Origin of the sequence: Amycolatopsis keratiniphila subsp. keratiniphila, assembly GCF_001620365.2 — a bacterium.
GTDB lineage: Bacteria > Actinomycetota > Actinomycetes > Mycobacteriales > Pseudonocardiaceae > Amycolatopsis > Amycolatopsis keratiniphila.
Genome location: NZ_LQMT02000037.1, coordinates 38,689 through 151,463 on the forward strand (window position 1 = coordinate 38,689; position 112,775 = coordinate 151,463).

103 protein-coding genes (1 of these 103 running past the window's edge) are annotated in these 112,775 nt (G+C 68.9%); 51 read left to right on the forward strand and 52 right to left on the reverse strand.

Annotated features, from left to right (window positions below; genetic code table 11):
- The 4 genes from AVR91_RS34105 to ald form a co-directional block, all read right to left on the reverse strand.
- Positions 1–3,648 (reverse strand): ABC transporter ATP-binding protein (locus AVR91_RS34105; RefSeq protein WP_211282804.1); only part of this gene is annotated, 3,648 nt, incomplete at its 3' end.
- 178 nt (positions 3,649–3,826) lie between these two features.
- Positions 3,827–4,711 (reverse strand): ABC-2 transporter permease, encoded by an 885-nt coding sequence (locus AVR91_RS34110; RefSeq protein ID WP_063272212.1) that lies wholly within the window; start codon positions 4,709–4,711, stop codon positions 3,827–3,829.
- Positions 4,711–5,874 carry an ABC transporter ATP-binding protein gene (locus tag AVR91_RS34115; RefSeq protein ID WP_063272211.1) on the reverse strand — a complete coding sequence of 388 codons (1,164 nt, stop codon included), beginning with the start codon at positions 5,872–5,874 and terminating at the stop codon, positions 4,711–4,713. The genes AVR91_RS34110 and AVR91_RS34115 overlap by 1 nt, the downstream gene beginning before the upstream one ends.
- A gap of 567 nt (positions 5,875–6,441) precedes the next feature.
- On the reverse strand, positions 6,442–7,557 hold the full coding sequence (gene ald, locus AVR91_RS34120; protein WP_063272210.1) for an alanine dehydrogenase: 1,116 nt from the start codon (positions 7,555–7,557) through the stop codon (positions 6,442–6,444).
- A 166-nt stretch (positions 7,558–7,723) separates the two neighbouring features.
- Here ald and AVR91_RS34125 point away from each other — a divergent pair, with 166 nt between their 5' ends.
- The 3 genes from AVR91_RS34125 (at position 7,724) to AVR91_RS34135 (ending at position 9,429) form a co-directional block, all read left to right on the forward strand.
- On the forward strand, positions 7,724–8,665 hold the full coding sequence (locus AVR91_RS34125) for a zinc-binding dehydrogenase (RefSeq protein ID WP_063272209.1): 942 nt from the start codon (positions 7,724–7,726) through the stop codon (positions 8,663–8,665).
- Complete coding sequence (locus tag AVR91_RS34130; RefSeq protein ID WP_063272208.1) at positions 8,665–9,084, forward strand: pyridoxamine 5'-phosphate oxidase family protein; 420 nt, start codon at positions 8,665–8,667, stop codon at positions 9,082–9,084. Before AVR91_RS34125 ends, AVR91_RS34130 begins: the two co-directional genes overlap by 1 nt.
- Positions 9,085–9,201: 117 nt before the next feature.
- Complete coding sequence (locus AVR91_RS34135) at positions 9,202–9,429, forward strand: hypothetical protein (RefSeq protein ID WP_007033850.1); 228 nt, start codon at positions 9,202–9,204, stop codon at positions 9,427–9,429.
- Positions 9,430–9,550: 121 nt separating this feature from the next.
- On the opposite strand, the gene AVR91_RS34140 is transcribed toward AVR91_RS34135, so the two are convergent.
- From AVR91_RS34140 to AVR91_RS34150, 3 genes are read right to left on the reverse strand one after another with little or no spacing between them, the layout of a single operon-like run.
- Positions 9,551–11,104 (reverse strand): PucR family transcriptional regulator, encoded by a 1,554-nt coding sequence (locus tag AVR91_RS34140; RefSeq protein WP_063272207.1) that lies wholly within the window; start codon positions 11,102–11,104, stop codon positions 9,551–9,553.
- 36 nt (positions 11,105–11,140) lie between these two features.
- Entirely contained in the window at positions 11,141–11,578 is a 438-nt protein-coding gene (locus AVR91_RS34145) for a VOC family protein (protein WP_063272206.1), read from the reverse strand.
- Complete coding sequence (locus tag AVR91_RS34150; RefSeq protein WP_037341136.1) at positions 11,575–11,925, reverse strand: PadR family transcriptional regulator; 351 nt, start codon at positions 11,923–11,925, stop codon at positions 11,575–11,577. The genes AVR91_RS34145 and AVR91_RS34150 overlap by 4 nt, the downstream gene beginning before the upstream one ends.
- A gap of 57 nt (positions 11,926–11,982) precedes the next feature.
- Here AVR91_RS34150 and AVR91_RS34155 point away from each other — a divergent pair, with 57 nt between their 5' ends.
- From AVR91_RS34155 to metX, 3 genes are all read left to right on the forward strand, one after another.
- A complete protein-coding gene (locus tag AVR91_RS34155) occupies positions 11,983–12,381 on the forward strand; it encodes a VOC family protein (protein ID WP_063272205.1) in 399 nt (132 codons plus the stop codon).
- A gap of 79 nt (positions 12,382–12,460) precedes the next feature.
- A complete protein-coding gene (locus AVR91_RS34160) occupies positions 12,461–13,762 on the forward strand; it encodes a bifunctional o-acetylhomoserine/o-acetylserine sulfhydrylase (RefSeq protein WP_063272204.1) in 1,302 nt (433 codons plus the stop codon).
- Entirely contained in the window at positions 13,759–14,853 is a 1,095-nt protein-coding gene (metX, locus tag AVR91_RS34165) for a homoserine O-acetyltransferase MetX (protein WP_063272203.1), read from the forward strand. Before AVR91_RS34160 ends, metX begins: the two co-directional genes overlap by 4 nt.
- 125 nt (positions 14,854–14,978) lie before the next feature.
- On the opposite strand, the gene AVR91_RS34170 is transcribed toward metX, so the two are convergent.
- Together AVR91_RS34170 and AVR91_RS34175 are read right to left on the reverse strand one after the other, a co-directional pair.
- Positions 14,979–15,476 (reverse strand): hypothetical protein, encoded by a 498-nt coding sequence (locus AVR91_RS34170; RefSeq protein ID WP_063272222.1) that lies wholly within the window; start codon positions 15,474–15,476, stop codon positions 14,979–14,981.
- A 57-nt stretch (positions 15,477–15,533) separates the two neighbouring features.
- Positions 15,534–16,124: an SACE_7040 family transcriptional regulator gene (locus tag AVR91_RS34175; RefSeq protein ID WP_016337026.1), complete on the reverse strand. Its 591-nt coding sequence runs from the start codon at positions 16,122–16,124 to the stop codon at positions 15,534–15,536.
- A 151-nt stretch (positions 16,125–16,275) separates the two neighbouring features.
- Here AVR91_RS34175 and AVR91_RS34180 point away from each other — a divergent pair, with 151 nt between their 5' ends.
- From AVR91_RS34180 to AVR91_RS34215, 8 genes are all read left to right on the forward strand, one after another.
- Positions 16,276–17,085: an SGNH/GDSL hydrolase family protein gene (locus AVR91_RS34180; RefSeq protein ID WP_063272221.1), complete on the forward strand. Its 810-nt coding sequence runs from the start codon at positions 16,276–16,278 to the stop codon at positions 17,083–17,085.
- A gap of 145 nt (positions 17,086–17,230) precedes the next feature.
- Positions 17,231–18,844, forward strand: coding sequence for a carboxyl transferase domain-containing protein (locus AVR91_RS34185; RefSeq protein WP_063272220.1), 1,614 nt, complete (start codon positions 17,231–17,233; stop codon positions 18,842–18,844).
- A 2-nt stretch (positions 18,845–18,846) separates the two neighbouring features.
- Positions 18,847–20,832, forward strand: a complete 1,986-nt coding sequence (locus AVR91_RS34190) for an ATP-binding protein (protein WP_063272219.1) — start codon at positions 18,847–18,849, stop codon at positions 20,830–20,832.
- A complete protein-coding gene (locus AVR91_RS34195; RefSeq protein ID WP_063272218.1) occupies positions 20,829–21,983 on the forward strand; it encodes an acyl-CoA dehydrogenase family protein in 1,155 nt (384 codons plus the stop codon). The genes AVR91_RS34190 and AVR91_RS34195 overlap by 4 nt, the downstream gene beginning before the upstream one ends.
- 43 nt (positions 21,984–22,026) lie before the next feature.
- On the forward strand, positions 22,027–22,794 hold the full coding sequence (gene map, locus AVR91_RS34200; RefSeq protein WP_063272217.1) for a type I methionyl aminopeptidase: 768 nt from the start codon (positions 22,027–22,029) through the stop codon (positions 22,792–22,794).
- A gap of 9 nt (positions 22,795–22,803) precedes the next feature.
- Positions 22,804–23,310, forward strand: a complete 507-nt coding sequence (locus tag AVR91_RS34205) for a GNAT family N-acetyltransferase (RefSeq protein WP_038508728.1) — start codon at positions 22,804–22,806, stop codon at positions 23,308–23,310.
- 86 nt (positions 23,311–23,396) lie between these two features.
- Positions 23,397–24,260, forward strand: a complete 864-nt coding sequence (locus AVR91_RS34210) for an SDR family oxidoreductase (RefSeq protein WP_063272216.1) — start codon at positions 23,397–23,399, stop codon at positions 24,258–24,260.
- A 117-nt stretch (positions 24,261–24,377) separates the two neighbouring features.
- Positions 24,378–25,433, forward strand: coding sequence for an alpha/beta fold hydrolase (locus tag AVR91_RS34215; protein ID WP_016337018.1), 1,056 nt, complete (start codon positions 24,378–24,380; stop codon positions 25,431–25,433).
- On the opposite strand, the gene AVR91_RS34220 is transcribed toward AVR91_RS34215, so the two are convergent.
- The 5 genes from AVR91_RS34220 to AVR91_RS34240 all read right to left on the reverse strand — a co-directional run bounded on the left by AVR91_RS34220 (position 25,397) and on the right by AVR91_RS34240 (position 31,962).
- Positions 25,397–26,404, reverse strand: a complete 1,008-nt coding sequence (locus tag AVR91_RS34220; RefSeq protein WP_063272215.1) for an MASE1 domain-containing protein — start codon at positions 26,402–26,404, stop codon at positions 25,397–25,399. The genes AVR91_RS34215 and AVR91_RS34220 overlap by 37 nt on opposite strands.
- A 342-nt stretch (positions 26,405–26,746) precedes the next feature.
- Positions 26,747–27,955 carry an acyl-CoA dehydrogenase family protein gene (locus AVR91_RS34225; protein ID WP_016337016.1) on the reverse strand — a complete coding sequence of 403 codons (1,209 nt, stop codon included), beginning with the start codon at positions 27,953–27,955 and terminating at the stop codon, positions 26,747–26,749.
- 18 nt (positions 27,956–27,973) lie between these two features.
- The gene (locus AVR91_RS34230) at positions 27,974–29,269 is read right to left on the reverse strand and encodes an acyl-CoA dehydrogenase family protein (protein WP_063272214.1); all 1,296 of its coding nucleotides are present in this window, start codon (positions 29,267–29,269) and stop codon (positions 27,974–27,976) included.
- Between the two features lie 261 nt (positions 29,270–29,530).
- Positions 29,531–30,736 carry a low temperature requirement protein A gene (locus tag AVR91_RS34235; protein ID WP_143254197.1) on the reverse strand — a complete coding sequence of 402 codons (1,206 nt, stop codon included), beginning with the start codon at positions 30,734–30,736 and terminating at the stop codon, positions 29,531–29,533.
- 38 nt (positions 30,737–30,774) lie between these two features.
- Positions 30,775–31,962: a TetR/AcrR family transcriptional regulator gene (locus AVR91_RS34240; protein WP_063271582.1), complete on the reverse strand. Its 1,188-nt coding sequence runs from the start codon at positions 31,960–31,962 to the stop codon at positions 30,775–30,777.
- A gap of 145 nt (positions 31,963–32,107) precedes the next feature.
- On the opposite strand from AVR91_RS34240, the gene AVR91_RS34245 reads away from it, so the two are divergent.
- Both AVR91_RS34245 and AVR91_RS34250 read left to right on the forward strand, forming a co-directional pair.
- Positions 32,108–33,319, forward strand: a complete 1,212-nt coding sequence (locus tag AVR91_RS34245; protein WP_016337012.1) for an acetyl-CoA C-acetyltransferase — start codon at positions 32,108–32,110, stop codon at positions 33,317–33,319.
- 10 nt (positions 33,320–33,329) lie between these two features.
- Positions 33,330–35,501, forward strand: coding sequence for a 3-hydroxyacyl-CoA dehydrogenase NAD-binding domain-containing protein (locus tag AVR91_RS34250; RefSeq protein WP_063271583.1), 2,172 nt, complete (start codon positions 33,330–33,332; stop codon positions 35,499–35,501).
- Between the two features lie 84 nt (positions 35,502–35,585).
- On the opposite strand, the gene AVR91_RS34255 is transcribed toward AVR91_RS34250, so the two are convergent.
- The 3 genes from AVR91_RS34255 to AVR91_RS34265 all read right to left on the reverse strand — a co-directional run bounded on the left by AVR91_RS34255 (position 35,586) and on the right by AVR91_RS34265 (position 39,536).
- On the reverse strand, positions 35,586–37,685 hold the full coding sequence (locus tag AVR91_RS34255; protein ID WP_063271584.1) for an MMPL family transporter: 2,100 nt from the start codon (positions 37,683–37,685) through the stop codon (positions 35,586–35,588).
- Between the two features lie 109 nt (positions 37,686–37,794).
- A complete protein-coding gene (locus AVR91_RS34260) occupies positions 37,795–38,463 on the reverse strand; it encodes a response regulator (RefSeq protein WP_063271585.1) in 669 nt (222 codons plus the stop codon).
- A complete protein-coding gene (locus AVR91_RS34265) occupies positions 38,460–39,536 on the reverse strand; it encodes a sensor histidine kinase (protein ID WP_063271586.1) in 1,077 nt (358 codons plus the stop codon). The genes AVR91_RS34260 and AVR91_RS34265 overlap by 4 nt, the downstream gene beginning before the upstream one ends.
- Before the next feature lie 84 nt (positions 39,537–39,620).
- On the opposite strand from AVR91_RS34265, the gene AVR91_RS34270 reads away from it, so the two are divergent.
- From AVR91_RS34270 to AVR91_RS34290, 5 genes are all read left to right on the forward strand, one after another.
- Positions 39,621–40,178, forward strand: a complete 558-nt coding sequence (locus AVR91_RS34270; protein ID WP_063271587.1) for an ArsR/SmtB family transcription factor — start codon at positions 39,621–39,623, stop codon at positions 40,176–40,178.
- Positions 40,165–41,058 (forward strand): SRPBCC family protein, encoded by an 894-nt coding sequence (locus AVR91_RS34275; protein ID WP_143254198.1) that lies wholly within the window; start codon positions 40,165–40,167, stop codon positions 41,056–41,058. The genes AVR91_RS34270 and AVR91_RS34275 overlap by 14 nt, the downstream gene beginning before the upstream one ends.
- 9 nt (positions 41,059–41,067) lie before the next feature.
- On the forward strand, positions 41,068–41,820 hold the full coding sequence (locus AVR91_RS34280) for an SDR family NAD(P)-dependent oxidoreductase (protein WP_063271588.1): 753 nt from the start codon (positions 41,068–41,070) through the stop codon (positions 41,818–41,820).
- 73 nt (positions 41,821–41,893) lie between these two features.
- Positions 41,894–42,358 (forward strand): DUF3761 domain-containing protein, encoded by a 465-nt coding sequence (locus AVR91_RS34285; RefSeq protein ID WP_228709418.1) that lies wholly within the window; start codon positions 41,894–41,896, stop codon positions 42,356–42,358.
- A gap of 191 nt (positions 42,359–42,549) precedes the next feature.
- On the forward strand, positions 42,550–43,977 hold the full coding sequence (locus AVR91_RS34290) for an MFS transporter (protein ID WP_063271590.1): 1,428 nt from the start codon (positions 42,550–42,552) through the stop codon (positions 43,975–43,977).
- Positions 43,978–44,029: 52 nt separating this feature from the next.
- Here AVR91_RS34290 and AVR91_RS34295 read toward each other — a convergent pair whose 3' ends face one another.
- Complete coding sequence (locus AVR91_RS34295; RefSeq protein WP_063271591.1) at positions 44,030–45,583, reverse strand: acetolactate synthase large subunit; 1,554 nt, start codon at positions 45,581–45,583, stop codon at positions 44,030–44,032.
- 12 nt (positions 45,584–45,595) lie between these two features.
- A complete protein-coding gene (locus AVR91_RS34300; RefSeq protein ID WP_063271613.1) occupies positions 45,596–46,978 on the reverse strand; it encodes an FAD-binding oxidoreductase in 1,383 nt (460 codons plus the stop codon).
- A 176-nt stretch (positions 46,979–47,154) separates the two neighbouring features.
- On the opposite strand from AVR91_RS34300, the gene AVR91_RS34305 reads away from it, so the two are divergent.
- Complete coding sequence (locus AVR91_RS34305; protein ID WP_228709419.1) at positions 47,155–47,958, forward strand: Calx-beta domain-containing protein; 804 nt, start codon at positions 47,155–47,157, stop codon at positions 47,956–47,958.
- Here the strand turns inward: AVR91_RS34305 and AVR91_RS34310 are convergent.
- Entirely contained in the window at positions 47,942–50,929 is a 2,988-nt protein-coding gene (locus AVR91_RS34310; protein WP_228709420.1) for a BTAD domain-containing putative transcriptional regulator, read from the reverse strand. The genes AVR91_RS34305 and AVR91_RS34310 overlap by 17 nt on opposite strands.
- A 149-nt stretch (positions 50,930–51,078) precedes the next feature.
- Between AVR91_RS34310 and AVR91_RS34315 the strand changes: the two genes are divergently transcribed.
- Entirely contained in the window at positions 51,079–52,065 is a 987-nt protein-coding gene (locus tag AVR91_RS34315; protein ID WP_063271614.1) for a hypothetical protein, read from the forward strand.
- 59 nt (positions 52,066–52,124) lie between these two features.
- Here AVR91_RS34315 and AVR91_RS34320 read toward each other — a convergent pair whose 3' ends face one another.
- Positions 52,125–52,622, reverse strand: coding sequence for a DUF3830 family protein (locus AVR91_RS34320; protein ID WP_063271594.1), 498 nt, complete (start codon positions 52,620–52,622; stop codon positions 52,125–52,127).
- Positions 52,622–53,872 carry an aspartate aminotransferase family protein gene (locus AVR91_RS34325; RefSeq protein ID WP_016336998.1) on the reverse strand — a complete coding sequence of 417 codons (1,251 nt, stop codon included), beginning with the start codon at positions 53,870–53,872 and terminating at the stop codon, positions 52,622–52,624. The genes AVR91_RS34320 and AVR91_RS34325 overlap by 1 nt, the downstream gene beginning before the upstream one ends.
- A gap of 88 nt (positions 53,873–53,960) precedes the next feature.
- On the opposite strand from AVR91_RS34325, the gene AVR91_RS34330 reads away from it, so the two are divergent.
- The 3 genes from AVR91_RS34330 (at position 53,961) to AVR91_RS34340 (ending at position 57,405) form a co-directional block, all read left to right on the forward strand.
- A complete protein-coding gene (locus AVR91_RS34330; RefSeq protein ID WP_063271595.1) occupies positions 53,961–55,424 on the forward strand; it encodes an NAD-dependent succinate-semialdehyde dehydrogenase in 1,464 nt (487 codons plus the stop codon).
- Entirely contained in the window at positions 55,421–56,482 is a 1,062-nt protein-coding gene (locus AVR91_RS34335) for a tartrate dehydrogenase (RefSeq protein WP_063271596.1), read from the forward strand. The genes AVR91_RS34330 and AVR91_RS34335 overlap by 4 nt, the downstream gene beginning before the upstream one ends.
- 446 nt (positions 56,483–56,928) lie before the next feature.
- Positions 56,929–57,405, forward strand: a complete 477-nt coding sequence (locus AVR91_RS34340; RefSeq protein WP_063271597.1) for a DUF4262 domain-containing protein — start codon at positions 56,929–56,931, stop codon at positions 57,403–57,405.
- A gap of 4 nt (positions 57,406–57,409) precedes the next feature.
- On the opposite strand, the gene AVR91_RS34345 is transcribed toward AVR91_RS34340, so the two are convergent.
- From AVR91_RS34345 to AVR91_RS34355, 3 genes are read right to left on the reverse strand one after another with little or no spacing between them, the layout of a single operon-like run.
- Positions 57,410–58,102 (reverse strand): GntR family transcriptional regulator, encoded by a 693-nt coding sequence (locus AVR91_RS34345; protein WP_063271598.1) that lies wholly within the window; start codon positions 58,100–58,102, stop codon positions 57,410–57,412.
- A gap of 3 nt (positions 58,103–58,105) precedes the next feature.
- Positions 58,106–58,876, reverse strand: coding sequence for a maleate cis-trans isomerase family protein (locus AVR91_RS34350; protein ID WP_063271599.1), 771 nt, complete (start codon positions 58,874–58,876; stop codon positions 58,106–58,108).
- A gap of 44 nt (positions 58,877–58,920) precedes the next feature.
- The gene (locus tag AVR91_RS34355; protein ID WP_016336992.1) at positions 58,921–59,661 is read right to left on the reverse strand and encodes a maleate cis-trans isomerase family protein; all 741 of its coding nucleotides are present in this window, start codon (positions 59,659–59,661) and stop codon (positions 58,921–58,923) included.
- A gap of 100 nt (positions 59,662–59,761) precedes the next feature.
- Between AVR91_RS34355 and AVR91_RS34360 the strand changes: the two genes are divergently transcribed.
- Both AVR91_RS34360 and AVR91_RS34365 read left to right on the forward strand, forming a co-directional pair.
- Positions 59,762–60,751 carry a D-2-hydroxyacid dehydrogenase gene (locus AVR91_RS34360; RefSeq protein WP_083737835.1) on the forward strand — a complete coding sequence of 330 codons (990 nt, stop codon included), beginning with the start codon at positions 59,762–59,764 and terminating at the stop codon, positions 60,749–60,751.
- Between the two features lie 8 nt (positions 60,752–60,759).
- Positions 60,760–62,136 carry an amidase gene (locus tag AVR91_RS34365; RefSeq protein WP_063271601.1) on the forward strand — a complete coding sequence of 459 codons (1,377 nt, stop codon included), beginning with the start codon at positions 60,760–60,762 and terminating at the stop codon, positions 62,134–62,136.
- 51 nt (positions 62,137–62,187) lie between these two features.
- On the opposite strand, the gene AVR91_RS34370 is transcribed toward AVR91_RS34365, so the two are convergent.
- Complete coding sequence (locus AVR91_RS34370; protein ID WP_063271602.1) at positions 62,188–63,408, reverse strand: MFS transporter; 1,221 nt, start codon at positions 63,406–63,408, stop codon at positions 62,188–62,190.
- Entirely contained in the window at positions 63,405–63,923 is a 519-nt protein-coding gene (locus AVR91_RS34375) for an ArsR/SmtB family transcription factor (protein ID WP_063271603.1), read from the reverse strand. The genes AVR91_RS34370 and AVR91_RS34375 overlap by 4 nt, the downstream gene beginning before the upstream one ends.
- A 107-nt stretch (positions 63,924–64,030) precedes the next feature.
- Between AVR91_RS34375 and AVR91_RS34380 the strand changes: the two genes are divergently transcribed.
- Entirely contained in the window at positions 64,031–65,005 is a 975-nt protein-coding gene (locus tag AVR91_RS34380) for an aldo/keto reductase (protein ID WP_063271604.1), read from the forward strand.
- Here the strand turns inward: AVR91_RS34380 and pqqB are convergent.
- The 5 genes from pqqB to pqqA form a co-directional block, all read right to left on the reverse strand.
- On the reverse strand, positions 65,002–65,865 hold the full coding sequence (gene pqqB, locus AVR91_RS34385; RefSeq protein ID WP_063271605.1) for a pyrroloquinoline quinone biosynthesis protein PqqB: 864 nt from the start codon (positions 65,863–65,865) through the stop codon (positions 65,002–65,004). The two genes, AVR91_RS34380 and pqqB, sit on opposite strands and share 4 nt — an antisense overlap.
- Complete coding sequence (pqqE, locus tag AVR91_RS34390; RefSeq protein WP_211282806.1) at positions 65,862–66,941, reverse strand: pyrroloquinoline quinone biosynthesis protein PqqE; 1,080 nt, start codon at positions 66,939–66,941, stop codon at positions 65,862–65,864. The genes pqqB and pqqE overlap by 4 nt, the downstream gene beginning before the upstream one ends.
- Positions 66,932–67,204 carry a pyrroloquinoline quinone biosynthesis peptide chaperone PqqD gene (pqqD, locus tag AVR91_RS34395; protein WP_063271606.1) on the reverse strand — a complete coding sequence of 91 codons (273 nt, stop codon included), beginning with the start codon at positions 67,202–67,204 and terminating at the stop codon, positions 66,932–66,934. The genes pqqE and pqqD overlap by 10 nt, the downstream gene beginning before the upstream one ends.
- A gap of 2 nt (positions 67,205–67,206) precedes the next feature.
- Entirely contained in the window at positions 67,207–67,887 is a 681-nt protein-coding gene (gene pqqC / locus AVR91_RS34400) for a pyrroloquinoline-quinone synthase PqqC (RefSeq protein ID WP_063271616.1), read from the reverse strand.
- Between the two features lie 85 nt (positions 67,888–67,972).
- Entirely contained in the window at positions 67,973–68,068 is a 96-nt protein-coding gene (gene pqqA, locus AVR91_RS34405; protein WP_043848360.1) for a pyrroloquinoline quinone precursor peptide PqqA, read from the reverse strand.
- A 254-nt stretch (positions 68,069–68,322) separates the two neighbouring features.
- On the opposite strand from pqqA, the gene AVR91_RS34410 reads away from it, so the two are divergent.
- Complete coding sequence (locus tag AVR91_RS34410; RefSeq protein ID WP_063271607.1) at positions 68,323–69,309, forward strand: PQQ-dependent sugar dehydrogenase; 987 nt, start codon at positions 68,323–68,325, stop codon at positions 69,307–69,309.
- 51 nt (positions 69,310–69,360) lie between these two features.
- Here the strand turns inward: AVR91_RS34410 and AVR91_RS34415 are convergent, their stop codons facing one another.
- Positions 69,361–70,737 carry a WS/DGAT/MGAT family O-acyltransferase gene (locus AVR91_RS34415; RefSeq protein ID WP_063271617.1) on the reverse strand — a complete coding sequence of 459 codons (1,377 nt, stop codon included), beginning with the start codon at positions 70,735–70,737 and terminating at the stop codon, positions 69,361–69,363.
- A gap of 96 nt (positions 70,738–70,833) precedes the next feature.
- Between AVR91_RS34415 and AVR91_RS34420 the strand changes: the two genes are divergently transcribed.
- The 8 genes from AVR91_RS34420 (at position 70,834) to AVR91_RS34455 (ending at position 80,578) form a co-directional block, all read left to right on the forward strand.
- Positions 70,834–71,847, forward strand: coding sequence for a glutathione S-transferase family protein (locus AVR91_RS34420; protein WP_063271608.1), 1,014 nt, complete (start codon positions 70,834–70,836; stop codon positions 71,845–71,847).
- Positions 71,831–72,988, forward strand: coding sequence for an NAD(P)/FAD-dependent oxidoreductase (locus AVR91_RS34425; RefSeq protein ID WP_063271609.1), 1,158 nt, complete (start codon positions 71,831–71,833; stop codon positions 72,986–72,988). The genes AVR91_RS34420 and AVR91_RS34425 overlap by 17 nt, the downstream gene beginning before the upstream one ends.
- Entirely contained in the window at positions 72,981–73,604 is a 624-nt protein-coding gene (locus AVR91_RS34430; protein WP_063271610.1) for a pyridoxamine 5'-phosphate oxidase family protein, read from the forward strand. Before AVR91_RS34425 ends, AVR91_RS34430 begins: the two co-directional genes overlap by 8 nt.
- A 109-nt stretch (positions 73,605–73,713) precedes the next feature.
- Positions 73,714–75,345: a thiamine pyrophosphate-binding protein gene (locus tag AVR91_RS34435; protein WP_063272481.1), complete on the forward strand. Its 1,632-nt coding sequence runs from the start codon at positions 73,714–73,716 to the stop codon at positions 75,343–75,345.
- Complete coding sequence (locus AVR91_RS34440; protein WP_063272482.1) at positions 75,342–77,396, forward strand: hydantoinase/oxoprolinase family protein; 2,055 nt, start codon at positions 75,342–75,344, stop codon at positions 77,394–77,396. The genes AVR91_RS34435 and AVR91_RS34440 overlap by 4 nt, the downstream gene beginning before the upstream one ends.
- On the forward strand, positions 77,393–79,090 hold the full coding sequence (locus AVR91_RS34445; protein WP_063272483.1) for a hydantoinase B/oxoprolinase family protein: 1,698 nt from the start codon (positions 77,393–77,395) through the stop codon (positions 79,088–79,090). The genes AVR91_RS34440 and AVR91_RS34445 overlap by 4 nt, the downstream gene beginning before the upstream one ends.
- 2 nt (positions 79,091–79,092) lie before the next feature.
- Positions 79,093–79,878: an SDR family NAD(P)-dependent oxidoreductase gene (locus AVR91_RS34450; protein ID WP_063272484.1), complete on the forward strand. Its 786-nt coding sequence runs from the start codon at positions 79,093–79,095 to the stop codon at positions 79,876–79,878.
- Between the two features lie 4 nt (positions 79,879–79,882).
- The gene (locus tag AVR91_RS34455) at positions 79,883–80,578 is read left to right on the forward strand and encodes a GntR family transcriptional regulator (protein ID WP_063272485.1); all 696 of its coding nucleotides are present in this window, start codon (positions 79,883–79,885) and stop codon (positions 80,576–80,578) included.
- 124 nt (positions 80,579–80,702) lie between these two features.
- Here AVR91_RS34455 and AVR91_RS34460 read toward each other — a convergent pair whose 3' ends face one another.
- Entirely contained in the window at positions 80,703–82,652 is a 1,950-nt protein-coding gene (locus AVR91_RS34460; protein ID WP_063272486.1) for an NPCBM/NEW2 domain-containing protein, read from the reverse strand.
- Between the two features lie 216 nt (positions 82,653–82,868).
- Between AVR91_RS34460 and AVR91_RS34465 the strand changes: the two genes are divergently transcribed.
- On the forward strand, positions 82,869–84,140 hold the full coding sequence (locus AVR91_RS34465) for an aminotransferase family protein (RefSeq protein ID WP_063272487.1): 1,272 nt from the start codon (positions 82,869–82,871) through the stop codon (positions 84,138–84,140).
- A gap of 150 nt (positions 84,141–84,290) precedes the next feature.
- Here the strand turns inward: AVR91_RS34465 and AVR91_RS34470 are convergent, their stop codons facing one another.
- From AVR91_RS34470 to AVR91_RS34480, 3 genes are all read right to left on the reverse strand, one after another.
- A complete protein-coding gene (locus AVR91_RS34470) occupies positions 84,291–84,713 on the reverse strand; it encodes a VOC family protein (RefSeq protein WP_063272488.1) in 423 nt (140 codons plus the stop codon).
- A complete protein-coding gene (locus AVR91_RS34475; protein WP_007028443.1) occupies positions 84,692–84,886 on the reverse strand; it encodes a hypothetical protein in 195 nt (64 codons plus the stop codon). Before AVR91_RS34475 ends, AVR91_RS34470 begins: the two co-directional genes overlap by 22 nt.
- Positions 84,887–85,033: 147 nt before the next feature.
- Positions 85,034–85,624, reverse strand: a complete 591-nt coding sequence (locus tag AVR91_RS34480) for a TetR/AcrR family transcriptional regulator (protein WP_063272489.1) — start codon at positions 85,622–85,624, stop codon at positions 85,034–85,036.
- A 61-nt stretch (positions 85,625–85,685) separates the two neighbouring features.
- Between AVR91_RS34480 and AVR91_RS34485 the strand changes: the two genes are divergently transcribed.
- Positions 85,686–87,038, forward strand: coding sequence for a flavin monoamine oxidase family protein (locus AVR91_RS34485; protein WP_063272490.1), 1,353 nt, complete (start codon positions 85,686–85,688; stop codon positions 87,036–87,038).
- A 10-nt stretch (positions 87,039–87,048) separates the two neighbouring features.
- Here AVR91_RS34485 and AVR91_RS34490 read toward each other — a convergent pair whose 3' ends face one another.
- Complete coding sequence (locus AVR91_RS34490) at positions 87,049–87,543, reverse strand: GNAT family N-acetyltransferase (RefSeq protein ID WP_063272491.1); 495 nt, start codon at positions 87,541–87,543, stop codon at positions 87,049–87,051.
- 42 nt (positions 87,544–87,585) lie between these two features.
- Positions 87,586–88,365 carry an IclR family transcriptional regulator gene (locus AVR91_RS34495; RefSeq protein WP_063272492.1) on the reverse strand — a complete coding sequence of 260 codons (780 nt, stop codon included), beginning with the start codon at positions 88,363–88,365 and terminating at the stop codon, positions 87,586–87,588.
- Positions 88,366–88,476: 111 nt separating this feature from the next.
- Between AVR91_RS34495 and AVR91_RS34500 the strand changes: the two genes are divergently transcribed.
- Positions 88,477–89,385 carry an SDR family oxidoreductase gene (locus tag AVR91_RS34500; protein WP_063272493.1) on the forward strand — a complete coding sequence of 303 codons (909 nt, stop codon included), beginning with the start codon at positions 88,477–88,479 and terminating at the stop codon, positions 89,383–89,385.
- Here AVR91_RS34500 and AVR91_RS34505 read toward each other — a convergent pair.
- Both AVR91_RS34505 and AVR91_RS34510 read right to left on the reverse strand, forming a co-directional pair.
- A complete protein-coding gene (locus AVR91_RS34505; RefSeq protein ID WP_063272494.1) occupies positions 89,376–90,896 on the reverse strand; it encodes a PH domain-containing protein in 1,521 nt (506 codons plus the stop codon). The genes AVR91_RS34500 and AVR91_RS34505 overlap by 10 nt on opposite strands.
- Positions 90,893–91,432, reverse strand: a complete 540-nt coding sequence (locus AVR91_RS34510; protein ID WP_063272495.1) for a PH domain-containing protein — start codon at positions 91,430–91,432, stop codon at positions 90,893–90,895. The genes AVR91_RS34505 and AVR91_RS34510 overlap by 4 nt, the downstream gene beginning before the upstream one ends.
- 105 nt (positions 91,433–91,537) lie before the next feature.
- Here AVR91_RS34510 and AVR91_RS34515 point away from each other — a divergent pair, with 105 nt between their 5' ends.
- Positions 91,538–92,458: a proteasome assembly chaperone family protein gene (locus AVR91_RS34515; RefSeq protein ID WP_016336965.1), complete on the forward strand. Its 921-nt coding sequence runs from the start codon at positions 91,538–91,540 to the stop codon at positions 92,456–92,458.
- A 201-nt stretch (positions 92,459–92,659) separates the two neighbouring features.
- Here the strand turns inward: AVR91_RS34515 and AVR91_RS34520 are convergent, their stop codons facing one another.
- Entirely contained in the window at positions 92,660–93,313 is a 654-nt protein-coding gene (locus AVR91_RS34520; RefSeq protein ID WP_083737840.1) for an NAD(P)-dependent oxidoreductase, read from the reverse strand.
- A gap of 141 nt (positions 93,314–93,454) precedes the next feature.
- Here AVR91_RS34520 and AVR91_RS34525 point away from each other — a divergent pair, with 141 nt between their 5' ends.
- Positions 93,455–94,279: a class I SAM-dependent methyltransferase gene (locus AVR91_RS34525; protein ID WP_228709422.1), complete on the forward strand. Its 825-nt coding sequence runs from the start codon at positions 93,455–93,457 to the stop codon at positions 94,277–94,279.
- A gap of 119 nt (positions 94,280–94,398) precedes the next feature.
- On the opposite strand, the gene AVR91_RS34530 is transcribed toward AVR91_RS34525, so the two are convergent.
- Together AVR91_RS34530 and AVR91_RS34535 are read right to left on the reverse strand one after the other, a co-directional pair.
- Positions 94,399–94,725 carry a YciI family protein gene (locus AVR91_RS34530; RefSeq protein WP_063273818.1) on the reverse strand — a complete coding sequence of 109 codons (327 nt, stop codon included), beginning with the start codon at positions 94,723–94,725 and terminating at the stop codon, positions 94,399–94,401.
- Between the two features lie 8 nt (positions 94,726–94,733).
- Positions 94,734–95,168 carry a MarR family winged helix-turn-helix transcriptional regulator gene (locus tag AVR91_RS34535; protein ID WP_063273817.1) on the reverse strand — a complete coding sequence of 145 codons (435 nt, stop codon included), beginning with the start codon at positions 95,166–95,168 and terminating at the stop codon, positions 94,734–94,736.
- Between the two features lie 110 nt (positions 95,169–95,278).
- Here AVR91_RS34535 and AVR91_RS34540 point away from each other — a divergent pair, with 110 nt between their 5' ends.
- Both AVR91_RS34540 and AVR91_RS34545 read left to right on the forward strand, forming a co-directional pair.
- The gene (locus AVR91_RS34540; protein WP_063273816.1) at positions 95,279–95,950 is read left to right on the forward strand and encodes a nitroreductase/quinone reductase family protein; all 672 of its coding nucleotides are present in this window, start codon (positions 95,279–95,281) and stop codon (positions 95,948–95,950) included.
- A gap of 166 nt (positions 95,951–96,116) precedes the next feature.
- On the forward strand, positions 96,117–96,920 hold the full coding sequence (locus tag AVR91_RS34545) for a DUF11 domain-containing protein (RefSeq protein WP_083715481.1): 804 nt from the start codon (positions 96,117–96,119) through the stop codon (positions 96,918–96,920).
- Between the two features lie 44 nt (positions 96,921–96,964).
- On the opposite strand, the gene AVR91_RS34550 is transcribed toward AVR91_RS34545, so the two are convergent.
- The 8 genes from AVR91_RS34550 to AVR91_RS34585 form a co-directional block, all read right to left on the reverse strand.
- On the reverse strand, positions 96,965–98,185 hold the full coding sequence (locus AVR91_RS34550; protein ID WP_063275826.1) for an RNA polymerase sigma factor: 1,221 nt from the start codon (positions 98,183–98,185) through the stop codon (positions 96,965–96,967).
- Positions 98,186–98,581, reverse strand: a complete 396-nt coding sequence (locus tag AVR91_RS34555; protein WP_228708414.1) for a YciI family protein — start codon at positions 98,579–98,581, stop codon at positions 98,186–98,188.
- 105 nt (positions 98,582–98,686) lie between these two features.
- Positions 98,687–99,679 carry an isopenicillin N synthase family dioxygenase gene (locus AVR91_RS34560; RefSeq protein ID WP_063275824.1) on the reverse strand — a complete coding sequence of 331 codons (993 nt, stop codon included), beginning with the start codon at positions 99,677–99,679 and terminating at the stop codon, positions 98,687–98,689.
- 31 nt (positions 99,680–99,710) lie between these two features.
- Positions 99,711–101,288, reverse strand: coding sequence for an MFS transporter (locus AVR91_RS34565; protein WP_076857500.1), 1,578 nt, complete (start codon positions 101,286–101,288; stop codon positions 99,711–99,713).
- Between the two features lie 69 nt (positions 101,289–101,357).
- The gene (locus tag AVR91_RS34570) at positions 101,358–102,707 is read right to left on the reverse strand and encodes a UDP-glucose dehydrogenase family protein (protein ID WP_063275823.1); all 1,350 of its coding nucleotides are present in this window, start codon (positions 102,705–102,707) and stop codon (positions 101,358–101,360) included.
- A gap of 101 nt (positions 102,708–102,808) precedes the next feature.
- A complete protein-coding gene (locus AVR91_RS34575; RefSeq protein ID WP_063275822.1) occupies positions 102,809–103,999 on the reverse strand; it encodes a hypothetical protein in 1,191 nt (396 codons plus the stop codon).
- On the reverse strand, positions 103,996–105,093 hold the full coding sequence (locus AVR91_RS34580; RefSeq protein WP_063275821.1) for a Gfo/Idh/MocA family oxidoreductase: 1,098 nt from the start codon (positions 105,091–105,093) through the stop codon (positions 103,996–103,998). Before AVR91_RS34580 ends, AVR91_RS34575 begins: the two co-directional genes overlap by 4 nt.
- On the reverse strand, positions 105,071–106,513 hold the full coding sequence (locus AVR91_RS34585; protein WP_076857502.1) for an FAD-binding protein: 1,443 nt from the start codon (positions 106,511–106,513) through the stop codon (positions 105,071–105,073). The genes AVR91_RS34580 and AVR91_RS34585 overlap by 23 nt, the downstream gene beginning before the upstream one ends.
- Positions 106,514–107,088: 575 nt before the next feature.
- Here AVR91_RS34585 and AVR91_RS34590 point away from each other — a divergent pair.
- The 6 genes from AVR91_RS34590 to AVR91_RS34615 all read left to right on the forward strand — a co-directional run.
- A complete protein-coding gene (locus AVR91_RS34590) occupies positions 107,089–108,090 on the forward strand; it encodes an XRE family transcriptional regulator (RefSeq protein ID WP_228709423.1) in 1,002 nt (333 codons plus the stop codon).
- Between the two features lie 346 nt (positions 108,091–108,436).
- Positions 108,437–109,174, forward strand: a complete 738-nt coding sequence (locus AVR91_RS34595; RefSeq protein WP_063275818.1) for a class I SAM-dependent methyltransferase — start codon at positions 108,437–108,439, stop codon at positions 109,172–109,174.
- Entirely contained in the window at positions 109,158–110,249 is a 1,092-nt protein-coding gene (locus AVR91_RS34600) for a FecCD family ABC transporter permease (protein ID WP_083715473.1), read from the forward strand. The genes AVR91_RS34595 and AVR91_RS34600 overlap by 17 nt, the downstream gene beginning before the upstream one ends.
- Positions 110,249–111,037, forward strand: coding sequence for an ABC transporter ATP-binding protein (locus tag AVR91_RS34605; protein ID WP_083737843.1), 789 nt, complete (start codon positions 110,249–110,251; stop codon positions 111,035–111,037). The genes AVR91_RS34600 and AVR91_RS34605 overlap by 1 nt, the downstream gene beginning before the upstream one ends.
- Positions 111,034–112,017, forward strand: coding sequence for an ABC transporter substrate-binding protein (locus AVR91_RS34610; RefSeq protein ID WP_063275817.1), 984 nt, complete (start codon positions 111,034–111,036; stop codon positions 112,015–112,017). Before AVR91_RS34605 ends, AVR91_RS34610 begins: the two co-directional genes overlap by 4 nt.
- Positions 112,014–112,775, forward strand: partial view of a cysteine synthase family protein gene (locus AVR91_RS34615; protein ID WP_063275816.1) — the 5' portion only. It continues 294 nt past the right edge of the window; the window shows 762 of its 1,056 coding nt (coding positions 1–762); the start codon lies at positions 112,014–112,016; the stop codon falls past the right edge of the window. The genes AVR91_RS34610 and AVR91_RS34615 overlap by 4 nt, the downstream gene beginning before the upstream one ends.

A 112,775-nucleotide genomic window follows, 5' to 3' on the forward strand; every position in this document is an offset into this window, starting at 1 on the left:
GCGGGCGTAGTGGCCGCCCGCCGCGACGAGTTCCGCGTGCGTGCCCTGTTCGATGATCCGGCCGTGGTCAAGGACCACGATCCGGTCCGCCTTGGCGGCGGTGGCGAGGCGGTGCGCGACCACGAAGGTCGTGCGGCGGCGCGCGAGTTGCTCGGTCGCGCGCAGGACGGCGGCTTCGGTGGACGGGTCGAGGGCCGCGGTCGCCTCGTCGAGCAGGAGGACGTCCGGGTCCACGAGTTCGGCGCGGGCGAGGGCGACGAGTTGCCGTTGCCCGGCCGAAAGCGAGCGTCCGCGTTCACCGACGGGCTGGTGGAAACCGGCCGGGAGCGCGGCGACACCGTCGAGCGCGCCGACGGACCGGACCGCCTCCTCGACCTCCGCGTCCGTCGCGGAAGGCCTGCCGTAGCGCACATTGTCCGCGACGGTTCCCGAGAACAGATGCGCTTCCTGCGGTACCACGCCCATTCGCGTGCGCAGGGCGGCCAGGTCGTACTCGCGGATGTCGGTGCCGTCGATCCGGACCACACCGGCCGTCGCGTCGTAGAAACGCGCGACGAGCTTCACCGCCGTCGACTTCCCGGCGCCCGTCGCACCGACCAGGGCGACGGTCTCGCCGGGCGCCACCTCCAGTGAGAGCTGCGAAAGGGCGGGCTCGTCCGTTGCGGTGTAAGCGAAATCCACGTCCTTGAAGGAGACCTCGCCACGCAGGCGCTCCGGCATGGCGATCGGGTTTTCCGCCTGCGGAACGGAAGTCGGCGTGCGCAGCAGATCGCCGATCCGCGTCAGGCCGACCCGCGCCTGCTGGTAGCCATCGAACACCGAGGACAGTTGCTGGATCGGCGAGAAGAACTGGCCCAGGTACAACAGGAACGCCACCAGCACACCGGCCGACAGTGTGCCCGCCGCGACCCGGTTCGCGCCGACGATCAGCACGACCACCTCGGCCAGCCCGGAAAGCATTGCCGCGAAAGGGAAGTACGTCGCGACAAGACGCTGGGCGCGCAGCCGTGAACGCCGGTACTCGTCGCTTCGGGACGCGAACTTCTCCGCCGTGCGCTCCTCGCGTGTGTACGCCTGCGCGACCCGCAGCCCGTTCACGTTCTCCTGCATGTCCGCGTTGACGACACTGACCCGTTCCCGGGCTTCGGTGTAAGCCTTGGACGACGCGCGCCGGAAGATCACCGTCGCCACGACGAGGATCGGCAGCACCGCGAGCGCGTACGCCGCGAGCCCGATGTCGGTGATCATCAACGCGGCCGCGATCCCGACCAGTGTCAGCGCGCTCACCACCGCCTGCGCGACACCGGTCTGCAGGAACGTCGAGAGCGCGTCGACGTCGGTGGTCATCCGGGTCATGATCTTCCCGGACAGTTCGCGTTCGTAGAAGTCGAGCCCGAGCCGTTGCAGATGGGCGTAACTGCGGACACGCAGCGAGTACAGCACCGTCTCGCCGACCCGTGCCGTCATCTTCGTCTGGAGGTACACCACCAGCCAGTCGGTGAGGATCACCAGTGCGCCGATCCCGGCGGCCAGCCAGATCACCGCCTCCGCGCCGGCGCGCACGCCGTTGTCGATGCCGTGCTGATACAGCGCGGGCATCGCGATGGTGGCCAGCGCGTCCGCCGCGACCAGCCCGATCACCACGGCGAGCGGGCCGCGCACCGGCTTCAGCAGGCGGCCGAGGCGGAACTTCGGTTCGGGCGCGGTGACATCGGTGCCCGGCAGCCGCGGGACATCCGTGGCGGGCGGCAGCTTCCGCACGCCTTCGATGAGTTCCTTGCTCGGCGGCAGGTCGACGTCCCACTCGCCGCCCGAGCCCTTCCGCTCGCCTGCCAGCTCGTCGGCCTTGTCCTGCTCCGGCCACAGGGCGGGGGTGATCCCGGCGGGACCGCAGTCGAGCCCCTCGCAGCGATGCGGCTCCTCGACGTCGTCACCCGGGCCCGCGACGAGTTCGCGGAACAGCGGGCAGCGGGCGAGCAGCTCCTCCTCGGTGCCGACGTCGACGACGCGTCCCTTGTCGAGCACGGCGATCCGGTCGGCGAGGGCGAGGGTGGAGCGGCGGTGCGCGATCAGCAGCGTCGTCCGGCTCGCGGTGACCGAGCGCAGCGTGTCGTGGATCGCCGCCTCGGTGACCGTGTCGATGGCGGAAGTCGCGTCGTCGAGGACCAGCACGCGCGGATCGGTCATCAGCGCCCTGGCGAGGCCGAGCCGCTGCCGCTGACCGCCCGACAACGTGAGACCGCGCTCGCCGACGAGCGTGTCGTAACCGTCGGGGAGGCGCTGGATGAACTCGTCCGCCTCCGCCGCCCGCGCGGCCGCGCGGATCTCTTCGTCGCTCGCGTCCGGCCTGCCGTAGGCGATGTTGTCGCGTACCGACGAGGAGAAGAGGAAAGCCTCTTCGAATACCACGCCGATCGCGCCGCGCAGATCGTGCTGCCGGACGTCGCGGACGTCGACGTCGCCGACCTGGACCGAGCCGCTGTGTACGTCGTAGAACCGGGGCAGCAGCAAGGAGATCGTCGACTTGCCTGAACCGGCCGTGCCGACCAGCGCGAGTGTTTCGCCCGGCCGCGCCTCGAGGGTGAGCCCGTCGAGCACGGGATCCGGCCGCGTGTAGCCGAAGGAGACGTCCTCCAGCCGGACACCGAGCGGGCCGTCGGGCAGGGGGCGCGCGTCCGGGCTGTCGACGACGTCGGGCTGCGCGTCGATGAGTTCGTTGACCCGTTCCGCGCCCGCCCTGGTCAGCTGCGCCTGGACGACCAGGCTGGAGATCATCCGCGCCGGGCCGATCAGGATGGACAGATAGGTCGCGAACGCCAGGAAGGTGCCGAGGCTGACTTCGCCCTTCAGCGCGAGGATTCCGCCGACCGCCAGCACCGCGACCTGGCCCGCGGCGGGGAGCGCCGCCGTCGTGGCCGTCGGCAAGGACGAGAGCCTCGCCGCACGCATGCGCTCGGCGAAGAGCTTCCTCGCCGTCTTCTCCAGCTTCGCGACTTCGCGCGCTTCCTGGCCGAAGCCCTTCACGACGCGTACGCCGGTGACGGTCTCCTCCACCTGCTGCGCGACGTCGGCCGCGCGCTGCTGTGCCGCCCACGTCGCCGGGAAGAGCCGCTTCCGGCTGACCGCCATGATGATCGCGATCGCCGGGGCGACCACCATCGCGATCAGGGTCAGCGTCGGCGACATCCACAGCATCGCGCCCAGCGACAGCAGCGCGAAGATCACCGAACCCGCCGAGAGCGGCACCTGCATCAGTACCGAAGTGACCAGCTGCAGATCCGAGATCGCGCGCGAGGCGACCTGGCCGGTGCGCAACGCGTCCTGTTTGCCGCCGTCGAGCCGCGAGACCGCGCCGAACACCTGGCGGCGCAGGTCGTGCTGGACGTCGAGGGCCAGCCGCCCGCCGACGTACCGGCGGGCGAAGGCGTTGCCGAACGTCAGCACCTGCAGCAGTGCCATCACGGCGGCGAGCAGGCCGAGCCGGGAGGTGTCGCCCGCGACGGCGTCGTCCAGCGCCTCGCGGATCAGCAGCGGACCGGCGGCCTGCAGCCCGACGCCGATGATCGCCGCGCCCAGCGAGAGCACGACGAGCCAAGGATGTTTCCAGCACGAAGCGGCCAGGCGGCGGATCCAGCCTCCGGTGGGCACCGGGGCCGTCTCACGTGCCGGACTGGCTTGACGGGGACGAGGTGGAGCAGTGGTCACCCCGCAAGCCTATGCGGCCGCACCGACAGGACCGGCCGGTTCGCGCAGGGCCGAACGCCATGAACGGTCCGNNTTGCAAGGAACGGACCGTTCATGGCGTGTGCGGCGTGAGGCTGATGACCTACGTGATGTCCTTCTTCTGGTTCACGGCCCAGCCGGCGAGGAAGAAGATCATCGTCCAGCCGAAGAAGATGAGCGCCGACGCCCACCACGAGAACGCGCCGGGCGCGCCGGCCGCGTACTGCAGCGCCCACGCCGTCTCGTCCTGCAGGCCGGGCACCTTCACCCCGGCGGCGCCGAACGCCTCCGCGCCGATGGCACCCACGATGCCGTTCACCGTGCCGTTCGGCAGGACGCCGCCCAGCCAGGTGATGTCCGCGGCACCGAACATGACGAACACCAGCACGTTCTCGACCACCAGCATCCAGATGGTCAGCGTGATGATGCTGCCGACCACGCTGCGCCAGACCGCGCCGACGCCGATACCGAACAGGGTCGCCAGGATCGTCGCGAGGACACCCGCGCCCAGCACGCCCAGCCACTGACCGGCGGTCGGCAGGCGCTGGCTGTCGACCGTGATCACGGTGCCGAGGCTCGCCGCGCCCACGATGATCACGCCGTAGATCGCGCCCCAGACGATGTAGGTGATCATCTTCGCGCTCAACGCCGAAACCCGGTTCGGGGCGGTGAGGAACGTCGTCGTGATCGTCTTCTTCGTGTACTCGCCGGCGAGGGCGAAGACCCCGAAGATGATCGGGATCATCGTGCCGATGTTGATGCCGTGCCCGAGGGCGAGCAGGCCGACGGGCAGCTCACCGGTCGAGATGCCGAGCGCCTCGGTCAGCTCACGGGTGTCCGAGCGGCCGAGGAAATCGCTGAAGTCGTTGGTGACCATGCCCCAGAACAGGGCGAACGCGAAAGCGAAGACCACCGCGGGGATCATCAGCGCCCACCACGCCTTGAGCGTGAGCGTCTTGCGGAACTCCGCCTTGATCAGGTTGCCCATCAGCCCTGGCCTCCCCAGCCCTCGTTCTGGCCCTGCTGCTGCGCCTGCTGCTGAGGCGGCGCCTGCTGGTACTGCGGTTGCTGCGGCGGCTGACCCTGCTGCTGGAACTGCTGCGGCGGCGCGAAACCGGGCGGCGGCGTGTTCTGCGGCGCGTAGCCGGGCGGCGGGCCCTGATACCCGGGCGGCGGGCCCTGATAACCAGGAGGCGGCCCCTGGTAGCCCGGCGGCGGGCCCTGCTGGAACCCCGGCGGCGGCGCGGCGTACTGGCCCTGCGTCAGCTGGAAGAACATCCGCTCCAGATCCGCGGTCTCCTCCTGCATGCCGTAGACCGCGATGCTCGCCTTGGCCGAGATGTCACCGATCTGCTGCACCGTCGCGCCGGAGACCGCGACCCGGCCGTCCGGCATCGGCGCGACCTGCGTGATCCCGGCCTCCTGCAACGCGGAGACGAGGCCGCTCGCGTCGGCGGACTGCACCAGCACCCGCGACTGGTTGCTCTTGCGCAACTGGTCCAGCGAGCCGTTGTAGCGCGTCATGCCCTGGCTGATGATCACGACCTGGTCGATCGTCTGCTCCACCTCGTTCAGGAGGTGGCTCGAGACCAGCACCGTGCGCCCCTCACGCGCGTACGCGCGCAGGAAGTTCCGAAGCCACAGGATGCCCTCGGGGTCGAGCCCGTTCGTCGGCTCGTCCAGCACCAGCACCTGCGGATTCCCCAGCAACGCCGTCGCCAGCGCCAGCCGCTGCCGCATACCGAGCGAGAACCCGCCCGCCTTGCGGTCCGCCGCCGACGAAAGACCCACCAGCCCCAGGACCTCGTCCACCCGCTGATCCGGCATCCCGATCGCCGCCGAGTACACGCGCAGGTGATTCCGCGCCGTGCGTCCCGGGTGGAACCCCTCGTTCTCCAGCACCGAACCGACGACCCGCGCCGGATTCCCCAGCTGGTCGTGCGGGCGCCCGTTGATGGTCGCCGTGCCGTTCGTGGGCGTCACCAGCCCGAGCAGCATCCTCAGCGTCGTCGTCTTCCCGGCCCCGTTGGGCCCCAGGAAGCCGGTCACCGAACCGGGCTCCACCGTGAAGCTCAGATTCTGGACCGCGTTGACCGCACCGAACTGCTTGCTCAGGTTCTGCACCGCGATGCGGCCACTGCCGTCGTGCATACCGTCCCCTTTTGTTGACGAAGGCCGATCACGCGACATCCTGCCTCACGGGGTGAGTCCGCACCCGAGGAAGGGGTCAATCCGCCGAAAGCGACCTTCGTCACGTTCCACCGGGTGACGGATCCGTCCTCCAGGGCACCCACCGCTGCGCCGAATGGCCGCTGACTACCGGATATACGACGCAAAGCGCGGAAAATCACCGACCGCGCCGAGGGTCTGTGAAGAAATAATTCGGAAGACATGGCAACCCCATGCAGCGCGACGGCGACTTATTACCTACGATGTAGGAGGCGGCCCGCTCCCAGTGACCCCCAGGCTGGTCGAGCGGGCCGCCCTCAGCCCCTTTGCCCCACCTTGGTCGGTGCTTGCGCGCCTTCCCCGAGGTGGGGCTTCGTCGTATCACCCTGGGGGCCGAGCCCCCAGGACCCCCGCGGTGCGGTCGGCGCCGGTTCGCGATGGGGTGGCCGACGGCGCAGAGCGCCGTGGCCGGAAAGGCGCAAAAAGGAGCGAGGGACCTTTGCGCACTGGGGTGGCAAAGGTCCCTCGCGTGGGAGTGTGGCGTGGGGGTCAGGCCAGGACGGCGGCCAGGTCGGTGGCGGGCAGGCCGTGCGCGGCGGCGACGGGGGCGTTGGTGAGAGCACCGGCGTGCGTGTTGAGGCCCTTCGCCAGCGAAGCGTCGGCCTGCAGCGCCTTCTGCCAGCCGTGGTCCGCCAGCTGCACGGCGTACGGCAGCGTCACGTTGGTCAGGCCGTAGGTCGAGGTCCGGGGCACCGCGCCTGGCATGTTCGCGACGCAGTAGAACACCGACTCGTGGACCTTGTAGGTCGGCTCGTCGTGCGTGGTCGGCCGCGAGTCGGCGAAGCAGCCGCCCTGGTCGATCGCGATGTCCACCAGCACGCTGCCGGGACGCATCCGCGAAACGAGGTCGTTCGAGACCAGCTTCGGGGCCTTCGCGCCGGGCACGAGCACCGCGCCGATGACCATGTCGGCCTCCAGCACCGACTGCTCGACCGACAGCGCGTTCGACGTCACCGTGCGGATGCGGCCGCCGAAGTCGTTGTCGATCTGACGGAGGCGGTCGACGTTGGTGTCGAGGATCTCGACGTCCGAGCCGAGACCGAGCGCGACCCGCGCCGCGTTGAGGCCGGCGACACCGCCGCCGATCACGACCACGCGCGCCGGGTGGACGCCGGGGATGCCGCCGGGCAGCACGCCGCGGCCACCGCTCGGCTTCATCAGGGAGAACGCGCCCACCTGCGGCGCCAGCCGCCCGGCGACCTCGGACATCGGCGCGAGCAGCGGCAGCGCGCGGTTCGGGGTCTGCACCGTCTCGTAGGCGATCGCGGTGGTGCCCGCGGCCAGCAGCGCGTCGGTCAGCGGCCGGTCCGCGGCGATGTGCAGGTAGGTGAACAGCACCTGGTCGGCGCGCAGCCGCGGGTACTCCTCGGCGATCGGCTCCTTGACCTTGAGCACGAGTTCGCCCTCGGACCAGGTCTCTTCTGCGGTGGCGAGGATCTTCGCGCCCGCGGCGACGTACTCGTCGTCGGAGATGGACGAGCCGACGCCGGCGCCGGTCTCGACGAAGACGTCGTGGCCGCGCCCGGTCAGTTCGTGCACGCCCGCCGGGGTGAGCGCCACCCGGTATTCATGCTTCTTGATCTCACGGGGGACGGCGATACGCACGGAAAGCCTCCTGGCGACGGTTCTGCGAACAAAGGTGCTGCCACTCACGGTGAGCCACCCGGACGGCGGTGTCATCGTTCGCCGGTGACAGTGTTGGGAACCGATCATGGTTTTCCCGGCACAATCGCTTGACCTCCAGTCAACTGGAGCTTGCACCTTGGGTCACATGAGAGCCGTGTGGTTGAAAGAGTTCGGCGGGCCCGAAGTGCTCGTCGCGGGCGATGCCCCGGATCCGGTGCCCGGAGCGGGTCAGGTGCTGATCGAGGTGGCCTTCGCCAACATCACGTTCGTCGAGACGCAGTTCCGGGCGGGTGGGGGCGGGCCGTTCCGCGCCGAGCCGCCGCTGATCCCGGGCAACGGTGTCGGTGGCGTGATCAGCGCGGTCGGTGAAGGGACCGACCTCGGCCTCGTCGGCAAGCGCGTCGTGACCTCGACCGGCGGTTCCGGGGGCTACGCGGAATGGGTCGCGGTCGACGCCGATGCCGTCTTCGAAGTGCCGGACGGCCTGGCCCTCGACGCCGCCGTGGCGATCCTGGCCGACGGCCGCACGGCGACCGCGTTGGTGACCGCCGCGCGGATCCGGCCGGGGGAGCGCGTGCTGGTCGAGGCGGCGGCGGGCGGGGTCGGCGGACTGGTCGCCCAGCTCGCGAAGGCCGCGGGTGCCGAGGTCGTCGGCGCGGCGGGCGGTGCGGCGAAGACCGAGCACGTCCGGGAGCACGGCGCCGATCTGGCGGTCGACTACCGGGAGCCCGGCTGGGCGGAGAAGGCGGGAGAGGTCGATGTCGTGTTCGACGGTGTCGGCGGTGAGATCGGGACGACGTCGTTCGGCTTGCTGAAGCCGGGCGGGCGGATGGTGATCTACGGCCTGTCGAGTGGTTCGTGGACGGAGGTGTCCGAAGAGGACGCCGCCGCGCGCGGGGTCACGGTGATCCGTGGCCTCGGCGGACCGGAACAGATGCGGGCGTTCACCGAGTCCGCGCTCGCCGAAGCGGCCGCCGGACGCCTGGAACCCGTGATCGGCCAACGGTTCCCGCTCGAGCGGGCGGCGGACGCGCACGCGGTCATGCAGTCGCGGGGCGCGCTCGGCAAGACGTTGCTCGAAATCTGATGTTCGACGTCGACGAATTCCTCGCCGGTCCGCTGACGGCCAGGGTCGCCGCGGCCGGGCCGACCGTGCGCCCGGCCTGGTACCTCTGGGAGAAGAAGGCCTTCTGGATCCTCACCGGGCCGTGGGCGCGGCTGGCCGGGCTCGTCCGCGAGTCGCCGTCGATCGCGGTGACCGTCGACGTGTGCGACGTCGGCACCGGCCTGGTGCGGCAGGTGCTCGCGCGCGGTGAGGCCGAGGTGCTGCCGTTCGACGTCCCTCGTGGACAGCGGCTGCTGAGCCGGTATCTCGGTCCCGACGAGAGCAAATGGGATGCGCGTTTTCGTTCTTACCTGCACGATGATCCCGAGGTGAAAGGGACGGTCCGGGTCCGGATGGTGCCGAAGAGATTCGTCGCCGAAGACCTCGGTTATCGGGTATGACGCACGGCCGCGTTCGCTGGGGGTGGGCGCGGTCGTGCAACCTGCGGATCGGTAAATGCAGCACGATCGAGTCAAGATGTTGATCTTACTGGCCGGTAAGCTGCCATTCTGTTCCGCATGACAAATCAGGACTGGCGGCGGGAGCGGCGTGTCCGCACCGTCGACACCGAAGGCAATCCGGCCGATGTCATCGTCGGCCTTGTCGAAACCCCCGGGCACGGATACGAAGCCGCGCTTCGGGTCGACGGTGGCCCCGGTGTTCTTTTGCCGCTTTACCCCGGTGCCGATCTGCTCGCCGCGGTACGGCAGACCATTGAGGACGGATATCGCGCCAGCGCGCACTGAACCGTCGAATGTCATGAAAGGGTCTTTCAAGACGTTTTCCGTCCTGAAAGACCCTTTCCTGACGTCCGGGTGCGGAATGTCGCGCTACAAAGTATTCGGCATCGAGCAGTTTGTAGTGGAATCAACTCCACCGCAGGGAAACGAGTTGCGTGATCAGCGCCAGCCGGACGTCGGGATCGTCGAGGTCCAACGGGACCAGGTCGAGCAGCCGTCGCATCCGGTATCGGAGGGTGTTGGGATGGATCCGGAGTTCCTTCGCGGCCGCGCGCGGGTCTCCGGGATGCCGCAGCCACTGGTAGAGCGTGTCGACGTAGCCGCTCTCGTGGGCTTCGTCGTGCGCGCGCAGCAGGCCGAGCGGCCCGAGCTCGGCGACCTTCGAGGTGCTCGCCGCCGTCGCGCCGCGGTGCAGCGAAAGGGCCGTCCACGCCTCGTCGAAGACAACGACGCGGCCAGGGACGAGCTTCGCGCGAAGCAGGCCCAGCGCTTCGTCGGCCTGGAGCCGTGAAGTCGCGAGCTCGCCGATTTCGCAGGCCGAGCCGGCGGCCGCCCTCGGTGTCCCGCCCTTCCGCGACGACGGCAGGGCTTCGAGGGCCGTCCGGAGTTCGTCCCAGCCGTCGCCGTCCGGCACGACGGCGTAGAGGACGCCGCCGAGTTCGGTGGCCACCGGCCGCCTGCCGACACCCTGCGAGATCCGTTCGAGCAGCGCGAGCCGCAAGCCCTCGTCGTCACGGCCGTCGCCGCCGGAGACCTCGATGACGACCACGCGGTGCGGCTCCTCGGACAGGTCGAGTTCCGCGATCGCCTTGCGCGGGCTGGCCTTCCCTTCGAGGAGCGCGCGGAGGAGTTCGGCCGAGACCCGGCGTTGCGAATCGGTGTGCGCGCGGCGGCGCAGCAGGTGCAGCGCGACGACGGGGGCCGCGTCGGCGAACGCGGCCGCGCGTTCGTCGGAGACCGGGCCCGCGACGACGGCCCACATCGACCCCAGCAGTTCGCCGCCCATCCGGATGGGCACGATGAGCCGGGGCAGGGTCCCGTCGCGTTGCGCGGGCACGAAGATCGTCTGCCGCCCACGGGAAAGCTCGCGGAACACCCCGCGCGACCGGAAGCGCGCGAGCACGTCGTCCGGGATGCGGCGGCCCATGATCGTGGACACGCGCGCCGAGTCGGTCAGGTCCTGCCGGGCCGAGTAGGCGAGCACCCGCGAGTTGGTGTCCTCGATGGTCACGGGCGCGTCGACCACCGAGGCGACCGCGTCCGCGAGCCGGAACAGGTCGCCGGAACCGGGGCCGCCACCGTCCTCCAGCGCGTCCGACTCGTCGGCCAGCGCGTCGAGGACCGTCCTGAGCAGCCAGACGAGCTGGGCCCACGACGTCGCGGACCGCACCTCGATCAACGCGATGTCCGCCGATTTCGCCGCCCGCTTCACCGAGGGCTTGGCCGCGAGCGGGGGTTTCAGCAGGACGGCGGCGGCGCCTTTGGCCGCGCTGAGTTTGACGAGTTCGGCGGCCTCCGGTGTTTCGGTGATCGCGACGCCGAGGACGAGGTCCCCCGCGGCGAGGGTGTGGCCGGGTTCGGCGATGACGACGTCGCCGACCGCGGGGGACTCCTCGGGGACCTGGAGGGCGTGCAGCAGCGTCGGCCCCACCCGGTCGACGACAGTGCGCACCGAAACCATGGGGCGATTGTCCAGCAGGCGGGACCGCCGCACACGTCAGACCTCGCGGGGCGTCCTCGCGTCGATGTCCTCGGGCGTGAACCGTTCGCGTTTCGTGGTCAGCGCCCACCGGTGGCCGTCGGGGTCGACGATCCGGCCGTAGCGCTCGCCGAAGAACATCTCCTCGACCGGCGCCTCCACCCGGGCGCCCGCGAACACCGCGCGCCGTACGAGGTCGTCGGGGTCCTCGGTCTCCAGAACCAAGAGCATCGGCGTGCCGCCCAGCGTCGACGGAGCGAGCGCGTCGAGTTGCGGGATCTCCTGACTCACCAGCAGCCGCGCGTCGCCGACGGCGAGCTCCACGAACAGCACGACGCCGTTCGGCAGGACGTTGCGGAACAGCTCCACGGCGCCGAACGCCTTGCCGTAGAAGGAAAGCGACGCGTCGACGTCCTTGACGAACAGATGCGGCGCCAAGCCGAGCGCCCGGCTCACGCCGACTCCGCGCGCTTCAGCAGCCCGGCCTGGTCGGCGACCGCGACGAGCCTGCTCAGGAACTCGGCTTCGCGGGCGGCGACTTCGCGGCCGGCGCGGGTCAGCCGGTAGTAACGACGGCGAGAGTCGTGCGGCTGGTCCTCGCTCGCGTCCGGGGCCTCTTCGACCAGGCCGTCGGCGACGAGCCGGGCGAGGGTCCGGTACAGGGTGCCCGGCCCGAGTTGGGCGGTGCCGCCGCTCACCTCGTCGACGAAACCCATGATCGCGTAGCCGTGCGCGCGCCCCTTCGCGAGTGCCAGCAGGGTCTGGAACGCCGCGGGGGTGAGCTGCGGGTTGCCGTCGGCCATCCGCGAAGCATACACTCCGATTTCGTTATATCCATTATGGATACAAAGGAGCGAGACGTGGCGATTCGAGGCGTGCACAAGATCGTGGTCGGCGTGCGGGATCAGGAACGTGCGAAGCGATTCTGGTCCGAGGTCGTCGGATTCGAGATCACCACCGATGTGCCGTACGACGACGAAGGGAACCGGTGGGTCGAGGTCACGTCAGCCGATGGGGTGACGTCGCTCGTCCTGAGCACCGCGCCGGAGGACCTCAAGCGCTTCGAGGTGCGGGACGAACTCCCGACGGGCAATTTCTTCTTCTACGCCGACGACATCGAAAAGACGTATGAGGAGCTTTCGGCGAAAGGCGTCGAGTTCCCGGCCAGGCCGGAGAAGCAGCCGTGGGGCTGGTGGGCGATGTTCACCGATTCGGAGGGCAACCGGTTCGCTCTCCAGGAAAGGAATCCCACCTCCTGAGAGCAGTTGGGTGCCCCGTCCGGCGGAGCTAGCTTCGGTGCCAACAGCCGAAACCCCTTGAGCCGCTAGGAGAATCGCGATGAGCGCGGACGGATGGTCGTTCGAGACCAAGCAGATCCACGCGGGTGCGGCGCCGGACACCGCCACCGGCGCGCGGGCGACCCCGATCTACCAGACCACCTCGTACGTGTTCCGCGACAGCCAGCACGGCGCCGATCTCTTCAGCCTCGCCGAGCCCGGCAACATCTACACCCGGATCAACAATCCCACGCAGGACGTGCTGGAGCAGCGGCTCGCCGCGCTCGAAGGCGGCGTCGCGGCGCTGGCGTTCGCCTCCGGGACCGCGGCCACGACGGCGGCCATCCTCAACCTCGCGAACGCCGGTGACCATTTCGTCTCCAGTCCGGCGCTTTACGGCGGCACGTACAACCTTTTCCACTACACGCTGCCGAAGCTCGGCATCGAGGTCTCGTTCGTCGAGGACCAGGACGACATCGAGCAGTGGAAGGCGGCCGTCCGGCCGAACACCAAGCTGTTCTTCGCCGAGACACTGGCCAACCCGGGCAGCAACGTCCTCGACATCCGCAAGGTCGCCGACGCCGCGCACGAGTCCGGTGTCCCGCTGATCGTGGACAACACCGTGCCGACGCCGTATCTCGTCCGGCCGATCGAGCACGGCGCCGACATCGTGGTCCACTCGGCGACCAAGTACCTCGGCGGGCACGGCACCACGGTCGCCGGGGTACTGGTCGACGGCGGCACCTTCGACTTCGGCAAGGACCCGGCGCGCTTCCCCGGGTTCAACGAAGCCGACCCGAGCTACCACGGCCTCAAGTACTGGGAGGTGCTCGGCCCGGGCGCGTACGCGGCCAAGGCCCGCGTCCAGATCCTGCGCGACACCGGCGCCGCCATCGCGCCGCTGAACAGTTTCCTTATCCTGCAAGGGATCGAGACGCTTTCGCTGCGTCTGGAGCGGCACGTGTCCAACGCGCAGGCGCTGGCCGAATGGCTGGAACAGCGCGACGAGGTCGAGAAGGTGTACTACGCCGGGCTGCCGTCGAGCCCGTATCACGAGGCCGCGAAGAAGTACCTGCCGAAGGGCGCCGGCGCGGTGCTTTCGTTCGACCTGCGCGGCGGGGTCGAAGCCGGACGGGCCTTTGTGGACGGTACGGAACTGCACAGCCAGCTGGTCAACATCGGCGACGTGCGCAGCCTGATCGTGCACCCGGCCTCGACGACGCACAGCCAGCTCACGCCGGAGGAGCAGCTGTCGAGCGGTGTCACGCCGGGCCTCGTGCGGCTCGCCGTCGGCCTGGAAGGGATCGAGGACCTCAAGGCCGACCTCGAAGCCGGATTCCGGGCGGCCAAGGCCGCTCTGTGACCGGTGCTTGGCGAGAGGGAGAGCCGTCTGGACGTCGCCGCTTCGTCGCCGGCGTCCAGGCGCTCGAAACCGGCGGGGCGTTGCCGTTCACGCTCGCCTACGAGACCTGGGGAACGCTGAATCCCAGAGCCTCCAACGCGATTCTCGTCGAGCACGCCCTGACGGGGGACAGCCACGCCGTCGGCCCCGCGGAGGAAGGTCACGTCAGCCCCGGCTGGTGGGACGGCCTGATCGGGCCGGGCAAGGCGATAGACACGGACGCGTTCTTCGTCGTGGTCCCGAACGTGCTCGGCGGCTGCCAGGGCTCGACCGGTCCGTCGTCCGCGCATCCGGACGGAAAGCCTTGGGGCAGCAGGTTTCCGGCCGTGACCGTTCGGGACCAGGTGGGCGCGGAGGTTGTCCTCGCCGACGCGCTCGGCGTCGGCCGGTGGGCCGCGGTGATCGGCGGCTCCATGGGCGGGATGCGCGCGCTGGAATGGGCGGTGAGCGAGCCGGAGCGGGTCGCGGCGCTGCTCGTCCTCGCGTCGACCGCGCAGGCGTCGGCGGATCAGATCGCCTGGGCCGCACCGCAACTGCACGCCATCCGGTCGGATCCGGGCTGGCACGGCGGCGACTACTACGACCTTCCCGGCGGCGGCCCGGACGCCGGACTCGGCATCGCGCGCCGCATCGCGCACGCGACGTACCGCAGCGAAGCCGAACTGGCGCAACGCTTCGGCCATCGCCATCAGGACGGTGAAGACCCGCTGCGCGGTGGCCGGTTCGCCGTCGAGTCCTATTTGGACCATCATGCCGGTAAGCTGTCGCGGCGGTTCGACGCGGGCAGCTACGTGGTGCTCACCGAATCGATGAACACCCACGACGTCGGCCGCGGACGGGGTGGCGTCGCAAACGCGCTCGGCCGGATCACCGCGCGGACGGTCGCGGCCGGGGTGGACAGCGACCGGCTCTACCCGCTGTACCAGTCGCGGGCCATCGCGGACGGGGTCGCCGGGGCGGAATTCGCCGTCATCGCTTCGCCTTACGGGCACGACTCGTTCCTGATCGAGACCGAGCAGATCGGGCGGCTGGTGAAGCTGCTGCTGGGTTAGCCCGGCCGGCGGGCGACCTGCCGTTGCGAAAGCCACTTTCGCAACGTTGAAGGTTGCGAAAGTGGCTTTCGCAACGCGTTCCCGCTGTCCGGCTGATCACGCGAGCCGTCCAAGAGCGCGAGCGGCTAGTCCGCGACGGCGTCCGAGATCCAGGGCGCCACCGGCAGATCCCGGTCCAGGCATTCCGCCGACAGCCGGATCGTCCACCGCAGCGCCTGCAGCACAAGACTGTCGACCTCGTCCGGCGCGGCGTTGGCGAGGGCGATCTCGACCTGTTCCTGCGCGGCCTCGCTGTTGCCGTGCACCTCGGCCAGCAGCGTGCGGACGGCCGTCCGCACGGGCGGGTCCGCCTGGTCGATCGAGACCTCTTCTCCGTCCTCGTCGAACACCTGCACCTTCACCGGCGCAGTTCCCCCATCACCCAGCGTCGACACCATGGCGCTGCATTCGCCGAACAGCATCATCACGAGCTCTTTGGTCTCGTCGGAGCGGGCCTGCGGCTCGGCGGCGGTCGGCATGAGCTCGTCGAGCGCCTCGGCGTCCTCCCCGAGGCTGATCGCCACGAGCGCACGCTGCGCCTTTTCGACGAGCCTCCGCTCGTACTCGCTCCTGTCCGGCTCCACGTGCCTATCAAACACCAGAGGACGGAAAAGTGGGGATAGGCCGAAACCCGGTCGTGGTCACTTGGCGGAGTGCAGTGCACCCAGCGCGAGACGGCAGAGCATCTCGGCCAGTTCGCTGTCACCGAGATGGCGGTTGTACGGCGTCGAGTTGATCAACCCGAACACCGCGTGCGCCGCCGAGCGCGCCTGCCGCTCGCCGATCCCGGGGACGGCGTCGCTGATCGCGCGCACCCACACCTCGACGTACTGGCGCTGCAGGGCGCGGACCTGCTTGCGGTCACTGTCGGTGAGATTGGCGAGGTTGCGTTCCTGCACGGTGATCAGCGCGGGATGCGTGAGCGCGAAATCGACGTGAAAATCCACCAGTGCTTCGAGGACCTCACCCGGCTCGTCCCGCTGGCTCGCCCTGGCCGTCCCGCCGTCGAGGAGGTAGCGGCTGATCGAATTCAGCATCTCGCCGAGAATGGCGTCCTTGCTGCGGAAATGCCGGTACAGCGCCGGGCCGGAGATGCCGACGGCCGCGCCGATGTCGTCGATGCCGACGCCGTGGAAACCGTGGTGGGCGAAGAGCTCGGCGGCGGCGGCCATGATCTGTTCGCGCCTGTTCGCCTTCTCGCCGTTCACGAGTGGGGTGGGGTTCGCCGGCATCTGGCCATATTAAGGCCGCGTGTTAGCGAGCGCTAACACGCGGCCGTACTTCCAGCCTGAGCCAAGTGGGCTACCTGGGGAAATGACCCTTTTGTGTGGGGTTACCACCTGGTAATGCTGTCTCTCGTCAACTTGTCACGAAGGAGTGACCATGGCCGTCCCTGCTCGGATCAAAGCTCTTTCCTTCACTCGTTTAGGTGCGGCCCTGGGGGTCGCTGTCCTTGCCACCCTCGGTCTCGCGGGCTCCGCCCAAGCGGCGACCAACTACGTGGCGCTCGGTGACTCGTACTCGTCCGGCGTCGGTGCCGGCAGCTACGGGAACTCGGGTGACTGCATGCGCAGTGCCAACGCCTATCCCCAGCTTTGGGCCAACGCCCACGCCGGGACCACCTTCAAGTTCGTCGCGTGCTCGGGGGCGCGCACCGGCGACGTCTTGAACCAGATCGCGAACGTCACCTCCAGCACCACGCTGGTGACGGTCTCGGTCGGCGGCAACGACGCCGGTTTCGCCGACGTCATGACCACCTGCACCACCGGCAGTGACCAGACCTGCATCAACCGGGTCAACACCGCGAAGACCTACGTGAACAACACGCTTCCCGGGCTGCTGAACAACGTCTACAGCAAGATCAAGGCGAAGGCGCCCAGCGCGAAGCTGGTCGTCCTCGGGTACCCGCGCTTCTACACGGTGCCGGGTTCGTGCTCGGTCGGGCTGAGCGACACGAAGCGCACCGCGATCAACTCGGGTTCCGACGCGCTGGCGTCGGTGCTCTCGGCTCGTGCCGCGGCCAACGGCGCGAAGTTCGTCGACGTGCGGCCCGCCTTCACCGGGCACAACATCTGCTCGTCGGCCGACGACTACCTGCACAGCCTCACCTGGCCGATCGTGAACTCGTACCACCCGACGGCCACCGGCCAGCGGGGCGGCTACTACAACCCGCTGGTCTCCGCCATCGGCTGATTTCCAGTACGTGAAGGCCCCCTTCATTGCGTCTAGCGCAGTGAAGGGGGCCTTCACGTACTTCCGGGTGCGGTGGACAAGCGACGTTAGTGGGCGTTAACCTGTGCACGCGAGTTAACGACGGCTAACTTGGCGACGAGGAGCCATGGACACACCCGTACTGAGCACTTCTGCCGATCCGGGCAGCGACGAGTACGCCCGCAGCGTCACCTCCCACGCCGAGCTGGTCGAAGACCTGCGCAAGCGGCTCGCCGCCGCCCGGCTCGGGGGCCCGGAGAAATCCCGCACCCGCCACGTCGAGCGGGGCAAACTCCTGCCACGCGACCGGGTCGACACCCTCCTCGACCCGGGTTCGCCGTTCCTGGAGCTGTCCCCGCTGGCCGCCACCGGACTGTACGACGACGAGGCGCCGTCGGCCGGGATCATCACCGGGATCGGGCGGGTCTCGGGCCGCGAATGCGTGATCGTCGCCAACGACGCGACGGTCAAGGGTGGCACGTACTACCCGATGACGGTCAAGAAGCACCTGCGTGCGCAAGAGGTCGCGCTGCACAACAACCTGCCGTGCATCTACCTGGTGGACTCCGGCGGCGCGTTCCTGCCGAGGCAGGACGAGGTCTTCCCGGATCGTGAGCACTTCGGCCGGATCTTCTACAACCAGGCCACCATGTCGGCGCGGGGTATCCCGCAGATCGCCGCGGTGCTCGGCTCCTGCACGGCGGGCGGCGCGTACGTCCCGGCGATGAGCGACGAAGCGGTCATCGTGCGGAACCAGGGCACCATCTTCCTCGGCGGCCCGCCGCTGGTGAAGGCCGCGACGGGCGAGGTCGTCACGGCCGAGGAACTCGGCGGCGGCGACGTCCACTCGCGCCAGTCCGGCGTCACCGACCACCTGGCCGAAGACGACGCCGACGCCTTGCGCATCGTTCGCTCGATCGTGTCGACCTTGGGCCCGCGTACGCCACGCCCGTGGGATGTCCTCCCGACGGAGGCCCCGGTCGCCGACCCGAACGAGCTGTACGGCGTCGTCCCGACCGACCCGCGCGTGCCCTACGACGTCCGCGAGGTCATCGCGCGGATCGTCGACGGCAGCCGGTTCGGCGAGTTCAAGAAGGAGTACGGCTCGACACTGGTCACCGGGTTCGCCCGGATCCACGGCCACCCCGTCGGCATCATCGCGAACAACGGCGTCCTGTTCGCCGAGTCCGCGATGAAGGGCGCGCATTTCATCGAGCTGTGCGACAAACGCTCGATCCCGCTGCTGTTCCTGCAGAACATCACCGGGTTCATGGTCGGCCGCGCCTACGAGGCGGGCGGTATCGCCAAGCACGGCGCGAAGATGGTCACAGCGGTGGCCTGCGCACGCGTGCCGAAGCTGACCGTCGTCATCGGCGGCTCGTTCGGCGCGGGCAACTATTCGATGTGCGGCCGCGCGTACTCGCCCCGGTTCCTGTGGATGTGGCCGAACGCGCGGATCTCGGTGATGGGCGGCGAGCAGGCGGCGTCGGTGTTGTCCACGGTCCGCCGCGACGCCATCGAGGCACGCGGCGGTGAATGGTCCACTGAGGACGAAGAGGCCTTCAAGGAGCCGATCCGCGACCAGTACGAGGCGCAGGGGAGCCCGTACTACTCGACGGCGCGGCTGTGGGACGACGGCGTGATCGACCCGGCGGACACCCGCACGGTGCTCGGCCTTGCGCTGTCCGCGGCGGCCAACGCGCCCTTGTCCGATGTCAACTACGGCGTCTTCAGGATGTGAGCATGTTCGACACGGTTCTGGTCGCCAACCGCGGGGAGATCGCGGTCCGCGTGATCCGCTCGCTGCAGGGGCTCGGCATCCGTTCGGTCGCGGTGTACAGCGACGCGGACGCCGACGCCCGGCACGTCCGGGAGGCGCACACGGCTGTCCGCATCGGCCCGGCCGAAGCGGCGAAGAGCTATCTGTCCATTCCCGCGATCGTCCAGGCTGCGCTCGACACGGGCGCGCAGGCGGTCCACCCCGGCTACGGCTTCCTCGCGGAGAACGCGGAATTCGCCCGCGCCTGCGCCGAGGCGGGGCTGGTGTTCATCGGTCCGCCGGTCGAGGCCATCGACGCCATGGGCGACAAGATCCGCGCCAAGGCGACGGTGTCCAAGGCCGGGGTCCCGGTGGTGCCCGGAGCGTCCGATGTGGACATCCCCGAAGGTGGTTTCGCGGCCGCCGCCGAGAAGGTCGGCTTCCCGCTGCTGCTCAAGCCGTCCGCCGGTGGTGGCGGCAAGGGGATGCGGCTGGTCACCGAACTGTCCGAATTGGACGCCGCGGTCGAGTCCGCCCGACGCGAGGCCAAGGGTTCCTTCGGTGACGACACCCTGCTCATGGAGCGGTTCGTCACCACGCCGCGCCATATCGAGATCCAGGTGCTCGCCGACAAGCACGGCAACGTGATCCACCTCGGCGAGCGTGAGTGCAGCCTGCAGCGGCGGCACCAGAAGATCATCGAAGAGGCGCCGTCCGTGCTCCTCGACGAAGCCACGCGCGCGAAGATGGGCGCGTCCGCCGTCGAGGCCGCGCGTTCGGTCGGGTACGTCGGCGCGGGGACGGTCGAGTTCATCGTTTCGGCCACCGCGCCCGACGAGTTCTTCTTCATGGAGATGAACACCCGGCTGCAGGTCGAGCATCCGGTGACCGAGCTGGTGACCGGGCTCGATCTCGTCGAGTGGCAGGTCAAGATCGCCGCCGGCGACGTGCTCACCGTGGCGCAGGACGATGTCAAGCTGGACGGCCACGCGGTCGAAGCCCGTGTCTACGCCGAAGATCCCGCTCGCGGTTTCATCCCGACGGGTGGCACCGTGCTCGCGGTCCACGAACCGTCCGGCGAGGGCGTGCGCGTCGACTCGTGGATGAGCGAGGGCGCGGTCATCGGCTCGAACTACGACCCGATGCTGGCCAAGGTCATCGCCTGGGGACCGGACCGCGCGGCCGCGTTGCACCGGCTCGATCTGGCGCTCGCGGACACCGCGCTGCTCGGCCTCGGTACCAACGTCGCCTTCCTGCGCGGGCTGCTCGCCGACGGCGACGTCCGTGACGGCAAGCTCGACACCGGCCTCGTCGACCGGCGACTGTCCACTTTGGTCTCCGAGGAGGTGCCGCCGGAGTTCTTCGTGGCGGCGGCGCTCGACCGGCTGCTTTCCCTGCAGCCCCAGGGAGACGTCGTCGATCCGTGGGACGTCCCGGACGGCTGGCGGCTCGGCGGTTCGGGCGGGATCGACTTCGCGTTGAAGTCGGGCAGCTCCGAAGCCGTCGTCCGGGTGCAGGGCACGCCCGCGAACGCGCTCGTCAGTGTCGACGGCGCCGAGCCGGTGAAGGTGTCCGCGCGACGCCTCGGCGATCTGCTGGAAGTCCGGCATCCCACCGGTTTCCACCGCTACCGGCACGCGGCCGGGACCGGCCGGACGGTGTGGCTCGCGCGTGACGGGCACAGCTTCGCGATCGGCGAGCGTGAACGGCTGCGTTCGGCCGCCGGTGCCGCGGGCGGCGCCGGACCGGTCACCAGCCCGATGCCCGGGACCGTGCTCGTGGTCAAGGCCGCCGCCGGTGACGTGGTGACCGCCGGGACCCCGCTCGTGGTCGTCGAGGCGATGAAGATGGAGCACACGATCACCGCGCCGATCGACGGCGTGGTCAGTGAACTCCCCGTCCGGGCAGGCCAACAGGTCGCGCTGGACGAGACGGTAGCCGTCGTGACACCCCAAAAGGATGAGCAATGATCGACTTTCGGCTGGATGACGAGTACGAGGCGCTGCGCAAGACGGTCGAGGAGTTCGCGCGCTCCGAGGTCGCCCCGGTCATCGGCGACCTCTACGAGCGGGAGGAATTCCCGTACGAGATCGTCGCGAAGATGGCCGACATGGGCCTGTTCGGCCTGCCGTTCCCCGAGGAGTACGGCGGCATGGGCGGCGACTACTTCGCGCTCTGCCTGACCCTTGAAGAATTGGCGCGCGTCGATTCCTCGGTCGCGATCACCGTCGAGGCGGGCGTTTCCCTGGGTGCCATGCCGATCTACCGGTTCGGTACCGAGGAGCAGAAGGAGAAGTGGCTCCCGGAGCTGTGCGCCGGCACCGCGCTCGGCGCCTTCGGGCTCACCGAACCCGGCGGCGGCTCGGACGCGGGCGCCACCCGCACGCGGGCGAAACTCGACGGTGACACCTGGGTGATCAACGGCAGCAAGTCGTTCATCACCAACTCCGGCACCGACATCACGAAACTGGTCACGGTCACCGCCGTCACCGACGTGAAGGAGAACGGGCGCAAGGAGATCTCGGCGATCATCGTGCCGTCCGGCACGCCGGGCTTCGGCGTCGCGCCGAAATACTCCAAGGTCGGCTGGAACTGCTCGGACACGCACGAGCTCTCGTTCGACGACCTCCGTGTCCCGGCCGAGAACCTGGTCGGCGAACGCGGCCGCGGGTACGCCCAGTTCCTGTCCATTTTGGACGAAGGCCGGGTCGCGATCGCCGCGTTGAGCGTCGGGCTCGCGCAGGGCTGCGTCGACGAATGCCTGCGGTACGTCAAGGAACGCGAGGCTTTCGGGCACAAGATCGGCGAATACCAGGCGATCCAGTTCAAGATCGCCGACATGGAGGTGCGCACGCACACCGCGCGGCTGGCGTACTACGCGGCGGCGTCGAAGATGCTGCGCGGTGAGCCGTTCAAGAAGGAGGCGTCGATCGCGAAGCTCGTCGCGTCGAACGCCGCCATGGACAACTCGCGCGACGCGACGCAGATCTTCGGCGGGTACGGCTTCATGAACGAGTTCCCGGTGAGCCGCTTCTACCGTGACGCGAAGATCCTGGAGATCGGCGAGGGGACCTCGGAGGTGCAGCGCATGCTGATCGCGCGGCACCTCGGCGTCGCCTGACGCCCTTGACCATGCCGATAATTATACCGGTATAGTTATCGGCATGGTCGAGTTGAAATCCGCCACCGAGCTGGACGTCATGCGCGAGTCCGGCCGTGTCGTGGCACGGACGTTGCAAGCGGCGAAAGAGGCGTCGGCGATCGGCGTGAGCCTGAAAGAGCTGGACGAGATCGCCGCGCAGGTGATCAGGGACGCCGGTGCGAAGCCGTCGTTCCTCCACTATCAGCCGCATTCCGCGCCGACCCCGTTCCCCGCCGTGATCTGCGCGAGCGTCAACGACGCCGTCGTCCACGGCATCCCGTCGGACTATCGCCTGCGTGACGGCGACCTGGTCAGCATCGACGCCGGTGCCTACATCGACGGCTGGCACGGCGACGCGGCGATCAGTTACGTCGTCGGCGAGGCCGATCCCGCCGATCTCGAACTCATCGCGACCACCGAACGAGCGCTGGCCGCAGGGATCGCCGCCGCGCAGGTGGGCGGCAAGATGGGCGACATCTCCCACGCTGTCGGCACTGTCGGTCGCAAAGCGGGCTACGGCCTTCTCGCGCACCACGGTGGCCATGGGATCGGCCGCAGCATGCACGAGGACCCGCATCTGCCGAACGAGGGCAAGCCGGGTCGCGGCATGCGTCTCCAGCCGGGGCTGGTGCTGGCGATCGAGCCGATGCTCATCGCCGACGGCCGCGACGCCTACCGGACCGACGACGACGGCTGGACACTGCGCACCGTCGGCGGCGCCAGGGCGGCGCACGTGGAGCATACGGTCGCGATCACCACAGAAGGTCCGCGTGTGCTCACGATGTTGTAGAACGGAAGGATGAGCGACTTCATCATCCGCCAGGGTGGTTCTGGGGATTTCCAAACGCTGCTGGACATGTTCGACGAGGTCGTCGCGTGGCTGGCGTCGCGCGGCAGCGAAGGGCAGTGGGGGACCGAGCCGTGGTCCACCATCCCGAAGCGGGTCGAGCGGGTCCGTGGGATGGCCGACGGACCGGGGCTGTACCTCGCCGAGATCGACGGAGAGGTGGCCGGGGCGATCATCCTCGGCGACCGCTTCCCGCATGTCTCGCCGGTCGACGAGCCGGAGATCTACATCGGCCTGCTGCTGACCTCGCGCCGGTTCACCGGGCACCGGGTCGGCTCACGGCTCATCGAGTTCGCGCTGGCCGAGGCGCGGGAACGCGGTATCGGGCTGGTGCGGGTCGACTGCTGGGCCGGTGGTGACGGCGACTTGCAGCGCTACTACGAGAGCCAGGGCTTCAAACCGACGGAACGTTTCGACGTCAAGGGCTGGATCGGGCAGGTCTTCGAGCAGCGGCCGTAGGACTGGCGTCGATGCGGCTTCGGGTGCACCATAGTTGACACATCGCCAACAGTGCCCCGGACAGCGAAGTCGCAGAGGAGACCGGCATGGCCAAGCGTGAACGTGCCCTGGCGGGCAAGGTCGTTGTGATCACCGGAGCGGCGCAGGGCATCGGGGCCAGTACCGCGACGGCGCTGTCCCGGCTCGGCGCGAAGGTGGTCATCGGCGACCTGGACCAGGTCCTCGCCGAGAAGACCGCGGCCGAACTGGGGGCGGAGGCGCTGCCGCTCGACGTCACCGACACGAAGGGCTTCACCGAGTTCCTCGACGAGGTCGAGCGGCGCGTCGGCCCGATCGACGTGCTGATCAACAACGCGGGCATCATGCCGCTCGCGCCGCTCGAAGAAGAGGACGACGCGGCGACCCGCAGGCTGCTCGAGATCAACCTGCACGCGGTCATCCACGGCACCAGGGAAGCCGTGAAACGGATGCGCCCGCGTGGTACCGGCCACATCGTCAACATCGCCTCGATGGCGGGGAAGGCCGGATTCCCCGGCGCCGCGACCTACTGCGCGACGAAACACGCCGTCGTCGGCCTGTCGGAATCGGTGCATCTGGAATTGCACGGGACCGGCGTGCTGGTGTCGTGCGTGATGCCGGCGGTGGTGCGCACGGAACTGGCCAGCGGGCTCGGCGAGGCGAAATTCTTCAAATCGGTGCAACCCGAAGATGTGGCGCAGGCCATTGTCGATGCGTTGCGCCGTCCCAAGTTCGACGTCTTCGTTCCCGCATCGCTGGACGCCATGGGCAGGATCACACGGCTGCTTCCGCGTCGTCTCGGCGAAGGACTGCTTCGTGCGCTCGGCGGCGACAAGATTCTGTCCTCCGCAACGCATTCCGCCGCCCGGGCGGAGTACGAATCGCGGGCCGCGCGGAGTGCCCCGGCGGCGGAAAAGGGTGTCGATTCTTAACTCGGACGGCCTAGCGACTGTCCGAAATGGACGGCCTGTGACGGCGGCGGTGTTGAGTCGTGCGCTCCCAAGCGGCAAGATTACGTCTTACCGCGTTGATTCCCCAGGAGGCACACCATGGCCACACCCCCGGCACGGCTCGCCGCCGCCGCGTCGAACGTCGTCGGGAAGGTGCTGCACGGTGGTGTCGCGGATCTTCGCCCGGTGCCGCGCGTCCTGATCGACCAGGGCCCGAATCGTTCCCTGTACCGGCTGACCAACGGCAAGGGAGCCCAGGAGGGCCCGCCGGTGCTGCTGGTGCCGCCGCTGGCCGCGCCCGCGCTGTGCTTCGACCTGCGCCGCGGGTGCAGTCTCGCCGAGCACCTGGTCGAGGGCGGCCGCAACACCTACCTCGTCGACTACGGGAACGTCGCCTTCTCCGACCGGCGCCTCGGCATCGAGCACTGGATCGAAGAGGTGCTCCCGCGCGCGATCCGCAAGGTCAGCGAGGACTCGGGCGGCCAGGGCGTGCACGTCGTCGCCTGGTGCCTCGGCGGGATCTTCTCCCTGCTGACCACCGCCGACCAGCCCGACCTGCCGATCGAGTCGATCGCGACCATCGCGTCGCCGTTCGACTTCACCGCGATCCCGCTGATCGCCCCGTTCCGCCCGCTGGTGGACCTCACCGGCGGCCACCTGCTGACCCCGTTCTACCGGGCGCTCGGCGGCGCACCGTCCTATTTGGTCAGCCGCGTCTTCCGTGCGACCGGGATCAGCAAGGAGATCACCAAACCTCTTGCCATCCTGAAGAATCTCGACGACCGGGACTATCTGGCGCAGATCGAGGCCGTCGACCACTTCATGGACAACATGATCGCCTATCCCGGGCGGACGTTCGGCCAGATCTACCACCGGTTCTTCCGTGCCAACGACCTCGCCGAGGGCACGGTCGACCTCAACGGCCGCATCATCGCGCTGTCCGGGGTGAAGGTGCCGACGCTGGTCATCGCCGGGCAGAACGACACGATCGCCCCGCGCGCCGCCGTCGAACGGCTCACCGAGCTGCTGGACAACTCGCCATCGGTGACCTTCGAGACCGCGCCCGGCGGGCACCTGGGCGTCCTCACCGGCCGGAAGGCCCGCGGGACGACGTGGCGCTACCTCGACCGTTTCCTCGACGAACAGGCCGCCTGAGCCTCGTCCTCGTCGTGCTGGGTGATGGCGCTGCGCAAGGACTGGCGCGGCGCGATCACGTCCACCATTTCGGTGATCCGCCGCCAGGCGTCGGTGAGTTCGGAGGTGGCGCGATCGCGCTGCAGGACGATCGTGGACAACGTCAGCGCGGTGAGCCCGACGGTGGCGTCGTAGGCTTGGACGTGCAGCATCCTGGTCGTCAGCTCGTAGGAACCGTAGGGGCCGAGTCCTCGGATCGCGGCGAAGATCGTGACCGTGCAGACGCACAAGGAGCACGGCAGCGCTCCGGCTTGCCGGAAGCGCAGTGCCGCCCAGATGAGCACGGGGAAGACCACGAACAGCTTCGGCGTCGTCGTGGACGCGAGGACGGCCGTGCCGAGACCGAAGAGCGCGAGCGCCGCCGCCTCACCCCAGCGGACGAGCGGAACCCGCCTGGGCAAACGGAACCTCGGCGCCAGGAGCAGCAGCGGCGTGATCGTCAGGACACCCATCGCGTCGCCGGTCCACCACACGAGCGCGGTCGCCCAGAAATCGCCGGGGCTCACCGCGCCGCCGGAGACCAGCACGCCGGTGCCCAGGACGGCGCTGACGGCCGTGCCCCCGATCGCCCCGACCGCCACCAGGAGGACTGCGTCGGGAAGCCGGTCGAGCTCGGTGCGGAAACCCAGCCGCCGCATCACCGCGTACGCCAGCATCGGGCCGGCAGTGTTCCCCAGGGAGATCACCAGCACCGTGCCGAGCGAGGGCCCGAGCGCGATGTTCGTCAGGAGCGCGCCGAGGAAGATACCCGGCCAGAATCGTGGCCCCAGCAGCATCGGCACCGCCATCGCGATCCCCGCGGCGGGCCACAGCGGCGAGATCTGCTCCCGCACGATCGCCCACTGGATCCCGATCTGGGCGGTGGCGAAATAGCAGACCGTGACCCCGAGGACGATGAGACACCAGCGTGAGGCAGGGGGAAGCGGTCTCATCGCGACTCCTGGCCTTCGCGGGCAAAGGAAAGTTCGAGAGTACCTCTGCTCGGTCACCACGAAGGTGTTGTCGAAATGGTGGAATAAACGGGCTCGTGGGTGGCACGGACGGTTGCCGCCATGGCTACCGGGTGCTGCCGGTCTCAGGCGCACGGTTTGTGGCGGTGTGTCGCGAAAGCCACTTTCGCGACGTCTGATGTCCCGAAAGTGGCTTTCGCGACATGATCGCCACGGCGTTACCGCGCCCAGCCACGACCGACGTTGCGAAAGCCACTTTCGCAACCTTCAACGTTGCGAAAGTGGCTTTCGCAACCCACGGTTGCCACCCACGAGCCTCGCGCCTTACTTCAGCTCGGCGCTGGTCTTGCCCAGGATCCGGCGAGCCACGATCAGCTGCTGGATCTGTTGCGTGCCTTCGAAGATGTCCAGGATCTTCGCGTCCCGGCTCCACTTCTCCAGCAGTGATTCCTCGGTGTAGCCCAGGGTTCCGGCCAGCTCGACGCATTTCAGCGTGATCTCGACGACCGACCGGCCCGCCTTCGCCTTGGCCATCGAGGCCTGCAGCGAGTTCGGCTTGCGGTTGTCGGCCATCCACGCCGACTCCATGGTCAGCAGGTACGCCGACTCGTAGTCCGCCTCCAGCTGCAGGAACGTGGCGGCGGCCGCGTGCTGGCTGTGGACGGGCTTGTCGTAGTCGATGGTCACGCCGGCGTCCGTGAGGATCTTCCTGGTCTCCTCCAGCGCCGCGCGGGCGACACCGATGGCCATCGCGGCGACCAGCGGGCGGGTGTTGTCGAAGGTCTGCATGACCCCCGCGAAACCCTTGGCGGTGTCGATCTCCGGCGTGCCGAGGAGATTCTCCTTGGGCACACGCACGTTCTCGAAACGCAGCACGGCCGTGTCGGAAGCGCGGATGCCGAGCTTGTGCTCGACGCGCACCACCTCGAAGCCGGGCGTGCCCTTCTCGACGACGAACGACTTGATCGCCGCGCGGCCCTTCGTCTTGTCCAAGGTGGCCCAGACGACGACGGCGTCGGCGCGCTCGCCCGCGGTCACGAAGATCTTCTCGCCGTTGATCACGTACTCGTCACCGTCGAGGCGCGCGGTCGCGGTGATCGCGGCGGAGTCCGAGCCGCAGTCCGGCTCGGTGATCGCCATCGCGGCCCACAGCCCGGAGAACTTCTTGAGCTGCTCGTCGGTGGCGACCGAGCCGATGGCGGCGTTACCGAGCCCTTGGCGCGGCATGGACAGCAGCAGACCGACGTCGCCCCAGCACATCTCGATCGTGCCGAGCACGATGTTGAGGTTGGAACCGTTGCGGTTGCCCGGTTTCTCGTTCTTCTCGGACCGGCGGACCCCCGCCGCGCCCGCGCCGCCCTCGCCGGAGGAGTTCAGCCCGTCCAGCAGCGCGGCGAACATGTCGAGCTCGGCCGGGTAGGTGTGCTCGGCGCGGTCGTACTTGCGCGAGATCGGCCGGAACACCTCGGCCGCGGCCTGGTACGCCTGGTTGATCAGCGTGCCGGCCTTCTTCGGAACCTCAAGGTTGATCATGATTGCCTTTCGAAAGTCCTAGAGAAGGACGGCGCCTTCCATGACGCCGATCGCACGGAGGTCGCGGTACCAGCGTTCGACCGGGTGCTCCTTGACGAACCCGTGCCCGCCGAGCAGCTGCACGCCGGCGCTGCCGATCTGCATTCCCTTGTCGGCGGCCAGTTTCCGGGCCAGCGCCACCTCACGGGCGTACGGCTTGCCCTGTTCGGCGCGAGAAGCGGCGCGCAACGTCACCAGCCGTAGCCCCTCCAGCTCGATGGCGATGTCGGCCACCGAGAACGCGACGGCCTGGCGGTGGCTCACCGGTTCGCCGAACGCCTTGCGCTCGTTGACATAAGGCACCACGTAGTCGAGGACGGCCTTCGCGGTCCCGGCGGCCAGCGCGGCCCAGCCGAGGCGCGAGAGCCGGACGACCTCGGTGAAGACCTCGGCCTTGCCGCCGCCGAGCAGCGCTCCGGCGGGCAACGCGACCTTCTCCAGGTGCAATTTCCCGGTCGCCGCGCCGCGCAGGCCCATCGCCGGTTCGGACTCGATGGTGACACCGGAGTTCGAAGACTCGACGAGGAACAGCGCGGGGCCGCGGCCTTCGAGATCGGCCGACACGATGAACAGCTCGGCGTCCGCGGCCCGCGGGACCAGCGACTTCACGCCGTCGAGCTGATAGCCCTTCGGCGTGCGGCGGGCCTTGGTGGCCGGCTTGAACGGGTCGAACAGCGCGGTGCGCTCCTGCAGCGCGAGCGCCGCGGCCGGGACGTTCTCGCCGACGAACGCGGGCAGGTAGTCCGCCTGCTGCTGCTCGTCGCCGTAGGACACCAGCGCGGTGCTGACCGCGGACGGCGCGAGCACCGCGACCGCGAGCCCCAGGTCGCCGTGCGCGAGGGCCTCGGCGACCAGCGCGTTCGTGACCACCGACCGCTCGGTGCCGACACCGCCCAGCTCCTCGGGGATGCCGACGAGCGTGATGCCGAGTTCGGCGGCGCGGCTCAGCAGACCCTCGGGGGCCTGGAGCTTCGCGTCGGCGTCGGCCGCGGCGGGCCGCAGCTGCTCGGCCGCGAACTCCGTCACGGTCTCGACGATGAGCTGCTGATCCTCACTCGGGGTGAGGTCGAACAGTCCCGTGTCCTCGGCAGGCGCGAGCCGCGCGGGCTTGCCGAGCTTCTGGGCGGATTTGAACGTCCGTCCCGCCGCGCCCGCGACCCGGAAGCCGTTGCGCGTCCCGGCACTGACCAGGTTCTGCACGGGCTTCCGAAGTCCGGCCCGTTCAATGACCTTGCTCCCGGCCAGCCGGGTGAGCGCGGACAGGCCAAGGCCCATCGCGTCTCGTTTCCTAGGCGCACCCACGGTGAGTCTCCCTGCCTCGCTTACCTACTCGTGAGTAGGTTAACTCCCCTCGGCCGGATACGCCACCACGGGGGAGGCGAACGTCACGCCGATGAGTGATTCCGGGGGTGGAGGAGTCCCGGATTACTCACGAGGCGGCAGCTTTCGATTCCGCCTGCGCCGCAGAAGGTTGCGAAAGCCACTTTCGCAACCTTGAACGTTGCGAAAGTGGCTTTCGCAACGGCCCCCGCCGGCTCACGGCGTCCCGACCAACGGCCGATTCACAAGCTTGCGCCTCTCGAACAGCACCAGCGTGACCGCGGCCGACGCCACCACACCGACCAGCACGATCGCCGGCACCAGCTCCAGCAACGGCGTCGCCGCCAGCAAGGCCACCGCGAGCACCAGCCGCTGCACGTTCCACGAGCCCAGATTCCGCCGCCGCAGCCCGCTCAACGCGATCAGGTACAGCGCGAGCCCGCCGGTGAGCGCCCAGATCGGCGTTCCGTGCAGACCGTCGGAAAGGCTGTGGTGCTCGGTGTCGGACACGTACAGCAGCGACTTCTTCAGCCCGAGCGCCACGAGCACGATCCCGGCGATGAGCGGAAGGTGCAGGAACGTGTACGTGTCCGTCCCGATCCGCACCCGCTCGACGCCCTCGGCGCGCTTCAGGTTGCGCTCGGAAACGTGCGAGACGACGGCGAAGTACATCCACCACATCGCCGAAGCGAGCGTGAGCCCGAAGACGGCGGCCAGCGTGATCGGCCACGACATCGGGTACGAACTGATCCCGATGCCGATCGCCACGATCGACTCGCCGAGCGCGATGATCACGATCAGCCCGAACCGCTCGGCGAAGTGGCCGGGCTGGTGCAGCCGCCAGTCCGAGGAGCGGGTCCGGAAGACGTTGACGTAGTCGGCGAGCAGCGCGACCGCCCAGATGCCGAGCTGCACCCAGCCCGAGAAGAAGGCCGCGACGGTCAGCAGCGCGACGCTCGGCAGCAGCCCGACGAACATCTTCAAGACGACCTTGCGCAGCTCCGGGTCGGTGCGGGCGGCGCCGAAGTACGCGGTGAGATGCAGCAGCCGCACCAGGAAGTAGCAGCCGACGAACATCAGCGGCGCGTACAGGCCGCCGGGCAGATCGGTGAACGCTTCCGGGATGGTCAGCGAGACCAGGAACATCGTCCCCATCGCGGCGAACATCGCGAGCTGGGCGATGCCGCGGTCGACGTGCAGGGTGTTCGCCAGCCAGGCGTAGGCGCACCAGCACCACCACAGCACGGCGATCATCGCCACGCCCTGTCCGATGCCGAGCGGGCTGAGGTGATCGGCCATCAGCTGCGTGGTCTGGGTGATGGCGTAGACGAAGACCAGGTCGAAGAAGAGTTCCAGCGTGGTGACCTTGTGGTCTTCGTCCCGGGTCACCAGATGCAGGCCGCGTTTCGTGGGCACGCGCATATCGTGCCCGGCGGGCCTTTGCGGAACACGCGAGTTTGCTAAGAGCTGACCTTCAGGACCGCGTGCGTCAGCGCGGTCAGCTCGGCCTCGAAGTTCGGGCGGCCGTTGACCCGCCGGGTGCGCGCGAGGTCGTTCGCGATGGTCAGCGCCGCGTGCACGGTGATCTTCACTTCGCGCAGGCTCAGTTCCGGGTGGACTTCCGAAGTCAGCGCGATCCAGCGTGCGACGTAATCCCGCTGGACCCGGATCAGATCGGCCTTGTCGCGTTCCGGCAACTCCATGGGGCTGCCGGAGAACGACACCAACAGCTCGGGCGTGCGGAGCAGGGTGTGCACGTAGGACGCCGCCAGCCTGCGGAGCGCGTCGCGTTCGTCGTCGGTCCGCAACGCGCGTTCCGCGGCGAGCGCCAGCCGGTCGGCCGCTCGATGTCCGATGGCCACCATCAGCGCGGCCTTGCTGGGGAAGTGCCGGTACACGCTGGGCCCGGCGATCCCGGCGGCCGCGCCGATCTCCTCCATGCTCACCGAGCGGAAGCCGCTTTGCCCGAACAGTTCCGTCGCGGCCGCGAGGATCTGCTCGCGGCGGGACGGTTCGCCGAGCGCGAGCGACGGCGTCTCCTCCGGCCGCTCGGAGGGTTCGGGAAGTGTGACATGCAGCACCGACTCCGCCAGCTGCACCAGGATCTGCGCGAAACGTTTCTTCGCCACGGACGTGTGATGCACGGAGACACTGCCGAACACGCTCAGCCCCGCCCAGCACAGCAGTTCGGCGTCGTCGGCGGTCAGTTCCGGACGCAACGCGCGCAGCGCCTTGGACCACGCTTCGAGTACCGCGCCGGACCGGCGGCGGATCTCGCGCCGCTCCTCGCGGGGTAGATGCCTGCCCTCCCAGCGCCACAGCGCGGCGACCTCGCGCCGCTCCACCGCCTGTGCCGCGAGGGTGCCCAAAAGGGCGTTGACCTGGGCGGGAACGGGAAGACCGTCGGCGAGCGTCTCGGTGGTGGCCGCCTCCATGTCGTCGATGCCGGACAGCACGACGTAGGACAGCACGGCCTGCTTGTCCGCGAAATGCCGGTACAGCGCGGGCCCGGTGATCCCGGCCGCGGCGGCGATGTCGTTGATGCCGACGCCGTGGAACCCGCGGGCGCGAAAGAGCTCCGCGGCGAGGCCGGCCAGCTGGGCCTTGCGGTCGCGCGGTCGCGGGGAACGCTCGGTCGGGTGATCCATAGGTGAACCCACGATAGCGCCGGTTGCGTGCATCGCAACCCATTGACACCATGGGGTTATCGCGGTTTATGTTAATCGGCATTAGCATGACTACTGGCCGGTACGTTTCATCTTGATACAGCGCCGTACGCGGAGGAGTTTTTCTGTGAGTAGCGAGGCCTACATCTACGAGGCGATCCGTACGCCTCGCGGCAAGAACAAGGGTGGTGCCCTCCACGGCACCAAGCCGGTCGATCTCGTGGTCGGCCTCATCGAAGAACTGAAGGTCCGGCACCCGAACCTCGACCCCGCCGTGATCGACGACATCGTCCTCGGCGTCGTGTCCCCGGTCGGCGAGCAGGGCGCCGTGATCGCGCGCACCGCCGCGCTGAACGCGGGCCTTCCCGAGTCGGTCGCCGGTGTACAGCTGAACCGCTTCTGCGCCTCCGGCCTCGAAGCCACCAACACCGCCGCGCAGAAGGTGCGTTCCGGCTGGGACCAGCTGATCATCGCCGGTGGCGTCGAGTCGATGTCGCGGGTGCCGATGGGCTCCGACGGCGGCGCGCTGTTCATGGACCCCGCCACCGCGTACGACAACTACATCGTCCCGCAGGGCACCGGCGCCGACCTGATCGCGACCATCGAGGGCTTCTCCCGCGAGGACGTCGACGCGTGGGCCGTGCGTTCGCAGGAGAAGGCCGAAGCGGCCTGGTCCGGCGGCTACTTCGCGAAGTCCGTCGTACCGGTGAAGGACATCAACGGCGTCACGATCCTCGACCACGACGAGCACCGTCGCCCGGGCAGCACCATCGAGGGCCTCGGCAAGCTCAAGCCCGCCTTCGCCGGTATCGGCGAGCTGGGCGGCTTCGACGCCGTCGCGCTGCAGAAGTACCACTCGGTCGAGAAGATCGACCACGTCCACACGGGCGGCAACTCGTCCGGCATCGTCGACGGCGCCGCGCTGGTCCTGGTCGGCAACGAGCAGATCGGCAAGGACTTCGGCCTGACCCCGCGCGCCCGCATCGTGGCGACCGCGACCGTCGGCTCCGAGCCCACGATCATGCTCACCGGCCCGACCCCGGCCACCGAGAAGGTCCTCAAGATCGCCGGCCTCACCCCGGACGACATCGACCTGTGGGAGCTGAACGAGGCCTTCGCCTCGGTCGTCCTCAAGTGGATCAAGGACCTGCACCTCGACGAGGAGAAGGTCAACGTCAACGGCGGCGCCATCGCGATGGGGCACCCGCTCGGCGCCACCGGCGCGATGCTGGTCGGCACCGTCGTCGACGAGCTGGAGCGCCGTCAGGCGCGCCGCGCCCTGGTCACCCTGTGCATCGGCGGCGGCATGGGCGTCGCGACCATCATCGAGCGGGTCTGAGGAAGAGACAATGACTGAAGCGAAGACCATCCGCTGGGAGCAGGACGCCGACGGCATCGTCGTGCTCACCCTGGACGACCCGAAGCAGTCCGCCAACACGATGAACGCCGACTTCCGCGAGTCGCTCGGCGTGGTCGTGGACCGCCTGGAGGCGGAGAAGGACAACATCACCGGTGTCGTCCTGACCTCGGCCAAGAAGACCTTCTTCGCCGGCGGCGACCTCAACGACCTGATCCAGGCCAAGCCGGAACACGCCGCCGAGATCACCGAGAGCAGCTCCCTGATGAAGGGCCAGATGCGACGGCTCGAGCAGCTCGGCAAGCCGGTCGTGGCCGCCATCAACGGCGCCGCGCTCGGCGGCGGCCTCGAACTCGCGCTCGCGACGCACCACCGCATCGCGGCCGACGTCAAGGGCAGCCAGATCGGCCTCCCCGAGGTCACCCTCGGCCTGCTCCCCGGCGGCGGTGGCGTGGTCCGCACCGTGCGCCTGCTGGGTATCCAGAGCGCGCTGCTGAACGTGCTGCTGCAGGGCCAGCGGCACCGCCCGGCCAAGGCGCTCGAGCTTGGCCTTGTGCACGAGCTCGTCGGCACCGTCGAGGAGCTGGTCCCGGCCGCGAAGGCGTGGATCAAGGCCAACCCCGAGGGCGGCGTGCAGCCGTGGGACGTCAAGGGCTACAAGATCCCGGGCGGCACCCCGTCGAACCCGAGCTTCGCGGCGAACCTGCCCGCGTTCCCGGCGAACCTGCGCAAGCAGATCAAGGGCGCGAACATGCCGGCCCCGCGGGCGATCCTGGCCGCGGCCATCGAGGGTTCGCAGGTCGACTTCGACACCGCGATCACCGTCGAGACCCGCTACTTCATCAGCCTCGCCACCGGCCAGGTCTCGAAGAACATGACGAAGGCGTTCTTCTTCGACCTGCAGAGCATCAACTCCGGCGGTTCGCGGCCGGAGGGCTTCGAGAAGTACACCGCCAAGAAGGTCGGCGTCGTCGGCGCGGGCATGATGGGCGCCGCGATCGCGTACGTCTCGGCGAAGGCCGGCATCGACGTCGTGCTCAAGGACGTCACCCTCGAAGGCGCCGAAAAGGGCAAGGGCTACGCGGTCAAGCTGGAGGAGAAGGCACTCTCCCGTGGCAAGACCACGAAGGAGAAGTCCGACGCGCTGCTCGCGAAGATCAAGCCGACCGACAAGGCGGAGGACTTCGCCGGCGTCGACTTCGTGATCGAGGCCGTCTTCGAGAGCGTCGAGCTGAAGCACAAGGTGTTCCAGGAGATCGAGGGCATCGTCAACCCCGACGCCGTGCTCGGCTCCAACACCTCCACGCTGCCGATCACCGCGCTCGCCGAGGGTGTCCAGCGGACCGAGGACTTCATCGGGATCCACTTCTTCTCGCCGGTGGACAAGATGCCGTTGGTCGAGATCATCTGCGGTGAGAAGACCTCGCCCGCCACGCTGGCGAAGGTCTTCGACTACACGCTGCAGATCAAGAAGACCCCGATCGTCGTCAACGACAGCCGCGGCTTCTTCACCTCGCGCGTCATCGGCACCTTCCTCAACGAGGCCGTGGCCGCGCTGGGCGAGGGTGTCGAGCCGGCGTCGATCGAGCAGGCCGGCTCGCAGGCCGGGTACCCGGCCCCGCCGCTGCAGCTGATGGACGAGCTGACCCTGACGCTGCCGCGCAAGATCCGCAAGGAGACCCGCGAAGCGATCGAGGCGGCCGGCGGCACCTGGAACGCGCACGCGTCCGAGGGCGTCATCGACCGGATGGTGGAGGAGTTCGACCGCAAGGGCCGCTCCACCGGCTCGGGCTTCTACGACTACGACGAGTCGGGTAAGCGGACCGGTCTCTGGCCGGGCCTGCGCGACGCGTTCAAGTCGGGCAGCGCCGAGGTTCCGTTCGAGGACCTCAAGGAGCGCATGCTGTTCGCCGAGGCGCTCGAGACCGTGAAGTGCTTCGACGAAGGTGTGCTCACCACCGTCGCGGACGCCAACATCGGCTCGATCTTCGGTATCGGCTTCCCGGCGTGGACCGGTGGTGTCATCCAGTACATCAACCAGTACGAGGGTGGCCTGCAGGGCTTCGTCGACCGGGCTCGTGAGCTGGCGGAGCGCTACGGCGACCACTTCACCCCGCCCGCTTCGCTGGTCGAGAAGGCCGCGAAGGGCGAGATCTACGAGTAAGCCGCTTCGCCCGCTTTAACATGCTAGGAACGGTCCTTTCCTTGCGAAATTTGCAAGAAAAGGACCGTTCCTAGCATCCGGGGGCTAACGCGACGCCGGTTCCAGCGCCACGTGCGGCAACCGCCGGTCCAGCCACCGCGGCAGCCACCAAGCGCGTTCCCCGAGCAGCCGCATCACCGCGGGCACCACGAGGCACCGGATCACGAACGCGTCCACCAGCACCGCCACCGCCAGCCCGAGCCCGAACTGCGCCAGCATCCGGTCGGGGTTCAGCAGGAACGCCCCGAACACCACGATCATGATCGCCGCCGCGGCCGTGATCACCCCACCGGTGGAGGCGAGCCCTTCGCGGACGGCATGACGCGCGTCGCCGGTGCGCCGCCACTCCTCGTGCATCCGGGACACCAGGAACACCTCGTAGTCCATGGAAAGCCCGAACACGATCGCGAAGATCAGTACCGGCACGAAAGCCTCGATCGGTCCCGCCTGCGCCCCGAACAGGCCGTCGCCGAACACCGCCGTCATCACGCCGAGCGCGGCGCCGATGCTCAGCAGGTTCAGCACGGCCGCCTTGAGCGGGATCAGGATCGAGCGGAAGACGACCATCAGCAGCAACGCCGACAGGCCGACGACCACCAGCACGAACAGCGGCAACCGGTCGCCGACGGCGTCCGCGAAGTCCACCGCCGCCGCGACACTCCCGCCGACCAGGTACTTGCCCGGTAGTCCCGGCAGAACCTCGGTCCGCAGCCGTTCCACCAGGTCGGCGGTCGCCGCGTCCTGCGGCGAAGACGTGGGGAAGGCGAGAACCGTCGTGACCCCCTGGCCCATCGGTGGCGTCACCTTGGCGATGCCCGGTGTGGTCTCGAGTTTCCGTTGCAGCGCGGCGCCATCGCCGTTCTCGGTGACCACGATCAACGGCTCACTGAACCCGGGGCCGAAACCCTCCGCCATCAGGTCGTAGGCCTGCCGGGTGGTCGACGTCTCCGGATCCGTGCCCGAGTCGGCGAACCCGAGACGCATGCCGAGCGCCGGCAACGAAAGTCCGATGAGGACGAGCAGTCCGATCGCGAGCGGCACCATCGGCCGCCGCTGCACCGCGTCCCCGAGCTTGCCCCATGCCTTGCCGTGTTCGCGTTTCGACGCGTGCTTGCGGATGCCCTTTTCCAGGCGCCGCCCGAAAAGCGAGAGCAGCGCGGGAAGCAGGGTGATCGAGGCCAGCATCGTCACGAGCACGGTCAGCGCGACCGCGAGCGCGACCCCGCGCAGCGAACCGAGGCCGAGCGCGAGCAGGCCGAGCAACGCGATGATCACCGTGCCACCGGCGAACAGCACCGACCGCCCCGCGGTGTCCAGTGCCCGCCTCGCCGCCTGCTCGCGGTCGAGACCACCGAGGATTTCGCCGCGATAGCGGGAAAAGATGAGCAGCGCGTAGTCCACGCCGACGCCGAACCCGACGAGCATCATCAATGGCGCCGTGTAACTCGCGATGTCGACGAACCTGCTGACGAGCACGATGACGCCGAGTGTGCTGCCGACGGCGAAGATCGCCGTGATCACCGGGAGCCCGGCGGCGAGGATCGAGCGGAACAGGAAGACGAGGATCACCAGCGCGGCGAGCAACCCGACGCCCTCCGACGGGCCGCCGCCCCCGCTGGTCCGCTTGATCGGGTCGCCACCGAGTTCGACCTGGAGCGCGGCCGTCTCCGCCTTCTTCGCGGTGTCGACGACACGCACGATGTCGTCGTACGGCAGATCTTTCGACTCGAGGTCGAAAGCGACCGCCGCGTAACCGATCGTGCCCTCACGCGAGATGGCCGACGGGGTGTCGAAAGGGCTCGTCACCGACTTCACGTGCGGCTGGTTCCGCACTTCGGCGAGCATCGTGTCGATCGGTCCGCGTGCGGTCGCGAGTCCGCTCTCGGTCTTGAAGACGATTTCGGCCGTCGCGCCGGTCTGTGCGGGAGCCTGTGCTTTGAACAGGTCCATGATCTGCTGGGATTCGGTGCCCGGCAGGGAATGGTCGTCGTGGTAGGCGCTGCCCGCCAGCTGAGAGCCCAGCGTGACACCGACGAGGGTGAGCAGCCAGAGCGAAACGGCGAGCCAGCGGTGACGCTGAGACCAGCCCGCCAGCTTCGAGAGACCGCCCCCAGGCCGCCTCTCGGAGAGAGTGATGGTGTCCATGCGGGAAAGCATCGGCTTTTTCAGACCGCATATCGTCGGGCTCGGGCGGGCACTCGGGCCGCAACTTCTGGGTACCCCTAAGGCGCTTCCCGTACTACCGGGGTTGTGGTCACGGGGTCAACCAGCGCGGGGTGACCATGCCCGATTCGTAGGCCAGCACGACAAGCTGCGCGCGATCACGGACGTCCACCTTGGTCATGATCCGGCTGACGTGCGTTTTCGCCGTCGCCGGGCTGAGCACGAGTTCCTTCGCGATCTCGTCGTTGGACAGTCCGGCCGCGACGAGGCTCATCACCTCGCGTTCCCGCTCGGTGAGCCGGTTCAGGGTGGGCGAGGGGGCGGGCCGGTCCACCCGGCCGGCGAACTCGGAGATCAGGCGGCGGGTGATCGACGGCGCGAGCAACGCGTCGCCCCTCGCGACCACCCGTACGGCGTGGATCAGTTCCTCCGGTTCGGTGTCCTTGACCAGGAACCCGCTGGCGCCCGCGCGCAAGGCGCCGTAGACGTCTTCGTCGAGGTCGAAGGTGGTGAGGATGACGACCTTGGTCCCGGCCCGCGCCGGATCTCCGAGCAGATGCCGGGTCGCGGTGAGCCCGTCCATCACCGGCATCCGGATGTCCATCAGGACGACGTCGGGTTCGTGTTCGCGCGCGGCTTCGAGGGCTTCACGTCCGTCGGCCGCTTCGGCGACCACGCTGATGTCGTCTTCACCGTCCAAAATGGATTTGAAGCCGGCGCGGACCAGCCGTTGATCGTCGACCAGCTGGACCCGGATCATTTCTTCACCCGCAAAGGAAGCCGGGCGCGTACCCGGAATCCGCCGTCCTCGCGCGCGGCCGCGGTGAGCTCGCCACCGAGTGACTCCGCCCGTTCGGTCATGCCGCGGATCCCGTTGCCGGGTACCGCCGCGCCTCCCCGGCCGTCGTCGTCGATCTGCACGGACACATCATGGGGCGTGTAGCCGATCCGCACCACGACGGTGTTCGCGGCGGCGTGGCGCGCGACGTTCGTCAGCGCCTCCTGGACCACGCGGAAGGCGGCGTGTTCGACATCGGGTGGCAGCTCCGTCGCCGTGCCGTCGATCTCGGTCCGGACGGTGAGCCCGTGCGCGCCCGCCGACTCGGCCAGTTCGGCGACCCTGGCCAGGCTCGGGGTGTCCGCCTGCCGCAGCATGCCCAGGGTGGCGCGGAGTTCGCGCAGTGCCTCCTTGCTGGTCTGTTTGATCGTGGTCAGGGCCTCCTCGGATTTCGCCGGATCCTTGCCGTGCAGGGCCGCGCCGGCCTGGACGTTGATGAGCGCCAGGTTGTGGCCGAGGACGTCGTGCAGTTCGCGCGCGATCCGGAGACGCTCGTCGGTGGCCCTTCGCTGCGCCTCGGCCTCCTTGGTGCGCTCGGCTTCCCGGCGGTAGTACGTCACGGCGCCGACCGCGACCAGCGCGATGAACCAGCCCGCCATCAGCAGGAACGCGAAGTTGTCCACCTGCCGTGTCGAGCCGGCCCCCGCTTCGCCGATCGCGACTCCGCCCATCGAGGCCGCCGCGACGACGGCCGCGCTCCGTATTCGCCCGGTCGAGGCGTTGTTGTACAGCGCGAAGGCGAACGCGAGCAGGACGAACCCGTCCGGATCGGTCTGCGGGTAGTAGACCGCGCAGCACACCGCCGTGAAGATCGCGACGAGGAGCGGGTACCGGCGGCGCAGGAACAACGACGCGCAGGCGAGCGCCACGCAGATCCAGCCGACGGCCGCGTTGCGCGGTGTCTCCGCGTCGTCCCCGAGCGAGACCACGACGGAACCCGCGATCACCGCCACGGTGACCGCGATTTCCGCCGCGTACCGCCGCAGGATCGCCACACGACGAGAGTAGCGCGGTCCGGGCCGGTTGACAAAATGGATTTTTACGTTCAAACTTATTTTTGTGATCAAGGGTGTGGCGTCGTGAAGGATGTGGAGTACCTCGATCGGCTGGACCAGGCGGAGGCGTTGCTGAAACCGCAGCGGGTGGACGTCCTGCGGCAGCTGGCGGAGCCGCGGTCGTGCACCGAGGTGGCGACGGTGCTGGATCAGACGCCGCAGCGGGTCTATTACCACGTGAAACGACTGGTGGAAGCCGGTCTCGTGAAACAGGTGTCGGAGCGGAAGGTGCGCGCCGTCAGTGAGGGCGTGTACCAGGCGACCGCTCGTTCGTACTGGCTGTCACCCGGGCTGGTCGGGCGGCTCGGCCCTCGGGTGGCGCGGGACGAGCTGAGCCTGGGCTACCTGGTGGACCTCATGGAGGAGGTCCAGGCGGACGTCGCCGCGCTCGACCGGACCGCGCCGGAGCTGCCGTCGATCGGTGTTTCCGGCGAGATCCGGGTGGCGCCCGAGCGGCGCCAGGAGTTCCTCGACGAACTGAAGACGACTTTGCAGGACCTGTTCACCCGCTACGGCGGAGCGGAAGGCGACGCCTTCAAGCTCGCCGTGGCCTGTTACCCGAAGGGAGATGCCCGTGACTGAACCGACGAGGTTCCAGGTGCGCCTGCGCGCGCCGATCGACGAGGTCTGGCACGCGCTGACCGATCCCGGGGCGCTGCGCGAGTGGCTTTCGGAGTACGCGGAAGTCGACCTGCCGTCCCGGTACGAGTTCTGGGGCCGCTACACGCCGGACGGCGATCGTCCGCGCCAGCGACTGTTGCAGGCCGAGGACAACGTCCTGCGGTTCGCGTGGACCGTCGGCGGGAAGGAGACCGTCGTCGAGATCGCGCTGACGGAAGACGGGGACGGGACGTCCTTGTCGTTCAGCCAGAGCGGGCTGCCGGACTACACCGCGATGCTCGCCGACCCGGATTCGTCACTCGGCATGATGTACACGTTCTGGGCGCTTTCCGTTTCGAATCTCGTCGACCACGTCGAAGGACGTCCGCTCACCGCCCGCTGCGACCTCACCTCCCCGCTGATGAGCGAAGAAGTGCGGATCGACGCGCCACGCGGTGAGGTCTACTCCTCGATCGCCGATCCCGCCGTGTTCACGCGCTGGTTCGGCGCCCGGATCGAGGCGGAGCCCCAGGTCGGCGGCCGCTGGGCGATGGGATCGCTGGAAATCGACCCGGAACCGGCGAAGATCGTCGATCTGGTGTCCGGCTCGAAGATGTCGCTCGCGTACCAGGACGGCGTCGTCGCCACTTGGGAACTCGAGGACTCCGGCGGCGGGACGAAGCTGACCTTCGTCCAAAGTGGATTCTCCGACGACAAACCGCCGTACGGCGCGTGGATGGGCTGGCTCAGCGGGCTGGCCGAACTGCGCAGGTTCCACGAGGTCCGCCCGTGGCGCCCGTTGTGGGTCGATGTCCAGCTGGAGGGCGCACCCGAAGGACTCATCACCTTGGACGGCAAATAGGAGGAAGCGATGTTGCTCGAAGGCAGGAACGCGATCGTCTACGGTGCGGCGGGCGGGATCGGGAGCGCGGTGGCCCGCGGATTCGCCAGGGAGGGCGCGACCGTCCACCTCACCGGCCGCACCCTGAAGAAGCTCGACGCGCTGGCCGACGAAATCCGGGCGGCGGGCGGGAAAGCGGAAACGGCGGAATTCGACGCACTGGACGAAGCCGCCATCGTCGAGCATGCCGCTTCGGTGGCTTCCACGGCGGGCAGCGTCGACATCTCGATGAACGTGATCACGCACAATGACGTCCAAGGCACGCCGCTGGTCGAAATGTCGCTGGAGGACTTGGAAAGCCCGGTCCGGACGGCGGTGCGGACGAACTTCCTGACCGCACGGGCGGCCGCCCGGCACATGATCGAGCAGGGGTCCGGGGTGATCCTGATGTTCGGCGGCGACGGTGATCCGCTGCCGGGATATCACCTTGGCGGGCTCCAGGTCGCGTTCAGCGCGATGGAGGCGTTGCGGCGAGGGCTGGCGTGCGAGCTCGGACCGCAGGGCATCCGCGTCGTGACCCTGCGCACCGGTGGGATCCCGGAGACGATCCCGGCGGACGCGGGGCTCGAAGGCGCCATCCGTGACATGGTCGACGCGACGATGCTCAAGCGGACGGCGTCGCTCGAAGACGTCGCCAGGGTGGCCGCCTTCGCCGCATCGGACCACGCGCGCAGCATGACGGCGACTGCGCTGAATATCAGTTGCGGCACGATGGTCGACTGACCGAGCAACCGCCGTTAACACCGGCGAACGATCTCCCGACTACGCGGCACTACCAGGTGCTGGGGAGGTCGTTATGCCGAAGAGCGCAACGAAGCTGGGCATGGCACTGGCGATCGGACTTCTGGTCGCTGGAGCCTGCGGTGTGGAGACCGTGCCCACCGGGCGGGTCACTCCGCCAAGCAGCCAGAAGTCGACGCCGGCGACCAGCACGTGGGCACCGTCGACGAGCCTGACCACGCCTACGCCGACACCTCAGCAGTTCGTGCCACCGGCCACGACCGCTGTCGAGGTGCCGACGCAGGTCGAGCCGAAGCCGACGAAGGCACACCCGAAGACCACACAGGCGAAGGCGCCGGACCCGGTGGAATGCGGAAGCGATCACTACCGCAACACCGACGGCGTGTGCGTCCATCGGCCGGCGAGCGGACCCGGTGCGACCGACGGCGCGACCGCCCTCTGCCGGGACGGTTCGTATAGCTACAGCCAGAATCGCCGCGGCACCTGCTCCGGGCACGGTGGGGTCCGCACCTGGCTGTGATCCCGTCCGTCAGTGCCTGTCGGTGAACCCGCGGCCGCGATCGACGTCGGCAGGGCGCTGCCTGGTCATTAGCGGGCCTTCGGCGAGGCGGGTTCACGCGTTCGGTCGGGTTCCAGGTGCACGTACAGCGTGACGCCCGGCTCTCCGGCATTCACTGGGAAGGGTGGTGCTGTGTAAGGTCGGATCATGGGATGCGCATGGTGAAACCGGCCGGACGGGCACCTTCGCCCCGGATCTTCGTGGTCGTGCTCGCCACCTGCGGGCTGGTGGCTTCGTTCATGCAGACGCTGGTCGTCCCGCTCATCCCGGCGTTTCCGCGGCTGCTCGACACGACCCCGTCGGACGCGTCGTGGGTGGTGACGGCGACCCTGATCGCCGGAGCCGTGGTGATGCCGGTGAGCGGCAGGCTCGGCGACCTCTACGGCAAGCGCCGGTTGCTGCTGATCAGTCTGGGGTTCCTGGTCGCCGGTTCGGTGGTGTCGGCGCTGACGAGTTCGCTCGCGCTGATGGTCGTCGGCCGAGGGCTTCAGGGCTGCGCGATGGGCGCGATCCCGCTGGGGATCAGCATCATGCGCGACGAACTCGCACCGGAACGGGTCGGCGCCGCGATCTCGGTGATGAGTTCGACGCTCGGTGTCGGCGGTGCCATCGGGCTTCCGGTGTCGGCACTGGTCGCGCAGAACGCCGACTGGCACGTCCTCTTCTGGGCGTCGGCAGGGCTCGGGCTCGTTTGCGGGCTGCTGATCCTCTTCGTGGTGCCGGAGTCGCCGGTGAAGACGCCGGCGCCGTTCGACTACCTCGGTGCCGTGGGGCTGACCGTCGGCCTGGTCTGCCTGCTGTTGCCGATCGTCAAAGGCAGCGAATGGGGCTGGGGTAGCGGCCGCACGCTGGTCTTCGGCGGGAGCGCGGTGGTGATCCTGCTGGTCTGGGGTGCCTACCAGTTGCGGCGCCGGGATCCGCTCGTGGACCTGCGGGTCTCCGCGCGACGCCCGGTGCTGTTCACCAACCTCGCGTCGATCATGATCGGATTCGCGCTGTACTCGATGGCGTTGTCGTTCCCGCAGCTGCTGCAGGCACCCGCGTCGACCGGTTACGGCCTCGGCCTGACGATGGTGGAAGCCGGGCTCTGCCTCGCGCCGAACGGTCTGGTCATGTTCATGCTGTCGCCGGTTTCGGCCCGGCTCATCGAGCGCTACGGGCCGCGTACGACGCTGATGGTCGGCGCCACGACCATCGCGGCCGGGTATGCCTTCGCGACCGTGTTGATGGACAACGCCTTCGAGCTGATCACGGCGTCGATCATCATCGGCGGTGGAGTGGGCATCGCTTACGCGGCCATGCCCGCGCTGATCATGGGCTCGGTCCCGGTCACCGAAACCGCGTCCGCGAACGGGCTGAACTCGCTGATGCGCTCCGTCGGCACGTCGACGTCCAGCGCGGTGATGGCATCCATGCTCGCGTCGCTGGCGATCACCGTCGGCGGGGTTTCCGTCCCGTCCGCGGCCGGCTTCCGGCTGAGCTTCGTGGTCGCCGCCGGTGCGGCGCTCCTGGGGCTCGTCTTGACCGTTTTCGTGCCGAAGCAACGTCAGCCCGAGCCACTGGTCGCGTCGGTCCACTAGCGCGCCTTGCGTTGCGATGAAGGGATTTCATCGCAACGCAAGGACACCTCGCTCAGAACAGGGTCGGGACGATCGCGTCGATCAGGTGCGGTCCCGGCTCGGCCAGCGCGCGCTGGAACTGTTCGGCCAGCTCCTCCGTGGTCGTCGCCCTGGTCGCCGGGACGCCCATGCCTTCGGCGATCTTGACGAAGTCCATGTCGGGCCGGGAGAGGTCGAGCAGTTCGTTCGCCTTGGGGCCGTTGGCGTCCGCGCCGACCCGCTGCAACTCCAGCCGCAGGATCGCGTACGCGCGGTTGTTCAGCAGGACCGTGGTGACGTTGAGATTCTCCCGGGCCTGCGTCCACAACGCCGAAATCGTGTACAGCGCGCTGCCGTCGGACTGCAGGTTGATCACCGGCCGGTCCGGCGCGGCGACGGCGGCGCCGGTCGCGACGGGCATGCCGTAACCGATCGCGCCGCCGGTCAGGGTCAGCACATCGTGCCGGGGCGCACCCGCGGTCGCGGCGGGCAGCAACAGCCCGGAGGTGTTCGCTTCGTCGGCGATGATCGCGCGTTCCGGCAGCAGCGCGCCGATCACCTCGACCCAGTTTTGCGGGGTCAACGGCCCGGACGGCAGGGCGGGCCGGGCGGCCTCCTGCAGTACGGGCTCGGTCTCGGCCGCGACCAGTTCCGCCACGTCGGTCAGAGCCCGCGGCACGTCCTGTGCGACATCGGCCAGCACATGGACCTGTGCGCCTTCGGGCACCAGGTTGCTCGCCTTGCCGGGATAGGCGAAGAACGAAACAGGTGCCTTCGTTCCGGCGACGATCACGTGCTTGATCCCGTCGAGCTGGTACGCGACCTGTTCGGCGAGATAGCCCAGCCGCTCGATCGTCGGCAGGCCTTCGCCGCGTTCGAGCCGGGCTGGGAAGGTCTCGACGAACGTCTTGACCCCGGTCGCGGCCGCGATCCGGCTGGTCGCGCGCAGACCGGCCTCGCGGCAACCGCTGCCACCGACGAGCAAGGCGACCGGTTCACCACTGGTCAGCACTTCGGCGATGTTCTTCACCGTCGTCGCGTCGACGACCTGCGGGATCCGCGGCGGGATGGGCGCGCAGGTTTCGCCGCCCTCGCCCCAGGACGCGTCGGCGGGGAGGATCAGGGTCGCCACCTGTCCGGGGGCGTCCTGCGAGGCCGCGACCGCCGCGGCGGCATCGGCGCCGACGTCCTTCGTGTGCTCCGAGCGGCGGACCCAGCCTTCGAGCGAACCGGCGACGGCCTCGATATCCGATTCGAGCGGGGCGTCGTACTGCTTGTGGTAGGTCGCGTGGTCGCCGATCACGTTGACGATCGGAGTGTGGGCGCGGCGCGCGTTGTGCAGGTTCGCCAGCCCGTTCCCGAGTCCGGGGCCGAGGTGCAGCAGCGTCGCGGCCGGCTTGTCGGCGATGCGCGCGTACCCGTCCGCGGCGCCGGTGACGACGCCTTCGAACAGGCCGAGCACTCCGCGCATCTCGGGCACGGAGTCGAGCGCGGCCACGAAATGCATCTCCGAGGTGCCCGGATTCGAGAAGCACACGTCGACGCCCGCGTCGACGAGCGTGCGGATCAGGGACTGGGCGCCGTTCATCTCACTCACTTTTCAAGCCCTCTCAGCGAAAAGAACGCCGGGGTTGAGGATCCCGGCCGGGTCGAAGCTTTCCTTGATCCGCCGCATCAGCGCGATCTTCGCCGGGTCCTCCAGGTCGAGGAAGTAGCCGGCCTTGGCCCTTCCGAGGCCGTGTTCGCCGGAGATCGCGCCGCCGAGTTCCATGCCGAGCGCGAAGATGTCGGTCAGGAGCTGCTTCCGCTTGTCCGGGTCCTTGCAGAAGATGGCGAGGTGGACGTTGCCGTCGCCGGCATGGCCGCAGCCGAGCGCGCCCGCCTCGCGCGACAACGCCATTTCCCTGGCCTTGCGGAGGAACTCGGGCATGGCGGACCTCGGGACCACCACGTCGATCACGTCGTCGGCACCGGCCGCCTTCGCCGTCCAGAACGCCTTTTCGCGTGCCTCGATGAGCTTCCGTGCCGAAGGGCCTTCGAGCACGTACACGTCCATCGCGCCGAGGTCACCCAGCAGTCCGCCGAGTTCCTCGATGTCGGAGTGCAGCCGGTCGCTGTCGCGGTTTTCCAGCGCCACCACCAGATAGGCCTGCGCGGTGTCCCGGATGGAGTCCGGCACGCCGAGGCTGAGTTTCTCGTTGTAGCTGATCGCGGCGAGCGTCAGGTTGTCGATGTACTCGAGGATGTGCGGCGCGAGCCCGCTGGAGATGATCTTCGGGACGACGGTCATCACCTCGTCGAAGGTCTCGAACGGGGCGAACACCGTGGCACCGTGCGGCAGGCGGGGGTACAGCTTCACGATGACCTCGGTGGCGATCGCGAGGGTGCCTTCGGAACCGATGATCAGCTGGGTCAGGTCGTATCCCGTCGACACCTTCGAGGTCTTGCCGCCGGTCCGGATGATCTCGCCGGTCGGCAGCACGGCCTGCAGGCCGACGACGTTGTGCCGCGTGACGCCGTATTTGACCGCGCGCATACCGCCCGCGTTGGTGCCCACGTTGCCGCCGACACTCGCGCTCAGTTCCCCGGGGTAGACGGTGTAGCCGAGTCCGGCCTCCGTGGTCTTTTCGTCCAAATCGGACAGTGTGACACCCGGCTGGACGACGGCGACGTGGTTGTCGGTGTCGATCTCCAGCACGGCGTTCATTCGTTCGAAAGAGATCACCAGGCCGTCTTCGCGCGGCCGTGCGGCACCCGAAAGGCCGGTACCCGAACCGCGCGCGGTGACCGGCACGCCGTGTTCGCCTGCCGCCTTCAGCAGCTCCGCGACTTCTTCCGCGCTTCCCGGTTTCGCCAGGTGAGCGGGCCTCTGCGCCGAGGTGGTCAAAGCCTCGTCGTGTGCGTAGTCCTCGGGGATCGCCTCGCCTGACAGTAAGTTCGCGTCCCCGACGATCTCGGCGAACCGTGCCGCAACATCGCCCATCGACTGCCCTTCCTCACGCTTCTTTGCCTGGTTACCGAAGCGTAGTACGTCGTGGACGAGGATGGCCATGAATCATTTTCATGTTTGCCCCCGCTCGTCACAACCTCACGACAACCTCACTCGGTTACCCATGTCGCAGCGGGCCGCGGCGGTCCGTCGGAAGGGGAGGACGCTCGATGGGATCAACGATGAGGCGGATCGCGGCGCTGGGGGCGTCGTTCGCGATCGCGTTCGGGCTCGCGGTACCGGCGGCCGAAGGCGGGGAAACGGCCTGCACCGTGCCCGTGGTGAACGTCGGCGGCGTCAGCCAGGCCGAGGGGACAAGCGCCGGGTACACCACCCTTCTCTTCACCGTTTCACTCGCCGACGGCGGTTGCGCACCGCAGGGCTCGGTCGAATACCGGACGATCGAGGGCAACGGCTCGCCGGTCGATCCGGCGTTCGTCGCGAAGGAGAGCGTCGACTACCTGCCGCGCGCGGGCACACTGACCTGGTCCGGGCGGGCGGACACGCAAACGGTCGCGGTCAAGGTCCGCGCCGATTCCTTCGTCGAGAACGACGAGATGTTCTCGCTGCACCTCTATGGCGGGAAGGGCTTGCGGATCGGGCACAGCGTCGGCGTCGCCTGGGTGGCCGACGACGACAAGGTCAAGACCGTGCCGCTGGCCACCACCCAGGAAGGCGAGATCTGCTGGTCGATCCCGCCCCACTTCACGCAGGCCACCACCTGCAAGGTGCCGCTCGTGCTCTCCCGGCCGTGGCTCGCGGGACCGCTCACGATCCGCTACCGCACCGAAGGCTCCGCCCACGAGCCGGTGAAGGACGGCGTGGTCACCTTCCAGCGTGGTGAGACCAGGGGATACGCCGAACTCGCGGTCGTACCCGGGCAAACGGGGAAGGCACGGGTCGAGTTCTTCGAGCCGTCGCAGGGCAGGCTCGTGTACGCGACCTCGACCGTGGTGATCAGCCCCGCCGGGTGACGAGGTCGGCGTCGGCCGTCGCGTTCGCCCGCCGGTACAGCTCGATCGCTCGAGCCCAGTGGGCGGCCGCGGCGGCCGTGTCCCCGCACCGTGTCTCCAGGTCGCCGAGGTCGCGGTGCAGATGAGCCTCCTCGTACGGATCAGGGACGCCCGCCCGGACCGCGACGCCGCGCTCAAAGCTCTCCCGCGCCGCCGCCAGATCGCCGAGACCCAGATGGGCGCGGCCGAGCCGGTCGAGCGCGGCCGCCTCGCTGTGCCGGTTCCCGACGTCCCGGCTGATCAGCAGCGCCTGGTCGAAGTCGTCCCGCGCGGCCCGGAAGTCCTTGCGGGCGAGATGGACCTGGCCGGCGTGCAGCAGCGACTCCCACTCCTGCCAGCGGTCGCCGATCGCCCTGGACGCGGCAAGCGCCTTGCCGAGGTGGTCCAGCGCGACGTCGTGATCGCCGAGTTCCTCGTAGGCCTCGCCGAGCGTGTCCAGAGTGGCCGCTTCCAGCCGGGCGTTGCCGAGCTCGCGGAACGTCTCCAGCGCGGCCGCCAGCGGACTGAGGCCGTCCATCGGCTGGCCGCGGCGAATGTAGGCGTGGCCGAGGTTGCGCTGGGACAGGGCACGCCCGAGCCGGTTGCCCGCCGAGGTGCATCGCTCCACAGCCAGCTGGTACGCGGTGATCGCCTCGTCGAACCGGCGAAGCGCGGCGTAGGCGTTCGCGGTGTTGTTGTAGATGTGCCCTTCGCCTTCGAGATCACCCGCCGCGCGGGCGGCCTTCAACGCGCGAGCGTTGGTTTCGAGCGCGTCCGTCAGCCTGCGGGTCATGAAGTAGGCCGCGCCCAGCGCACGCAGCATTTCCGCCTCCGCCAACGGATCGTCGAGCTCGGCGGCCGCCGCGGCTCCCTCGCGGCAGAGCCCGATCCGCTCGTTCCAGCCGCCGGTGGTGTCGTAGAAACTGGTGAGCAGATAGGTGAGCTGCCAAGCGGCGGTGTTGCGGCCGTGTTCGCGGGCGAATCGCACCACAGGCAGCAGATTCGCCCGCTCGGCTCCCAGGAACGCCAGCGCCGCGCGTCTTTCCGCCGGGAACGGCAGTCCGGGTGCCGGATGCCGCAACGCCGGGGTGACCAGATCGCGGTTCGGGTCGATGATCCGGTTCGCCTCGGCGGCGACGTGCAGGTACCAGTCGATCAGCCGGTCCGCCGCCTCGGCACGGCTCGATGTCGTTTCGTCGGTGCGGGCGCACGCGACGGCGAACTCACGGATCAGATCGTGAAGGCGATAGCGATCGGGTCCGGCAGGGGTGATCAGGTGCGCCGCGGACAGCTCGGCGGCCGCGGCCCGGCCCGCTTCGGCGGGCACCTCGCACAGCGCTCCGCCGAGCGCCGCGCTGAACGACGTTCCAGGGATCAGCCCGGACAGCCGGAACAGCCGGGCCGGAGCACGCTCCAGCGGCAGGTAGGCACTCGCGAGGACGGTTTTGACGGTCCGGGAATCCCCTTGTACCGCAAGGGTTTCCAATCGTCCGGCGCCGGTCAGCTCATGGGTGAGCTCCGCGATCGGACGGCTCGGCTCGCCGGTCAGGCGCGCGGCGGCGATCCGCAACGCCAACGGCATCCCGTCGCACAGCCTGGCCAGCCGTGCGGCCTGCCCGGGTTCGCGGGCGACGCGATCGGCACCCAGCACCCGGGTGAGCAGGGTCAGCGATTCCGGATCGGCCAGCGCGTCGAGGGCGAACACCCGCACGGCGTGCCTGCTGCCGAGCGCCGCCAGCGTCTGCCTGCTCGTGACGATCAGCATCGCCTTCGCCGTACCGGGAACGAGGGGAAGGATCTGCTCGACGCCGCCCGCGTTGTCGGCGACGATCACGCAACGCCTGCCGTGCAGCAATGAGCGGTAGAGCGCGGCGCGTTCGGCCGTCGCGTCGGGCAGCCGGTCGTCAGGGAGGCCGAGCCCGCGCGACAGATGCGCGAGCGCGTCACCCGGCGAGACCGCCTCGTGCGGGTCGTGCCCGGCCAGGTCGAGGAAGAGCTGACCGTCGGGGAAGCGGTCCGCGATGCGGTGCGCCCACTGCACGGCGAGCGCGGACTTCCCCATCCCCGCCGCCCCGGAGATCACCACGACCGGCGGCTCGGCTTCGTCGAGAAGCTCGTCGAGTGAAGCGAGCTCCTGCTGCCGCCCGGTGAAGTGCCCGACACGGGCAGGGAGCTGTGCGGGCGCGGTGCCCCGGGCGGGTGCGTCGAGTTCGGGCGCGCGTCGAAGGATCGACGTGTGCAGTTCGACCAGTTCCGGTCCGGGATCCACGCCGAACTCGTCCGCCAGACCTCTGCGCACGGCCTGGAACGTCTCCAGCGCCTCCGCATGCCTTCCGCAGCGATGCAGGGCGAGCATGTGCAGTGCGGCGAGCCGTTCGCGATACGGCTGTTCGGCCCGGAGCCGCGGAAGTTCCCGGAGGACCTCCTCGTGTTCACCGAGCCTGAGCTCGGCGTCCCAAAGTTCTTCCCAGGCGGACAGCCGTAGCTCTTGGAGCCGCTCGACCTCGCGCAGCCCCCAGCCGTCGAGTTCGGCGTCCGCGAAGGCTTCGCCGCGCCAGAGCCGCAACGCCTCACGCAGCGCCGTCACCGCCTGACCGGGATTACTCCGCTTGGCGGCACGAAGTTCTTCTTCGAAGCGGAGAGCGTCGACAGAGGACGGTGCGATCGTCAGGACGTACCCGGGTTTGCGCGTCAGCAGGACCAGCGGGAATCCGCAGTCCTCCAGTGCCTGCCGGATCCGGGCGACATGGCTGTGCAGGGTCTTCACCGCGGTGCGCGGCGGATCCTCACCCCAGAGCACGTCGACCAGCCGGGGGATCGGGACGACCGAGCCCGCGTGCAGGGCGAGAACGCCGAGCACGGCTCGCTGGCGGGCGCCGTGCAACTCCGCCCGCCCGGTGGGGCCGATCGCTTCGACCGGGCCCAGCACCCGCAGTTCCCCTGGCCCGGGCACCCTGCTCCCTCCGGCATGTGACCTCGGTGAGCGTATCCGGGCGAAGACCCACCGAAATCGGCCAATTAGGGCACACGATCTCGACAACCCCGCCACAACCCGTGTGCCCGACGGTCAACGGGTCGAACGTTTCGCCCAAGGAGGGGAACATGATCAGCAGGAATCCGCGGCGACGGCGAACACTGCTCGCCTCGGCCGTCTTGGCCGCCGCGACGCTGTTCGCGGGGGTCACGCCGGCGGTGCAGGCCGCGCCGGCGGACCGGAGCGACGTCTTCATCCGCGACAACACGTCCGATGTCGGGTTCGAGCCCTCGACCGGTTCGCTCTACTCCAGCCCCGACATCCGGGTGTGCAAGGGGCAGCCCCCTTGCGTCACCGACGTGCCGGTCGTCGCTGGAGAGACCGTCTACATCCACGTCAACCTGAACAACCCGGGCCCGTACGGGGACAAGCTCGAGAAGGGGACACTGCAGGTCTACTACACGAGCCAAGGCACCGTGGCCCAATGGCCGAGCCAGTGGAACTACATCGGTTCGCTTTCCAATGTGAGCGTTCCCTACGGCATCAAGACGGTCGTCATCCCGTGGAAGGTCCCGTTCGGCTCGCACTTCTGCCTGCTGGCGCGGTGGCTTTCGCCGACCGATCTGCCGACCGAAGGGCCGAGTACGTCGGCGAACGCTCGGAACAACAACAACATCGGCTGGCACAACGTGAACGTCCTGCCGTTCAAGATCAAGATTCCCGAGTACCGGCCGATCGTGTTCGGCTGGGACGGTCCCGACCCCACCGCGGTCGGCGACATCGTCTTCACCCAGCCGGGCAGGCCGTTCACCGGCCCGGGGCGGATCACCATCGATCTCGGCCCCGACCTCGCCGCGCGCTGGCGGGCCGCCGGCGCGAAGGGTGAAGGTGTCGCACGGATCGGTGAGACCGAGCTGGCCATCGTCGATCCGCAGAGAGCCCGGATCAGCGGGTTGACGTTCAAGTCCGGCGAACAGGTGGGCGCCAGACTGAGTTTCACCGCGGGAGCGGAGGCGGCAGGGGGACAGCAGTACACCGTCAACGTGACTCAGGTCGACCAGCGCGGCGAAGAGGTCGGTGGCGTCGAGTACCGGCTCTCCGAAGCGCGACAGTAAGCCAGGGAGGGGTGCCGGTCCGTGGGCGGTGAGGGTGGAACCCGCACCGCCCACGGGTTTCACGCGCGGGCGAACGAAAGCGTCTCGCCCTCGACACCACGCAGCCAGAGGTCCTGCGCGGCTTCCGCCATCTCGGCCAGCCCCTCTTCGATGGTCGCGAACACGTTGCCGGGCACCCAGCCCGCGTCGCCGTTGATCAGCAGGTTGTTGCGGCCGTAGAAGATCGCGAGATCCGTCGCGCCCTGATCGCTGTGCGCCTCACTGCCCTCGTCGTAGCCGTACGCCGGGTTGCCGATCTCCCAAGCCTCGAACCCGAAGTACACGACGTCCCCTGGAATCGGTGTCACCGTGGGGTTTTCGCGGCCCGGTTTCGGCTCGGCGAAGGGCGGCACGAGCGTGTAGATCTCGTTGCGCGCGTACTTCGCGTGGTAAGCCGAACCGCTCTGCGGCAACGCGTCCCACACCGCGCGGCAGGTTCGCGGGGCTTCGGCGTCGAGCAACCGGGCCCGGCAGGAGACCCCGCGCTTGTCCAGGGTGATCGTGATGTACCGGGCCATCACTCGACCCCCGCCACGACGTCGCCCCAGATCCGCAGCGCCTCGTCGACCTGTTCGGAGTCGACGATCAGCGGCGGCACCATCCGGACGACGTTCATGTACGCCCCGCAAGTCAGTAGAAGCAACCCGTTGGAGGACGCGGCTTTCTGCGCCGCCTGGGCCTTCGCCGTGTCCGGCTCGCCGTCCGGCGTGGTGAATTCGGACCCGACCAGCAGCCCCAGCCCGCGCACATCACCGATCGACGGCGACTTGTCCGCGATCACCCGCACACCTTCCAGGAGCTGGCGTCCTCGTTCGGCGGCGTTCTCGACCAGACCTTCGCGCTGGATCACTTCGAGTGTGGCGATCGCCGCGGCGCAGGCCACCGCGTTGCCGCCGTAGGTCCCGCCCTGCGAACCGGGGAGTGCCTTCGCCATCAGCTCCTCCGAGGCTGCGATACCCGAGATCGGGAAGCCGCTCGCGAGCCCCTTCGCGATGAGCACGATGTCCGGGCGCACCCCGAAGTGCTCGTGCCCCCAGAACCGGCCCGTCCGGCCGAAGCCGGTCTGGATCTCGTCCATCACCAGCAGGATCCCGTGCTTGTCGGCGCGTTCCCGCAGCCCGGCGAGGAACTCGGCGTTCGCCGGGACGTACCCGCCTTCGCCGAGCACCGGCTCGATGAAGAACGCCGCCGTCTCGTTCGGCGCGCAGACCGTCGCGAACAGGTAGTCGAGCTCGCGCAGGGCGAACTTCGTCGCCGTCTCCTCGTCCCAGCCGTAGTGGAAGGCGTAGGGGAAGGGCGCGACGTGCACCCCGGACATGAGCGGCGAGATGCCGGCGCTGAACCGGGTGCCCGACGTGGTCATCGTCGCCGCCGCGACGGTCCGGCCGTGGAACCCGCCCTGGAAGACGATGACGTTGGGCCGTTTGGTCGCCTGCCGGGACAGCCGGAGCGCCGCCTCGACCGCCTCACTGCCGGAGTTCGCGTAGAAGAGTGAATCCAGACCTTCCGGCAGGACACCGCCCAGCTTCTCGGTCAGCTCCAGCATCGGCTTGTGCATGACCGTCGTGTACTGCCCGTGGATGAGTTTGCCGATCTGCTCCTGCGCCGCGCTCACCACGTGCGGGTGACAGTGGCCGGTGCTGGTCACGCCGATACCGGCGGTGAAATCCAGGTGACGTTTGCCATCGGTGCCGTAGAGGTAAACCCCTTCACCGTGGTCGACCACGACCGGCGTTGCCTGCTTGAGCAGCGGTGATAGCTGGGCCATGGGCTGCGCTCCTAGGTCGGCTGAGCTGTTGTCGATTGTTGACAATATCCATAGCATGGCGTTCGGGACAACATGGAGGAGCGTTGGGATGAGCTCGATCAGTGAGGCCGGCGTGGTCACGTCGGTCGACAAGGAACTGTTCATCGGCGGCAAGTGGCTGCCCGCCGCGGACGGGAAGACCTTCCCTGTTCTCGACCCCTCGACAGGCGAAGCCCTGTGCGAGGTGGCCGACGCGTCACCGGCGGACGGTGTCAGCGCACTCGACGCGGCCGTCGCCGCGCAGGCCGACTGGGCGAACGTCGCCCCGCGCGAACGCGGTGAGATCCTGCGCCGCGCCTACGAACTGCTGATCAAGCGCGCCGACGAACTCGCGCTGCTGATGACCCTCGAGATGGGCAAGCCGCTCGCGGAGTCGAAGGGCGAGATCACCTACGCGGCCGAGTTCTTCCGCTGGTTCGCGGAGGAAGCCGTCCGGATCGACGGTGGTTACGCCGTCGCTCCCAACGGGACAGGCCGGTTCCTCGTGACCAAACAGCCGGTCGGTCCGTGCCTGCTGATCACGCCGTGGAACTTCCCCATGGCGATGGGCACCCGCAAGATCGGGCCCGCGGTGGCGGCAGGCTGCACGATGGTCATCAAGCCCGCTGCTCAGACCCCCCTTTCGATGCTGGCCCTCGCGGCCATCCTCGCCGAAGCGGGATTGCCGGAAGGCGTGCTGAACGTGCTCACGACGTCGGACTCCGGCGGCGTGATGGAGCCGTTGATCCGGGACGGCCGCGCCCGGAAGCTGTCCTTCACCGGCTCGACCGGCGTCGGCCGGAAGCTGCTGGAACAGTGCGCGGACAAGGTGCTCCGCACTTCGATGGAACTCGGCGGCAACGCCCCCTTCCTCGTATTCGAAGACGCCGACCTCGACGCGGCGGTCGAAGGCGCGATGACCGCGAAGATGCGCAACATCGGTGAGGCCTGCACGGCCGCGAACCGTTTCTACGTCCAGCGGGGCATCGTCGACGAGTTCTCCCGGCGCCTCACCGAGCGTATGGAGGCCCTCCCCATGGGGCGCGGCACCGAGGAGGGTGTCGTCGTCGGCCCTCTCATCGACGAAGCCGCCGTCGAGAAGGTCAGTGGGCTGGTCTCCGACGCCACCGAGCGAGGAGCGCGCGTCCTCACCGGTGGATCCACTGTGGACGGTCCGGGCAACTTCTATCAGGCCACGGTGCTCACCGACGTTCCGAAGGACGCCAGGCTCGCTTCGGAAGAGATCTTCGGGCCGGTCGCCCCGATCACTCCGTTCGACAGCGAGGACGAGGCCATCGCGGCGGCGAACGACACCGAATTCGGTCTCGTGTCCTATGTGTACACCTCCGATCTCAAGCGGGCTCTGCGGGTTTCGGAACGGCTGGAGGCCGGCATGATCGGCCTCAACCAAGGGCTGGTCTCGAATCCGGCGGCGCCGTTCGGCGGGATCAAGCAATCCGGCCTCGGCCGCGAGGGCGGCACCGTCGGCATCGACGAGTTCCTCGAGACCAAGTACATCGCGGTGGCTCTGTGACTTCTTCGTATCGGATCGCGAGTATCCCCGGCGACGGGATCGGTGTCGACGTGACGGTCGAGGCCCGCAAGGTCCTCGACCGCGCGGCGGCATCGCACGGCTTCTCCTTGTCCTGGACGGAGTTCGACTGGAGTTGTGAGCGGTACACCAAGACCGGCTCGATGATGCCGGACGACGGTATCGAGCAACTCTCCCGATTCGACGGGATCTTTCTCGGTGCCGTCGGCTTTCCCGGTGTCCCGGACCATGTTTCGTTGTGGGGCCTCCTCATTCCCGTTCGGCGTGCGTTCGGACAGTACGTCAACCTCCGGCCGGTCCGGCTGCTGCCGGGGACGACGTCGGCGCTGGCCGGCCGGAGCGCCGACGAACTGGAGATGGTGATCGTCCGGGAGAACTCCGAGGGCGAGTACTCGGAGCTCGGTGGCAGGCACAATCGCGGTCTGGCCAACGAGTTCGTCTTACAGGAATCCGTGTTCACGCGGGTCGGGGTGGAGCGGATCATCCGCTATGCCTTCGAGTTGGCGAAGACGCGGACGGGGCGGGTCTGCTCGGCGACCAAATCCAACGGGCTCATTCACTCGATGCCGTTCTGGGACGAGATCTTCGCCGAGATCACTTCGGAGTATCCGGACGTGCACGCCGAACAATGCCATGTCGACGCGCTCGCCGCGCGGATGGTGCAGGCGCCGGACCGGCTCGACGTCGTGGTCGCTTCCAATCTGTTCGGCGACATCCTGAGCGACCTGGCGGCGGCCGTGACGGGTGGGCTCGGGATGGCGCCTTCGGGCAATATCAATCCGACCGGTGAGCTCCCTTCCATGTTCGAGGCGGTGCACGGCAGCGCTCCCGACATCGCCGGACAGGGCATCGCGAATCCGGTGGCGCAGATCCTGGCGGGGGCGATGCTGCTCGAACATCTCGGGGAAACCGTTGCGGCACAAGAGGTACGCGCGGCCGTGGAGAAGGTTCTCGAGGCGGGGACCGTGCAGACCCCTGACCTCGGCGGGAAGTCCACCACCGCCGAACTCGGGTCCGCGGTGGTCGCCGCTCTATCTTGAACCATCCGCCCGGTGACGTGTCAAGTCCCGGATGTCATGAATGGTCCATTCATGGTTTCGGGTAGTACGTGAAGGCCCCTTCGCTGCGTTTAACGCAAAGAAGGGGCCTTCACGGTCCGGTGTTCCCAATGTCTGGATGTCGAGCCGACGGTTGCGAAAGCCACTTTCCCAACCTTCAGCGTTGCGAAAGTGGCTTTCGCGACACGTCACCTTGCCGTACCACTCGATAGTGCCGTCCCCGCCGTTGAACTTCGCGGATTCGTTCCTCCCGGCAATCCGCCGATTTTCTCGAAGTGACGGAAAAACGTTGCCACGAAAGGGAATATCGGCGCGAACTCCGGTATGAAAGCCCGTTCGTCGCACGCGCGCCGCTCCGGGGTGTGAGTTTTTGTCGGTGCCGCGGTGCACAGTGTCGATCATCGGATTCGACGACTGGAGGAGTGCCGATGTGCTGGCATTGCGACAACCCCGGAAAGACCCGCGACGACTACCTCGTCGAGGAGGTCCGTCCGCTGATCCGCAAGTACGGCTGGATGGTGCAGACGGTCGAGCGCGGAATCGTCCAACCGGGCTTCGCGTACACGGTCGGGCTCACCGACGCCGGGCTTCCGGAGCTCGTCGTCACCGGCCTGAGAGAACGAAGATCCGGCCAGCTGCTGAACTATTTCGCCCAGCAGGTGGTCCGGTCGGGGCCGCCGGAGCCGGGTGAGGTGCTGCCCGCGGAGGTGGGGTGGCCGTCGTTGGAGGTCGTCCCGCTCAGTTCTCCACCGGCGCACCTGCTCACCGCCGTTCTGCTGTACGGCGAGAACTTCCGCGCCCTGCAACTGGTCTACGAGGACGAGCACGGCAATTGGCCCTGGGACAGGGAGTTCCGTGGCGGGACCGGTGGGCAGCCGGTGCTGGGGGCACGGGGCCGTGGCTGAATCCCTAAGGCACAGCGGGAGCTTCGCCCTCCCGCAGGCTGGTTCCCGGGGCCAGCCGTTGGACGGCGTCCTCCATATGGGCCTCCAGCAGCGAAAGCGCGGTCTCCTCGTCGCCCGCCCGCAGGGCTTCGATGATGCTTGTGTGTTCGGTGACCCGTTCTTCGACCCGCTGATAGGTCCCCTGCAGCGCGGTGAGGCACATCCGGGTCTCGATCAACAGGGTCCGCGCCATGCGCACGAGTCGTTTGCTGCCGGAGGCGGCGATCAGCGCCTCGTGGAAACGGAGGTCCGCCCAGGAGAGCGCGGTCGGGTCGTCCTCGTCCGCGGCGGCGGCCATGGCGTGTACGGCCTCTTCGAGTTCGGTGGCGACCCGTTCCCGGTCCCCGCGCAAGGCACGCAGCATCGCGGCTCGTTCGATGGCCGAGCGTGCCGAGTAGATGTCGTAGACGTCGCCGGGTTCGAGGTCGATCACGAACAGTCCGCGGTGCCGCTCGCTGCGCAGGAGCCCTTCGGAGACGAGATGCTGCATCGCTTCACGCAGCGGTCCCCGCGAAACCTGGAACCGGGAGGCCAGGTCCGTTTCACCGAGCTGGGTGCCGGGCGGGAGGGCGCCGGTCATGATCGCGTCCCGCAACTGGCGCGCGATGATCCCGGCGGTCGATTCCCGGCTGACCGGCTCGATATCCGGCAAGGACATGGCTCAGCTGCTCCTCTGTCCGAACAGGGCACCCAAGGTGCGGACGAGCGGGGACTTCCCGGTGAGCCGCAGGCCCTCCCAGACGGTGACCTGGTTGGCGGTCAGCACCGGCTTGCGGATCCTGGTTTCGAGCGTGTTGATCTCGCCGAGCGTCCGCATGGCGGTGTCGGGGACGAGCAGGGCGTCGGCGGCCGGGTGGTCGCGGCTCACCGCGAGTTCGACGACGGCTTCCGGGCTCAGATCGCCGACCTCGGCGGCGGTGTCGATATCCGCGCTGCCCATCGAGACCACTTCGATCCCGCCCGCGCCGAGGAACTCGACGAACAGCCGGGCGACGTCGTCGGGGTAGCTGGCGGCGACCGCGACCCGCCGGACGCCGAGCGCCCGTGCGGCGTTGACGAAGGCGAAGGAGGTGCTCGACGCCGGGACACCGGCGACGGCGGCCAGCCGGTCGGCCTGGTCGCGGGCGCCTTCCCAGCCGTAGACGAAACTGCCGCTGGTGCACGCCCAGACCACCGCGTCCGGTTCGTGCTTGGCGAGCAGCGCGGCGCCGTCGGCGAGCCGGCTTTCGCTGCCGAGGTCCAGTAGCTCGGGCACGGCGTGGAGATCGGTCCCGTAGATGTGCTCGACCGGCAGTTTGATCCCGGCCATGTCCCCGCCGAGGAGCTGTTCCGCGAGCGGGTAGTCGTCTTCGGCCGCGTGATCGGGGTAGATGAACCCGATGGTGGTCGTCTCGGACGGCGGCTCGGGTGGGGCGAACGGCGTGATGGGCACGGAACCTCCGGAGGGCAGATTGTCGACAATCGTAAGGGAAGAGGTCAGTCGACCTCCCGGAGCCACTTGCCGGGCCCGACGATCGGCAGGTTCATCCGCCGGAGGCAGGCCCACATCGTGAGCTGGTTCGCGGTGAGGACGGGTTTGCCGAGTGCGCTTTCGAGCGGCTCGATCAGATCGTAGGTGGGGAGGTTGGTGCAGCTGACGAAGATGGCTTCCGCGTCGGCGTGGTCGGCGGCGAGGATGCGTTCGGCGATGGTCCGGTAGCTGACCTTCCAGATACCACCGCCCAGGCCGAGGTGGTCACTCGAAACGGTGCGGACGCCGAGTTCGGCCAGGAAGTCGTGCAGCTTCCCGGTCAGGTCGCCGTCGTAGGGCGTCAGCACCGAGACCCGGTGGAGGTCGAGCTGATGCAGGACCTCCGCCAGCGCCCCGGACGTGGTGACGGCGTCCGTCGCGCCCGCGTCGCAGATCGCCTTGGTCAGAGAACGTTCGTAGTCCACACCGTTGACGAAACTGCCGGAGGTGCACAGATAGGCGACGACTTCGGGCTCCACGTGGAGCACGTCCCTCGTGGCGGCGGCGAGATGCCTGCTGTCGCTGACGAGCTGGGCCATCTCCATGCTGACGGGCACCGGCTCGTACGGCGTGCGCGCCAGATGGAGGGAGACCTCCATGGGTACCCAGCGCCACAGCTCGCGTTCCAGGGCGAGGTCGAAGGGGGCGATCACGCCGATACCGCGCTGCGCCAACGGGCCTTCGAACTCCAGTAAGTCGAAATCCAAGTCTCAGCCTCCGGAAAGCTTCTGCTGTCACAGGTCCGGTGCTCCGGGGGTCGGTCCTCGGATTGTTGACAATCATACGAGCCACTTTTACGGTGTCAACGTGATCGCCTCGGAGACCCCTGTGCTGGCGGTGCTCTGCGGAGACACGCGCCCACCGGACATGCGCGCTATCGAAGCCGAAGCGGTGGTTCGTTACACCGACGCGGCCGGGTTGGCCGACGCGTTATCCGGCGCCGACGCGTTCTTCGTCTACGACTTCCTGTCCACCGCCGTCCCGGCCGCCTGGCATGCGGCCGACCGGCTGCGCTGGCTGCACATCGCCAGCGCGGGCGTCGACCCGGTGCTCTTCCCTGGGTTGCAGGAGAGCGACGTCGTGCTCACCAACTCGCGTGGGGTGTTCGACGGGGCGATAGCCGAGTACGTGCTCGGCGTCGTTCTCACGTTCGCCAAGGATTTCGCCCGGTCGTGGGATCTGCAGAAGCAGCGGCGATGGAAGCACCGCGAGAGTGAACGGATCGCCGGCCGGCGGGTGCTGGTGGTCGGCACCGGGCCGATCGGCCGGTCGATCGCGCGGATGCTGCGGGCGGCCGGGATGTCGGTGGCGGGTGTCGGACGCCGTCCCCGTGCGGACGATCCCGACTTCGGTGACGTATACGCCTCTTCGGAGCTGTCTCGGCATCTTCCCGGAGCGGACTACGTCGTCGCGGTCGCGCCACTGACCGAGCAGACCAAGGGCATGTTCGACGCCGAAGCCTTCGCCGCGATGAAACCCGGCTCGCGGTTCGTCAACGTCGGCCGTGGCGAACTGGTCGTCACGTCGGACCTGATCGGCGCGCTGCGGAACGGGCCGCTCGGCGGCGCGGCGCTCGACGTCTTCGACACCGAACCCCTGCCCGCCGAAAGTCCTTTGTGGACTATGGAGAACGTGCTGATCTCGCCGCATATGTCGGGCGACTTCGTCGGCTGGCGTAATACTCTGGTAGAGGTGTTCGCGGACAACTTCCGTCGCTGGCGCGCGGGGGAGCCACTGCGCAACGTCGTGGACAAGCGGCTCGGATACGTGCCGTCGGAGACGCTTCGCCAAGGTTAGGGGCCGGATTGAACGACACCAAGTTGACCGCGAGCGAGCTCGTCGCCGCGTATGCCACCGGAGAACTGTCGCCGGTCGAGGCCACCCAGAACGCGTTGCGTGCCATCGAGGAACGCGACGGCGAGACCAACGCCTTCTGCCTGGTCGACGCCGATGGCGCACTCGAGCAGGCGAAAGCGTCCGAGATTCGGTGGCGGGACGGTAATCCGATCGGCTGGCTCGACGGTGTCCCGGCCTCGATCAAGGACATGTTCCTGACGCAGGGCTGGCCGACGCTGCGCGGTTCCCGGTGCATCGACCCCGACCAGCCCTGGGACGTCGACAGTCCGGTCACCGCGCGACTGCGCGAGAACGGCTTGGTGCTGCTGGGAAAGACCACGACGCCGGAGCTGGCGTGGAAGGGCGTCACAGACAACACGCTGACCGGGATCACCCGCAACCCGGTCGACCCGTCGACGACGGCGGGCGGCTCCAGTGGAGGCAGCGCCGCGGCCGTCGCGGCGGGGATGGGCGAGCTCTCCGTCGGCACCGACGGTGGCGGCTCGATCCGGATTCCGGCTTCGTTCTGCGGAATCGTCGGTCTCAAACCGACACACGGCCGGATCCCGCTGTTCCCGGCGAGCCCGTTCGGGCCGCTTTCGCACGCCGGCCCGATGGCGCGTTCGGTGGACGACACGGCGCTGCTCCTCGACGTTTTGGCGATGCCCGACTACCGCGACCCGGCCGCGCTCGCCCCGCCGGTCTCGACCTACCGCGAGGCCGTCCGGCGGGACGTGCGCGGACTGATCGCCGCTTACTCGCCGACACTCGGCTATGTCGACGTCGACCCGGAGGTCGCGGAGATCGTCAAGTCGGCGGTCCAGTCGCTCGGGGACGCGGGCCTGCACATCGAAGAGGCCGATCCCGGTTTCGCGGATCCCAAGCCCGCCTTCGACATCCTGTGGTCGACAGGGGCGGCCAAGTGGCTGGACACCTTCCCCGCCGGGTCGGAGACCAAGGTCGATCCCGGGCTGCGGAAGGTCTGGGAGCTCGGCAAGACCTTCTCGGCGAGCGACTACCTCGGCGCCAACGCCGAGCGGGCCGCGCTGGGCATCCTGATGGGCGAGTTCCACACGCGCTACGACGTGCTGATCACGCCGACCCTGCCGATCCCCGCCTTCGAAGCCGGGCACGAGGTGCCGCCGGGCAGCGGGCTGAGCGGCTGGCCGGACTGGACGCCGTTCACCTACCCGTTCAACATGACCCAGCAGCCCGCCATCAGCGTGCCGGCGGGCCGCACCTCCAGTGGCCTCCCGGTCGGTCTGCAGATCGTCGGCCCGCGGCACTCCGACGACCTGGTGCTCGCGGTCGCGAAGCTCCTCGAGGAGGTCCGCCCCTGGCCGTGACCTGCGAAAAGGGAGCAAGGGACCTTTGCTACCACTTTCGCGGGCGGGTGCTCAGGGCTGGGCGGCGTGGGTCTTCCGGACCAGTCCGCGCACCTGGCCGCTGCACAGGGCGAGACAGGTGGCGGCCACGACCAGGGCGGCGCACGCGAGCAGGGTCGTGCTGACCCCGAAGTGGTGCGCGGCGGGTCCGGCCGCCATCTGGCCGAGCGGCAGGGCGATGAAGGAACCGAGCATGTCGTAGGAGTAGACGCGCGCGAGTTTGTCCTCGGGCACGTTCTCCTGCAGCGACACGTCCCACGCGACCACGAACTGCTCGATCGCCAGGCCGGAGACGAACATGGCCGCGAGCAGCAGCGGGAGCAAGGGCGCCTGGCCGAGAAGGATCAGCGGAGGCGCTTCGAAGAGGATCACCGCGACACCGACGAACAGCGCGCGCCGCGGCTGCCATCGGGCCACGAGGATCCCGCCGACGAGCGAGCCGATCGTCTGCGCGGCGAGCGCGAAACCCCAGCCGGAGCGTCCGAAGGTGCTGTCGGCGACGACGGGACCGAGCACCGCGATCCCGCCGGCGATGACGGCGTTCACCACCATGAACTGCACGACCACGACCCACACCCAGGTGCGTGACCGGAATTCGCGCCAGCCTTCGGCGAGTTCCGCCAGCGGACGGCTGCCGGGGACGCGTTCCCGGCGGTTGAGGCGGATGCACCGGTACGACAGAGCCGAACCCAGGAACAGGAGCGCGTTCCCGGCGAGCGCCCAGCCGGGGCCGACCGCGGTGACCAGGATGCCGCCGAGTCCGGCACCGGCGATCCGGCCGGAGTTCGACAGCAGCCTGGCCAGCGCGTTCGCCTGCGCGAGCTGGGTGGCGGGCACCGTCAGCGGGGTGAGCGACGCCGACGCGGGGGCCGAGATCGCGGCCACCGCGCCGTTGACCACGCTCAGGGCGACCAATAGCGGGATCGACGCGAATCCACAAAGGACACTCGCGGCGATGACGGCCTGGGTCAGCGTGGCGGCGACTTCGGTGCCTTGCAGGATCACCGAGCGCGGCAGCCGGTCCGCGAGCACCCCGCCGAACAGCAACAGCACCACGCTCGCCACTGAGCGGGCGCCGACGACGATGCCGATGTCGACGGCGGAACCGGTCAGGTCGATCACGGCGAACGCGAGCGCGAGCGGGGCGACGGCGTTGCCGAACTCCCCGAACGTGCGGCCGGCGATCAGCCAGCGGAAGTTGTGGTGGCGCAGTGGTTCCCGCAGGGAGGTCACGGTCGCCTCATCTCGAACATCGCCACCGTCGCGCTGACCGGGATCGTGCCCCGGGTGCGGGGTGGTTTCGCGGCCGAGTGCAGCAGAGCGCTCAGTTCGCGAGCGTGTTCGAGCGCCTTCTCCCAGGTCTCGCGGTCGACCCACATCTCCGCGTCGTTGATCGAGCCGCGTTCATCCGGCAAGCGGAATTCGCTGCGGCGCTTGAGTTCTTCGACCATCGCCGCGATGAGAAGCTGCTCCTCGTCCGGATTCTTCGAGGTGAACCGCATCCCGGACTCCGGATCGTGTCGGTAGCGTTTCGCCAGCCCGCCCCGGATCCGGACCTCCTCGGCGACGTCGAGCAGCCCGGCCTCGTGCAGCCGTCGCACGTGATAGCTGACATTCGCTTGTGTCTCACCGAGTTCGCGCGCGGCTTCGGCCGCGCTCATCGCGACACCGGTCAAAAGCGACAGAATGCGCAGCCGCAGGGGATGGGCGAGGACGCGAAGCCCATCGAGGCTGGGGGACTCGGACATGTCACGAGTATCGGCTGCCGGGACGGCAACCGTCAAATAGTCATTTGGGGGTTTCATTGGCCGGGAGAACCGGTGCGGTGATCGGATGTCTGTGCTCTGCTGGAGTCATGCGTACGACGACATTGGGCAGGAGCGGTCTCGAGGTGTCGAGGATCGCCTTCGGCACCTGGCAGCTCGGCGGGGACTGGGGTTCGTTCGACGAGGACACGGCGATCGCCGCGATCCACCACGCCCGCGAACTCGGGGTCAACCTCTTCGACACCGCGCAGGCCTACGGTTTCGGGAAGTCCGAAGCCATGCTGGGGAAGGCGCTGCGCGAGGAACTCAAGCGCGACCGCGACGATCTCGTCATCGCCACCAAGGGCGGCATCAAGCCGCGCTCCGAACGGCCACGCGACTCCCGGCGCGAGTGGCTGACGCAGGGCGTCGAGGACAGTCTTCGTTTCCTCGACGTCGACCACATCGACCTCTACCAGATCCACTGGCCCGACTCCGACGCCCCGGCCGAGGAAACGGCGGGGATCCTGCAGGAGTTCGTCGACGCCGGGAAGATCCGGCACGTCGGTGTCTCGAACTACGACGCCGCCGGGCTGGCCGCCTTCGACAAGACCCGTCCGGTGGAAACCTTGCAGCCGCCGTATCACCTGTTCCGCCGCGACATCGAGACCGACCCTCTGCCGTACGCGCGCGAGAACGACATCGGTGTACTCGTGTACAGCCCGCTCGGCAGCGGCTTGCTGACCGGAGCCTTCACACCCGAGACGACGTTCGAGAAGACCGACTGGCGGTCCCGATCGTCGGCGTTCACCGGAGACACCTTCCTGCGCAACCTCGCCGTGGTCGACAGGCTCAAGGAATTCGCCGCGGACAAGGGGATCTCGGTCAGCCAGCTCGCGATCGCGTGGACGCTCGCCCAGCACGGGGTACACGTCGCGATCGTGGGCGCGCGCAAGGCGGCCAACATCGAGGCCAGCCTCGCCGCCGCCGACATCGACCTGTCCGGGGACGAGCTCGCGGAGATCGATCGCCTCACCGCCGATGCCGTTCCCGTTTCGGGAGCGAGCCCCGAAGGCGTCGCCTAGAGCTTGAATTCCGTACCGTCCAACGGAAGGGAGGCGCCGCCGGCCAGTACGGCGGCGTGCTCCGGCGAGGCCGGGTCGATCACCGGGTTCGTGTTGTTCAGATGCGTGTACACCCACCGTGGGCCGGGCCGGAGCTTCGCTAGGCTGCCGGTGATCGGCAGATGCCCCATCGCCAGCTGGGCGCCGTCGCCGACCTTGGCCGCGGTGGCACCCGACATCTCGTCCGGTGCGTAGAAGGTTCCGTCCAGCAGCACCAGGCCCGCGTCGCGCGTGAAGTCGTCGAATCCGTCCGGCCAGCTCTTCAGGCAAGGCGCGTATACGAAGACACCGCCGGTCCGGACGTCTTCGATCCGGTACGCCACCACCCACGGTCCGTCCTCAGTGGACGAACGTGCGTACTTCGGCCGCTTGTCGCTCACGGGAAGCATGCTCACGCGGAGGCCGTCGATGGAGACATCCGACGACGGCAGCCAGTCCCAGCCACCGTAGCCGTCGATGATCGAACGTGCGGGGAACTGTTCGGACAAGGCATCCAGAACCGCCTCTGGTGCCCATACCGGAAGGCCACCCGCCTCCCGCAACAGAAGCAGGCCGAGCGAATGGTCGAGTTCGGCGTCGGTCAGCAACACCCCGCGCAGCGGGATTTCCCGCGGACCGGGCCCGGCACGCAAGGGCGGCGTGGTGAGGATCTGCGCGCGGATGTCCGGTGACACGTTGAGCAGGTACCAGCCCTCGCCGTCCGCGCTCACCGCGACACAGTCCTGGGTCCGCGGCGGCGCGTCCGAGACGCACAGCGCGCAGGCGCAGTTCCACTGCGGGAAACCGCCGCCCGCCGCGGTGCCGAGCAGGATCACCCTCATCGCGGTGACCGCATCACGAGTTCGTCCGTTTTCGCCGGTGTGGCGAGAATGAGGTCGACCACGCCGCGATGCGGTGAACGCGAGCACACGGGATCCGTCGCCGCGGCGTCACCGGTGAGCTGGAACGCCTGGCACCGGCAGCCGCCGAAGTCGATCGCGCGCCGCTCGCAGGTGCCGCAGGTGTCCGGCATCCAGTCCTCGCCGCGATAAGCGTTGAAGGAAGCGGATTCGTACCAGATCCAGGCCAGCGGCTTGTCCCGCACGTTGTCGAATTCCAGGGTCTCGATCGCCGTCGAAGCGGGGCACGGCAGCACGTTCCCGTCGGGTGCCACCGTCAGTTGTCGCGCGCCCCACCCGTACATGCACGGCTTCGGGTACTTCTCGTAGTAGTCGGCGACGACGTAGATGACCTCCATGCGGCCGCGCAGCCGTTCGGTGGCCGCGCGCACGATCGGCTCGGCCTCCTCGAGTTGCCGCCGGGTCGGCATCAGGGCGTCGCGGTTGCGCAGGGCCCAGCCGTAATATTGCGTATTGGCCAGTTCGAGCCGGTCCGCGCCCATTTTCTCGGCGAGGTCGATGATTCCGGCGAGCTGGTCGTGGTTCTGCCGGTGCAGCACGACGTTGACCGAAAGCGGCAGCCCGGCCTTCTTGATCAGCTCGGCCGCGACCAGTTTCCGGTCATGGGCGCGCGCACCGGCGAGCCGGTCCGCGCGGTCGGCGGTCGCGCCCTGGACGGAGAGCTGGATATGTGCGATACCGCGTTCGACGAGATCGTCCAATCTGGACTCCGTCAGCCCGAGGCCGGACGTCACCAGGTTGACGTAGCAGCCTAGTTTCGTGGCGTGCTCGACCAGGATGGGCAGATCCGGTCTGGCGAGCGGCTCGCCGCCGGACATGTGCACCTGGAGCACGCCGAGCTCCCGTGCCTGCGAGAGCACTGAGATCCATTCCTCTGTGGACAGTTCGCCGTCACGGGCGATCAGCTCCACCGGATTCGAGCAGTACGGGCAATGCAGCGGGCAGCGATGGGTCAGCTCGGCCAGCATGCCCAGCGGTGGCGCGGTGTTCAGGTCCATTCGACGATCCGCCGATCTCCGAGCCGGGACAGGACGTCCAGGATTTCTTCCTCACGAACACCGGTGTAGCGCTCGCGCAGCGCCGAAGCGATCGCCGCGACGTCCTCGACACCGTCGCAGAGGGAAAGCACGGCCGCCGCCGTGGGATTCGGGACGAGCACGCCTTCGGGGAACAGGAGGACGTGCGTTTCCCTGGTCTGGTCGTAGCTCAGCCGGACTCCGCGCCGCAGCCGCGGTACCGAGCCCAGGTCGAGGGTGGTCATGGCTACTCCTTGGCCGCCGCGCGCTCGATGGCGTCGAGCATGGACCACAGCACGTCGGTCTTGAACGACAGTGCGGCGATCGCCTTCTCCTGCTGTTCACGGGTGACGGCGTGCCGCACCACGATGTCGAGCGTTCCCTTGCCCTCGCCGGAGACCTTGTCGATCCGGTTGGTGAAATAGGCGAGGTCTTCCGGTGCGATCCACGAGTAGTTCGCCAGCATGTCGGCGACCCGCCGCTGCATGAGATGGCCGGCGAACATTTCGGTCAGCCCCGAAGCGACCGCTTCGAGCCAAGGTTTCGTGCGGGCGAAGGTCACGTAGGCGTCGACGGCGAACCGTACGCCGGGCGCGACGTGCCGCTGATCGAGAACCTCTTCGCGGTCGAGCCCGACCGCGGTGCACAACCGGAGCCAGCGCTCGATTCCGCCGTCCCCGGCCTTCGTCCCGTCGTGGTAGACGATGCGGTCGAGCCATTCACGGCGGATCTCCGGCAGCGGGCAGTTGCTGATGATGGCCGCGTCCTTCTGCGGGAGCACACATTGGTAGTACCAGCGGTTCGCGGCCCAGATCTTCAGCTCGTACTCGGACAGGTCGCCGTTGTGCATCCGCACGTGGAACGGGTGTGTTCCCCAGTAGCGATGCGAAAGCCCGCGCAGAGCCGCGATGAACTCCGACGACGACATGACGGACACCGTGCTGCCTCCAACGGCTCGCTGATCGGGACGGCGGCGCGGTGGTGGGGGACGGCCCCCACCACCGGATGCGGTCTCAGTCCTCCATGCGAGCCGCGTAGGCGGTGACCTCCATGGGGGTTTCGTACTCGACGAAGTCGGGCGTGGTCCATACCTCGATGGTTTCGGTCATCTTCCGCTCCTAACGTCCACATGGGATCGAACCGGGTCGGGCCCCGCCACCCTAGAAGCGTGCCGCCGACTTCCGAAGGTATTTTGTGAAGTTTCCTACCTATGGCGGATCGCACCGTCCGATTCGTCACGCTCGGCGCACACAACGGTTAACAGCCCACGTGCCCGATAGCCCGTCCAGTGGTGTCCGTTTCGTTATGTGGTGTGTTTCTATCCAACTCGCGGGGCTCCAGGGGTAGCTGAAGGAGGCGTCCCATGTCCTTACGTCGTATTCTCGCCGCCACGTTCGCCGCGGCGACGGCCGTGTCGATCGCGGCCGTCCCGGCCACGGCCGCCGAAGCGCCGTCCGTCCAGGCGATCAGGCAGCTCGCGAGCGGCCTGAACCAGGCCTGGTCGATCGACTTCCTGCCTGATGGCACCGGCCTTTTCACACAGAAGGACGCCAAGACGATCAGCAAGATCGACAAGGCGGGCAAGGTCACCACGGTCCAGACCATCCCCGGCGTGAGCGTCACCGCGGAGGCGGGCCTGCTCGGCATCGCCGTCTCGCCGAAGTACGCCACCGACGAGACGGTCTTCATCTACTACACGACCAGCTCCGACAACCGCATCGCCAAGCTGAAGCTCGGCCAGCCGCCGACGCCGATCGTCACCGGCATCCCGCGTGGCTCGCAGTACCACCACGGCGGGCGGATCCGGTTCGGGCCCGACGGCTACCTCTACGCGGGGACCGGCGACGGCCAGAACGGCGCCAACGCGCAGAACAAGAACTCCCTCGGCGGCAAGGTCCTGCGCGTCACCACCGACGGCGCGGCCGCGCCCGGCAACCCGTTCAACAGCCGCGTCTACTCCTACGGCCACCGCAACGTCCAGGGGCTGACCTGGGCGAACGGGCAGCTCTACATCTCCGACATCGGCGCGAACAGGCTCGACGAGCTGAACAGGATCGAGCCCGGCAAGAACTACGGCTGGCCGACCTGCGAAGGCCCGTGCAACACGGCGGGGATGACCAACCCGGTCAAGTCCTGGCCGACGTCCTCGGCGACGCCGAGCGGGCTCGCCGCGTACAAAGGCTCGTTGTACATGGCGTCGCTCAAGGGCGGCACGTACAAGCTCGACCTGAACGGCAACGGTGGCAAGCTCTGGACCAACCTCGGCCGCACGCGTGACGCGACCGCCGGCCCGGACGGCCAGCTGTACACGATCACCCCGGGCGGCCTGTACGTCTCCGACGGCAGCTAGCCCCGGGCGCGTTTCGCCCTCTGAATGCGGTGGCCCACCGCATTCAGAGGACTAAACGCGGGGCAGGGAGACCGCGTGTTCCAGTTCGACGAGCGCGGTGTCCAGGTGGGTCAGGATGCGCTGGAGATGCGGGACGCTCCGGCGGCAGCCGGTGACGCCGAAGTCGAGGTTGTCCCCGTTGCTGGTCAGCGTGATGTTCAGCGCCTGCCCGTCGAGCAGCACCGACGCCGGATAGATGCCGTCGAGCGCGGCGCCGTTCCAGTACATCTGCTTGCGCGGCCCCGGCACGTTGGAGATCACCAGGTTGAACGGCGGTTTCGTGTTGTTCACGAAGCCGGGGATCGGTGAGATGCCGAGCTGGGCGACGTTGATCCCGGACAGCAGCAGCGTCTGCAGCGGGGTCAGCTCCGAGAAGAGCTTCTTGCCGTTCCGCATGGACGCGTTGATCGTCGCGAGCCGCGCGGCCGGATCGGTCAGATGGGTGGCGAGGTTGCACAGCAGCGCGCCGATGTTGTTGCCCGCCGCGTCCCCGCTGTCCTTGCGCCGCAAGGAAACCGGGACCATCGCGGTGAGCGGCGCGTCGGGGAGCGCGTTCTGTTCGATCAGGTAGTCGCGCAGCGCGCCCGAGCACATCGCGAGGACGACGTCGTTGCGCGACACCCCGGCCGCGGTCGCCACCTTGCGCACCCGGTCCAGCGACCACGACTGCGCGGCGAACCGGCGGGCCCCGCCGATCGGCACGTTCAGCATCGTCTTCGGCGCCTGCGCCGGCAGCGTGAGCGTGTGCTCCTGGAACGCCTCCCGCGCCACCTTCATCGCGGCGGGCGCGATCCCGGCGAGCTGGTTGACCGTCTTGCCGAAGGTGCTGAGCACCGACGGCGACGCCTTGCCGTTGCGGCCGCCGTCCGGTTTGGCGCGGCGTCCCCACGGCGGCGGGCAGTCGAGGTCCGCCGGGTCGTCCGACAGCGTGCCCTGCAGATGCCGCAGCGCCGAGACGCCGTCCATCAGCGCGTGGTGGATCTTGCTGTAGATCGCGAACCGGCCGTCCTGCAGGCCCTCGACCAGATGGATCTCCCACAGCGGGCGATGCCGGTCGAGCAGGGTGCTGTGCCAGCGCCCGGTCAGCTCCAGCAGTTCGCGGATGCGGCCGGGCTGGGGCAGCGCCGAATGGCGGAAGTGGTAGTCGAGTTCGAGGTCGGTGTCGGTCGACCAGGCGAGGTGGCCCGCGGTGTTGACCGGCCGGGCGGGACGGCGGCGGAACACCGAGCGCATGTTGTCGGAATCGAGCAGTTTCCGGCGGATGTCGCGCAGGTACTCGGGCCCGGCGTCCTCGGGTTTCTTGAACAGTTGCAGTCCGCCGACGTGCATCGGATGTTCGCGAGTCTCCACGAGAAGGAACATCGAGTCGGTCACGGGCATGAACGGCATCGTCGGGACCACCTTCCGCGCGGCGGCGTGCGGACACGCCGGGTGCCAGAGTCTACGCACACCGAAACCACCTTCTCACGCTTTAGGGTGGCTCACATGACGATCCCGACCGATCCGCAGACGGGTGAGTTCCGTCGGTCCGCCAACCATTTCGACGCGCGTGTCACCGCCGACGGCCGCGACGGCTGGCCGGTGGAGGCGGGGAGATACCGGCTGGTGGTCAGCCGGGCCTGTCCCTGGGCGAGCCGCGGGCTGGTCGTCCGGCGGCTGCTCGGTCTCGAGTCCGCGCTGAGCGTGGCCGTGGCCGATCCGATCCAGGACGACAAGAGCTGGCGGTTCACCCTCGATCCCGGTGACCGGGACCCGGTACTCGGGATCAAGTACCTCGCCGAGGCCTATCACGCGGCCGATCCGCACTACATGGGCGGGATCAGCGTTCCGGCCATTGTGGACATTCCGAGCAAACGGCTGGTGAGTAACGACTATCCCCAGGTCACCCTCGATCTGTCCACCGAATGGACCAGCCTCCACCGGCCCGGCGCACCCGACCTCTACCCAGAGCGACTGCGCGGCGAGATCGACGACGTCAACGCGGGGGTCTACGCCGACGTCAACGCCGCCGTGTACCAAGCCGGTTTCGCGACCAAGCAGGCCGCGTACGAGGACGCCTACACCCGGCTTTTCACCATGCTGGACGTGCTTTCCGAACGGCTCGAGAAGCAGCGTTACCTCGTCGGTGACACGATCACCGAAGCGGACATCCGGTTGTTCACCACGCTCGTCCGCTTCGACGCCGTCTACCACGGGCACTTCAAGTGCAACCGGAACAAACTGGCCGAGATGCCGGTGCTGTGGGCCTACGCCCGCGATCTCTTCCAAACGCCGGGCTTCGGTGACACCGTCGACTTCGACCACATCAAGCGGCACTACTACGCAGTGCACGAGCAGGTGAACCCGACGCGGATCGTCCCCTTGGGACCGGACCTGTCCGGCTGGACGACGCCGCATCACCGGGAACAGCTGGGCGGGCGCCCGTTCGGCGACGGCACGCCGCCGGGACCGCCGCCCGAGGACGAACGGATCGGGGACACGGATGGAGTCACTGCCTGAACGCACCGACGTCGTCGTGATCGGCGGCGGCATCATCGGGGTCGCCTGCGCGTACCGGCTCGCCGCCGCAGGGGTCTCGGTGCTGCTCCTCGAACGCGACACCCTGGGGGCGGGCTCGACGGCGAAGGCGGCGGGCGGGATCCGGTCGTCGTTCACCACCCGGGTCAACATCGAGATCGGGCTACGCGGGCTGGCGGAGTACGCCTCCTTCGCCGAGACGTACGGGACCGAGATCGACTTCCGCCGCGACGGCTATCTGTACCTGGTCACCGACCCCGCGGATCTGCCCGAATTCGAGCGCTGCGCCGAACTGCAGAACTCCTACGGGGTCCGCAGCCGTCTCGTCGAGCCCGCCGAGGCACGGCGGTTCTCCCCGCTGATCGACACCGAAGGCGTGGTCGCCGCGCTGTGGTCGCCGGACGACGCCAAGGCGACTCCGGACTCCGCGGTGCAGGGCTACGCGCGGGCGGCGCGTGGGCACGGCGCGGTGCTGAAGACCGGCGTCGAGGTCGTCGGGATCGAACGCGACGGCGACGAGATCGCCGGCGTCCTGACCTCGGCCGGTTCCGTGCGGACGGAAGCGGTGGTCTGCGCCGCGGGCGCGTGGTCGGGACGGATCGGCGAGCTGGCGGGCGTCGACCTCCCGGTGCGACCGTACCGGCGGCAGGTCGTGTTCACCGGACCGGTCGCGGGCCTGCCCGGGCGAGTGCCGCTGACCATCGAGATGCCCTCGGCGTTCTACTTCCACCGCGAGGGCCTCGGCCTGGCGATGTCCTTCTGCGACGGTGACGGCGACCCCGGTTTCGACACCCGGTATCAGCCGGGCGAGTGGCTGCCGAAACTCGCCGAGATCGCCGCGCGCCGGGTGCCCGCCGTGCTCGGCGCCGGGATCCGCGGCGGCTGGGCCGGGTTGTACGAGGTGACCCCCGATCGCAACCAGATCGTGGGGGAAAGCGTCCACCTGTCGCGGTTCTTCTACGCGACCGGGTTTTCGGGACACGGGTTCCAGATGGGGCCGGCCGTGGGGGAGCTCGTGCGGGACCTCTACCTGGGGCGGGTCCCGGCCATCGACATCACCGGGCTCGACGTCCGCCGGTTCGCCGGCGACCGGGCCGTGACGAGGGAGCACAACATTGTCTGAGTTCGTCGAAGTCACCACCGAGGCCGAACTGCGCGAGATCCTGCCGCCGCCGCTGGAGCGGACCGCGAACAAGGCGCGCCCGAAGCTGCACGAGCTGGACCGGCAGTGGCTCGCGGAGTCGCCGTTCGTGCTGATCGCGACCTCGGCGGCCGACGGCACCTGCGACGTCTCGCCGAAGGGCGACCCCGCCGGGTTCACTCTGGTGCTGGACGATACGCGGATCGCCATCCCGGAGCGGCCGGGCAACCGGCGCGCCGACGGATTCCACAACGTGCTGTCGAATCCGCACGTCGGGCTGATCTACCTGATCCCCGGCCGTGGCGACACGCTGCGGATCAACGGCCGCGCGCGGCTCGTGCGCGAGGCACCGTTCTTCGACGACATGATCGTGAAGGGCAACCGGCCGAAGCTCGCGCTGGTGGTCGACATCGACGAGATCTTCCACCACTGCCAGAAGGCGTTCATGCGGTCGAAGCTGTGGTCGCCGGAGAGCTGGACGCCCGACGCGCTGCCGTCGCGTGCGGCGATCTCGAAGACCTTCGAGCGGCCGGAGGACTCGCTGGCCGACCTCGAGGCGTACTACGCTCCCGCCGCCTACTCGGCCGGTCTGTACTGAGGCCGGATGCGCGTGAAGGCCCCCTTCCCTCGGCTGAGCCGAGGGAAGGGGGCCTTCACGCGCAGCGGCTGGTTGCTGGATCGTTGAACGATCTGGCACTATCGGCGGGGTGCCTGCACCCACCGGAGCCCAGCATCTCGCCGACGCGCTGACCGCTCTGGGGACCGAAGTCGTCTTCGGTCTCCCCGGGGTGCACAACCTGCCGTTATGGGAGGCGCTGGCCGATACGGACATCCGGCTCGTCGGGGTCCGGCACGAGCAGACGGCCGGGTACGCGGCCGACGGGTACGCCCGCGCCACGGGCAAGCTCGGGGTCGCGCTGGTGACCACGGGGCCGGGCGCGGCGAACACGCTCGCCGCGGTCGGCGAGGCCATGGCGTCGGCGGCGCCGGTGCTGATCATCGCCACCGACATCCCGTCCACGCTGCGGCGGCCCGGAGTGGTCCGCGGCGTCCTGCACGAGACGTCGGATCAGCAGGCGATGTTCGCGCCGGTCACCAAGGCCGGGTTCACCGTCACGAGCGCCGACCAGGTCGCCGCCACGCTCCACCGCGCGGCCCGGCTCGCGCTCCAGCCGCAGAGCGGGCCGGTCTACCTCGGCATCCCCACCGACTTCCTGTCCGAGCGGACGCCCGCGCGCCGTCCGCCGCGTTCGCACGCCCGGCCTGCCGAGATCCCGGATCTCAGTGAGGCCGAGGCCATGCTTGCCGCCGCCGACCGGCCGCTGATCTGGGCGGGCGGCGGCGCGTTGCGTGCCGAGGCGGGGGAGGCGATCGGGAAACTCGCCGAACGGCTGGCCGCGCCGGTGCTCACCACGTTCGGCGCCCGCGGGCTCCTGTCGGTCGATCATCCTTGTCTCGCCCCGAATCCGGTGCACGCGCCCGAGGTCGGCGCGCTGTGGGACGAGGCCGACGTCGTCCTCGCGATCGGCACCGACTTCGACGGGCTGATGACGCAGAACTGGCTGATGCCGAAGCCGAAGAAGCTCATCGCGATCAACGTCGACCCGGACGACGCGGCCAAGAACTACCAGCCGGACATCACGCTGGTCGGCGACGCCCGGGTGCTCGTCGAGGCGCTGAAGGTCGAGGAACGGTCCGGGATCGCGGCGTTGGTCGGCAGGCTGGCCAAGGTCTCCGCCCGGGTCCGGCGGCGGATCAAGGAGGAGGAGCCGCAGGCCGCGGACCTTCTGTCTACTTTGGACGAGGTATTGCCGCCCGACGCGGTGGTGGTCGCGGACATGTGCGTGGCCGGGTACTGGATCGGCGGGTTCCATCGGGTCCGTGCGCCGCGCAAACTCGCGTATCCGATGGGCTGGGGCACGCTCGGCTACGGTTTCCCCGCCGCGCTCGGTGCCGCTGCCGCGGGCGGTGGCCGCGCGATCTGCGTCACCGGGGACGGCGGCTTCCTCTTCGGCTGCGGTGATCTCCACACGCTGGCGCAGGAACAGTTGCCGGTCACGACGATCGTCGTCGACGACGGCGGGTACGGGATGCTTCGCTACGACCAGGATCGCGCCGGGCTGCCGCGGCGCGGCGTCGATTGGGACAGCCCCGATTTCGTCGGACTGGCAAGGTCCTTCGGCGTGCACGCGGATCGCGTCTCCGGGTTCGGGCGGGCGTTCCGGCGGCTGCTCGGCGAGTTCGTCGAGTCCGACGAGCCGAACGTACTGGTCGTCCGCGCGAAGATGGCGCCGCCGCTCAACACCTCGCCGCGCTGGTACCGCAGGGAATCCCCGTGACCGGGCTTCGGGTCGGCGTGGACATCGGCGGCACGTTCACCGATCTCTGCGTGCTCGACCGAACCGGGGTCGTCGCCGTCGGCAAGGTGCTGACGACGCACGACGAGCCCGCCCGCGCGGTCGAGGAAGGTCTCAAAAGGACACTCGCGGACGCCGGGCTGGTCGCGGGCGACGTCGAGCAGTTCGTGCACGGCACCACCCTGGTCACGAACGCGCTGATCGAACGCAAGGGTGCCCGCACCGCGCTGCTCGCGACCGCCGGTTTCCGTGACGTGCTGGAGATGCGGCGCGAGCACCGGTACGAACTCTACGACCTGCTCATCGAACTCCCCGACCCGTTGGTCCCACGTCATCTGCGGTTCGACGTCCCCGAGCGGATCCTCGCCGACGGTTCTGTCCACACAGGACTGGATGAGGAGTACGTCGCACGGCTGGGCCGCGAGCTCGACGCCCGCGGGATCGACGCGGTGGCGATCTGTTTCCTGCACGCCTTCACGAATCCCGCGCACGAACGCCGCGCCGCCGAGGTGCTCGAGGAAGTGGCGCCTCGGTTGCGCGTCGCGCTGTCGAGCGAGGTCGTCCCCGAGATCCGCGAGTTCGAGCGCACCTCCACCACCGTCGCGAACGTCTATGTCCAGGACCTCACCGAACGCTATCTGCGCGACCTGGAACGGCGCTTGCACGAGTCCGGAGTGCGACCGTCGCCGCACATCATGCTGTCCAACGGCGGGATCGCGACCGTCGACACCGCCGCCCGTCATCCGATCCGCATCCTCGAATCCGGCCCGGCGGGTGGGGCGCTGGCCGCGTCCGCGATCGGGGCCGCGGCCGGTGTCGACGATCTGCTGGCCTTCGACATGGGCGGGACGACGGCGAAGCTGTGCATGATCTCCGGCGGCGCGCCGCTGGTGACGCACGAGTTCGAAGTGGACCGGAAGTACCGGCTGTTGCCGGGATCCGGGCTGCCGGTGAAGGTTCCGGTCACCGACATGATCGAGATCGGTGTCGGCGGCGGCTCGATCGCGCGTATCGACGCGCTCGGCCTGCTCACCGTCGGCCCGGATTCGGCCGGGTCCGAGCCCGGCCCGGTCTGCTACGGACGAGGCGGCACGGAGCCGACCGTGACCGACGCCGACCTCGTGCTCGGCTACCTGGATCCGGGCTATTTCCTTGGCGGCGGAATGACTTTGGACGCCGAGGGCGCCCGTGAGGCGATCCGCTCGAAGATCGCGGGACCGCTCGGCGTCAGCGTCGAAGAGGCCGCTTGGGGCATTCACACCAGCGTCAACGAGGACATGGCCAACGCCGCCCGTGTCCACGCCGTCGAGCGCGGCAAGGATCCGGCGAAGCTGCCGATGTTCACCTTCGGCGGTGCCGGGCCGGTGCACGGCGTCGGCGTGGCACGGGCGCTCGGCGCGCCCGAGGTGGTCGCACCGCCTGCCGCCGGGGTGCTGAGCGCGGCGGGTTTTCTCACCGCGCCCCTGGCCTTCGACTTCGTCCGTTCGGCTCGCGCGGCTGTCCTCGATCTCTCCTGGGAGCAGGTCGACGCCTTGTTCGCCGAGATGGAGGCCGAGGGTACGGAACTGCTGCGGAAGTCCGGTGTGGACGATGTGACGCATCGCCGGATCGCCGAGATGCGGTATTCCGGGCAGGGCTACGAGATCCGCGTGCCGGTCGAGCGGGGGAACTGGCCGGAGTCGCTGATCGGCGCGTTCACCGAGACCTATCGGACGTTGTACCGGCGGACCGGGCCGGACGTCGGGATCGAGGTGCTCAACTGGCGGGTCGTCTCCAGCGGGCCGTCGCCCGAGGTCACGCTGAAACTGGCGGGTGCCGAGGCCGAGGGCGACGCGCGCAAGGGGAGCCGGCCGGCTTACTTTCCCGCGTCGGGTGGATTTGTCGACACGGCGGTGTTCGATCGGTACGGGCTCAAGCCGGGTGATCGCGTCGACGGGCCCGCCATCGTGGAGGAACGAGAGTCCACTGTGGTCGTCCCACCGGGCGCGCGCTGCGTCGTCGGCGAGGACGCCAGCCTGGTGGTGACGGTATGAGCGTCGATCCGATCCTGGTGGGTTTGCTGGGGAACCGGCTGCACTCGATCCTGGCCGAGCAGCAGAACGCGCTCGTCAACACGGCTTTCTCGTCCGTGGTGCGGGAATCGCTCGACCTGGCCTGCGCGGTGTTCGACTCACGCGGCGAGATGATCGGCCAGTCCGTCGGCGGGACCCCCGGCCACATCAACGCGATGGCGACCGGGATGCACCACTTCGTCGCCGCGTATCCACCGGAGACCTTGGCACCGGGCGACGTGCTGCTCACCAACGACCCGTGGCAGACCGCCGGGCAGATCAACGACATCACCGTCGCGACGCCGGTGTTCCTGCGAGGCAGGCTGGTCGCCTGGTTCGCTTCCTGTTGCCACGCCCCGGACATCGGCGGGCGGCTGGTCTCCGCCGAGGCGCACGAGGTCTTCGAAGAGGGGCTGCGCCTGCCGATCATGAAGTTCCTTCGTGCGGGCGAGGTCAACGCGGAGCTCGAACTGCTGATCCGCGCGAACGTCCGCACCCCGGAGGAGACCATCGGCGATCTGTACGCCCAGGTCACCGGGAACGAGGTCGGCGCCGCCAGCCTGGTGCGGCTGCTGGAGGAATTCGGTCTCGATTCGCTGGACGACGTCGCCGCGGAGATCATGAACCGCTCCGAACGGGCGCTACGCGACGCGCTGGCGAAACTGCCGGACGGCACGTACACCAGCGAATTGGCGACAGACGGTTTCGACGACGAAGAAGTCGTCCTCAAGGTCGCGGTGACCATCGACGGCGAGGACATCCATCTCGACTTCGCTGGATCGTCGCCGCAGAGCCGCCGCGGGATCAACGTCGTCCTGAACTACACCAGGGCGTACGCGTCGTTCGCGGTCAAGGCGGCCATCTCGCCGGAAGTGCCGCACAACGCGGGTTCGTTCCGGCCGGTGCACGTCACCGCGCCGGAGGGATCGGTGCTCAACTGCCTGCCGCCCGCGCCGGTCGCGTCCCGGCACCTGATCGGGCACTTCCTGCCTTCGCTGCTGATCAGCGCCCTGCCCGGCAAGGCCATGGCGCACAGCGCGGACGCCTTGTGGATGACGATCTGGCGCGGTACCGACGCCGAGGGCCGCGAGTTCATGCTCAACGTCTTCCAGACCGGCGGTATCGGCGCGCGGTCCACAAAGGACGGACTCAATACGACAGGCTTCCCGAGCGGCCTGCGTTCGACGCCGACCGAGGTCATCGAGACGATGGCTCCGCTGATCCAGCGCGAACGCGTGCTGCGCACGGACTCGGGCGGCGCCGGACAGTGGCGCGGCGGCCTCGGCCAGCGCACGACCATGGCCGCCCGCGGCGAGATCTCGTGGAGTGTCAACGGGAACGTCGACCGGCTGCACCGCCCGGCGTCCGGTGTGGACTCCGGGCACGACGGGGCGGCCGGCCGGTTCGAGCTCACCCGTGGTGCCCTGCCGTCGAAGAGCCGGGTGAACCTGCGGCCGGACGACGTGGTGAACGTGGTCCTGCCCGGTGGCGGCGGTTACGGGGATCCGAGGGAGCGGGCCACGGAAGCCGTGCTCGCCGACGTCGTCGACGGATACATCTCGGTGGAAGCGGCGCGCGAACTGTACGGCGTCGAGGTCACCTATCACGGGGAGCCCGGGGCGCTGGTGCGTCTTCCGGAGGATTACACGGCGGTTTCGTCGAGAGGGAGGAAATGAGCATGGGCCGGCTGGCAGGCAAGGTCGCGGTGGTCTTCGGGGGAGCGAGGGGTATCGGGCTCGCCACCGTGAAGGAATTCGTCGCCGAGGGCGCGACCGTGTTCACCAGTGACATCCGCGAACCCGCGGAGGCTGTCGAAGGGGCGCGACACTCCCTTGTGGACGCGACCGACGAAGGACAGGTCGACGAGTTCGTGCGCGGCGTGGTCGCCGAAACCGGCCGGGTCGACGTGCTGTTCAACAACGTCGGCATCCACCTCGGGAAACCGCTGGCGGACACCACGTTGGCGGAATTCGACAACATCTTCGCACTGAACGTGCGTGCCGCGTTCCTGGGCACGCGGGCGGTGCTGCCGCACATGATCGCGAACAAGGCGGGCAGCATCGTCTCGACGTCGTCCAACGGCGGCGTGATGGGCCGCCCCGGCGACCCGGTGTACAACGCCACCAAGCACGCGCTGGTCGGCATGATGAAGTCGATCGCCGTCGCGCACGCGCACCAGGGGATCCGGGCGAACACGGTCAACCCGGGCGCGATCGACACGGACATGCTGCGCGGCACGCTCGCGTCGCCGGAGGACTTCGAAGCCAAGCAACACCAGTTGGTCGCGAGCACGCCCGCCGGGCGGGTCGGCGAGGCGTGGGAGGTCGCGAAGGCCGTGGTCTTCCTGGCCAGCGACGAATCCCGGTTCGTCAACGGGGTCGCGCTCCCGATCGATGGGGCCAAGGCCGCCGGTGCCATGCCGGGCAACCGGTACAGTCTCGACTTCGAACTCGGCGTCAGGTAGCGCCGTGTCCACCTCTGCCGCCGAGGAGACGCTGGCCCGCGACAGACCGTTGCTCGAACGGAGCGGGACCGCGGAACGGGTCGCCGAGATCCTGCGTCAGCGCATCACCGAAGGTGTCTTCCCGCCGGGGTCGAGGCTTTCCGAACCGTCGATCAGCGCCGCGCTGGGCGTCTCACGCAACACCTTGCGCGAGTCCTTCCAGTTGCTGGCGCACGAACGGCTCGCGGTGCACGAACTCAACCGCGGCGTGTTCGTCCGCGAGCTGACCGCGCAGGACATCTCGGATCTGTACGTGATGCGGCGCGTCACCGAATGCGGTGCGCTGCGGCGCGCGGCCGAACTGTCCGCCGTGGATCTCGCGGCCGTCGCGGCCGCGGTGCGGGACGGCCGTGCCGCGGCCGACGAAGGCGACTGGCAGGCCGTCGGGACCGCGAGCATCGCGTTCCACCAGGCGGTGGGCGACCTGGCGGGCAGCGAGCGGGTCAGCACGACGATGCGCCAGGTGCTCGCGGAGACGCGGCTCTTCTTCGTGCTGGCGGAGAACACGCGGGCGTTTTTCGAACCGTTCCTGGAACGGCACGAGCGGATCCTGCGGGATCTGGAGCGGGGGCGTTTCGGGCCCGCCGAGACCGCGCTGGAGAAGTACCTGCGGGAGGCCGAGAAGCAGCTTCTGGCCGCTTATGAGCGCCGGGAACGCTAGGAAAGGACCAAGGCTGCCGTAAGTACCTACTGAACGTGGGGGGCCGTTGGTCGTACGTCCGTGAGGGCCTCCTTGCCTACCTTGAAGGTAGGCAAGGAGGCCTTCATGTACCGCAGGCGCGAGCTTAACAGCGCAGCGTGGCACCAGCCCAGTCAGCGTGGTCGGAGTCGACCCCGTCACCGCCGTCCGTGACGACCAGATCGAGCACCTGAACCCCGCTCAGCGGCACGGAGAGCTTCTCAGCCGCCTGACCGCGCTTGAGCACACCGGTGTTCGCCAGCCGCTTCCCGTCGCCGACGACCTCGAAAGCCACACTGCCTCCGGCCTTCTCGTCGTCGACCCCGACGGACGAGGCGAACGACGCGCATCCGCCGCCGAGGTAGAGCCGGACCTTCGACGGCGCGTGGACGCCCAGTCCGTCGTCGTAGGTCACACCGTCGATGCTCATCCGATGGCCGTCGCCTGCTTTCGATTCACCGTTGCTGGTCCCGCGTTCCACCGGGCCGTAGCCGTTGTCGGCCGTCATGAACACCGCCTTCGACAGCGCGTTCGTCCCGGCGGCGGGCGGTTTCACGACGGGAGCGCTTCCGTCCACGGACAACGACCGCGCACCCCAGGAAGTCCGGTAGCCGAACCGTCCGGAGAGCTCGACCCGATCGCCGCCGGCGGACGACGGTCGCACGGTCCAGGTCCGTTCCCACGATTTCCCCGGCGCGACGGCGGGAATCCGCGCTTCGGTGTCGCCGTCGGGCGTCCAGCCCGCGCCGACCGCCAGCTTCACCACCCCGGACCGGACCGGTGTCCGGCCGTCGTTGAACACCCGCAGTGTCGTGGTGAACGGTTTGTCGACGGCCGCGTATTCGGGTGAGGTCAAGGAAAGCGTCGTATGCGGCGCGGCCTTCGGCTGGTCGGACGGCCAGACGCGGAACACCGCGGAGCCGTGGCCCGGCAGCCCGGCTCGGAGGGTGCCGGCGGATTCGGCCTCCGCGCCGGTCCACAGATCCCGGACCCGGTAACCGGACGCCGCGGGCGCGCCGATCTCGGTGGCGGTGGAGGACAGGGTCGCCGGGGAGCCGCCGCGATTGAACAGCACGACGACGTTCGAGCCGTCGGACATCGGCTTGGCCCAGACCTCGGTGTCGCCGTCGTCGCGGATCTTGCGGCCCTGCTTGCCGCCCCAGTCCTGGTCGACCGCGAGAAGATCCTTGTTCAGCAAGATCTTCTTGGTCGCGTCGGACATCGAGCGCAGGTCGTTGCCGGCCAGCAGCGGCGCGTTGAGCAACGACCAGAGCGCGAAGTGGGAGCGGTATTCCGTGTCGGTCATGCCGCCGTTGCCCACTTCGAGCATGTCCGGATCGTTCCAACCGCCCGGTCCGGAATAGCCTTCCAGGCCGACCTGCTGGTCGAGCAGGTCGGTCATACTCGACCACCTGTCGCTGATGTCGCCGGTGGTGCGCCACAACTGCGCCCCCGCGTCCTTGCCCCATTCCCAGGGCTTGTTCTCGCCCCATTCGCACAGGGCGTAGACGATCGGGCGGCCGGTCTTCTTCAGTGCCTCGCCCATTTTCGTGTACCGCTCCAGCGCGGGGCGGCCCTGGTTGTGGCAGTTGTCGTATTTGAGGTAGTCGACTCCCCAGTCCGCGAACGTCTGAGCGTCGACCTCTTCGTGGTCGAGTGAACCGGGCATGGTCCGCGCACAGGTTTCCGTGCCGGCGCTGGTGTAGATGCCGAGTTTCAGGCCCTTTCCGTGCACGTAGTCGGCCAACGCCTTGATGCCGCTGGGGAAGCGCGTCCGATGAGCCTCGTACTTCCCGTCGGGGGTGCGGTTCTTCTCGGCCCAGCAGTCGTCGATGTTCACGTACTGGTAGCCCGCGGCCTTCATCCCGGACGACACCATCGCGTCCGCGGTCTCCCGGATCAGATCTTCGGTGATGTCGCAGCCGAACTTGTTCCAGCTGTTCCATCCCATCGGCGGGGTCGCGACCGGTGGCGGGCTCTCGGCGGCGGCCGCCGGGACGACGCAGAGGGCGGTGAGCGTGCAGGCGGCGACGAGCGTGCCGGCGAGACGACGCATAAGTTCCTCCCAGAATGCTCAACTTTGAACAAACCCACTCATCAAGCAACAGGATCGACCGGTGCCGGTCAAGAGCCGAAGGGATGGTGTTGGAGATTCACCGACGGTCGCCGTGACAAGCCGGACAGGTCCGGAGCGCGAACTGTGCACGATGGAGTGTTCGCGTCCCGGCCGGATCCGGGTGAGGATGGGGGCACGAGCACGAGGAGGAAGATCATGGTTTCGTCGGCGTCCGCGCGTAATCCGCTGTGGCACCCGTTCGCGGACATGGGAGCGGTCGACGGCGACCGGCTCGTCATCACCCGCGGTGAGGGTTCCTACGTCTGGGACGACGAGGGCAAGCGGTATTTCGACGCGACGGCGTCACTCTGGTACGCGAACTTCGGGCACGGGCGCGAGGAGATCACGCAGGCCGTCGCGGACCAGCTGCGGACGCTCGATTCGTACAACCTGTTCGGCTACAACGCCAACGAGCCCGCGCTGAAGCTCGCCGAGCGCGTTTCCGCGCTCGCACCCGAACCGGGCTCGAAGGTCTTCTTCGGTTCGGGCGGCGGTGACGTCATCGACACCGCGGTCAAGATCGCCCGTTCGTATTTCGCGCACACCGGGCGCCCGGAGAAGGTGCACGTCATCGGCCGGGTGCAGGGTTACCACGGCACCCACGGTTTCGGCACGGCCGTCGGCGGGATCGCGGCCAACGCGGCGGGCTTCGGGCCGCTGCCCGGCGACATCTCGCACGTTCCCTATGACAGCGCCGAAGCGCTCGAAGCGGAGATCCTGCGGGTCGGCCCGGAGCGGGTCGCGGCCTTCTTCTGCGAACCGGTGATCGGCGCGGGCGGCGTCCTGCTCCCGCCGGACGGGTACATCGAGACGGTCGCCGGGATCTGCCGCAAACACGACGTGCTGTTCGTCGCGGATTGCGTGATCGCCGCTTTCGGGCGGCTGGGCACCTGGTTCGGGATCGACCGGTGGGCGGTGAAACCGGACATGATCACGACCGCCAAGGGCATCACCGGCGGGACGATCCCGCTGGGCGCGCTGATCGTCGCGCCCCGGGTGGCCGAGCCGTTCTTCACCGGCGCGCCGGGTGCGCCGGTGCTGCGGCACGGCGCGACCTACGCCGGGCATCCGGTGGCCTGCGCCGCGGGGAACGCGACGCTGGACATCTACGAGCGCGACGGGCTCATCCCGCGCGGGCGGGAACTGGAGAAGCCGTTGGCGGACGCGCTTTCCGGGCTGGCTTCGCATTCGCTGGTCGAGGAGGTCCGGGCCGGGCTCGGCTTCCTCGGCGCGGTCGAGCTGAAGGCGGACGTTGTCGCGGCGAACCCCGGCGCGGCGAACCGGCTGCAGCGGCTGGCGCGGGACGAAGGTGTCCTCGTGCGGAACCTGGCCAAGGGGATCGCGGTGTCGCCGCCGCTGATCGCCGGGGAGGCGGAGCTCGACCTGCTCGCGACGGCTTTGCCGCGCGCACTGGACAAGCTTGCCTGAGCAGAAGTCTCGTGAGTGGTAAGGACGGTTCTACCGCCCTTACCACTCACGAGCCGCGCACGAGGGCCGCGCGCTCGGTCATGAAGGGCACAGCCGACGGGACCAGGTCCCTTCATGACACCCCCAGTGGCGGGCCCTCGTGGGCCCGCCTCAGGAGAGGCAGAGTTCGTTGCCTTCCGGGTCCGCGATCGTGATCCACTCGGCGGGACCCTGCTTGCCGCGGTGCAGGAACGTCGCACCGCGCGCGGTCAGCCGCTCGAGCTCGGCCTCGATCTTGTCCGCCCCCATCCGGATGTCGAGGTGCAGGCGGTTCTTGACCGTCTTCCCCTCCGGCACCAGCTGGAAGAGGAACCGCTGCTTCGTCTCCGGATGGACGATCGCCGCGCCGTCCTTCCACACCAGGACACCGTTGTGCGTGGTGGTCGCCTCTTCCGGGGCATACCCCTTCGCGACCATCTCGCGGATGAACTCCTCGTTGCTCTCCTCGACCTGCCAGCCGAGCATCTCGGCCCACCAGCCGGCGAGGTCGTGCGGATGAGCGGAGTCCACGGTCACCTGGAAGTCATACGCCATACCGGCACATTAACGACCCGCCCCGACAATTCCGGGCGCTCATGCCCGCTGACCACGGTGAACCGCCACTTGTCGACCCCGCCGCCGATGATCTCGGCGTAGCGCCGGGCGCCGTCCGCGTTCGCGAAGCGCACCTGCTGCCCGTTGGTGAGATGGGTGATCTTGACCGCCATCCGTGCCTCCCTGAAGTCCGGTGCCGGCCCGCGGAGCTTCCCCCTCCGGGACCGGCGCGGACAGTAGAACACATGTTCGATGGCCGTCGCCAATCCAGCCCCCCGCGCGGGTGGCTTCGCGTGATCGAAGGCGGAACTCGCGACGTTTCAGCGGGTGATCAGGCCGGCGATCAGGTCGTGAACCAGTGCCGCGGCCTGTGCTCGCGCCTGGCCGGGGTCGTCGGTCTCGGCGACGACCAGCGCCAGCTCGGTCAGCGCTCCGTAGAAGGCGGCCGCGACCAGCTTGGCCGGATGCGGCCGGATCCGCGAGGTGGCGAGCATCGCCTGGACCGTGTCGTCGACCAGGCCGCTCAGATGCTTCTGGTCCAGTTCGCGCCATCGGCGCCAGCCGAGCGCGATCGGCCCCTGCAAGAGCACGACGTGGCGGTACCGGGGTTCGGCGCAGACGGCCAGGAACTCCGTGACTCCGCGTTCGGTGCGTTCGACGGGGTCCTCGGACGAGGCGATCGCGGTCCGGATCCGGCCCGCCGCCTGATGTTCCAGCTCGTCCACGACCGCCTCGAACAGCCCGCGTTTGCCGTCGAAGTGGTGATACAGCGCCCCACGCGTCAGGCCCGCGGCGCGGACGAGTTCCTCCGCGGAGAGGCTCGCGTACTCCCGTTCGGCGAACAGGCGCAGGCCGGTGTCGAACAGGGCCTGGCGGGTGTGCTCCGCGTACTTCACGCGCACCGATTCCATTCGCCATGACTATCACATACACTTCGTATGTCAGATACACGCTGTATGAAGGTGGGCGGCGATGGAACGATCGGTGGATGTCGTGGTGGTCGGAGCGGGGATCGCGGGCCTGGTCGCCGCCCGTGATCTCGCCCGGACCGGGGCCGAAGTGCTGGTGCTGGAGGCCCGTGACCGGGTGGGCGGCAGGCTGCTCAACGACGAGCTCCCCGGCGGTGGCCCCATCGAGGTGGGCGGCCAGTGGGTGGGGCCGGGGCAGCACGAGGTGCTCGCGCTGATCGGCGAGCTCGGGCTGAGCACGTATCCCACGTACGACACGGGCAGGCGCATCGCCGAGTTCGCCGGGCGCCGGGCCGAGTACACGGGCCGGATCCCGCGTCTGGGACCCGTGGCGCTGGCCGACATCGGCCAGACCCAGTTCCGGCTGGACCGGCTGGCGCGGCAGGTGCCGGCGGCGGAGCCGTGGCTGGCGAAACGGGCCGCGGAACTGGACGGCCAGACCCTGGCGACCTGGTTGCGGCGGACCGCCCGCACCGAGGCGGGACGGTCGTTCTTCCGGGTGATCACCGAGGCGTTGTTCTCCGCCGAGCCCGAGGATCTTTCCGCGTTGTGGGCGGCCTTCTACCTCGGCGCCGGAGGCGGGCTGAACTCGATGATCGAGACGGCGGGCGGCGCGCAGCAGGACCGGGTCGCCGGTGGTACGCAACGCATCGCGCTCGCGCTCGCCGGCGAACTCGGCGATCGCGTCGTCCTCGGCGCACCGGTGACCGGTATCGAATGGGAGACCTCGGGAGTCCGGGTACGGGCGGGCGCCACCACCGTCCGCGCCCGTCGTGCCGTGGTCGCGGTTCCGCCGACGCTCGCGGCGCGCCTGCGGTTCACCCCGGGTCTGCCCGGCGATCGCGACCAGCTCGTCCAGCGCATGCCGATGGGGCGGGTGATCAAGGTCAACGTCGTCTACGACGAGCCTTTCTGGCGCGAGAAAGGGTTGAGCGGCCAGGCGAACAGCGACCGCCGTCCGCTGGGCACGGTGTTCGACAACACCCCGCACGGCGGATCACCCGCGGTGCTCGTCGGCTTCCTCGAAGGACGGCACGCCGACGAGGGCGCGCGGCTGGCCCCCGCGGACCGCCGTGCCCGGGTCCTCGACGACCTCGCCGGGTATTTCGGGCCACGGGCCCGGAAGCCGATCGCGTACCTGGAGCGTGACTGGGCGGAGGAGGAGTTCAGCCGCGGCTGCTACGGCGCGTTCACCACGCCCGGCACCCTCACCCGGTTCGGTCCGGCCCTGCGCAGGCCGGTCGGGCCACTGCACTGGGCGGGCACCGAAACCGCCACGCGCTGGGCGGGTTACATCGACGGCGCCGCCGAATCCGGGCATCGCGTCGCCCGCGAGATCGCCTCCGCGCTGGGGTGAGCCGCGCGGTTCATCGGCGCATGGTCACGCGAGGCCACGCGTCCAGTCCGCGGGCGATTTCGTGGTCACGGACGGCCCGCAGCCCCTCCGTGAGGCCTTCCTCGTCGAGTGTCGCGAAGCCGAGCCGGGCATAGTACGGCGCGTTCCACGGCACCTCGGCGTATGTCGTCAGCGTCAACCCGGCGAGCCCTTCGCGCGAGGCCCACTCCGCGGCGTGCTCGATCAGCCGCCGCCCGAGGCCCCGGCGCGCGTGATCGGGATGGACGGAGACCTGCTCGATGTGGCCGTGACCGTCGACGACCTCGGCGAGCAGGTACGCCACCGGGCCGTCCCCGGTGTCCCAGACCCAGGCCCGGCCGTCGCGCTGGAAAACCGTGAGGTCCGCGATCGACGGCGGATCGTCGTCGGCGATCGCGGCCATGCCGAGCGCGCGGAACGGTTCGCCCGCGGCGCGTTCGACGTCCTGGAGCACGGGCAGGTCTTCGGGAGTGGCGAGTCGGATCACGGATCGAGTTCTACCCCGCCGCGGTGCGCGTCCGCCCGTGATTTACAGCGAGAAAGACGATACGGCGCGGTGGATCCTGCTCGCGTACGACTGGAGAGTGACGATGGCGGCCCGTTTCGCGTCGTCGCCGATCCGGGTCGCTGGGGCGGCCAGGGTGAGCACTGCGGGCCGGTGCCCGGTGCTCGGGATCGGCACCGAACACGACCAGACGCCGTCGTCCAGTTCGCCCCAGCTCACCGAATACCGGTTCGCCCCGGCGCGTTTGACCTCCTCCCGCACGCTCGGACCGCGGCGCTGGACGATCGACGAAAGCCGTCTCTCGCGTTCGGCCTCCGGCAGCATGGCGAGCAGCATCTTGCCCGACGCGCCGGTGCCGAGCGGGACCGAATGTCCCGGCTGGAAGGTGAACCGCATCGCGCGTTCGCATTCGACCCGGTCCGCGCAGACCGCGGAATCGCCGAAATGCTGGAACAGCAACACCGTCTCGCCGAGGTCGCGGGCGGCCTCCTCCATCGACGGGCGGGCGAGGCGGGCGAGATCGTTGGCCAGCTGCGCGGCCCGCGCGAGCGGCATCACCTGGCTCGTCACGTGATAGCGCCCGGTCTTGCCCTCCTCCAGGAGCTGGAGTTCCTTCAACAGCGCGACATAGCGATACGTCGTGGCGACCGGGGTGCCGATCCTCGCGGCCAGTTCGGCGACGCTCGCGTCCCAGCGGCGTTCGGAAAAGGAGAGCAGCAGCTGGAGGACCTTGCGTGAGCTGCTGGCGCCGGGGGTGCGTTTCGGCGGGGCGGGGGTGTCCAGGGATCGTGCGGCAGGCGTCATCTCGACCTCTCGCCGGAGAATCACGAAGAGTCAAGAAAGTAGCACATTGTGTGAATTGCGGACCAGGGACTTTGGTCCACGAACAAGCGGACTTCTTGCTAGGTTCGGACCATGGAAAAGCCATTGGCGGGCAAGGTCGCGCTGGTCGCCGGGGCCACTCGCGGGGCAGGGCGGGGAATAGCGGTCCAGCTGGGTGCCGCCGGCGCGACCGTTTACGTGACCGGCCGCAGTACCGCCTCGCGACGGTCGGAAATGAATCGCCCGGAGACGATCGAGGAGACGGCGGCGCTCGTCGACGAGGCGGGCGGGCGCGGGATCGCGATCGGTGTGGACCATTTGGCGGCGGACCAGGTCCGCGAACTGGTGGAACGGATCGACGCCGAACAGGGCGCGTTGCACGTACTGGTCAACGACATCTACGGCGCGCCCATCGAATGGGACAAGACGGTCTGGGAGTCCACTTTGGACACTGGGCTGCGGACGCTGCGGCTCGCCATCGACACGCATGCGATCACCAGTCATTTCGCGCTGCCGCTCATGATCAGGAATCCGGGCGCGCTGGTCGTCGAGGTCAACGACGGCACCACCGAGTACAACTCGGAGAACTATCGGGTTTCGTTCTTCTACGATCTCGCGAAGACCGCGGTGAACCGGATGGCGTTCGCACTCGGCCACGAATTGGCACCGCATGGCGGTACCGCGGTGGCCGTCACGCCGGGCTGGTTGCGTTCCGAAGCGATGCTCGACGCTTATCGGGTGACGGAAGAGAATTGGCGCGACGCGACGAAGGTGCAGCCGCACTTCGCCATTTCCGAAAGTCCCGCGTTCGTCGGCAGGGCGGTCGCGGCGCTGGCCGGCGACGCGGAAGTCGCCCGCTGGAACGGGAAATCGATGTCCAGTGGCGAATTGGCGAAGGAATACGGATTCACCGACCTCGACGGCAGCAGGCCCGACTGCTGGCGCTATCTCGTCGAAGTCCAGGACCCCGGCCTGCCCGCGGACGTCACGGGCTATCGCTGAGCATCCCGGCTGAGGAAGGGCGTGAGCAGACCGGGCGCGGCCCGCTCCGCCATCGCCAGTCCGGCCGATTCGCCGACGTCGACCACCTGATAGCCGCCCTTGCCCGCCGCGATCGGGGCCGTCACGGTGATCAATCCGGCGCGCCGCTGGAAGAACGAGCGGCTGACGACGACGCCGGTGAGGCCCTCCCGCCGGATCGCCACCGTCGCCCGCGCCAGCGAACCGGACCGGCTGACCAGGTAGCGCCCGACGATCGCGTGGCCGAGGTTGCGGTAGCGGTCCCAGCCCACCAGGGCGGCGAACGGCGCCAGGCCGAGCGCGACCTGCCACATCCAGGACGGCAGGAAATCGATCCAGGCCAACCCGAACAGCGCCGCCGCGAGCAGCAGCACGCCGCCGATCGCGCGGGTGAGCCGCCTCGTCAGCGCCCGTCGCGGATGCCGGTTCAGCGGCACGGTGGCCGGGTCGAAGTTCTCCCGCAGCACTTCGGCCGCGACCTCGTGGACCCGGCCGACGGGGGCCGGTGGCAGCAGCAGCCCGCCGCCCTTGTCGCCGCCCTTGCCCTCGCGCAGCCCGCCCGCGATCGCGGTGAGCCGTGCCCCGCCCGCGATCCGCAGCGGCAGCGGCTCCTTCACCTCGACGCCACGAAGGCGTTCTTCTTCGATGGACACCGAACGCGTGGTGATCAGCCCGCGCCGGACGTGGAGGGTGCCCTCGGATTCCCTGGTGAGCTTGAAGTTCCAGAACGAGAGCACGTAGCCGCCGACGGACAGCAGCGAGACGACCACGAGCAGGCCGACCGCGGCGACGACCACGATCAGCCACAGCGCCGTGTTCGCCAGGTCGTCCAGGAGGTCCCGCAGCGGTCCGACGTTCTCCGGGGCGATGTTCAGCTGGTGCGCGAAATGCCAGACCGCGGCGAACACCGCGCCCACCACGGCGAGCCCGGACAGCGTGAACGGCGCGTATCGCACCCACTTCCGGTCGACCTCCGCCACGACCTGTTCGGGAGGTTTCGTCTCGGCTTCCGGAGAGATTTCCTTGCGGTGCAACAGAACCGTGCGCAGGCGGTGCGCCTCGGCCTGGCTGACGGCGTCGAGCACCAGCTGGTCGTTGCCCGCGCCCTGGGCCAGGGAATGCCGTCCGGTGCCGATGCGAACGGCGCTGAGGGAGAACAAGCGGTGCTTCGGTTCCGATGTGACGTCGACCGTGCGGATCCGGTCCAGCGGGATCGCGCGATGTTTGCGCAGCAGCAGGCCCGTGGTCCATTCCACCTGGCCGTCCGCGACGCGGTACCGCGACGTGAGGACATGGGAGACGCCGACGAGCACGGTCAGCGCGGTGACGCCAAGGCCGAACCACTCCCAGCCGTTGCCCCGGCCGAGGATCACCGTGCCGATCAGGACCGGCAGCGATTTGACGACGTCGAGGACGGGGCGGATCAGCAGCATCCGGCGGTCGAGCCGGTGCCAGCGGCCGACGTCGGTTTCCGGTGGTGCCTCGGTGCTCATGTCGCGTCACCCGGCGTGGCCTGCGTCGTCCTGGTGAGTTCCGCGACTAGCGCGAGCGCCTGGGCGTGGTCGAGACCGGAGATCTTGACCGGGCCCGCGGCCGACGCCGTCGTCACGGTGATCTTCGCCAGCCGGAACAGCTGCTCGACCGGGTCGCGTTCGATGTCGACGGTCTGGATCCGCGAGATCGGCGCGATCCGCCAGTCCTGTTTGAGCCAGCCCTCCTGGGTGTACACGGCCTCGCCGGTGACCTCCCAGCGGTGGATCCGGTAGCGCCACTGCGGCATGACCAGCAGATGCAGGGGTGCGAGCACGCACGAGATCGTCAACGTCACCGTCAGCCACGTCGGCGCGTCGTCGCTCGTGAACACGAACACCGCTTGCGCCGCGACGAAGATCACCCAGCCGACCGCTGCCCATACCGTCCAGTAGCCGATGGCGCGTCTGCTCACCCGATTGGCGGGCGGGCGCAGGCTGAGGGTCTCTTCCGTCACCCCTCCACCCTGCACCACCTCGGTGCGGACCGCCCACGACACCTGTCACGGACCGATAGGATTTCGGCCACGGCCGGCGGAATGGATACCCCCTATCGGGGCGTTGCCACCCGTAGACGGTTGCACGCACGAAACCTGGAGGATCTGGTGGCGCTGGACCCGGAAGACCTGTACGAGGTGGACTCGGACGTCCCTGACCTCGGCGGGGCCGTGCTCCTGCACTACTTCGACGGCTTCATGGACGCGGGGTCCGCGGGCAAGCTCGTCGCCGAGCAGCTCCTGAACTCCTCCGAGCACCGCGTGATCGCGCGGTTCGACGTCGACCGGCTCATCGACTACCGCTCGCGGCGCCCGACGATGACCTACTCCATCGACCACTGGGAGGCCTACGACGCCCCCGAGCTGGTCGTCCACCTGCTGCACGACGCCGACGGCGTGCCGTTCCTGCTGCTCACCGGGCCGGAACCGGACCACGACTGGGAACGGTTCTGCGCGGCCGTGCGCGGGCTGGTCGAACGCTGGGACGTCCGGCTCACCACCGGTTTCCACGGCATCCCGATGGGCGCGCCGCACACCCGCCCGCTCGGCGTGACCGCGCACGCGACCCGGAACGAGCTGGTCGGCGAACACCGCCCGCTGCCCAACCGGATGCAGGTGCCGGGCAGTATCGCCGGGCTGCTGGAGTTCCGCTTCGGCGAGTGGGGGCACGACGCGTCCGGGTTCGCCGCGCACGTGCCGCACTACCTGGCGGACTCGACGTACCCGAGCGCCGCGCTGAACCTGCTCGGCGCCGTCGCCGCGGCGACCGGGCTGAACCTGCCGGACGGGGAGCTGCGGGAGGCCTCGCACGAGGCGGAGGCCGAGATCGCCCGCCAGGTCGCCGGCTCGGAGAAGGTCGCCGACGTCGTGCGCGCGCTGGAGCAGCAGTACGACACGTTCATGGAGGCGTCGGGCAAGGAAAGCCTGCTCGCGGAGTCGGTCGAGCACATGCCGACCGCCGAGGAGCTGGGCAACCAGTTCGAGCGGTTCCTGGCCGAGCAGAACGGCGGGGACTCGCCGGAGCGCTGAGTCACGCTCGCGTGGCGCCGAACTCACGTGATCGAAGGCGTAACTCGCGTGATTGAAGCCGTGACTCGCGTGATCTGAGACGTAACTCGCGAGTGCGGCGTCCAATCACGCGAGTTACGTGCCTGATCACGCGAGTTACGCCTTCGCTCACGCCGTGCCTGTGTGCCTAGCCGTCCTTCGCGCTCACGAGGCCGGAGCGGGTCAGTAGTCGACGGCGACCATCGACTTCGAGTGCGCCGGCCGCTCGATCTCGTCGACCAGCGCCACCGCGAGATCCGCGTAGGAGAACGGCTTCGTGTCCTCCGCGCGCAGCAGCACCCGGTGGTCCCCGCTGCGGTACTCGCCCGTGCGCCCGGCGTGTTCGTCGAGCATCACCGGCGGCGGCGCGACGATCACCCAGTCGAGCCCGCCGCCGGACGCACGGAAGACCTCCAGCTCCGCCGTGTGCCCGAGCGAGAACTCGCGGTGTTCGGGTGGCCAGCCCGGCTGGTCGTGGAAGGCGACGCCCGGCTCGATCTCCAGCGCCGATCCGACACCGACGACGACCAGCCTCCCGACACCGGCGCGCCCGAGGCCGTCGATCAGCGCGTGCGCGGCGGCCGGGTAGTACTCGCGTGACGGGAGATCCGCGCGGTAGACGGAACTGATCGCGGCGTCGTGCCCGGCGGCGGCTTTCGCGACGTCGTCCGCGTCGGTGACGTCGGCGGCGATCAAGGTGACGTTGTCCGCGGCGAGATCCGCATGGCGGCCGGGATCCCGCACCGCGGCGGTGACCAGGTACCCGCGGCTCACGGCTTCGGCGACGGCCCGGCGCCCGGCGCGTCCGCCCGCCCCGAAGATGACGATGCTGCTCATCGTGCTCCTTTTCTCCTTGCCGGTACCCGAGTACCGGCTGCGAACGCGATGCTAGGAGCGGACCCCTCGGTTACCGCAACGAAACCGGGTCCGGGCGTTCTGGTCCCGTTCACTCGAACGGTGCTGGTGTATCGTCCCGGAATGCGTCACCTGGTACCCCATTCAGCCCTGAAGACCTTGGGCCGTTCGGCCCGCGGAACGTTCGGCCGGGGCCTGCACCGGCTCGCCCGGCGATTCCACGATCCTTATCCGGCGGAACTGGAACGGGTCGCCGCGGAATTGCGGGCGGAGATCATCCGGCAGGGGGACCGCTGTTTCGATCGGATCGTCGAGTTCGAAATCCGGAGCCGTCGCGACATCATCTACGCGGGCGATCAGGACGCGGCCCGGGACAGCAACCGGTTCGCCCGTGAGCATCTCACCGGGACCAAACACTTCGCGCGTCCACAAGAGACTCTCGCGTACGCGCTTTCCCTTGCTCCGTCAGGGGAAATGGCCCTCGAATTCGGCGTCGCGAGCGGGAACACGCTGCGCGTGATCGCCGAGGCCCGCGGCGGCGTCGAGACCTACGGGTTCGACTGGTTCCAGGGCCTGCCGGAGAACTGGCTCAACGGCATGCCCGCCGGTTCGTTCGCGCGCGACGACCTGCCGGACGTCCCCGGCGCCGAACTCGTCGTCGGGCTTTTCGCCGACACGCTCCCCGGTTTTCTCGAGCGGCACGAAGGCGCCGTCGATTTCCTTCACGTGGACGGCGATCTGTACAGCTCGGCGAAAACCGTGCTCGACCTGGCCGGGCCGCGGCTGCGGTCCGGCAGCATCGTGCACTTCGACGAGTTCTTCAATTACCCCGGCTGGCAGCGGCACGAGCACCGGGCGTGGCTGGAATACGTGGAACGCACCGGTGTCGAATTCGAATACGTGGCATACACCTATGCCGACAACCAGGTCACCGTGCGGATCTCCTAAGCGATCCGCTGGAGCCAGCGTGTTGCGAAAGCCACTTTCGCAACCTTCAACGTTGCGAAAGTGGCTTTCGCAACTGAGGCTGCGGCAGGTTCGAGCCGGAAACACGTGAGCAAGCGCGCCTAAAGCATTTCGCGGACCTCGATCGTCCCGATCGCGGCCCACGGGTGGGTCTTCGCCGCCTCGACGGCTTGTTCGCGGCTTTCGCATTCGAGGATGGCGATGCCGCCGATCTGTTCCTTCGTCTCGGCGAACGGGCCGTCGGTCAGCAGCGCCTCGCCGCCCCGGACGCGGACGGTCGTCGCCGACTCGGGCGGGTGCAGGCCCATCCCGGTGACGCGCAGGCCGCGCCGCGTCAGCTCCCCGGCCCAGTCGCGGCAGGGTTCGGTGATGTCCGTGTCGAGAGCGTCCTCGCCGATGGTTCCGCCGAGCATGAGCAGGTAGCGCACCGGTCCTCCTAGTCCGTCAGTCCGTCTTCGTACGCGCGCAGGGTGTCGATGAACGTCCGGCGCTCGGCCGGGCTCAGTGGCGCGAGCGCCTTCTGCCAGGCCCGGGCGCCCTGCGCGAGCCAGCCGTCGATCGCGGGCCGCATCCGGTCGGCGATGGCGACGATCCGCCGCCGCCGGTCCGCCTCGTCCTCGCGCCGGTCGAGCACGTCCTTCTTGCTCAGTTCGCCGACCATCAGGCTCACCGTGGTCGGGGCGACCTCGAGCCGTTCGGCCAGTTCGTTCACCGTCATCGGGCCGTCGAAGAGCAGGTACGACAGCAGCGACAGGTGCCGCGGAGCCAGCGACAGAGACTGGAGTTCGTCGGGGATCTTGATCCGCTTCGCCCGTCCGACCATCCGCGGCATGAGCAGCAGCAAGGCCCGCACGGCGTCGTCGACTTCCATGTCCTCGGTTGACACCGGCCACCCTTCCGAATACCTTTGCAAACAAAGAAGCTTTGCTTGCAAAGCGAAACTGCTTTCACGCTGATGCTACCTGGGGAGTTCCGTTGCTGATGACCACCGCGGACGCCGAAACGGGGCGTCCCCGCACCACTCGTGTCGCTTGCCGTCCTTCCGGAAGCGGATATCTGGTGTCCGCGCCCGACGACGCTTCGCCTTGGTATCGCGACCTTCTCGCCAGTCCACAAGCGACACTCGAAATCGACGGCGTTCCGCACGCCGCGCGGGCCGTGCCGCTCGAAGGAGACGAACGCGGCTTCGTGTTGCACCTGCTGGAAGTCGATGCCGCCCGCGGTCGCGCGATCGCGGATCAGCTGCTCGTCCATCACAGCGAACTCAGGAAGACCTTGGCGGCGGCACGGGCCGAACTCGACGGCGGGCCGGTCGCGGACCGGTCGGGCCTGCGGCGCGAGCTGTTCGGCCATTGCGTGACCTTCTGCAACGACCTGCGCATGCACCACCTTCGCGAGGATGGCGCTTTCACCGCGATCGAGAAGGCCCATCCCGGGCTCGCGCCGGCGCTGAAACGGCTGCGCCAGGAGCACGAAACCGTGTCCCGCGCGCTGCTCGATCTCGACGCGTTGCTTCAGGGTGGGGGAGACCGTGGCGCCGTGCGCGAGAAGTTCGACCGGGTCGCCGCCGGGCTGGAGGAACATTTCGCCTACGAGGAAGCGAATCTGCTTCCGGCGCTTCGCGGGAAGGAGTCGGTTACTCCGATAGGGTGAGGCGGGCGAGCCACTTGGCGGGGGACAGCGGTAACGAATGTCCGTTCCTGGGCGACTGATCGTTGTCCGCACCGATCGGCGCGACGCCCCCGACCGGAAGAGTGAGAACCGAATGAAGCTTCGAAGAGCCTCACTTCTGTCTCTGGTGGCCGCAGTGGCCACGATCATGCTCGTGGCGCCCACCTCCGCCCTCGCCGCCCCGCCGACCAGCGCGGTGGAGGTCTCGCCGACAACCGTCCAACGTGGACAGACGTTCACCGTGACGCAGACCGTGTACAACGCCGACGCGACGTCGACGATCGAAGGCGGCAAGGCGACGCTCTACGGCAAGGAATCCCCGCTGCCGGGGATCGTCGACCTGGTGTCCTGCCCCGGCGCGTTCGCCTGCGACATGCTCGGCGGCAGCATCCGCGGCGGCGTCGGCACCGTGACCCCAGGGCAGAGCAAGACCGTGGTGTTCACCTTCCGCGTCAAGGACGACGCGCCGCTGGGCGATGTCACGCTGCAGCACCAGTTCGTCGGCGACAACTACAGCTTCGAGATCCTCGACGGCCCCGTGCTGACCATCACCGGCACGCCGAGCGCGGCCGACCTCGGGGTCACGCTGACCGCGTCCCCGCGCGGGATCCTGACGTCGTCGATCGACTACACGGTCAAGGTCACGAACGCGGGGCCTGCCACGGCGTCCGGGATCCGGGTGGCGTCGACCCTCGGCAACGGGCTGCGCTTCACCGGCTCGTCCGTCTGCTCGAACCCGGGCGGCACGAAGGTCGTCAATTGCGACTTCTCCTCGCTCGCGCCCGGAGCCAGTGCGACGGCGAAGTTCTCGGTGGCCGCCGGGCTGCTGAGCCTCGGGCCGGTCAAGACGACCGCGAAGATCACGCAGAGTTCCGTCGCCGACCCGAACGCGGCCAACGACACCGCGTCGTCGACCTGCACGGCGATCACCGGTCTTCTGCTCACCTGCTGAACCGTGCCGTCCGGCAGCCGCTCGCGAGCGGCTGCCGGACGGCGTCAGCGCAGGCGTTCGGCGCGACCGTGGAGATAGCGCTGGTGGGGCAGGCCGGTCGCCAGCCGGGCGGCGTCCACATAGGACTCGATGGCTTCGGTGGTGTCCCCGGCCATCTCGAGCAGATGCGCGCGGGCGGCGTGGAAGCGGTGGTCGCCGGAGATCCGGTCGCCGAGCTTTTCCAACGCTGTCAAGCCTTCTCGTGGCCCCTCGGCCATCCCGACGGCGACGGCGTGGTTCAGCGCCACCACGGGATTGTCGGAGAGCCGCAGCAGGAGTTCGTAGAGCGCCACGATCTGCGGCCAGTCGGTCTCCTCCGCGCTCGGCGCCTCGTCGTGCAGCGCCGCGATCGCCGCCTGGATCTGGAACTGCCCGGTCGGCCCCTTCGGCAGCGCTTCGGACAGCAGCGCGATGCCCTCGGCGACGTACCCGGCGTTCCACCGGCCCCGGTCCTGTTCGGACATCGGGATCGGCGCGCCGTCCGGCCCCGTCCTCGCCGGACGGCGCGCGTCGGTGAGCAGCATCAGCGCGAGCAGGCCGGTGGCCTCGCTGTCGTCCGGCACCAGCCGATGGACGATCCTGGCCAGCCGGATGGCTTCGGCGGAGAGATCGCTCCGCACCAGATCGGGGCCGGACGTGCTGGCGTAACCCTCGTTGAAGATCAGGTACAGCACGTGGAGCACCGCGTCGAGGCGTCCCGGTTCCGCCGGCAGGGCGAACGGGACACCGCTGGCCTTGATGCCCGCCTTCGCGCGGCTGATCCGCCGGGTCATCGTCGCCTCGGGGACCAGGAACGCGCGCGCGATCTCAGCCGTGGTGAGCCCGCCGACCGCCCGCAGCGTCAGCGCGATCTGCGACGCGGGTGAGAGAGACGGGTGACAGCACAGGAAGAGCAGGACGAGGGTGTCGTCCGAGTCGGCCGCCCGCCGGTCCGCCGCGGGCGCGAGGTGCTCTTCGGGCAGCTTCCATTGGACGACGGTGTCCTCGCGACGACGCCGCGCCTGCTCGGCGCGGAGCAGGTCGGTCAGCCGCCGTGAGGCGACGGTGATGAGCCACGCGCGCGGATTCTCGGGGCGCCCTTCGGCCGGCCACTGTGTCGCGGCCGCGAGAAGCGCCTCCTGCGTCGCGTCCTCCGCCAGGTCGAAATGACCGTAGCGGCGGACGACGGCGCCGAGGACCTGCGGCGAAAGCTCGCGCAGCAGGTCTTCGACGCCGCTTTCCGGCATCTAGAGCTCCAGCTCTTCGAAGCTGTCGGCGCACGGCCGGATGTCGACGTACCAGTCGCGGCCGAGGTCGCTGCCCTCCGGATGCGGGGTGTTCGCCAGCTGGGCCGCGATCTCGGTCGCGCGGTCGTAGCTCGCGCAGTCGACGGTCGTGTATCCGACCAGGACCTCCTGCGTCTCGGCATACGGCCCGTCCGTGACCACAGGGGCGCCGTCACGCAGGGAGACGCGGCGGGCGTGCGCCGGCTGGGAAAGGCCCTGCGCGTCGACGAACTCGCCCGATTCGACCAGATCGTTGTTCCACTTGGCCATGAACTCGTGCAGGGCCTTGACCTCGTCGGCGCTCCAGGCGCCGCCGATGTCCGCGAGGTCCTTCTGCGACCCGAACATCATGATCATGTACTTCACGGTTGTCTCCTCTCGGCCGGCACCGTTTCGGCGCCTTCTGCCGGGGACGTCGGAGCCGCCGGACAGGACAGGACATCGTTCGCCGCGAATTCTCCCTCAGCTTCGGTCGGCCGCCGTGTTCATCGCGTCGGCCGGTTCCAGGGTGCGCCCGCCGGTGATCTTGGCGTAGAGATGCGCGCCGCCGAGGACCGGCGGATATTTCGGCGGGTTCCCGGCGGACTGGCAGGTCGGAAGGCATTCGAACCGAGCGTCGTGGTCGCCGTCGAAGAAGAACGCCACGCTGCGCCGTCGTGCCGGTCCCGGCCCGGACGGCGGCACGACCCGGTGGAGGGTGGAGCGCCAGCGGTCGTTGGTCCACTGCGCGGTGAGGTCGCCGAGGTTCACGACCAGCGCGTCTTCGGCGGGGATCACGTCGTGCCAGGCCCCGTCGGGGCCGTGGATCTGCAGGCCGGGGACGGGATCGGCGTAAAGGACGGTGACGATGCCGTAGTCGGTGTGCGCGCCGAGCCGCATCTGGCCGGGCAGGGGTTCGGGCGCTCCGGCGCGGCGCTCGAAGTGATTCACCCGCAAGGTGCGCGTCGGGTGCCGGGTGTACGCGCCGAGGTAGCCGTCGGGGAGCCCGAGCGCCTTCTCGAAGATCTCCAGCAGCACCCGCGCGACGCGGTGGGCTTCGTCGGCGTACTCGGTCAGCGCGGGCCGCAGGTGCTCCGGCCGGTCGGGCCAGATGTTCGGTACGAAGAAGCCGTACGGGTCTTCGCCGTCGATGTGCTCCGCGCCGATGACGAACGATTCCGACAGGTCGGGAGGTGTCGTCTCGCCGAGGCTGTACGCCAGCCCTTCGGTGCCTTCGGCGGCGTATCCGCGATCCGAAGCGCGGTCGGCGGGCGCGGAACGGAGCTTCTCCTCGACAGGGAGCGCGAAGAAGGCCGCAGTCGCTTCGCACATGGCGTCGATCGTCGCCCGCGGGATGCCGTGCCCGACGACCTGCAGGAACCCCACCCGCGTCAACGCCTCGTCGACGGCGTGCGCGAGTTCCGCGCGGTCGCCGTTTTCCCAGGTGCTCAGATCGACCGTCGGTACGAGTGTCATGACGCGACGGTAGCCAGGGTGGCGCCGATGATCAGCGGGTCACGGTCATCCGATCGGGCGATCTGTCCTGCCCGATCGGCCCGCGCAGGCTCACCGCGCACACCACGCCGACGAGCAGCACGCCGGCGGGAAGCAGGAAGGCCACCTCGACGGCGTCCGTGAGCGCGGCACCGGTGACCTGGGCGACCAGCTCGCGTGCCTGGACGGGCAGATCCGCGGCGGCCTCGGGGACGCCGCCGAACTCGCCCGCCGCGACCGCCGAACCGGCCGCTCCGGCGAATCCGTCGAGGAACCGCTGCCGGAATTCGGCGGGCAGCGCGGCCGCCGCTTCGTTCGCCCGTGCCACCATCGAGGCGCTGGTCCGCGCCTCCAGCAGGACTCCGACGGCCGCACCGCCGAGCACCCCGCCGACCTGGCGCGCGGTGTTGAAGATGCCCGACGCGCTGCCGACCAGCGACCGCTCGACGGAGTTGATGGTCACGTTGTTCATCGGGGAGAAGGTGAACCCGACGCCGAGCCCGCAGAGCAGCAGTCCGGGGAGCAGGGCCTGCGGCGAGCTCGCCGGGATGAGCACCTGCGAGACGACGCAGAGGCCGCCGCTCAGGGCGAGCATCCCCGACATCAGCAGGTACTTGGGGTTCACCCGGTCCGACAGCCTGCCCGCGAACGGTGCGACACCGCCGGACACCACGGCGAGCGGCGCGATGAGCAGGCCGGCGTCGGCCGGGGACAGGCCGAGCACCGACTGGATGTAGACGACGAACACCAGGAGCATGCTGGTCATCGTGAAGCCGACCGTCACCGCCGACGCGGTGCCGAGGGAGAAGTCGCGGTGGCGGAAGATCCGCAACGGCAGCAGCGGTTCACGGCGGTTGGCCCGCTGCCACAGCACGAAAGCGCCCAGCAGCAGCACACCGGCCCCGATGATGTCGAAGGCCGTCCCCCAGCCGTACGTCTGTCCATTTTGGATACCGAAGACGACGCAGACGAGGCCGGCGCCGAAGAGCAGGATCCCGGGAACGTCGAAGCGGTGCGAGTTCCCCGGTCGCCAGTCGGGGACGAGGACCACGGTGAGCACCAGCGCGATCAACCCGACCGGGACGTTCACGAAGAAGATCCACTCCCAGCCGAGCTGATCGACCAGCAGGCCGCCCAGCACCGGGCCGGCGATCATGGCGAGACCCGCGACACTGCCCCAGGCACCCATCGCCGGGCCTCGTTCGTCCGGCGGGAACAGATGCGTGATGAAGGCCGTGGTCTGCGGGGTCATCAACGCGGCGCCGAAACCCTGCACCGCCCTGGCGACGATCAGCGTTTCCACGTCGCCGGAAAGCCCGCACCACAGCGACGCCGCGGTGAACACCACCAGCCCGGCGACGAAGACGCGCTTCGGCCCGAACCGGTCGCCGAGCCTGCCGGCCGGCAGGATCGGGACGGCGTAGGCGAGCAGGTACACGCTGGTCACCCAGATCACCGCGGTCAGCTCGGTGCCGAGTTCGCGCACCATCGACGGCACCGCGATGTTCACGATGCTGATGTCCAGCATGACCATGAAGAAACCCAGGCACAGCGCGAAAAGCGCGGACCAGGGCCGGGTTCGCTTCGGCATCCGTCCTCCTGTTCCCGACGCCGGAAGGGTGGGACGACGAGCGGGTCCACCCGCCGTCCACCCCGGGAGTCACCCTGCGTGCGCGACCATGGCGACGGCGGGCGCGCGGGTGCTGCCCGGACGTCCGATGCCCTGGTAGGAGAGCCCCGTCCTGGCCACGGTGAGCGGGTCGAGCAGGTTCCGGGTGTCGATGACGGCCCGGCCGTGGAGCCGGTCGGCGATCCGCCCCCAGTCGAGGTCGCGGAACTCCGGCCATTCGGTCAGCAGCACGAGCGCCGCCGCGCCCTTCGCCGCGTGATAGGCGGTCCCGGCGATCCGCACGTCGTCGGTCACGCCCGGCACCGGCGCGTGGACGCTGGGGTCGTAGCCGGACAGCTCCGCGCCTTCGGCGGCCAGCCGGGCCGCGATCGCCAGCGAGGGGGAATCCCGCAGATCGTCCGTCCCGGCCTTGAACGTCAGGCCGAGCAGGCCGATCCGGACTCCGGCGAGGTCGCCGCCGACGGCCTTGCGCACCTTGGCGACCACCAGTTCCTGCTGTTTGACGTTGGTGTCGATCGCCGCACGCAGCAGGGCGAAATCGCTGCCCGCCGACTCCGCGGTGCGCAACAGCGCGAAAGTGTCCTTCGGCAGGCAAGAGCCGCCCCAGCCCGGCCCCGGCCGCAGGAACGCCTTGCCGATCCGGTCGTCGTAGCCCATCCCGGCCGTCACGTCGTCGATACTCGCGTCGAGGTACTCGCACAGTTCGGCGACCGTGTTCACAAAGGACAGACGCGTCGCGAGATAGCAGTTGGACGCGTACTTGATCAGCTCCGCGCTCGAGGAGTCGGTCACCAGGACGGCGGTGTCGAGGTGCTCGTACAGTGCCGCGACCCGCCTGGCGGGGACCGGGTCGCGATCCGCGGAGCCGACCACGATCCGGTCGGGATTCAGGAAGTCGTGGACGGCGAACCCCTCGCGCAGGAATTCGGGATTGGACACGACCGCGACGTCGGCGCGGTCGATCAGCGCCGAGACGTGGGCCGCCGTGCCGACCGGGACCGTCGACTTGTTCACCACGACGCATCCGTGCGGCAGTAGATCCCGCACCTCGGTCACGACGGATTCCAGCGCGGTCAGATCCGCCGCGCCGGTCGGGCCCATCGGCGTCGGCACGCAGAGGATCACGATGTCCGCGCCCGCCGCCGCCGCGCTCGCGCCGAGCACGAACTCCAGCCGCCCGGACGCCAGCCCGTCCACCACGAGTTCGCAGATTCCCGGTTCCCTGATGGTCGCCTCGCCGCGCCGCAACGCGTCGACCTTCTCCTGGTCGACGTCCGCGCAGACGACGTGGTGTCCCAAGGACGAAAGGCACGCGGCCGTGGTCAGCCCCACGTAGCCCGCGCCGATCACGGCGACCGTGACCCCCGATGTTGCACCCATTCTCTTACCCTCCAGTTTCGACGCCGCCGGGCGGCGCGGATTCGCCCCGCCCGGCGGCATCGCGAGATACGGATTTCGTGTTCAGCCGGAAAAGCCTTGTGTCACTTGGCGTGCGGGATGGCGCGGATCCCCTCGTACGGGGTCTCCTTGCCGAGGTAGTCCACCGTTTCGAACAGACCGATCGCGTGCATCGGGTACCGGGCGCCCGCTTCCGCCGCGAAGACACAGGGAAGGATCTGCTTCCGCTCGGACGCGGCGGCCTGGCCGCCCTTGCGGATGTGCTTGTGGGTGTGGATCAGGATCGGCATGTAGCCGCCGCCGAGGAACGAACCCGACTGCAGGACCGCACCGCCGACGCAGTCGATCACGCAGCCCTTGCCCAGGATCGCGTCGCGGCCCTGGTAGTAGTACGACGGCGTGGCGAGCGTGCCGTGCTCCACATGGAACACACCCGCCGACAGGCCGATGATCGAGCGGCCGCAGGTGCGCAGCACCGAGCGGTAGAAGTCGACCAGGATCGGCCGGACGGTCGTGTCCGGAAGCGAGAACTCACCGCACATCAGGGTGATGCGCACCAGTTCCGCGAGCGTGAGGCCGGAGCCGTGCTCGCCGGGGAACTCCTGGTCCCACGGCACCAGGTAGTCCGACGGCGCCACCATCGTGGTCCCGACGTCCTCCAGGATCAGCCGTTCCGCGTCGCCGACCTCCTCCGCCGGCACGACGCCGTTCGCGAGGACACGCACGGCGAGCAGATGCCTGCTCTCCAGCGTCTTCGCCCGGCTGGCGGCGATCAGCAGATTGAGCCTGCCGGTCACGGTTTCCGGGATGTCGAAGAGGTGGTCGATACCGTCGGTGGGGACGGCGATCTTCGCCTGCAGGCCGCGTTTGGGCAGCGGCTCGTAGGAATCGACCACGTCCTGGAGGGCGCCGGTGAACTCGCCCGCGCCGACCTGCACGAGCCTTTCCGCGGCCAGCGCGCGGTAGTCGAACGGGATCGAGGTCGACGTCGACAGCACGACGTCGGCGAGCAGGGCGCGATAGCGGTCGTCGTCCAACGAGGACGCCGCCAGTTCCAGGGACAGGTAAGGGGATTCGTCGCCGGGCCCGTGGATCCAGCTCGCGGTGTAGGGCGCCTCGAACCGGCACGCCTTCGCGAACAACGCGCGGGCGGCGTCGTCGTTCTTGACCTGGCCGGTGACCTCGGCCAGCGCCACGTCGCGCTCCGCGACCTCGGGCAGCATGTCCTTGGCCGGCCGCAACAGTGTCGAAAGATCCTCGATGCTTCGCGTCATGCTTCGCTCCCAATTCGTGCGTACTTCTCGTTTTCCGTTGCCTGCGGGAAAGTTCCGGTGAACATGGCCGAACCCAGCGCGGCGAGGAACCGGTGCTCCGCGGGGCGGACCACCGTGGTGCCCTCGTCGAGGTGCCGCAAAAGGTCCAGCTGCGTCAGAAGCGCCTCCTTGAAATGATTGACGGCGATGAGGAAATGGCGCGCCGGCGCCGTGCCACGGACGTGGACCGCGTGGATGTTCTTGTAATCGGGGTCCGCGCCGAAGAGGGGTTCGAAGACCAACGTGGCGTGTTTCCCGGACCGGAGTTCCACGTCCGCGAAGCGGTACCGGAACTCGGAGCCGTACGGGATGGCCGCCGGGGCGATGAAGTTCCTCGAAACGCTTTCGGGGAAAGCGAATCCGGCCAGCTCGGGGAAGGCGATGGCGCCGGTCGACGACGTGTAGAGCTCGACGTCGGGCAGGCCCGCGGCCTCGGTCCGCACTCGCATCTCCGCCGTCACCGAGGAGGGCACCGTGCGCAGATAGGCCCGGTACTGCTCGGCGGGGAGGAGCGAACGCAGAATGCTCAACATGTGGAAGCCCTCGTAGCCGGCTTCGCCGTACTGGGTGTCGACGAACCTGCCGTTCGCGACGTCGAGTTCCCGGTTCTTGGTGAACTCGATGGTGATCTTCCGGATGGGATCGGACTCGCGGAGCTCCCGCACGGACGCCGCGAAGCGCTGCACGGCTTCGCTGTGCGAATACACGTCATTGACGATGATCCGGGCGCGGGGATGACGCCGGACCGTGCGGCCGAGACCCGCGAGGTCCTCCGGGTAGCAGGCCGGTTTCTCCAGCAGGACACGGGCATCGGGCTGCCGCCGCAGGATTTCGTCGACGACCGCGAGATGGGTCGCCGTCGGGGTGGCGACCACCCAGGCGTCGACCGACGCCGGATCCGGCACCTGGGCGACCCGCACCCAGTCGGCCCCGTCGCCGATGTCCACGGTGCGGATCCGGTGTCCCGCTTGGCCGTAACAAGCGGCGTACAGCGACCCGATCTTGCCGAGCCCGACGATGACGATCGTCCTCTCAGCCAGCGACGGTGCCGACACGGGCTTCCCCTTCCCGTGCTCGGATGGCGTGGCGGGCGGCGGACGTACCCGCCGCCCGGCCGAGCACGGCGCCCGCCATCAGGCCGGTGCCGCCCGGATAGCCCTGGTCGTAAAGACCGCCGACGATCACGCCCGCGGCGTAGAGGCCGCTGATCGGCTCGCCGCCGCCGCGCACTTCGGCGTCCGGGGTCACGGAGAGCCCGCCGTAGGTGAAGGTCAGCCCGCAGACCACCGGGACGAACAGGTACGGCGGGGTGTCGAGCCGCTTTTCGTCCTGGTCCGCGTGCAGCCGCTCGATCTCGGCGGTCAGGTTCGCGGCGTCGATCCCGAGCCGCCGGGCGCCTTCCTCGATGGAGGAGACGGTCACCGACGCGGGATCGCCGACATAGCCCTTGGGGAGCGAGCCCGCCGAGACGACCTTGTCGTCGAAGATCTGGAAGGCCGTCCTCCCCGGCTGCTCCTGGATCTTCTGGCCCAGCGTGACGTAGGTGAGGTTGCTGTAGCCGCCGGATTCGTCGAAGAACCGGAGTCCCTCCCGGTTGACCACGACACCGAGCGGATAGGCGTACCGGGCGAGGCCGTGGGATTTGTGCATCTGCCCCGGCAGCATGTGGTCGGGCAGCTCGATGCCCTGCGGCGTGGTGTGGCACTTTTCCCAGTTGCCCGCCGTGTCCGCGCCGAGCTCGACGGCCGCCGTCAGGGGAGCGCCTTCGTTGAACGGGACCCCGCGCAGCTTCACGTCCCGCCATGCCTCGCCGAGGTGACGTTCACGCAGCCGGTCGTTCGCCTCGAAGCCCGCCGACGCCAGCACGAGCGAGTCGGCGATCGCCGGGAACGCGGGACCGGAACCGTGGAGCAGGTACCGGCCGTCGGCGGTCCTCTCGAAGCCGGTGACCGCGCTGTCGTAGGAGACCGCTCCGCCGAGCCGTTCGAACCGGTCGAAGTTCCGGTCCTGCAGGCTCTGGCCGCCGCCGTCGAGGACGATCGGCACGTCGCCGGGAAGCGGGGTCGGTCTCGGCGCCCAGCGCTGCCCGAAGTCGCGCATCCAGGCGATCGTGTCCGTCGAACGGCGGATGATCGACTCGATGAGCGCGACGTCCACCTGGTCGCCGGACACGCGCAACCAGTCTTCGAGGTACTGCTCGTCGCTGTAGCCGGAGCGGCCGGCCAGAATCTCTTCGACCCGGTCCTTGTCCGCCTGTCGCAGCAGGCCCGCGATGAAAGGGCTTCCCTGCCAGGAGAAACGCATGGTCCTGGTCAGGGAACTGTTCCCGCCGCGTAGTTCTTTCGGTGCGGCTTCGAAGACGCCGACCGAGGTCGCGCCCGCCTGCAATGCGGCTATCCCCGCGCAGAGTCCCGCATTACCCCCGCCGACGACGGCTACCTGCCATTCGGCCGTATCATTTTGACCGTTTCGCATCAACAACGCTCCACAATCCGGTGTTCGCCATTCAGGGACGACCGCGTTCGAACAGGACCGACCCATATCGCCGGAGGACAGTGCGAATGCTTATGTCGACGCACGGTCATCGGGCGAATACAGGTTTGGTCCGTGAACAAGTGGTCTGCTGCTGGATTCGCAGCCTTCGTTCCTCGCGTGTGCTCAGAAAGGCGGCGCACGAGGATGATTCTTCGGAATCAGTGGCCGACACCGGATTCTGGTGGCGGCAGACGTCATCCGGTCTTCAGAACGGAGATTTCAGTGGACGCCTTCCGAGATGAACCAGGTGTTTCCGCCGGGTTCACCGTCGTCCTTGACGATGGTCGTACGGATTCCTCTGGTTTGCTCATTTTCTCCGGCCCGGCATTCCCGGGCCTCCCCAGTCATGACCGGCTTGGTGGCCGGCTGACGCCAGCCTGACTTCCTGACCAGCGCAGGGGCAACCTTCGGGTAGTTCGGCCTTGTTCGAAATCGTTCGAGTGGCCCGAACAGCAGATTCCGGCGCCGCTGAATGGCGGTATCGCGGCTCAGATCGCCTCAGTCAATCTAGAGCGATGATCGTTGAAGAGGGGGACGGCGACGGGGAGTCGCCGACGACGGTTCACCCACCGGACTCCGCGGCTTCACCGGCTGAGTTCACGGCGGCACTGCGTGTATTGAGAACGTGGTCCGGATTGACTTATCGGCAGCTGGCCGGGCGGGCGAAAGAACTCGGGGGAACACTTCCGGCGAGTACGGTCGCGACCACCCTCGGCCGCACCACACTGCCGCGCGAGTCGTTCGTGGAGACGTTCACGCGCGCGTGCGGGTTGAACGACGAAGAGGTACGGCGGTGGCTCGACTCCCGGACGCGGATCGCGATGGGGGCGCAGCCGCGGACGGCCGACGAGACGAAAGTGGAAGCCGTCACGCCGCCGGAACCCGAAGCGGCGCCCCGCCGCCGTCGGCGCTGGCGGGCGCCGATGATCGTGGCCGCGTTCATGAGCGTCGTCCTCGTCGGGACGTTGGGATATCTGACGCGCTCCTTCGGGGCGTCCTCCAAGGCGAAGGAGACCGCGGTCGTGGTACCCGGGCTGGACGTGCGGGAGGTGGGCAGCTGGGTGCGGATCCGGCCCGCGCGCTCACCCGAGTTCTGCCTGGCCGAAGGGACGGACCGGACCCGCCTCTACTCCGGAAAGATCGTCGCCCAGCAGACCTGTGGCGGTGACGCGTCGCCGCATCTGTTCCTCGACCCCGTCGGGGAGGAGAACGCCGTGCAGATCCAGTGGCACCATCCGGAGACCGGGGTCGGCTGTGTCACGGTCGTGAACGAAGGGCTGGGACACGACCTGCTCGAACCCCGCGACGACTGTGACGACGATGGTATGGACCAGCTGTTCACCATCGGCTCGGCCGGTCCGGCGGAACCGGGGCGGTTCGTCATCCGGCCCGCCGGCACCAGCCAGTGCCTCGGCCTGCGCGATCTGGACACCGTGGCGGGGACCGAGGTCGTGCGGGAACGCTGTTCGGGGGCGCCGGACCAGACGTTTCTGATCGATTTGATTCCGCCTCCGTGAGTGCCTGGCCGGGTCTCGTGTGATCCGGCGGACGACACGCGTGTCTGGACGGACGACTCGCGGCGGAGCCTGACCGCGGATGTGTCGTCCATCTGATCACGCGTGTCGTCCGTCGGATCACACGTGACGTCCGACCAGTCACGGGAAGCCCGCTTCCGGCTGGGTCGAAGGCTCCTTTCGTCGCATCGGACTCGGCGAAGGGAGCCTTCAGCCCACTACCGGCTCCGCACACGAATACGAACACGCTGGGCCCTACCGTGGCCGGGAGTTTGGCGACGCCGGGAACCGAAGACGACCTTTCGACGACTTGTGGGGCTGAATCGTGCGGCCCGGCGAGCGGAGAGAGATGCACTGGTACGAGGACGACGACCTGTGGGTCGGCTTCGCGGACGTGATGTTCCCGCCCAGCCGGGCCGAGGAGGCCGAACGCCTGACGGCCACGTCGCCGCTGCTGGAAGTCGCCGACGGCGCAAGAGTGCTCGACCTGGCGTGCGGTCCGGCGATCCACGTCGTGCCGCTGGCCAAGAGGGGCGCCGATGTGACCGGCGTCGACCTGAGCCCGGCGATGCTCGAACGCGCGCGCGAGGCCTGCGAAAACGCGGGCGTCGCCGCGAAGCTGATCCAGGCCGACATGCTCGAGTACACCGAGCCCGGCGCGTACGACCTGATCATCAACATGTACACGTCCTTCGGCTACTTCACCGACCCCGGCGACAACCTCACGGTGCTGCGCAACGCCCACGCCAGCCTCGCGCCCGGCGGCAGGCTCCTGATCGACGTGCTCGGCAAGGAGGTGCTGGCCGGCTGGGTCGGCAGGCCGAAGGCGGTCGACGTCGACGGCGGGACGGTGTTCATGCGCGACACCATCCTCGACGACTGGTCGCGCCTCGAAACCGAGTGGACCCTGGTTCGCGGCGGCGAGGCGAAGCGGGCGTCGATCGTCTCCTTCCTGTACAGCGCCGCGGAACTGAAGGCGCTGTTCGAGACGGCGGGCTTCACCGGCGTCGAATGCTTCGGCGACTTCGACGGTTCGCCGTACGACAACCACGCGCGCCGCCTGATCGTGCGTGGTGAACGTGCCTGAGCCGCTCCGCCTCTTCGCGGAACCGGACGACGACACTGTGCGGCCACTCCGGCTCACCGGTCCGGTGCTCCTGCTTTCGGTCGCGCTCGCGATCTCGCTGATCGCGGGCATCGCGCTCGGCCCGTCGAACGTCGCGCTCGCGGATGTCCTGCGCTACCTGGGAAAGGCGATCACCGGCGGCACCATCACCGGCGACGAGGTCACCGGGTACTCGATCGTCTGGCAGGTCCGCACGCCGAGGGTGCTGCTGGCGGCCGTGGTCGGCGCCGGGCTCGCGGTGGTCGGGGTGGCCGTGCAGGCGCTGGTCCGCAACGCCCTCGCCGATCCGTTCGTGCTCGGGATCTCGTCGGGCGCTTCGGTCGGCGCCGCGGCCGTCGTGGTGTTCGGCCTGTTCGCCGGGCTCGGCGTGCTGGCGCTGTCGACGGCCGCGTTCCTCGGCGCGCTCGGCGCGACCGCGCTGGTGTATCTGGCCGCCCGCAGCAGATTCGGCCTGACGCCGTTGCGTCTCGTGCTCACCGGGGTCGCGCTCACGTATGCCTTCCAGGCCGTGATGAGCGTGCTCGTCTACCTCTCGCCGAACGGTCAGGCCGCGCAGACCGTGCTGTTCTGGCTGCTCGGCAGCCTCGGCTCCGCGACATGGGCGTCACTGCCGCTGGCCGCGCTCGGCGTGGCGGTCGCGGTCGTGGTCCTGCTGCGCTACGGAACCGCGCTCGACGTCCTGTCCATGGGTGACGAGACCGCGATGAGCCTCGGCACCGACGCCGCCGCCTTGCGCCGCTGGCTCTTCCTGCTCACCGCGGTCGTCACCGGGTTGCTCGTGGCGGTCAGCGGCTCGATCGGCTTCGTCGGGCTGGTCCTGCCGCATGTGGTGCGGATGATCGCCGGTTCGGGGCATCGCCGGGTGCTGGCGCTCGCGCCGCTGGTGGGCGCGGTCTTCCTGGTGTGGGTCGATCTGCTGGCCCGCACGCTCGTCGCCCCCGAGGAACTGCCGCTCGGCGTGATCACCGCGCTGATCGGCGTTCCGGTGTTCCTCGTCGTGATGCGGCGCCGCGGCTACGCGTTCGGAGGTCGCTGATGCTGTCGCTGCGCGAACTTTCCGTCGAGGTGGCCGGGACGACGTTGCTCCGTGAGCTGCGTTTGGACGTCGGCTTGGGCGAGGTCGTCGGCCTCCTCGGCCCCAACGGCAGCGGCAAGTCGACCGCGTTGCGCTGTGTCTACCGCGCGCTGGCCCCGTCCGGCGGCGCCGTCCTGCTCGACGGGACCGACATCGCGGAGCAGGGCCTGCGCGACACCGCCCGCCGGATCGCCGCGCTCACCCAGGACAGCCGGGCGGATCTCGACTTCACCGTCGAGGAGGTCGTCGCGCTCGGCCGGTCGCCGCATCAGCGCGGCAACCTCCGGCTTTCTGCCCGTGAACGCGCGCTGTGCCGGGAAGCGTTGCGGCGGATGGACATCACCCATCTCGCGCAGCGCAGTGTGCTGACGCTTTCGGGCGGCGAACGGCAGCGGGTGCTGGTGGCGAGGGCGCTCGTGCAGGAACCGGAGGTACTGGTCCTCGACGAGCCGACCAACCATCTCGACGTCCGTCACCAGGTGGAACTGCTGAAATTCCTGCGTGACTGCGGGCTCACCGTGCTCGTCGCACTGCACGATCTCAACCTCGCCGCCGCCGTCTGCCACCGGATCGCGTTGCTGCGCGCCGGATCGCTCGCCGCCTGCGGCACGCCGGCCGAGGTGCTCACGCCGGAAACGGTCCACGCCGTGTTCGGCGTCGAGGTCACTCGGGTGACCCATCCCGTGACCGGCGCGCTCCAACTGCTCTACGACCTTCCCGCCGACGAAACCGAGGGGATCTCACGATGAAGCCGTCCAGGGTGACCGCGCTCTTCGCCGCGGCACTGCTCCTGAGCGCCTGCGGTGCCCAGGTCGAGGCAGGTCCGACCGCGCAGGCACAGGCCACGGTGACCAACTGCGGCGCGCAGGTCACCTTCCCGGCGCCACAACGTCCGGTGGCGTACGACGTTTCCGGTGCCGAGAAGCTGTTCGCGCTCGGGCTGGCCGGCCGGATGCGCGGCTACGTGATGAACTCGCTCGGCGACCCGTCGATCGCCGGTTCGCCGTGGAAGGACGATTACGCCAAGGTCGAACGGCTCGGCACCTCGCGGGTCACCCGCGAGATCCTGGTGAACGCCAAGGCGGATTGGGTGATCGCGGGCTGGAACTCCGGATTCAGCGAGGAACGCGGCATCACGCCGAAACTGCTGGAACAGGTCGGCATCCGCAGCTACCTGCACACCGAGACCTGCTGGGAGTATCCCACCGCGAAGTCGGAGGTGACGCCGCTCGAAGCGCTCTACACCGACCTGCGCAACCTCGGTGACATCTTCGGTGTCCGTCAGCGGGCCGACGAACTGGTCGCGGAACTCAAGGGACGCTTCGACAAGGTCCGCGCCGGAGCGCCGAAATCGCCGCCCGCCAAGGTGTTCGTCTACGATTCCGGCACCGATCAGCCGTTCACCGCCGGAAAACACGCCGCTCCCAACGACATCATCGACGCGGCAGGCGGCACGAACGTCTTCCGCGAGTTGCAGGACGGCTGGGGCAGTGTCGGCTGGGAAGCGGTGGTGAAGGCCGAGCCCGAGGTGATCGTCGTGGTGGACTACGCTGACCAGCCCGCGCAGGACAAGATCGCGTTCGTGAAATCGTCGCCACAGCTGAAGAACACGCCCGCCGTGCGCGACAACCGGTTCCACGTCATCTCCTACGGTGATCTCGTGAGCGGACCGCGCAACGCGGCGGGCGCCGAATCGCTGGCCGCGTACCTGCGCTCGATCGGCCGGTGACCGCGATGTCCGCGCTGGTCCACGAACACGTCACCGACGCGATCAAGACGCCGTCGTTGATCCGGCTCGAACCGAACGTCGTGCTGATCCGCTTCGAAACGCTGAAGGTCTACGCCGCGCTCGGCGCCGTGCGATCGCTGCTCGCCGACGGATCGGTCCGAAAAGGACAGACGCTGATCGACAGCTCCAGCGGGATCTACGCGCTCGCGCTGGCGATGGCCTGCCACCGCTACGGTCTGCGCTGCCACATCGTCGCGTCCACCACCGTCGACCTCACGATGCGTTCGCAGCTGGAGATCCTCGGCGCGACGGTGGATCAGATGCCGCCGTCGGACGACCTCCGCCTCGACCAGCGGCGCCGGGTCGCGCGCGTGCGCGAACTCCTGGACCGGCATCCGGACATGCACTGGATGCGCCAGTACCACGATCCCGTGCACTACCTGGGTTATGCCGAGGTCGCCGACCTCGTCGCCCGCGCCCTGCCGTCCGGGCCGCTCACCGTCGTCGGCAGCGTGGGCACCGGCGCGTCGACCGGCGGGATCGCCCGCTCGTTGCGCGAACGCGATCCGGACGTCCGGCTGACGGGCGTCCAGCCCTTCGGCAGCGTCACCTTCGGCAGCGAACGGTTCACCGATCCGGACGCGATCATCGCGGGGATCGGCTCGGCCATCCCGTTCGACAACGTCGACCACGAGCTGTACGACCGGATCCACTGGCTGGATTTCGTGCACGCCATGGCCGCGACCGTCGGCCTGATG

What these genes read in the sequence shown, in the direction of transcription:
- AVR91_RS34185 (WP_063272220.1), top strand. Translation starts at nt 17,231, where the DNA reads ATGGACACACCCGTACTGAGCACTTCTGCCGATCCGGGCAGCGACGAG.
- AVR91_RS34555 (WP_228708414.1), bottom strand. Translation starts at nt 98,581, where the DNA reads ATGATCATGATGTTCGGGTCGCAGAAGGACCTCGCGGACATCGGCGGC.
- AVR91_RS34480 (WP_063272489.1), bottom strand. Translation starts at nt 85,624, where the DNA reads ATGGAATCGGTGCGCGTGAAGTACGCGGAGCACACCCGCCAGGCCCTG.
- AVR91_RS34460 (WP_063272486.1), bottom strand. Translation starts at nt 82,652, where the DNA reads ATGCGTCGTCTCGCCGGCACGCTCGTCGCCGCCTGCACGCTCACCGCC.
- AVR91_RS34445 (WP_063272483.1), top strand. Translation starts at nt 77,393, where the DNA reads ATGAGCGTCGATCCGATCCTGGTGGGTTTGCTGGGGAACCGGCTGCAC.
- AVR91_RS34140 (WP_063272207.1), bottom strand. Translation starts at nt 11,104, where the DNA reads ATGGTTTCGGTGCGCACTGTCGTCGACCGGGTGGGGCCGACGCTGCTG.
- pqqD (WP_063271606.1), bottom strand. Translation starts at nt 67,204, where the DNA reads ATGACCACCCTCGACCTGGGCTCGGTACCGCGGCTGCGGCGCGGAGTC.
- AVR91_RS34215 (WP_016337018.1), top strand. Translation starts at nt 24,378, where the DNA reads ATGGCCACACCCCCGGCACGGCTCGCCGCCGCCGCGTCGAACGTCGTC.
- AVR91_RS34380 (WP_063271604.1), top strand. Translation starts at nt 64,031, where the DNA reads ATGCGTACGACGACATTGGGCAGGAGCGGTCTCGAGGTGTCGAGGATC.
- AVR91_RS34330 (WP_063271595.1), top strand. Translation starts at nt 53,961, where the DNA reads ATGAGCTCGATCAGTGAGGCCGGCGTGGTCACGTCGGTCGACAAGGAA.
- pqqC (WP_063271616.1), bottom strand. Translation starts at nt 67,887, where the DNA reads ATGTCGTCGTCGGAGTTCATCGCGGCTCTGCGCGGGCTTTCGCATCGC.
- AVR91_RS34595 (WP_063275818.1), top strand. Translation starts at nt 108,437, where the DNA reads ATGCACTGGTACGAGGACGACGACCTGTGGGTCGGCTTCGCGGACGTG.
- AVR91_RS34375 (WP_063271603.1), bottom strand. Translation starts at nt 63,923, where the DNA reads ATGTCCGAGTCCCCCAGCCTCGATGGGCTTCGCGTCCTCGCCCATCCC.
- AVR91_RS34465 (WP_063272487.1), top strand. Translation starts at nt 82,869, where the DNA reads ATGGTTTCGTCGGCGTCCGCGCGTAATCCGCTGTGGCACCCGTTCGCG.
- AVR91_RS34550 (WP_063275826.1), bottom strand. Translation starts at nt 98,185, where the DNA reads ATGCCGGAAAGCGGCGTCGAAGACCTGCTGCGCGAGCTTTCGCCGCAG.
- AVR91_RS34305 (WP_228709419.1), top strand. Translation starts at nt 47,155, where the DNA reads ATGGGATCAACGATGAGGCGGATCGCGGCGCTGGGGGCGTCGTTCGCG.
- AVR91_RS34260 (WP_063271585.1), bottom strand. Translation starts at nt 38,463, where the DNA reads ATGATCCGGGTCCAGCTGGTCGACGATCAACGGCTGGTCCGCGCCGGC.
- AVR91_RS34525 (WP_228709422.1), top strand. Translation starts at nt 93,455, where the DNA reads ATGCGTCACCTGGTACCCCATTCAGCCCTGAAGACCTTGGGCCGTTCG.
- AVR91_RS34425 (WP_063271609.1), top strand. Translation starts at nt 71,831, where the DNA reads ATGGAGTCACTGCCTGAACGCACCGACGTCGTCGTGATCGGCGGCGGC.
- AVR91_RS34535 (WP_063273817.1), bottom strand. Translation starts at nt 95,168, where the DNA reads ATGGAAGTCGACGACGCCGTGCGGGCCTTGCTGCTGCTCATGCCGCGG.
- pqqB (WP_063271605.1), bottom strand. Translation starts at nt 65,865, where the DNA reads ATGAGGGTGATCCTGCTCGGCACCGCGGCGGGCGGCGGTTTCCCGCAG.
- AVR91_RS34290 (WP_063271590.1), top strand. Translation starts at nt 42,550, where the DNA reads ATGCGCATGGTGAAACCGGCCGGACGGGCACCTTCGCCCCGGATCTTC.
- AVR91_RS34320 (WP_063271594.1), bottom strand. Translation starts at nt 52,622, where the DNA reads ATGGCCCGGTACATCACGATCACCCTGGACAAGCGCGGGGTCTCCTGC.
- AVR91_RS34210 (WP_063272216.1), top strand. Translation starts at nt 23,397, where the DNA reads ATGGCCAAGCGTGAACGTGCCCTGGCGGGCAAGGTCGTTGTGATCACC.
- AVR91_RS34570 (WP_063275823.1), bottom strand. Translation starts at nt 102,707, where the DNA reads ATGGGTGCAACATCGGGGGTCACGGTCGCCGTGATCGGCGCGGGCTAC.
- AVR91_RS34220 (WP_063272215.1), bottom strand. Translation starts at nt 26,404, where the DNA reads ATGAGACCGCTTCCCCCTGCCTCACGCTGGTGTCTCATCGTCCTCGGG.
- AVR91_RS34475 (WP_007028443.1), bottom strand. Translation starts at nt 84,886, where the DNA reads ATGGCGGTCAAGATCACCCATCTCACCAACGGGCAGCAGGTGCGCTTC.
- AVR91_RS34485 (WP_063272490.1), top strand. Translation starts at nt 85,686, where the DNA reads ATGGAACGATCGGTGGATGTCGTGGTGGTCGGAGCGGGGATCGCGGGC.
- AVR91_RS34500 (WP_063272493.1), top strand. Translation starts at nt 88,477, where the DNA reads ATGGAAAAGCCATTGGCGGGCAAGGTCGCGCTGGTCGCCGGGGCCACT.
- AVR91_RS34450 (WP_063272484.1), top strand. Translation starts at nt 79,093, where the DNA reads ATGGGCCGGCTGGCAGGCAAGGTCGCGGTGGTCTTCGGGGGAGCGAGG.
- AVR91_RS34345 (WP_063271598.1), bottom strand. Translation starts at nt 58,102, where the DNA reads ATGTCCTTGCCGGATATCGAGCCGGTCAGCCGGGAATCGACCGCCGGG.
- AVR91_RS34560 (WP_063275824.1), bottom strand. Translation starts at nt 99,679, where the DNA reads ATGACACTCGTACCGACGGTCGATCTGAGCACCTGGGAAAACGGCGAC.
- AVR91_RS34195 (WP_063272218.1), top strand. Translation starts at nt 20,829, where the DNA reads ATGATCGACTTTCGGCTGGATGACGAGTACGAGGCGCTGCGCAAGACG.
- AVR91_RS34315 (WP_063271614.1), top strand. Translation starts at nt 51,079, where the DNA reads ATGATCAGCAGGAATCCGCGGCGACGGCGAACACTGCTCGCCTCGGCC.
- AVR91_RS34130 (WP_063272208.1), top strand. Translation starts at nt 8,665, where the DNA reads ATGTTCGACGTCGACGAATTCCTCGCCGGTCCGCTGACGGCCAGGGTC.
- AVR91_RS34160 (WP_063272204.1), top strand. Translation starts at nt 12,461, where the DNA reads ATGAGCGCGGACGGATGGTCGTTCGAGACCAAGCAGATCCACGCGGGT.
- AVR91_RS34205 (WP_038508728.1), top strand. Translation starts at nt 22,804, where the DNA reads ATGAGCGACTTCATCATCCGCCAGGGTGGTTCTGGGGATTTCCAAACG.
- AVR91_RS34520 (WP_083737840.1), bottom strand. Translation starts at nt 93,313, where the DNA reads ATGAGCAGCATCGTCATCTTCGGGGCGGGCGGACGCGCCGGGCGCCGG.
- AVR91_RS34125 (WP_063272209.1), top strand. Translation starts at nt 7,724, where the DNA reads ATGAGAGCCGTGTGGTTGAAAGAGTTCGGCGGGCCCGAAGTGCTCGTC.
- AVR91_RS34190 (WP_063272219.1), top strand. Translation starts at nt 18,847, where the DNA reads ATGTTCGACACGGTTCTGGTCGCCAACCGCGGGGAGATCGCGGTCCGC.
- AVR91_RS34420 (WP_063271608.1), top strand. Translation starts at nt 70,834, where the DNA reads ATGACGATCCCGACCGATCCGCAGACGGGTGAGTTCCGTCGGTCCGCC.
- AVR91_RS34235 (WP_143254197.1), bottom strand. Translation starts at nt 30,736, where the DNA reads ATGCGCGTGCCCACGAAACGCGGCCTGCATCTGGTGACCCGGGACGAA.
- AVR91_RS34255 (WP_063271584.1), bottom strand. Translation starts at nt 37,685, where the DNA reads ATGGACACCATCACTCTCTCCGAGAGGCGGCCTGGGGGCGGTCTCTCG.
- AVR91_RS34495 (WP_063272492.1), bottom strand. Translation starts at nt 88,365, where the DNA reads ATGACGCCTGCCGCACGATCCCTGGACACCCCCGCCCCGCCGAAACGC.
- AVR91_RS34565 (WP_076857500.1), bottom strand. Translation starts at nt 101,288, where the DNA reads ATGCCGAAGCGAACCCGGCCCTGGTCCGCGCTTTTCGCGCTGTGCCTG.
- AVR91_RS34540 (WP_063273816.1), top strand. Translation starts at nt 95,279, where the DNA reads ATGACCACCGCGGACGCCGAAACGGGGCGTCCCCGCACCACTCGTGTC.
- map (WP_063272217.1), top strand. Translation starts at nt 22,027, where the DNA reads ATGGTCGAGTTGAAATCCGCCACCGAGCTGGACGTCATGCGCGAGTCC.
- AVR91_RS34410 (WP_063271607.1), top strand. Translation starts at nt 68,323, where the DNA reads ATGTCCTTACGTCGTATTCTCGCCGCCACGTTCGCCGCGGCGACGGCC.
- AVR91_RS34300 (WP_063271613.1), bottom strand. Translation starts at nt 46,978, where the DNA reads ATGGGCGATGTTGCGGCACGGTTCGCCGAGATCGTCGGGGACGCGAAC.
- AVR91_RS34285 (WP_228709418.1), top strand. Translation starts at nt 41,894, where the DNA reads ATGCCGAAGAGCGCAACGAAGCTGGGCATGGCACTGGCGATCGGACTT.
- AVR91_RS34230 (WP_063272214.1), bottom strand. Translation starts at nt 29,269, where the DNA reads ATGGGCCTTGGCCTGTCCGCGCTCACCCGGCTGGCCGGGAGCAAGGTC.
- AVR91_RS34340 (WP_063271597.1), top strand. Translation starts at nt 56,929, where the DNA reads ATGTGCTGGCATTGCGACAACCCCGGAAAGACCCGCGACGACTACCTC.
- AVR91_RS34175 (WP_016337026.1), bottom strand. Translation starts at nt 16,124, where the DNA reads ATGCCGGCGAACCCCACCCCACTCGTGAACGGCGAGAAGGCGAACAGG.
- AVR91_RS34150 (WP_037341136.1), bottom strand. Translation starts at nt 11,925, where the DNA reads ATGGCCGACGGCAACCCGCAGCTCACCCCCGCGGCGTTCCAGACCCTG.
- AVR91_RS34325 (WP_016336998.1), bottom strand. Translation starts at nt 53,872, where the DNA reads ATGGCCCAGCTATCACCGCTGCTCAAGCAGGCAACGCCGGTCGTGGTC.
- AVR91_RS34590 (WP_228709423.1), top strand. Translation starts at nt 107,089, where the DNA reads ATGATCGTTGAAGAGGGGGACGGCGACGGGGAGTCGCCGACGACGGTT.
- AVR91_RS34115 (WP_063272211.1), bottom strand. Translation starts at nt 5,874, where the DNA reads ATGCACGACGGCAGTGGCCGCATCGCGGTGCAGAACCTGAGCAAGCAG.
- AVR91_RS34470 (WP_063272488.1), bottom strand. Translation starts at nt 84,713, where the DNA reads ATGGCGTATGACTTCCAGGTGACCGTGGACTCCGCTCATCCGCACGAC.
- AVR91_RS34610 (WP_063275817.1), top strand. Translation starts at nt 111,034, where the DNA reads ATGAAGCCGTCCAGGGTGACCGCGCTCTTCGCCGCGGCACTGCTCCTG.
- AVR91_RS34415 (WP_063271617.1), bottom strand. Translation starts at nt 70,737, where the DNA reads ATGCCGTTCATGCCCGTGACCGACTCGATGTTCCTTCTCGTGGAGACT.
- AVR91_RS34575 (WP_063275822.1), bottom strand. Translation starts at nt 103,999, where the DNA reads ATGACGCGAAGCATCGAGGATCTTTCGACACTGTTGCGGCCGGCCAAG.
- AVR91_RS34180 (WP_063272221.1), top strand. Translation starts at nt 16,276, where the DNA reads ATGGCCGTCCCTGCTCGGATCAAAGCTCTTTCCTTCACTCGTTTAGGT.
- AVR91_RS34225 (WP_016337016.1), bottom strand. Translation starts at nt 27,955, where the DNA reads ATGATCAACCTTGAGGTTCCGAAGAAGGCCGGCACGCTGATCAACCAG.
- pqqE (WP_211282806.1), bottom strand. Translation starts at nt 66,941, where the DNA reads ATGGACCTGAACACCGCGCCACCGCTGGGCATGCTGGCCGAGCTGACC.
- AVR91_RS34280 (WP_063271588.1), top strand. Translation starts at nt 41,068, where the DNA reads ATGTTGCTCGAAGGCAGGAACGCGATCGTCTACGGTGCGGCGGGCGGG.
- AVR91_RS34110 (WP_063272212.1), bottom strand. Translation starts at nt 4,711, where the DNA reads ATGGGCAACCTGATCAAGGCGGAGTTCCGCAAGACGCTCACGCTCAAG.
- AVR91_RS34605 (WP_083737843.1), top strand. Translation starts at nt 110,249, where the DNA reads ATGCTGTCGCTGCGCGAACTTTCCGTCGAGGTGGCCGGGACGACGTTG.
- AVR91_RS34585 (WP_076857502.1), bottom strand. Translation starts at nt 106,513, where the DNA reads ATGCGAAACGGTCAAAATGATACGGCCGAATGGCAGGTAGCCGTCGTC.
- AVR91_RS34295 (WP_063271591.1), bottom strand. Translation starts at nt 45,583, where the DNA reads ATGAACGGCGCCCAGTCCCTGATCCGCACGCTCGTCGACGCGGGCGTC.
- AVR91_RS34240 (WP_063271582.1), bottom strand. Translation starts at nt 31,962, where the DNA reads ATGGATCACCCGACCGAGCGTTCCCCGCGACCGCGCGACCGCAAGGCC.
- AVR91_RS34545 (WP_083715481.1), top strand. Translation starts at nt 96,117, where the DNA reads ATGCTCGTGGCGCCCACCTCCGCCCTCGCCGCCCCGCCGACCAGCGCG.
- AVR91_RS34135 (WP_007033850.1), top strand. Translation starts at nt 9,202, where the DNA reads ATGACAAATCAGGACTGGCGGCGGGAGCGGCGTGTCCGCACCGTCGAC.
- AVR91_RS34250 (WP_063271583.1), top strand. Translation starts at nt 33,330, where the DNA reads ATGACTGAAGCGAAGACCATCCGCTGGGAGCAGGACGCCGACGGCATC.
- pqqA (WP_043848360.1), bottom strand. Translation starts at nt 68,068, where the DNA reads ATGACCGAAACCATCGAGGTATGGACCACGCCCGACTTCGTCGAGTAC.
- AVR91_RS34505 (WP_063272494.1), bottom strand. Translation starts at nt 90,896, where the DNA reads ATGAGCACCGAGGCACCACCGGAAACCGACGTCGGCCGCTGGCACCGG.
- AVR91_RS34275 (WP_143254198.1), top strand. Translation starts at nt 40,165, where the DNA reads ATGCCCGTGACTGAACCGACGAGGTTCCAGGTGCGCCTGCGCGCGCCG.